General features: G+C 72.0%; 96 protein-coding genes, 1 tRNA gene and 1 pseudogene (1 of these 98 only partly in view). 46 read left to right on the top strand and 52 right to left on the bottom strand.

Annotated features, from left to right (window positions below):
• The first annotated feature begins 320 nt into the window (after positions 1–320).
• Both ACFWPQ_RS00280 and ACFWPQ_RS00285 read left to right on the top strand, forming a co-directional pair.
• On the top strand, positions 321–1,280 hold the full coding sequence (locus ACFWPQ_RS00280) for a fibronectin type III domain-containing protein (protein WP_384028320.1): 960 nt from the start codon (positions 321–323) through the stop codon (positions 1,278–1,280).
• A 175-nt stretch (positions 1,281–1,455) separates the two neighbouring features.
• On the top strand, positions 1,456–2,010 hold the full coding sequence (locus ACFWPQ_RS00285) for a hypothetical protein (protein WP_384028322.1): 555 nt from the start codon (positions 1,456–1,458) through the stop codon (positions 2,008–2,010).
• Positions 2,011–2,162: 152 nt separating this feature from the next.
• Here the strand turns inward: ACFWPQ_RS00285 and ACFWPQ_RS00290 are convergent, their stop codons facing one another.
• The 4 genes from ACFWPQ_RS00290 to ACFWPQ_RS00305 all read right to left on the bottom strand — a co-directional run bounded on the left by ACFWPQ_RS00290 (position 2,163) and on the right by ACFWPQ_RS00305 (position 6,205).
• The gene (locus ACFWPQ_RS00290) at positions 2,163–2,708 is read right to left on the bottom strand and encodes a PadR family transcriptional regulator (protein WP_384028324.1); all 546 of its coding nucleotides are present in this window, start codon (positions 2,706–2,708) and stop codon (positions 2,163–2,165) included.
• Between the two features lie 23 nt (positions 2,709–2,731).
• Complete coding sequence (locus tag ACFWPQ_RS00295) at positions 2,732–4,747, bottom strand: FAD-dependent oxidoreductase (RefSeq protein WP_384028325.1); 2,016 nt, start codon at positions 4,745–4,747, stop codon at positions 2,732–2,734.
• A gap of 105 nt (positions 4,748–4,852) precedes the next feature.
• On the bottom strand, positions 4,853–5,221 hold the full coding sequence (locus ACFWPQ_RS00300; protein ID WP_384028327.1) for a hypothetical protein: 369 nt from the start codon (positions 5,219–5,221) through the stop codon (positions 4,853–4,855).
• A 111-nt stretch (positions 5,222–5,332) separates the two neighbouring features.
• Positions 5,333–6,205 (bottom strand): hypothetical protein, encoded by an 873-nt coding sequence (locus tag ACFWPQ_RS00305; protein WP_384028329.1) that lies wholly within the window; start codon positions 6,203–6,205, stop codon positions 5,333–5,335.
• Positions 6,206–6,480: 275 nt separating this feature from the next.
• Here ACFWPQ_RS00305 and ACFWPQ_RS00310 point away from each other — a divergent pair, with 275 nt between their 5' ends.
• Positions 6,481–8,559 carry a SpoIIE family protein phosphatase gene (locus tag ACFWPQ_RS00310; RefSeq protein ID WP_384028331.1) on the top strand — a complete coding sequence of 693 codons (2,079 nt, stop codon included), beginning with the start codon at positions 6,481–6,483 and terminating at the stop codon, positions 8,557–8,559.
• A 151-nt stretch (positions 8,560–8,710) separates the two neighbouring features.
• Positions 8,711–9,481 carry a hypothetical protein gene (locus ACFWPQ_RS00315; RefSeq protein ID WP_384028333.1) on the top strand — a complete coding sequence of 257 codons (771 nt, stop codon included), beginning with the start codon at positions 8,711–8,713 and terminating at the stop codon, positions 9,479–9,481.
• Between the two features lie 87 nt (positions 9,482–9,568).
• On the opposite strand, the gene ACFWPQ_RS00320 is transcribed toward ACFWPQ_RS00315, so the two are convergent.
• Positions 9,569–10,060: a CGNR zinc finger domain-containing protein gene (locus tag ACFWPQ_RS00320; RefSeq protein ID WP_384028335.1), complete on the bottom strand. Its 492-nt coding sequence runs from the start codon at positions 10,058–10,060 to the stop codon at positions 9,569–9,571.
• Positions 10,061–10,124: 64 nt separating this feature from the next.
• Here ACFWPQ_RS00320 and ACFWPQ_RS00325 point away from each other — a divergent pair, with 64 nt between their 5' ends.
• On the top strand, positions 10,125–10,805 hold the full coding sequence (locus ACFWPQ_RS00325) for a hypothetical protein (RefSeq protein ID WP_384028337.1): 681 nt from the start codon (positions 10,125–10,127) through the stop codon (positions 10,803–10,805).
• A gap of 157 nt (positions 10,806–10,962) precedes the next feature.
• On the opposite strand, the gene ACFWPQ_RS00330 is transcribed toward ACFWPQ_RS00325, so the two are convergent.
• The gene (locus ACFWPQ_RS00330) at positions 10,963–11,757 is read right to left on the bottom strand and encodes a putative protein N(5)-glutamine methyltransferase (protein ID WP_384028339.1); all 795 of its coding nucleotides are present in this window, start codon (positions 11,755–11,757) and stop codon (positions 10,963–10,965) included.
• Positions 11,758–11,901: 144 nt separating this feature from the next.
• Positions 11,902–13,002, bottom strand: coding sequence for a hypothetical protein (locus ACFWPQ_RS00335; RefSeq protein ID WP_384028341.1), 1,101 nt, complete (start codon positions 13,000–13,002; stop codon positions 11,902–11,904).
• A gap of 140 nt (positions 13,003–13,142) precedes the next feature.
• Between ACFWPQ_RS00335 and ACFWPQ_RS00340 the strand changes: the two genes are divergently transcribed.
• Positions 13,143–13,544 carry a MarR family winged helix-turn-helix transcriptional regulator gene (locus ACFWPQ_RS00340; RefSeq protein WP_384029311.1) on the top strand — a complete coding sequence of 134 codons (402 nt, stop codon included), beginning with the start codon at positions 13,143–13,145 and terminating at the stop codon, positions 13,542–13,544.
• Here the strand turns inward: ACFWPQ_RS00340 and ACFWPQ_RS00345 are convergent.
• The 3 genes from ACFWPQ_RS00345 to ACFWPQ_RS00355 form a co-directional block, all read right to left on the bottom strand.
• Positions 13,505–14,254 (bottom strand): GNAT family N-acetyltransferase, encoded by a 750-nt coding sequence (locus tag ACFWPQ_RS00345; protein ID WP_384028343.1) that lies wholly within the window; start codon positions 14,252–14,254, stop codon positions 13,505–13,507. The genes ACFWPQ_RS00340 and ACFWPQ_RS00345 overlap by 40 nt on opposite strands.
• Entirely contained in the window at positions 14,251–15,174 is a 924-nt protein-coding gene (locus ACFWPQ_RS00350) for an NADP-dependent oxidoreductase (protein WP_384028345.1), read from the bottom strand. The genes ACFWPQ_RS00345 and ACFWPQ_RS00350 overlap by 4 nt, the downstream gene beginning before the upstream one ends.
• A gap of 212 nt (positions 15,175–15,386) precedes the next feature.
• Complete coding sequence (locus ACFWPQ_RS00355; RefSeq protein ID WP_384028347.1) at positions 15,387–15,830, bottom strand: nitroreductase family deazaflavin-dependent oxidoreductase; 444 nt, start codon at positions 15,828–15,830, stop codon at positions 15,387–15,389.
• 258 nt (positions 15,831–16,088) lie between these two features.
• On the opposite strand from ACFWPQ_RS00355, the gene ACFWPQ_RS00360 reads away from it, so the two are divergent.
• Positions 16,089–16,697, top strand: a complete 609-nt coding sequence (locus tag ACFWPQ_RS00360; RefSeq protein ID WP_384028349.1) for a TetR/AcrR family transcriptional regulator — start codon at positions 16,089–16,091, stop codon at positions 16,695–16,697.
• Between the two features lie 58 nt (positions 16,698–16,755).
• On the opposite strand, the gene ACFWPQ_RS00365 is transcribed toward ACFWPQ_RS00360, so the two are convergent.
• Entirely contained in the window at positions 16,756–17,649 is an 894-nt protein-coding gene (locus ACFWPQ_RS00365; RefSeq protein WP_384028351.1) for an SDR family NAD(P)-dependent oxidoreductase, read from the bottom strand.
• 369 nt (positions 17,650–18,018) lie between these two features.
• Here ACFWPQ_RS00365 and ACFWPQ_RS00370 point away from each other — a divergent pair, with 369 nt between their 5' ends.
• Positions 18,019–18,606 carry a hypothetical protein gene (locus tag ACFWPQ_RS00370; RefSeq protein ID WP_384028353.1) on the top strand — a complete coding sequence of 196 codons (588 nt, stop codon included), beginning with the start codon at positions 18,019–18,021 and terminating at the stop codon, positions 18,604–18,606.
• Positions 18,607–18,708: 102 nt separating this feature from the next.
• Here the strand turns inward: ACFWPQ_RS00370 and ACFWPQ_RS00375 are convergent, their stop codons facing one another.
• Positions 18,709–20,067 carry an 8-oxoguanine deaminase gene (locus ACFWPQ_RS00375; RefSeq protein WP_384028355.1) on the bottom strand — a complete coding sequence of 453 codons (1,359 nt, stop codon included), beginning with the start codon at positions 20,065–20,067 and terminating at the stop codon, positions 18,709–18,711.
• 103 nt (positions 20,068–20,170) lie between these two features.
• On the opposite strand from ACFWPQ_RS00375, the gene ACFWPQ_RS00380 reads away from it, so the two are divergent.
• The 4 genes from ACFWPQ_RS00380 (at position 20,171) to ACFWPQ_RS00395 (ending at position 23,761) form a co-directional block, all read left to right on the top strand.
• Positions 20,171–21,139: an acetylxylan esterase gene (locus tag ACFWPQ_RS00380; RefSeq protein ID WP_384028357.1), complete on the top strand. Its 969-nt coding sequence runs from the start codon at positions 20,171–20,173 to the stop codon at positions 21,137–21,139.
• 13 nt (positions 21,140–21,152) lie between these two features.
• Positions 21,153–21,557, top strand: coding sequence for a nuclear transport factor 2 family protein (locus tag ACFWPQ_RS00385; protein WP_384028359.1), 405 nt, complete (start codon positions 21,153–21,155; stop codon positions 21,555–21,557).
• A gap of 89 nt (positions 21,558–21,646) precedes the next feature.
• Positions 21,647–22,837: a serine hydrolase domain-containing protein gene (locus ACFWPQ_RS00390; protein WP_384028361.1), complete on the top strand. Its 1,191-nt coding sequence runs from the start codon at positions 21,647–21,649 to the stop codon at positions 22,835–22,837.
• A gap of 180 nt (positions 22,838–23,017) precedes the next feature.
• Positions 23,018–23,761 carry a GntR family transcriptional regulator gene (locus ACFWPQ_RS00395; protein ID WP_361282236.1) on the top strand — a complete coding sequence of 248 codons (744 nt, stop codon included), beginning with the start codon at positions 23,018–23,020 and terminating at the stop codon, positions 23,759–23,761.
• On the opposite strand, the gene ACFWPQ_RS00400 is transcribed toward ACFWPQ_RS00395, so the two are convergent.
• From ACFWPQ_RS00400 to ACFWPQ_RS00425, 6 genes are all read right to left on the bottom strand, one after another.
• Entirely contained in the window at positions 23,731–24,480 is a 750-nt protein-coding gene (locus tag ACFWPQ_RS00400; RefSeq protein WP_384028364.1) for a class I SAM-dependent methyltransferase, read from the bottom strand. The two genes, ACFWPQ_RS00395 and ACFWPQ_RS00400, sit on opposite strands and share 31 nt — an antisense overlap.
• A gap of 120 nt (positions 24,481–24,600) precedes the next feature.
• Positions 24,601–26,508, bottom strand: coding sequence for a hypothetical protein (locus ACFWPQ_RS00405; protein ID WP_384028366.1), 1,908 nt, complete (start codon positions 26,506–26,508; stop codon positions 24,601–24,603).
• Between the two features lie 291 nt (positions 26,509–26,799).
• Positions 26,800–27,561 (bottom strand): SDR family NAD(P)-dependent oxidoreductase, encoded by a 762-nt coding sequence (locus ACFWPQ_RS00410; protein WP_384028368.1) that lies wholly within the window; start codon positions 27,559–27,561, stop codon positions 26,800–26,802.
• The gene (gene hisD, locus ACFWPQ_RS00415) at positions 27,558–28,859 is read right to left on the bottom strand and encodes a histidinol dehydrogenase (protein WP_384028370.1); all 1,302 of its coding nucleotides are present in this window, start codon (positions 28,857–28,859) and stop codon (positions 27,558–27,560) included. Before hisD ends, ACFWPQ_RS00410 begins: the two co-directional genes overlap by 4 nt.
• A 37-nt stretch (positions 28,860–28,896) precedes the next feature.
• Positions 28,897–29,832 (bottom strand): VOC family protein, encoded by a 936-nt coding sequence (locus ACFWPQ_RS00420; RefSeq protein ID WP_384028372.1) that lies wholly within the window; start codon positions 29,830–29,832, stop codon positions 28,897–28,899.
• Positions 29,829–30,794 (bottom strand): fumarylacetoacetate hydrolase family protein, encoded by a 966-nt coding sequence (locus tag ACFWPQ_RS00425; protein ID WP_384028374.1) that lies wholly within the window; start codon positions 30,792–30,794, stop codon positions 29,829–29,831. Before ACFWPQ_RS00425 ends, ACFWPQ_RS00420 begins: the two co-directional genes overlap by 4 nt.
• Positions 30,795–31,023: 229 nt before the next feature.
• On the opposite strand from ACFWPQ_RS00425, the gene ACFWPQ_RS00430 reads away from it, so the two are divergent.
• From ACFWPQ_RS00430 to ACFWPQ_RS00465, 8 genes are all read left to right on the top strand, one after another.
• A complete protein-coding gene (locus ACFWPQ_RS00430; protein ID WP_361282222.1) occupies positions 31,024–31,329 on the top strand; it encodes an antibiotic biosynthesis monooxygenase in 306 nt (101 codons plus the stop codon).
• 49 nt (positions 31,330–31,378) lie between these two features.
• Positions 31,379–32,503 carry an FAD-dependent monooxygenase gene (locus ACFWPQ_RS00435; protein ID WP_384028377.1) on the top strand — a complete coding sequence of 375 codons (1,125 nt, stop codon included), beginning with the start codon at positions 31,379–31,381 and terminating at the stop codon, positions 32,501–32,503.
• Positions 32,500–33,504 (top strand): amidohydrolase family protein, encoded by a 1,005-nt coding sequence (locus ACFWPQ_RS00440; RefSeq protein ID WP_384028379.1) that lies wholly within the window; start codon positions 32,500–32,502, stop codon positions 33,502–33,504. Before ACFWPQ_RS00435 ends, ACFWPQ_RS00440 begins: the two co-directional genes overlap by 4 nt.
• A complete protein-coding gene (locus tag ACFWPQ_RS00445; RefSeq protein WP_384028380.1) occupies positions 33,501–34,337 on the top strand; it encodes a cyclase family protein in 837 nt (278 codons plus the stop codon). Before ACFWPQ_RS00440 ends, ACFWPQ_RS00445 begins: the two co-directional genes overlap by 4 nt.
• Before the next feature lie 7 nt (positions 34,338–34,344).
• The gene (locus ACFWPQ_RS00450; RefSeq protein ID WP_384028382.1) at positions 34,345–35,715 is read left to right on the top strand and encodes an FAD-binding oxidoreductase; all 1,371 of its coding nucleotides are present in this window, start codon (positions 34,345–34,347) and stop codon (positions 35,713–35,715) included.
• A gap of 6 nt (positions 35,716–35,721) precedes the next feature.
• The gene (locus tag ACFWPQ_RS00455; RefSeq protein WP_384028385.1) at positions 35,722–36,678 is read left to right on the top strand and encodes a fumarylacetoacetate hydrolase family protein; all 957 of its coding nucleotides are present in this window, start codon (positions 35,722–35,724) and stop codon (positions 36,676–36,678) included.
• A gap of 184 nt (positions 36,679–36,862) precedes the next feature.
• On the top strand, positions 36,863–37,891 hold the full coding sequence (locus ACFWPQ_RS00460) for a LysR family transcriptional regulator (protein WP_384028387.1): 1,029 nt from the start codon (positions 36,863–36,865) through the stop codon (positions 37,889–37,891).
• Positions 37,892–37,934: 43 nt separating this feature from the next.
• Entirely contained in the window at positions 37,935–38,705 is a 771-nt protein-coding gene (locus ACFWPQ_RS00465; RefSeq protein ID WP_384028390.1) for an SDR family oxidoreductase, read from the top strand.
• Between the two features lie 3 nt (positions 38,706–38,708).
• On the opposite strand, the gene ACFWPQ_RS00470 is transcribed toward ACFWPQ_RS00465, so the two are convergent.
• The 5 genes from ACFWPQ_RS00470 to ACFWPQ_RS00490 all read right to left on the bottom strand — a co-directional run bounded on the left by ACFWPQ_RS00470 (position 38,709) and on the right by ACFWPQ_RS00490 (position 43,972).
• Positions 38,709–39,665, bottom strand: coding sequence for a hypothetical protein (locus ACFWPQ_RS00470; protein ID WP_384028392.1), 957 nt, complete (start codon positions 39,663–39,665; stop codon positions 38,709–38,711).
• A gap of 163 nt (positions 39,666–39,828) precedes the next feature.
• Positions 39,829–41,346: an MFS transporter gene (locus ACFWPQ_RS00475; protein ID WP_384028394.1), complete on the bottom strand. Its 1,518-nt coding sequence runs from the start codon at positions 41,344–41,346 to the stop codon at positions 39,829–39,831.
• Between the two features lie 13 nt (positions 41,347–41,359).
• Complete coding sequence (locus tag ACFWPQ_RS00480) at positions 41,360–41,827, bottom strand: VOC family protein (RefSeq protein WP_384028396.1); 468 nt, start codon at positions 41,825–41,827, stop codon at positions 41,360–41,362.
• A 6-nt stretch (positions 41,828–41,833) separates the two neighbouring features.
• Entirely contained in the window at positions 41,834–42,604 is a 771-nt protein-coding gene (locus ACFWPQ_RS00485; RefSeq protein WP_384028398.1) for an SDR family NAD(P)-dependent oxidoreductase, read from the bottom strand.
• 123 nt (positions 42,605–42,727) lie between these two features.
• Positions 42,728–43,972: a cytochrome P450 gene (locus tag ACFWPQ_RS00490; protein ID WP_384028400.1), complete on the bottom strand. Its 1,245-nt coding sequence runs from the start codon at positions 43,970–43,972 to the stop codon at positions 42,728–42,730.
• Positions 43,973–44,176: 204 nt separating this feature from the next.
• On the opposite strand from ACFWPQ_RS00490, the gene ACFWPQ_RS00495 reads away from it, so the two are divergent.
• The 3 genes and pseudogenes from ACFWPQ_RS00495 to ACFWPQ_RS00505 form a co-directional block, all read left to right on the top strand.
• Positions 44,177–45,151: an alpha/beta hydrolase gene (locus ACFWPQ_RS00495; protein WP_384028402.1), complete on the top strand. Its 975-nt coding sequence runs from the start codon at positions 44,177–44,179 to the stop codon at positions 45,149–45,151.
• 269 nt (positions 45,152–45,420) lie between these two features.
• Positions 45,421–46,569 (top strand): transcription termination factor Rho, encoded by a 1,149-nt coding sequence (rho, locus tag ACFWPQ_RS00500; protein WP_384028404.1) that lies wholly within the window; start codon positions 45,421–45,423, stop codon positions 46,567–46,569.
• Positions 46,570–46,717: 148 nt separating this feature from the next.
• Positions 46,718–47,563 (top strand): annotated as a pseudogene (locus ACFWPQ_RS00505) (D-alanyl-D-alanine carboxypeptidase family protein); the annotation flags it as partial.
• Positions 47,564–47,652: 89 nt separating this feature from the next.
• Here the strand turns inward: ACFWPQ_RS00505 and ACFWPQ_RS00510 are convergent.
• The 5 genes from ACFWPQ_RS00510 to ACFWPQ_RS00530 all read right to left on the bottom strand — a co-directional run bounded on the left by ACFWPQ_RS00510 (position 47,653) and on the right by ACFWPQ_RS00530 (position 54,728).
• Positions 47,653–49,005, bottom strand: a complete 1,353-nt coding sequence (locus ACFWPQ_RS00510; protein ID WP_384028406.1) for a glycosyltransferase family 87 protein — start codon at positions 49,003–49,005, stop codon at positions 47,653–47,655.
• On the bottom strand, positions 49,002–50,396 hold the full coding sequence (mptB, locus tag ACFWPQ_RS00515; RefSeq protein WP_384028408.1) for a polyprenol phosphomannose-dependent alpha 1,6 mannosyltransferase MptB: 1,395 nt from the start codon (positions 50,394–50,396) through the stop codon (positions 49,002–49,004). The genes ACFWPQ_RS00510 and mptB overlap by 4 nt, the downstream gene beginning before the upstream one ends.
• Positions 50,397–50,558: 162 nt before the next feature.
• Positions 50,559–51,668, bottom strand: a complete 1,110-nt coding sequence (locus ACFWPQ_RS00520; protein ID WP_384028411.1) for a DUF475 domain-containing protein — start codon at positions 51,666–51,668, stop codon at positions 50,559–50,561.
• Between the two features lie 116 nt (positions 51,669–51,784).
• Entirely contained in the window at positions 51,785–53,755 is a 1,971-nt protein-coding gene (locus tag ACFWPQ_RS00525) for a potassium transporter Kup (RefSeq protein WP_384028413.1), read from the bottom strand.
• Positions 53,756–54,062: 307 nt separating this feature from the next.
• Positions 54,063–54,728, bottom strand: coding sequence for a DUF4097 family beta strand repeat-containing protein (locus ACFWPQ_RS00530; protein ID WP_384028415.1), 666 nt, complete (start codon positions 54,726–54,728; stop codon positions 54,063–54,065).
• Positions 54,729–54,960: 232 nt separating this feature from the next.
• Here ACFWPQ_RS00530 and ACFWPQ_RS00535 point away from each other — a divergent pair, with 232 nt between their 5' ends.
• Positions 54,961–55,716, top strand: coding sequence for a helix-turn-helix domain-containing protein (locus ACFWPQ_RS00535; RefSeq protein ID WP_384028417.1), 756 nt, complete (start codon positions 54,961–54,963; stop codon positions 55,714–55,716).
• Positions 55,717–55,865: 149 nt separating this feature from the next.
• Entirely contained in the window at positions 55,866–57,089 is a 1,224-nt protein-coding gene (locus tag ACFWPQ_RS00540) for a glycosyltransferase (protein WP_384028419.1), read from the top strand.
• 28 nt (positions 57,090–57,117) lie between these two features.
• On the opposite strand, the gene ACFWPQ_RS00545 is transcribed toward ACFWPQ_RS00540, so the two are convergent.
• The 13 genes from ACFWPQ_RS00545 to ACFWPQ_RS00605 form a co-directional block, all read right to left on the bottom strand.
• On the bottom strand, positions 57,118–58,047 hold the full coding sequence (locus ACFWPQ_RS00545) for a glutaminase (RefSeq protein ID WP_384028421.1): 930 nt from the start codon (positions 58,045–58,047) through the stop codon (positions 57,118–57,120).
• 45 nt (positions 58,048–58,092) lie between these two features.
• Positions 58,093–59,496: an aspartate ammonia-lyase gene (gene aspA, locus ACFWPQ_RS00550; RefSeq protein ID WP_384028423.1), complete on the bottom strand. Its 1,404-nt coding sequence runs from the start codon at positions 59,494–59,496 to the stop codon at positions 58,093–58,095.
• A 133-nt stretch (positions 59,497–59,629) separates the two neighbouring features.
• Positions 59,630–60,640, bottom strand: a complete 1,011-nt coding sequence (locus ACFWPQ_RS00555; protein ID WP_384028425.1) for an asparaginase — start codon at positions 60,638–60,640, stop codon at positions 59,630–59,632.
• A gap of 43 nt (positions 60,641–60,683) precedes the next feature.
• Complete coding sequence (locus tag ACFWPQ_RS00560; RefSeq protein ID WP_384028427.1) at positions 60,684–62,123, bottom strand: amino acid permease; 1,440 nt, start codon at positions 62,121–62,123, stop codon at positions 60,684–60,686.
• The gene (locus ACFWPQ_RS00565; protein WP_361282444.1) at positions 62,120–62,797 is read right to left on the bottom strand and encodes a FadR/GntR family transcriptional regulator; all 678 of its coding nucleotides are present in this window, start codon (positions 62,795–62,797) and stop codon (positions 62,120–62,122) included. The genes ACFWPQ_RS00560 and ACFWPQ_RS00565 overlap by 4 nt, the downstream gene beginning before the upstream one ends.
• A 182-nt stretch (positions 62,798–62,979) precedes the next feature.
• Positions 62,980–63,816: an undecaprenyl-diphosphate phosphatase gene (locus ACFWPQ_RS00570; protein ID WP_361282171.1), complete on the bottom strand. Its 837-nt coding sequence runs from the start codon at positions 63,814–63,816 to the stop codon at positions 62,980–62,982.
• A 72-nt stretch (positions 63,817–63,888) separates the two neighbouring features.
• Positions 63,889–64,263: a fluoride efflux transporter CrcB gene (gene crcB / locus ACFWPQ_RS00575; RefSeq protein ID WP_361282169.1), complete on the bottom strand. Its 375-nt coding sequence runs from the start codon at positions 64,261–64,263 to the stop codon at positions 63,889–63,891.
• A complete protein-coding gene (locus tag ACFWPQ_RS00580) occupies positions 64,260–64,640 on the bottom strand; it encodes a DUF190 domain-containing protein (RefSeq protein ID WP_361282167.1) in 381 nt (126 codons plus the stop codon). Before ACFWPQ_RS00580 ends, crcB (ACFWPQ_RS00575) begins: the two co-directional genes overlap by 4 nt.
• Positions 64,637–65,098: a fluoride efflux transporter CrcB gene (crcB, locus tag ACFWPQ_RS00585; RefSeq protein WP_384028430.1), complete on the bottom strand. Its 462-nt coding sequence runs from the start codon at positions 65,096–65,098 to the stop codon at positions 64,637–64,639. The genes ACFWPQ_RS00580 and crcB (ACFWPQ_RS00585) overlap by 4 nt, the downstream gene beginning before the upstream one ends.
• 70 nt (positions 65,099–65,168) lie before the next feature.
• Positions 65,169–66,122, bottom strand: a complete 954-nt coding sequence (locus ACFWPQ_RS00590) for an SMP-30/gluconolactonase/LRE family protein (protein WP_384028432.1) — start codon at positions 66,120–66,122, stop codon at positions 65,169–65,171.
• Between the two features lie 29 nt (positions 66,123–66,151).
• Positions 66,152–66,439, bottom strand: a complete 288-nt coding sequence (locus ACFWPQ_RS00595) for an ArsR family transcriptional regulator (RefSeq protein ID WP_384028434.1) — start codon at positions 66,437–66,439, stop codon at positions 66,152–66,154.
• 246 nt (positions 66,440–66,685) lie between these two features.
• Positions 66,686–68,245 carry a glycosyl hydrolase 53 family protein gene (locus ACFWPQ_RS00600; protein ID WP_384029313.1) on the bottom strand — a complete coding sequence of 520 codons (1,560 nt, stop codon included), beginning with the start codon at positions 68,243–68,245 and terminating at the stop codon, positions 66,686–66,688.
• A 187-nt stretch (positions 68,246–68,432) separates the two neighbouring features.
• Positions 68,433–70,454, bottom strand: coding sequence for a beta-galactosidase (locus ACFWPQ_RS00605; protein ID WP_384028436.1), 2,022 nt, complete (start codon positions 70,452–70,454; stop codon positions 68,433–68,435).
• A gap of 237 nt (positions 70,455–70,691) precedes the next feature.
• Between ACFWPQ_RS00605 and ACFWPQ_RS00610 the strand changes: the two genes are divergently transcribed.
• The 6 genes from ACFWPQ_RS00610 to ACFWPQ_RS00635 all read left to right on the top strand — a co-directional run bounded on the left by ACFWPQ_RS00610 (position 70,692) and on the right by ACFWPQ_RS00635 (position 75,921).
• Entirely contained in the window at positions 70,692–72,011 is a 1,320-nt protein-coding gene (locus tag ACFWPQ_RS00610) for an ABC transporter substrate-binding protein (RefSeq protein WP_384028438.1), read from the top strand.
• Positions 72,008–72,934, top strand: a complete 927-nt coding sequence (locus tag ACFWPQ_RS00615) for a carbohydrate ABC transporter permease (RefSeq protein ID WP_384028440.1) — start codon at positions 72,008–72,010, stop codon at positions 72,932–72,934. Before ACFWPQ_RS00610 ends, ACFWPQ_RS00615 begins: the two co-directional genes overlap by 4 nt.
• Positions 72,931–73,836: a carbohydrate ABC transporter permease gene (locus ACFWPQ_RS00620; protein WP_384028442.1), complete on the top strand. Its 906-nt coding sequence runs from the start codon at positions 72,931–72,933 to the stop codon at positions 73,834–73,836. Before ACFWPQ_RS00615 ends, ACFWPQ_RS00620 begins: the two co-directional genes overlap by 4 nt.
• Positions 73,833–74,867 carry a LacI family DNA-binding transcriptional regulator gene (locus ACFWPQ_RS00625; protein ID WP_384028444.1) on the top strand — a complete coding sequence of 345 codons (1,035 nt, stop codon included), beginning with the start codon at positions 73,833–73,835 and terminating at the stop codon, positions 74,865–74,867. Before ACFWPQ_RS00620 ends, ACFWPQ_RS00625 begins: the two co-directional genes overlap by 4 nt.
• A gap of 231 nt (positions 74,868–75,098) precedes the next feature.
• Complete coding sequence (locus ACFWPQ_RS00630) at positions 75,099–75,449, top strand: VOC family protein (protein ID WP_384028446.1); 351 nt, start codon at positions 75,099–75,101, stop codon at positions 75,447–75,449.
• A gap of 73 nt (positions 75,450–75,522) precedes the next feature.
• A complete protein-coding gene (locus ACFWPQ_RS00635) occupies positions 75,523–75,921 on the top strand; it encodes a MarR family transcriptional regulator (protein WP_361282148.1) in 399 nt (132 codons plus the stop codon).
• A 47-nt stretch (positions 75,922–75,968) separates the two neighbouring features.
• On the opposite strand, the gene ACFWPQ_RS00640 is transcribed toward ACFWPQ_RS00635, so the two are convergent.
• From ACFWPQ_RS00640 to ACFWPQ_RS00655, 4 genes are all read right to left on the bottom strand, one after another.
• A tRNA-Arg gene (locus ACFWPQ_RS00640) sits at positions 75,969–76,054 on the bottom strand.
• Positions 76,055–76,248: 194 nt separating this feature from the next.
• Positions 76,249–77,139, bottom strand: coding sequence for a pyrroloquinoline quinone biosynthesis protein PqqB (pqqB, locus tag ACFWPQ_RS00645; RefSeq protein ID WP_384028448.1), 891 nt, complete (start codon positions 77,137–77,139; stop codon positions 76,249–76,251).
• 62 nt (positions 77,140–77,201) lie between these two features.
• Positions 77,202–78,314 carry a hypothetical protein gene (locus ACFWPQ_RS00650; RefSeq protein ID WP_384028450.1) on the bottom strand — a complete coding sequence of 371 codons (1,113 nt, stop codon included), beginning with the start codon at positions 78,312–78,314 and terminating at the stop codon, positions 77,202–77,204.
• Between the two features lie 50 nt (positions 78,315–78,364).
• Complete coding sequence (locus ACFWPQ_RS00655; RefSeq protein ID WP_384028452.1) at positions 78,365–78,766, bottom strand: SseB family protein; 402 nt, start codon at positions 78,764–78,766, stop codon at positions 78,365–78,367.
• Between the two features lie 314 nt (positions 78,767–79,080).
• Between ACFWPQ_RS00655 and ACFWPQ_RS00660 the strand changes: the two genes are divergently transcribed.
• The gene (locus tag ACFWPQ_RS00660) at positions 79,081–80,496 is read left to right on the top strand and encodes a family 2B encapsulin nanocompartment shell protein (RefSeq protein ID WP_384028454.1); all 1,416 of its coding nucleotides are present in this window, start codon (positions 79,081–79,083) and stop codon (positions 80,494–80,496) included.
• 141 nt (positions 80,497–80,637) lie between these two features.
• Here ACFWPQ_RS00660 and ACFWPQ_RS00665 read toward each other — a convergent pair whose 3' ends face one another.
• A complete protein-coding gene (locus ACFWPQ_RS00665; RefSeq protein ID WP_384028456.1) occupies positions 80,638–81,183 on the bottom strand; it encodes a cysteine hydrolase family protein in 546 nt (181 codons plus the stop codon).
• Complete coding sequence (locus ACFWPQ_RS00670; protein WP_384028458.1) at positions 81,180–82,655, bottom strand: purine-cytosine permease family protein; 1,476 nt, start codon at positions 82,653–82,655, stop codon at positions 81,180–81,182. The genes ACFWPQ_RS00665 and ACFWPQ_RS00670 overlap by 4 nt, the downstream gene beginning before the upstream one ends.
• A 176-nt stretch (positions 82,656–82,831) precedes the next feature.
• Between ACFWPQ_RS00670 and ACFWPQ_RS00675 the strand changes: the two genes are divergently transcribed.
• Together ACFWPQ_RS00675 and ACFWPQ_RS00680 are read left to right on the top strand one after the other, a co-directional pair.
• Positions 82,832–83,791 carry an ATP-binding protein gene (locus ACFWPQ_RS00675; RefSeq protein ID WP_384028460.1) on the top strand — a complete coding sequence of 320 codons (960 nt, stop codon included), beginning with the start codon at positions 82,832–82,834 and terminating at the stop codon, positions 83,789–83,791.
• A 61-nt stretch (positions 83,792–83,852) separates the two neighbouring features.
• Positions 83,853–84,245, top strand: coding sequence for an SCO5389 family protein (locus ACFWPQ_RS00680; protein ID WP_384028462.1), 393 nt, complete (start codon positions 83,853–83,855; stop codon positions 84,243–84,245).
• A 51-nt stretch (positions 84,246–84,296) separates the two neighbouring features.
• Here ACFWPQ_RS00680 and ACFWPQ_RS00685 read toward each other — a convergent pair whose 3' ends face one another.
• A complete protein-coding gene (locus tag ACFWPQ_RS00685) occupies positions 84,297–85,088 on the bottom strand; it encodes an IclR family transcriptional regulator (RefSeq protein ID WP_384028464.1) in 792 nt (263 codons plus the stop codon).
• Between the two features lie 211 nt (positions 85,089–85,299).
• Between ACFWPQ_RS00685 and ACFWPQ_RS00690 the strand changes: the two genes are divergently transcribed.
• The 10 genes from ACFWPQ_RS00690 (at position 85,300) to ACFWPQ_RS00735 (ending at position 108,881) form a co-directional block, all read left to right on the top strand.
• A complete protein-coding gene (locus ACFWPQ_RS00690; protein ID WP_384028466.1) occupies positions 85,300–86,121 on the top strand; it encodes an AraC family transcriptional regulator in 822 nt (273 codons plus the stop codon).
• A 379-nt stretch (positions 86,122–86,500) separates the two neighbouring features.
• Positions 86,501–86,767, top strand: a complete 267-nt coding sequence (locus tag ACFWPQ_RS00695) for an acyl carrier protein (RefSeq protein ID WP_384028468.1) — start codon at positions 86,501–86,503, stop codon at positions 86,765–86,767.
• Complete coding sequence (locus tag ACFWPQ_RS00700) at positions 86,751–87,608, top strand: alpha/beta fold hydrolase (RefSeq protein ID WP_384028470.1); 858 nt, start codon at positions 86,751–86,753, stop codon at positions 87,606–87,608. Before ACFWPQ_RS00695 ends, ACFWPQ_RS00700 begins: the two co-directional genes overlap by 17 nt.
• A gap of 96 nt (positions 87,609–87,704) precedes the next feature.
• A complete protein-coding gene (locus ACFWPQ_RS00705) occupies positions 87,705–94,346 on the top strand; it encodes an SDR family NAD(P)-dependent oxidoreductase (RefSeq protein ID WP_384028472.1) in 6,642 nt (2,213 codons plus the stop codon).
• Positions 94,347–94,432: 86 nt separating this feature from the next.
• On the top strand, positions 94,433–101,659 hold the full coding sequence (locus ACFWPQ_RS00710) for a beta-ketoacyl synthase N-terminal-like domain-containing protein (protein ID WP_384028474.1): 7,227 nt from the start codon (positions 94,433–94,435) through the stop codon (positions 101,657–101,659).
• A 23-nt stretch (positions 101,660–101,682) separates the two neighbouring features.
• Positions 101,683–103,302, top strand: coding sequence for a PfaD family polyunsaturated fatty acid/polyketide biosynthesis protein (locus ACFWPQ_RS00715; RefSeq protein WP_384028476.1), 1,620 nt, complete (start codon positions 101,683–101,685; stop codon positions 103,300–103,302).
• Positions 103,299–104,999: an acyl-CoA dehydrogenase family protein gene (locus ACFWPQ_RS00720; protein WP_384028478.1), complete on the top strand. Its 1,701-nt coding sequence runs from the start codon at positions 103,299–103,301 to the stop codon at positions 104,997–104,999. Before ACFWPQ_RS00715 ends, ACFWPQ_RS00720 begins: the two co-directional genes overlap by 4 nt.
• 15 nt (positions 105,000–105,014) lie before the next feature.
• On the top strand, positions 105,015–106,781 hold the full coding sequence (locus ACFWPQ_RS00725; RefSeq protein ID WP_384028480.1) for an acyl-CoA dehydrogenase: 1,767 nt from the start codon (positions 105,015–105,017) through the stop codon (positions 106,779–106,781).
• A gap of 1 nt (position 106,782) precedes the next feature.
• Entirely contained in the window at positions 106,783–107,478 is a 696-nt protein-coding gene (locus ACFWPQ_RS00730; RefSeq protein ID WP_384028482.1) for a 4'-phosphopantetheinyl transferase family protein, read from the top strand.
• Between the two features lie 110 nt (positions 107,479–107,588).
• A complete protein-coding gene (locus ACFWPQ_RS00735; RefSeq protein WP_384028484.1) occupies positions 107,589–108,881 on the top strand; it encodes an NAD(P)/FAD-dependent oxidoreductase in 1,293 nt (430 codons plus the stop codon).
• Here the strand turns inward: ACFWPQ_RS00735 and ACFWPQ_RS00740 are convergent.
• Positions 108,878–109,495, bottom strand: a complete 618-nt coding sequence (locus tag ACFWPQ_RS00740; RefSeq protein ID WP_384028486.1) for a MerR family transcriptional regulator — start codon at positions 109,493–109,495, stop codon at positions 108,878–108,880. The genes ACFWPQ_RS00735 and ACFWPQ_RS00740 overlap by 4 nt on opposite strands.
• 137 nt (positions 109,496–109,632) lie before the next feature.
• Here ACFWPQ_RS00740 and ACFWPQ_RS00745 point away from each other — a divergent pair, with 137 nt between their 5' ends.
• Both ACFWPQ_RS00745 and ACFWPQ_RS00750 read left to right on the top strand, forming a co-directional pair.
• The gene (locus tag ACFWPQ_RS00745) at positions 109,633–110,034 is read left to right on the top strand and encodes a DUF3291 domain-containing protein (protein ID WP_217544727.1); all 402 of its coding nucleotides are present in this window, start codon (positions 109,633–109,635) and stop codon (positions 110,032–110,034) included.
• 67 nt (positions 110,035–110,101) lie between these two features.
• Positions 110,102–111,547, top strand: coding sequence for an MFS transporter (locus ACFWPQ_RS00750; protein WP_384028488.1), 1,446 nt, complete (start codon positions 110,102–110,104; stop codon positions 111,545–111,547).
• A 52-nt stretch (positions 111,548–111,599) separates the two neighbouring features.
• On the opposite strand, the gene ACFWPQ_RS00755 is transcribed toward ACFWPQ_RS00750, so the two are convergent.
• The 3 genes from ACFWPQ_RS00755 to ACFWPQ_RS00765 form a co-directional block, all read right to left on the bottom strand.
• Positions 111,600–112,568, bottom strand: coding sequence for a threo-3-hydroxy-L-aspartate ammonia-lyase (locus tag ACFWPQ_RS00755; protein WP_384028490.1), 969 nt, complete (start codon positions 112,566–112,568; stop codon positions 111,600–111,602).
• Positions 112,569–112,683: 115 nt separating this feature from the next.
• A complete protein-coding gene (locus tag ACFWPQ_RS00760; RefSeq protein WP_384028492.1) occupies positions 112,684–114,033 on the bottom strand; it encodes a VWA-like domain-containing protein in 1,350 nt (449 codons plus the stop codon).
• Positions 114,030–114,871 carry the 3' portion of a MoxR family ATPase gene (locus ACFWPQ_RS00765; protein ID WP_361282118.1) on the bottom strand. 376 nt of this gene lie beyond the right edge of the window, so 842 of the gene's 1,218 nt are visible here — the last part of the coding sequence; its start codon lies beyond the right edge, outside the window — the gene reads right to left on this strand; it ends in the stop codon at positions 114,030–114,032. The genes ACFWPQ_RS00760 and ACFWPQ_RS00765 overlap by 4 nt, the downstream gene beginning before the upstream one ends.

Raw genomic sequence — 114,871 nt, forward strand, 5'->3', positions numbered from 1 at the left:
GGGCCAGCAACCTAAGGCCGTACAGGGCCGTTCGGAGCAACGAAACTGACACTTCGTGAGAGGCGGCCGAGGACCGGGGCGCTGAACCGGTGTCGGCCCAGTCCGCCCCGGCCGCCCGTGCCGGCGCGGGATCAGCGACGACAGCGTTCCGCGCCACAGGCGCGAACTCCCCTGTTCTCCGGGGAAGTTCGACCGCAGGGCACTCAGCATACGTAACTCTCCCCCGCCGACCGCAATACGGCCCTCTTGATGTCCGCATGCCGGGCAGGCCATATTGGTCCGGACCATTGCCGTGCTGCCGTCCCCGGGGAGGCGGAACCGTGCGCCGAGTTGCCGTCGTGGTCTGCGTCCTGTTGTCGGTGTCGTCCTGCGGCTGGGGCGGGGCCGACGGTGACAGTGGCCGGCTGCCCGGCGCCCCGACGGGGGTCACCGCGGCGGCCGGGAGCGCCACCAGCGTGCACGTCATGTGGAACGCGCTGCCGGACGGTTCCGGGATCCGTGGCTATGAGGTGTATCGCGGCACCACGAAGGTCGAGGAAGTGCCGGGGTCCGAGCACATGGTGGACGTCACCAGGCTCCGGCCGTCCACGGTGTATGTGTTCACCGTGCGGGCTCGGGGCGGCGACGGCAGCCTCGGACCGCGCAGCCGTGCGGTGCGGGCGACCACACCGGCGATGGCCGCGGCGGACCGCTCGGCGCCGACCCGTCCCGTCCGGCCGGACGGCCGGGCCGTGGGCAGCCGTGCGGTGCAGCTGTCCTGGGGCGCCTCCACGGACGACCGGGCCGTGGTGTCGTACGACATCTGGCAGGGCGGCGCCAAGATCCACAGTGTGGGCGGCAACCAGACCGCGGCGGTGGTCACCGGGCTGCGGCCGGGCACCCGCTATGTCTTCACCGTCCGGGCCCGGGACGCGGCCGACAACCTCTCGCCCGCGAGCACGGCGGTACGGCTCACCACGCCGGGCACCGGCGACGGCCGGGACACCGCGCCGGCCGCGTTCACGGCGCGGACCCACGAGGAGAGCGGGGCCCACTACCTCGACCTGGCCTGGGACCCACCGCAGGTGGGCGGTGTGGTCACGGAGTACCAGATCCGCCTCGACAGCGGTACGACCACCTCCCTGGTGTGGGGAGGCACCCCGCCGAAGGGCCGTGCGACCTACAGCTTCTATGTGGGCCGGGACCATGGGGCCGTCCACCATGTGCGGCTGCGGGCGCGGCTGCCGGACGGCACCTGGGGCGGCTGGTCGGCGGAGCGGACCGTGACCACGGGCACCTGATCCGCATCACGCATCCGGGCCTGGGCCGGACGGAGGAAGAAGTCACCTGGTCGGTCGCCCTCCGGGTGCGGGACACGCCGGGGCCCCTTTCGCTGAACCTGAGGCAGCACGGGCGTTTCCCGACCCTCGGCGGCGCACAGGGAGTTCCGCCAACCGTGCCGCCGGAGGACAGCCCATGCGCACTACACGACTTCTCCTCCGCTCCGGCCCGACCCTGGCGGCCGCCGCCGCGATCCCGACCTGGCTCGCCGGGCCGTCCGCCGCACTCACGGGCATCTCGGTGAGCACCATCGGCACCACGGTCTCGGTGGTCACCAGCGCCTGCACCCAGAGCAACGGCAGCTGGGGCAACGCCTCGCTGCTCAACAGCGGCCAGACCGCCTTCGCCCAGGGGCGGCAGGTGGCCCTGGCGGGCACCACCGTGAGCCAGTCCGCGGCCTGGTCGGGGGTGTCGCCGGGCACCTACACGGTGGTCGTCGTCTGCTCCAACGGCGGCACGGCGGGCACCCAGTCGGTGATCGTGTCCGGAGCCAACGCGGCGCCCACGACCTCCTCCACCACCAGGTCGGCCGCGCCGGCCGCGCCCTCCCGGGGCGTGATGGGCGGCCTGGGCGGCGCCGCCCGGGACTACGGGCCGCTCACGCTGGGCATCGGCGCGGCGCTGGTCGGCTCGGGCGTCATCGCGACGGGCTGGTATCTGCGCAAGCGCTCGAAGCCGTACCGGCTCTGAGCGGACCTCGTGCCCCGTAGGGGGCGCTGGGGGTACCCCCGGCCGAAGGCTGGGGGAGGAACTGCGCGACCAGCCCCCACCGGCCCGCGGCTGACGAACCGCGCAACCAGCGGAGCGCTGAGCCGTCTGCGGCCCGGTCCGCCGGACAGCCCCTAGGACGGGTCGGGGAGTTCGCCGAACTCTTCGAGCGCGTGGCCGAGCCACTGCGTCCAGAAGGTCTCCAGGTCGATGCCGGCCCGCAGCACCAGGTGCCGCAGCCGGTCCTCGGGGGTGTCCTTGCCCGGTGGGAAGTCGCGGCGCTGGATCTCCTCGTACTCCGCCAACTGCCGCCGGTGCAGCTCCAGATGGCGCCGCAGGTCGGCTTCGAGTCCGTCCGTGCCGACCACGGCCGCCGCCCGCAGCCGCAGCAGGAGCACGTCCCGCTGCGGCTTGGGGTCCTGGGAGGCGGCGGTCCAGCGGGCCAGTTCGGCGCGGCCCGCGGGCAGGACCTCGTAGCTCTTCTTCTGCCCGCGGGCCGGCTGCTCGGCCGGCAGGGTCCGGATGTAGCCCTCGGCCTCCAGTTTTCCGAGCTCGCGATAGATCTGCTGGTGCGTGGCCGACCAGAAGTAGCCGATCGACCTGTCGAACCTGCGGGTCAGCTCAAGCCCCGACGACGGCCTTTCGAGCAGGGCGGTGAGGATCGCGTGCGGGAGTGACATGGGCTCATCCTAGGGACGGGCGCTCACAGGGCGGCCGCCAGCTCGGTGCCCTGCTTGATGGCCCGCTTGGCGTCCAGCTCGGCCGCGACGTCGGCGCCGCCGATGAGGTGCGCGCTGCAGCCGGCGGCGACCAGCTCCTCGTACAGGCCCCGGCGCGGTTCCTGCCCGGTGCACAGCACGACGGTGTCGACCTCCAGGACCGTGCGCTCCCCGTCGACGGTGACGTGCAGTCCGGCGTCGTCGATCAGGTCGTACTGGACGCCCGGGACCATGGTGACGCCGCGGTGCTTGAGTTCGGTGCGGTGGATCCAGCCGGTGGTCTTGCCGAGTCCGGCGCCGACCTTGCTGGTCTTGCGCTGGAGCAGGTGGACGGTGCGCGGGGGCGCGGGGCGCTCGGGGGCGGCCAGCCCGCCGGGGCCCTGGTAGTCCATGTCGACGCCCCAGTGCTTGAAGTACGTCGCCGGGTCGTCGCTCGCCTTGTCGCCGCCGTCGGTGAGGTACTCGGCGACGTCGAAGCCGATGCCGCCGGCGCCGAGGATCGCGACCCGGTCGCCGACGGGGGCGTTGTCGCGCAGCACGTCGAGGTAGCCGACGACGCGGGGGTGGTCGATGCCGGGGATGTCGGGGGTGCGGGGGCTGACGCCGGTGGCGACCACGACCTCGTCGTAGCCGGTGACGTCCTCGGGCTCGACGGTCGTGTTCAGCCGTACGTCCACGCCGTGGGCGTCGAGCTGGTGGCGGAAGTAGCGCAGGGTCTCGTCGAACTCCTGCTTGCCGGGGACCTTGCGGGCCACGTTCAGCTGGCCGCCGATCTCGGCCGCGGCGTCGAACAGGGTGACCTCGTGGCCGCGTTCGGCGGCGGACACCGCGCAGGCGAGGCCGGCCGGACCGGCGCCGACGACCGCGACGCGCTTCCTCAGCCGGGTCGGGGCGAGGACCAGTTCGGTCTCGTGGCAGGCGCGCGGGTTGACCAGGCAGGAGGTGATCTTCCCGCTGAAGGTGTGGTCGAGGCAGGCCTGGTTGCAGCCGATGCAGGTGTTGATGGCCTCGGGCGTGCCGGCCGCGGCCTTGTTGACGAAGTCGGGGTCGGCGAGCATCGGGCGGGCCATGGAGACCATGTCGGCGAAGCCCTCGGCGAGCAACTCCTCGGCGACTTCCGGGGTGTTGATGCGGTTGGTGGTGACCAGCGGCACGGACACCGCGCCCATCAGCTCCTTCGTGACCCAGGTGTACGCACCGCGCGGGACCGAGGTGGCGATGGTGGGGATGCGGGCCTCGTGCCAGCCGATGCCGGTGTTGATGATGGTCGCCCCGGCGGCCTCGACGGCCCTGGCGAGGGTGATCACCTCGTCGAGGGAGGAGCCGCCCGGGACCAGGTCCAGCATGGACAGCCGGTAGACGATGATGAAGTCGTCGCCGACGGCCTCGCGCACCCGGCGGACGATCTCGACGGGGAAGCGCATGCGGTTCTCGTACGAGCCGCCCCAGCGGTCGGTGCGGTGGTTGGTCTGCGCGGCGATGAACTCGTTGATCAGATAGCCCTCGGAGCCCATGATCTCGACTCCGTCGTAACCGGCCTGCCGGGCGAGCCGGGCGGCGCGGACGTAGTCGTCGACGGTGCGCTCGACGTCGGCGTCGGTCAGCTCACGGGGCGGGAAGGGGCTGATCGGGGCCTGCAGGGGGCTCGGGGCGACCAGGTCGCGGTGGTAGGCGTACCGGCCGAAGTGCAGGATCTGCATCGCGATCCGGCCGCCCTCGCGGTGCACCGCCTCGGTGACGGCCCGGTGCTTCCCGGCCTCCTCCTCGGTGGTGAGCTTGGCGCCGCCCTCGTACGGCCGGCCCTCGTCGTTGGGCGCGATGCCGCCGGTGACGATGAGGCCGACTCCCCCGCGGGCCCGGGCCGCGTAGAACTCCGCCATCCGCTCGAAGCCGCGCTCGGCCTCCTCCAGGCCCACGTGCATGGAGCCCATGAGCACGCGGTTGGGCAGGGTGGTGAAGCCCAGGTCGAGGGGTTGCAGCAGGTGCGGGTAACGGCTCATCGGGCCCTCCGTGCGCGGTGTCGTCACCGTAGTTGTAGAGGACCGCGCACGGATTATGCAACTAGTTGCACAAGGGCATGGGCACGACGTGTCTCAGATCACCGGTCACCGGCTTTCGAGCAGGACGTGCAGTTCCCTCTCCTGGTCGCCCGAGGCGGAGGACAGGTTGCGTACGGCGAACAGGGAGTCGAGGGTCGTATGGAGCCGGCTGATCGCCCAGTAGCCGCCCTGCGCGTCGGCCTCGACCGTGGCCGAGAGCCGGGGCGGCGGGGTGCACTCGTGGGCGTCGGTGACCTCGAACGTGCCGAGCCACACCATCGGGCGGGTCTCGTGGAGCTGTTGCGGCACGTCCTCGGCGGCCCGGTCGGACTCGAAGCACTGGCACAGCGCGTCGAACACGATCCGGGCGTCCTCCTTGTTGCATCCGCTGATCTCGAGGGAGACGGGTTCTTCGTGCAGTCGCTCACGGGCCATCGTGATCGCTCCTCTCATGGCGATGGCGCGGTAGCCCGGGTTCCCCCGCGAACCGCGCCATGCCAACAGAAAAGCACCATTTTCGGGGCAGGCACCACCCGCGAAGGGGGCTCAGCTCCGGGTGAACTTGTAGGTCTTGCTGTCCGTGAGGATGCAGATGCTCGGCGACATCACGATGACGCGCAGGGTGCCCGTGCGCCGGTCGTAGTCGATGCCCTCGGCCTCGAAGGTGCCCGAGCAGGAGCTGCGCAGCGGGAGCTGGCGCAGCGCCGTGACATGCCCGGTGACGTTGGCGGAGCCGGGCTGGGCGGACAGGTCGATCTGCAGGAGCGGCTTGGTGTAGCCGAAGAGGCTGCCGTCCGGGTCGTCCGAGGAGCACAGCAGCGTGGTGGCACTGGAGAAGTCGCAGCCCTGCACGTCACGCACGGCGTGGTCCAGGTTGACCACGGAGGCGAGCGGGAGGTTCGCGGACGGCGAGGTGCTCTTGTTGGCGCCCGGCGTCGGGAAGACCAGGAAACGGGTCATCGTGCCGTACTCGCCGGAGAGCATGTACTGGCTGTCGGGCGTGATGGCGTCCCACGAGTTGTTGAGGGCCTCGCCGGAGGCGAGCGTGTGGACGTACTCCGACCAGGTGCCGTCGGGGGCCTGCGCCCGGTACATCTTGGCGGTGCCGGAGTCGGCCTGGTAGGGCTCGACGTAGTAGCCGTCGTAGGACTCGTCGGGGTCGCCGACGTGGTTCCAGCCGCGGCTGGAGACGCCGATCGGGATGGTGCCGATGCCGGTGTACCGGTTCGCGCTGTTGGCGGGGACCTCGACCGAGGTCAGGCCCTGGCTCTCGGTGAGCGGGTCGGCGCGGTCGGAGCCGGTCTCGGTCCAGGTGTCGGCGGCGGAGGCCGGGGCGGCGGTCGCGAGGACCAGGGTGGTGGCGAGGGCGACCAGGGCGGTCAGGCCTGCGCGACAACGATGCCGGGTGGACGCGGGCATGGAAGCCTACTCCTCGGTAGCTGGGGGGTGGGACGCGCGTGCGCCGGTCAGTCTGGCGTGGGCCCGCTGGGCATGTACAGACCAATGACGGGACGGGAAGGTGAACTCACGCTCCTGCCGCCCCTCCGGTCGCCTCGACACACGGATGCCGCCTTGTTGAGAGATGGTGGAAAAGTCGGCGGCAGCGTCGGAGAGTCGGGGGTGAGCGCGATAGAACAAGGGGAGTCGGCACGGGGGACGGCGTGCCGTACGGAAGTTCGAAGGCGGTGCGTGCGATGAGTCCAGCCGAGGCTTCGGTGCCGGGGGGCCGGGAGCCCGTGCGCGGACCCGTGCGGCCGGGCGGGCTGCTCGACGTCCTGAGCGTGGCCTCGGTGGTGCTGGACGCCAAGGGGCGCATCGTGCTGTGGAGCCCGCAGGCGGAGGAGCTGTTCGGCTACACGGCGCGGGAGGCGCTGGGGCAGTACGCGGCCCGGCTGATGGTGGACGAGCGCCACATCGAGCTGGTCGGCAAGCTGTTCGCGGACGTGATGAGCACCGGGCGGAGCTGGGCCGGCGGTTTCCCGATCCGGCACAAGGACGGCACCACCCATGTGGTCGAGTTCCGCAACATGCGGCTCATGGACGACAGCGGCGACGTGTTCGCGCTGGGTCTGGCCGCCGACCAGTCGACGGTGCGCCGGCTGGAGCAGGACGTGGCGCTGTCCGAGCGGATCGTGAAGCAGTCGCCGATCGGGCTGGCCGTCCTCGACACGGACCTGCGGTTCGTGTCGGTCAACCCGGCCCTCGAACAGATGAACGGCGTCCCGGCGGCGGAGCACGTGGGGCGGACGATCCGCGAGGTACTGCCCTCCCTGGACGCCGACGCCCTGGAGTCGGCGTACCTGCGGGTGCTGCGGACCGGTGAGCCGGTCATCGACGAGTCCGCGGTGGGCCGGACGCCGGCCGACCCGGACGAGGAGCACATCTGGTCGGTGTCGGTCTACCGGCTGGAGGACGCGCTGGACAACGTGCTGGGCGTGGCCACGTCGGTGGTGGACATCACCGAGCCGTACCGGGCCGGGGTCGAGGCCGAGCACGCACGGCGCCGGCTGGCCGTGATCGCCGACGCCTCCGCCCGCATCGGCACCACCCTGGACCTGGAGCGCACCGCCCGGGAGCTGGCCGACGTCGCCGTCCCGGAGCTCGCCGACTTCGCGGCCGTGGACCTGCTGGACACGGTGGTCGAGGGCCGGCGCAGCACGCTCGGCCCGGGCGAGCCGGCCGTGCTGCGGGCCCTCGCCGTGCGCGCGGAGCAGGAGGCGGACGCGGTCCAGGCCGCCGCCGCGCCGGGCACGGTCGCCCGGTACGCGCCGGACCGGCTGATCACCGAGTGCGTGCGGACCGGGGAGGCCGTCGTCGTCCCACAGGTCAAGGACGGGGACCTGGCGCGGATCGCCCCCTCCCGGGAGGCCGCGATGCTGCTGGCCCGGGCCGGGGTGCACTCGTATCTGGCCGTGCCGCTGATCGCTCGCGGCGAGGTGCTGGGTGCCCTCGACCTCAGGCGCACCCGCAATCCGGCGTCCTTCGACGACGACGATCTGCTGCTGGCCCGGGAACTGGCGGCGCGGGCGGCGGTGCAGATCGACAACGCCCGCTGGTACCAGAACGCCCGCACCACCGCCCTGACCCTCCAGCGCAGCCTGCTGCCCACGCATCCCCGGGTCACCCCCGGCCTGGAGGTCGCCTCCCGCTACCAGCCGGCGGGCGCCACCGTCGAGGTGGGCGGCGACTGGTTCGACGTCATCCCGCTGGACGGCGGCAGAACGGCCCTCGTGGTGGGCGACGTGATGGGCAGCGGCATCAACGCGGCCGCGACGATGGGCCGGCTGCGCACCGCGACGAACACGCTCGCCTCGCTCGGCCTCGATCCGGCGGTGCTCCTCGAACACCTGGACAAGACCACGTCGGGCCTGGACCACTCCATCGCGACCTGCGTGTACGCCGTGTACGACCCGCATCTGCGCCGGTGCCGGATCGCCAACGCCGGCCATCTGCCGCCGGCCCGGGTCCGCCCCGGCCGGCCGCCGGAGCTCCTCGACCTGCCCACCGGGGTCCCGCTGGGCGTCGGCGGGGTCCCCTTCGCCACCACGACCGTGGACTTCGAACCCGGCGACGAGCTGGTGTTCTACACCGACGGCCTGGTCGAGACCCGGACCCACTCCCTGGACGAACGCCTGGACGAGCTGCTGGCCCTCCTCGCCGGTCCCGTCCGCCCGCTGGAGGATGCCTGCGACCTGCTGCTGCGGGAGCTGCACCACCCCGACAACCACGACGACGTGGCACTGCTGATCGCGAGGGCACGGGAACTGCCCTAGCCGCCGGGACGCGGGGGCGCCGGATGCCCCGTGCGCGGATTCATCTAATTCACAGGGACTGATTACCAGGTTCTTATCGGCGGGCTCCCACAATTCACAGAGAGGCATGCATCACGCGATGCCGTGTGCCGTTCGCCGATGGGAGCGAGCCGTGACGCACGAACCGGAGCAGGAAGACCGCCGTGACGTCGACGGAACCGAACCGTCGATCCCCCCGATGCCCGACCGTCCCCCGCGGGCCACCGCCCCGGAGTGGGAAGCCCCGACATGGGAAGCCCCGCCCGAGGTCCTCGCGGGGCCGGGACCGGACCGTGAGCCGGGCGCGCCGCTGCGCGACCTGTGGCGCCGCCAGTCGTTCCGCGTGCGCGCGGTGACCGTGGCCTTCGTCGCCGGGGCGCTCGCCCTGGGCGGCACGGTGGCGTTCGCCGCCGGCTCGGGCGACAGCGGCTCCGCCACGCCCCCGGCCGCCTCCGGTGCGCCGTCGGCCCGGCCCTCCGCGCCGGACGGACGCGGCCCCGGGCAGGGCTGGTTCGGCATGGGCGGCGGCATGGGCGTGCACGGCGAAGCGACCGTCAAGGATCCGGACTCCGGCAAGTACGTGGTGCGGGTCTGGCAGCGGGGCACCGTCCAGAAGGTGGACGGCGACCAGGTCACGGTGAAGAGCGACGACGGCACGTCGTGGACGTGGACCGTGGGCTCGGACGTCAAGGTGCGAGGCGACTCCGACACGCTGAAGAAGGACGCGACGGCCTTCCTGACCGGCACCCGCGCCGACGACGGCAAGCTCACCGCGTCCGCCGCCCTCTCGGGCGACTTCACGGGCATGGGCCGCGGCGGCATGCACGACCGCGGCGGCCCATGGCAGCGCCCCGGCGACCGTTCACCGTCCCCGAGCCCCTCGGGGAGCGGGGCGACCACCTAGGCCGACCGGCATGCGTCGCCGCCCTTACGCGCCGTCGTCCTTGGCCGCCCGACGGGTCCGCCGGCGACTGCTCCACGGCCGACGCCGCTAGGAGTTCTTCGCCGTCCGGGCCCGATGTGCCGCGACCGTCGTCCGGCTCGCGCACGCGTTGGAGCAGAACCGGCGGGTCCGGTTCCGTGACTGGTCCACGAAGTAGTTTCCGCACCCGGCCGCGGCGCACCGCCCCAGCGTCACCGCCGGGTCCCCGGCCACGACCAGGGCGAGCTTGGCGGCGATCAGCTGGCCGACCCACCGCTTGGCCGGGGTGCCGTTGCGGCTGAAGTGGATGTGCCAGCCGCCGAGGCCGTCATGGTCGGACAGGTGCATCTCCGGCGGATAGTCGCGCAGCAGGCGGTGCACGGCCTCGGGGGCGGCGCCGTCGACCGACTGCGCCAGAGCCGTGCGCACGAGGTCCGGCAGCTCTCCGTAGTCGCCGCCCGGCGGCGGAGCGATCTCGTGCTCCGCGAAGAACGCGGCGACCAGCTCGCCGTGCTGGTCGAGGGTCCCGGTGTTGGCCAGCTCGACGGCCAACCGCGTCACGTTCCCAATGTAGTCACCGTACTGCACTTGACCACCTACATCGCCGCTTCCTACTGTAGGCGCCATGGTATCCGATGACACCTACATAGCCCACCGTCTGCACCTGCTCGGGGAGTGGGACGCCGCGCTCGCCGCCCTGGGTCCGGACGCCGAGCCCGAGTTGCGCGCGGAGATCGCCGTCGACCGCTGGTTCTTCCGCGTCGAGGGTCATGAGGAGGCCGAGAAGGCGGTCGCGGCGCTCGATCCCGCGTCGCCGACCGCGCACCTGCTCACGGCACGACTGGCCTACAGCCGCCTGCTGTTCCGGCGCGAGCCCCGCGCCGACGACCGCGCCGTGGCCGAGGCCGGCTACCGCGCGGCGGTGGAGAGCGGGGACGAAATGCAGCGCGGTTGGGCCGAGTACCACTGGGCCGTCCTGCTGGACAACATCGACGAGGATCCGGCCGGCGCCCTCCCGCGCTACGAGACGGCTCTCGAGATCGCGACGAGGTCCGGCGACGGCTACTTCGAGTCGTACATCATCCGGCACCTCGCACCGCACAAGGAGCCCGCCGAGCGGATCGCCATGCTGCGCCGCTCACTTCACCTGCGCGCCGCGCTCGGCGCCCGGCCCCAGACCATCGCCGCACAGGCTCTCCTCGCCGACGCCCTCCCCGCGAGCGACCCCGAACGAGCCGAACTCATCCGGACCTTCCGCCCGGGTGCGGAAGAACTCCGCATCGGCTGGCTCCTGTCCGAGAACTGATCCACCGACCACCGCGGCCCGGAACCGAGCCCGGCCAGGACCGGCGACCCGGTACGACAGGACGCCGGACAACTCCATGGCGGGGCGTCGGCCACGCGGCGCGGCGATCGCATTGCTCGGCCCCGACCCGGCCATCACGACTCCGGAGGGAGCCTCCCTAGTCGCGTACGCCGATCACGACGTTCGCGTACAGCTCTTCCGAGACGGCGAGCCGGGTGATCAGGCCGGCGCCGCGGAAGGCTTCGACAGCGTCCTCGGCCTGGCGTTCGCTCGTCTCGACCAGGACGCAGCCGCCGGGCGCGAGCCAGTCGCGCGCCCCCGCGGCGACCCTGCGCAGCACGTCGAGACCGTCGCCGCCGCCGTCGAGGGCGACCAGCGGCTCGTGCTCGCGGGCCTCGGCGGGCAGCAGCCCGACCTCGTCGCTGGGGACGTAGGGCACGTTGGCCGCGAGGATGCCGGTCCGGCCGCGCAGGTCGGCCGGCAGGGCGGCGAACAGGTCGCCGACGTGGGCGTGGCCGCCGTAGGGGGCGATGTTGCAGCGGGCGCAGCCGACCGCGGTCGGGTCGATGTCGGCGGCGTGCAGTTCGGCGTCCCCGAGGGCGGCGGCGAGGGCGGCACCGACCGCGCCCGAGCCGCAGCACAGGTCCACGACGACGGACGCCCCGGGAGCCTGGGCCAGGGCCTGGTCGACCAGGAACTCGGTGCGGCGGCGGGGCACGAACACGCCGGGTTCCACGAGGATCCGCAGCCCGTGGAACCCTGCCCAGCCGAGGACGTGTTCGAGGGGCTGTCCGGCGGCTCGCCGGTCCACCATGGCGGCCAGTTCGTCCGGGGTGCGGGCGGTGCCGAGGATCAGGTCCGCCTCGTCCTCGGCGAAGACGCAGCCGGCGGCCCGCAGCGCGGAGACGACGGCGGTGGCGGTGTCGGAGTCGGAGTCGGAGAGCGAGGTCATCACCGGAAGCCTATCCGGACGCGGGGGGCCGGTCGGACGGTCTACCGGGCGGGCGATCGGACGCGCGGACCGCCCGACCTCCGGGCGGTCGAGCGGTCGAGCATTGGGGCGGTCGAGCGGACGAGCGTTGGGGCGTTGGGGCGGTCAGACGCCGACCGCTTCCGCGGTCTCCTCTTCGGCCTCCTGAGCCTTCTCGGCCTCCTCGGCCAGTTCGGCCAGTTCGGCCAGTTCCGCCGGGGAGTCCGGAACGGCCACGGACGCAGCCGGGGCCGGGGCCGCGGCCGGGGCCGCCTTGGTCCGCTCGTAGGCCGCGGCGATCGCGGTGACCGCGAGGCCGGCCAGCAGCCAGGCCGCGAGGGTCCACACGTTGCGGGTCAGGCCGTCGCTGCCGAAGTACAGCAGGCTGCGGACGCCCTCGACGAAGCCGGCGCCGTTCCAGAAGGCGTGCAGGGTGCCGAAGAAGCCGTTCTGCAGCTCGGGGCGGAACAACCCGCCGGAGCTGGTGAAGTTGAGCATCACGAACAGCACCATCATGGTCAGCGTGGTCCACCGCTTGAGGAAGGTGTGCAGGCCGACGCCGATGAGGAGGATGCCCGCGGAGTAGAGCCAGGCCATGCCCCAGACCCCGGCCAGGTCGTGGTGGGCGAGGTGGAACACCGGACCGGCGAGGAAGGCACCGATGCCGCTGACGACGGCGGAGACACCGAGCGCCAGCAGGGCGCGTATCCGCATGGGGAGCGCCGCACCGGCCGCGCCGAGCGCGGCGACCGAGGCGTAGGAGCCGATGCTCACGGCGATGAGCAGGAAGAAGAGGCCCTGTCCGGTGGGGTCGTCGGCGACCGGCTCGGCCACGTCGGTGACCTTGAGGGGGACGCCCTGCTCGGCGGCGACGGGGGTGAAGACCTTCTCGACGGCCGTGGCGTCCATGTCGGAGGCGGCGCTGGCGACGATCAGCTCCGGAGCCTTGGCGCTCGGCACATAGGCGCCGGTCACGGTTCGGGACTCGAGCAGGTCGACGGCCGCGGCGCGGGTGGGGACGGTACGGACGTCGAGCTTGTCGCCGGCGGTGTCCTTGATGGTCTGCGCCAACACCTTCGCTTCCGGTCCGGCCCCGACCACGGCCACCGGCATGTGGTTGGGCTCGGGGTGGACGAACGCGCCCATATATGCGAGCCCCATACCCAGGCACATCAGCAGCGGGGTGAGCAGGTGCGTGAGCACATGGTGCAGAGCCGGTGACCTCATCGCGTACGACCTCCAGATCCTTGCGGCCAAACTGGTTGGCTTATACAACTCACGGTCAAGTTGTACTATACAACTAGAACGTCGGAGGAGGTATTCCCGTGACAGCGGCGGAGACGGCAGTCGAGACCATCCAGCGCGAGATGACCATCTTCGCGCGCCGGGCCCGGGCGTCGGCCGGGCGCATGCACCCCGAGCTGTCGCTGGTGTCGTACACGCTGCTCGGGCATCTGGAGGAGAGCGGTGGCTGCCGGGCCACCGATCTGGCCGCGCACTACGCGCTGGACAAGTCGACGGTCAGCCGGCAGGTGGCGGCGCTGGAGCGGGCGGGTCTGATCGAGCGGCGCCTGGACCCGGAGGACCACCGGGTCCAGGTGCTGCATCTGACGGAGGCGGGAGAGGAGATCCTGGCCCAGGTCACGCGGAGCCGCCGGGCGGCCTTCCGGGAGCGGCTGGCGGACTGGCCGGAGGCGGACCTGGTCAGGTTCGCCGGATACCTGGAGCGCTACAACGCCGGGACCTCGGCGGGCTCCGCCGGCGACTGACCGAGCGACGCCGGCACCCGGGCCGCGATGAAGGCGGTCCGGCGGCGCAGCCGGAAGCCGAGCGACTCGTACAGCCGGATCGCGGTGGTGTTCTCGGCGCCGGTGTGCAGGAACGGGGTCTCGCCGCGCTCCCGGATGCCGTACGCGACCGCGCGGATCAGCCGGGTCGCGAGGCCCTCGCCGCGGTAGGCCGGGTCGGTGCAGACCGCGCTGATCTCGGTCCAGCCCGGCGGGTGCAGCCGCTCCCCCGCCATCGCGATCAGCCTGCCGTCGCGGCGGATGCCCAGGTAGGTGCCGAGTTCGATGGTGCGGGGCAGGAACGGGCCGGGGCGGGTGCGCTCGACCAGGTCGAGGATCTCCGGGACGTCGGCCGGGCCCAGCCGGACCGCGGCCGGCTCCGGGACCCCTTCCATGCCCTCGTCCACCAGCTGTACGCCCGCGATGTCCATGGTGCGCTCCCAGCCCTCCGGAAGCTCACCGCGGTAACCGGGCAGCGGGACCTCCGCGCCGGGGCCGGCCAGGGCGGCGAGGTCCGCCCAGTCGTCGGCGTCGGGGTCGTCGGGCAGCGCCAGCCACGGGGAGACGTCGACGGGGTAGCGCAGGATCCGGCCGCGCCGCTCGGCGAAGAGGGCGTGCGGGCCGGTGAGCGAGGCGCGGGCGGGGTTGTCCAGGATGTGCGGGGCGCCCTCGCGGGGGTTCGGGACGCTCATATGGCGACCTCGATCACGATCTTGCCGAGCGCGTGCCCGTCCTCGACGGCGCGCAGCGCCTCGTCGGCCCTGTCCAGCGGGAAGGTCTGCGAGACATGGGGGTCCAGTTCCCCGGCCACGACGAGCTCGGCCACCTCGTCCAGGACCGCGGCGGTACGGGCGCGTTCGACCCGGGCGCCGCCCAGCGCGGCGACGGTCTCCGGCGGGGCGCCCGCGGTGATCAGCTTGGTCCGGTCGGCGAGCAGCCCGGCCGCCTCGGCGAGCACCTCGCCGCCGACCAGGTCGTAGACGCCGTCCACACCCCGGGGCGCGGCCGCGCGCACCCGGTCGGCCAGCCCAGGGCCGGAGGCCACGTGGACGGCGCCCAGCGACTCCACGACACCCTTCTTGGCCGCACTGGCCACACCGACCACCCGCAGGCCCCAGGCGTGGGCGATCTGCAGGACCGCCGCGCCGACACCGCCGCCCGCACCGGTGACCAGCAGGGTCGCACCCTCGGGCAGGTCGAGCTGGCGTACGCCGTCGTAGGCGGTGGCCGCGGCGACCGGCAGGGTGGCGGCGTCGGCGAAGGACAGCGCGGCGGGCTTGTGCGCGGTCACGGACGCCTGCAGCAGGGCGTACTCGGCGAACGCGCCGCCGGCCGTGTTGCCGAAGACCTCGTCGCCGGTCGCGAACCCGGTCACGCCCTCGCCGATCTCCTCGACCACACCCGCGGCCTCGCTGCCGAGGACGACCGGGAAGCGCGCCTCCCCTTCGCCGGGGCGGCGGAACCCGCCCCGCAGCTTCCAGTCGACGGGGTTGACCCCCGCCGCGCGGACCGCGACGAGCAGTTCGCCGGGGCCGGGAACGGGCCGGTCCAGCTCGGCGAAGGCCTCGGTCTCGGGCCCGCCGTGCCTGGTGTAGACGTACGCCTTGGGCATCGTGTTTCCTCGCTCTCTGGTGCTGTCACCGGTGTCCCGGCAGCGGCACTCAGCGGCAAGGATGAGTACACGGCCGCTATTCCCGCACCCGCGGATCGTTCATACGGCCGCAATGATCGGGACCCTGACCTGGGCGGGAACCCACGCACCGACGACGCCGGACGTCCGGCCGCGGGGCGGTCAGGGTCCCGCCGCCCGGCCTCAGGAGCCGATCACTGCGCGTCGAAGGGCGTGAGAACGAAGATGGGCATCTTCCGGGTGGTCTTCTTCTGGTACTCGGCGTAGTCCGGCCAGGTCTCGACGGCCCGCTGGAACCACGCCTCGTAGTCCTCGCCGTCCACCTCCCTGGCCCGGTAGTCCTTCTTCACCGGACCGTCCTGGAGCTCCACATGCGGGTTCGCAGCCAGGTTGTAGTACCAGACAGGGTGCTTGGGCGCGCCGCCCAGTGAGGCGACGACGGCGTACTCCCCCGCGTGCTCGACACGCATCAGCGGTGTCTTGCGCAGCTTCCCGCTCTTGGCGCCCACCGACGTCAGCACGATCACCGGCCTGCCCTGGTTGTCCGTGCCCTCGGTGCCGCCGGAACGTTCGTACAGCTCAACCTGATTGCGGGCGAAGTCGAACGCACTCGGCTCGTATTCCCCGGTGAGCGGCATGTCTGCACCATCCAATACAAGGATCGGCCCGGCTGCGGCAGCCTGTTGCCACGCACCCACAGGACCATAAGCGGACTATACCCCGCTACTGCCGGGGCGGCGATGCGCATGCCGCAATCAGGGCGAGGCCCACTCGGGCCGCCCCGCCGCCCCGTCCACCACCCGGCCGCGCTCACAACACACCGGCCCGGCCGGGGCGTTGACCGAGCGCAGGCCGGTCGCCCCCTCCGCTTCTCGGCGTCGACGTAAGGTGACCGTGTGGAACGGACCGACTTGTCACAACCGGCTCCCGAGCGTGTCGATGCCGCACGCAACCGGCAGCGCCTTCTGGCCACCGCGCGGGAGATGCTCACGGAGCTCGGGCCGGACAGGATCACGATGGACGCGCTCGCCGAGCGCTCCGGGTTGGGCAAGGGCACCGTGTTCCGTCGCTTCAAGACCCGCGCCGGCATCTTCCAGGCCCTGCTGGACGACGGCGAGTACGCCTTCCAGGAACGCGTGCTGTCCGGACCACCGCCCCTGGGGCCGGGGGCACCGCCGCTGGAGCGCCTGATCGCCTACGGGAAAGCCCGTGTCCGGTTCCTCATCGACCACCACGACATCGCGCGCTCCGCGCTCGACGGACGACAGCCCGTCCCCGCCCGCAGTCAGACACCGCTGTCACGGATGCACATCCGCATGCTCCTGGGCCAGATAGACCTCGGGCCCGCCGACCGCGATCTTCTGGCCGTACAACTGACCGCCGCCCTTGACGGACCCCTCCTCCTGTACATCTCGTCGACCGAGCTCGGCCAGGGCGAACAGGACGCCGAGCGGAGGCTGGCAGACGGTTGGCAGGACATCGTCCGCCGCGTGTGCCGTTCCTGAACCGCCCGCAGACCCGGTGACCGTCGAACCGCCGTGTCGTGCCCGCCGGTTCGGCGCCTCAGGAGAGAGCGCGGCGCAGCAGTTCGTCCGAGGCCGACATGAATCGGCCTACGCGTTCCTCGTCCAGTTTCCGGGAGGGCAGGATGGGGCGAGCCTTGCTGTTGAACAGCGCGCCGCCGTGTCCGTCGAGGTCCGGGTCGAACAGGAGCGGCACGATGCGCCGGGCGTAGCGCTGGGGTGACTGGGCGACCAGCCCGATGACCGTCTCCAGGAGCCGGTGGGTGATGCCGCCCTCTCCCAGGTAGTTGGCGCGGATGTCGGTCTTGATGACGCCGGGGTTCAACCCGAAGTACGCGGGGCCGAAGGGCTTGTCCCGCCGCGCGAGGACCAGGGCTTCGTTCGCCACCACCGTGTTCAGGTGCGCCCGCATCCCGTTGTAGTGCCGGTCGGCGTTGAGGTCGTCGGGGTCACCGGCGGCTCCGGTGCCCGGTGCGCCCATGACGAACACGCGAGGCCGGGGCGCGGGGTCCGGGCGCGCCGTTCCCAGGCGGGAGGCGAGGCCTTGGAGCACCGCGAAGCGGCTCAGGTAGCTCACCGCCATGTCCCGCTCGACGCGCTCGTCGGTCTCCTCGCGCACCTTGGCCGCGAAGATGCCGAGGGTGAACAGGACGACGTCGGCCGACTCCACGGGAAGTTCCTGCCCCAGGCGGACGGCCTCGCGCATCGAGGAGAGGTCGGCCTCGACGAACGTCAGCCGGGCGGACGGGGCGTCCCGCGGCGTCCTGCCGACCACGGTGACCTCCGCCCCACGGGCCAGCGCCTGCCGAGCGACGGCCCGCCCCAGGCCGTTGGTGCCTCCGACGACGACCAGCCGCCTGCCCGACAGGTCGAGGCGCTCGAACGGGGTGGGATCCAGGACCGTACCGCGGTCCGGAACGCCGCTGACGGGCATCTGGGCCTCCCTGTCTCCGTAGTGACGCTGTCTCGGACTGTAACAGAAGTGGACTTTACCCCGCTTTCTCGAACGGGTTGAATCGACCGCTCCCGGCTCCTCGTCGAGCGGTCCGGACGAGCGCGGGCTCCCCGCGGTGACCTGCCAGGGCGTGCGGTCCGGGTATTCGCGGGGCGCCGGGGCCGGGCGTGCGGCGCGCGCCGGACCGCGCGCTTCCGCCCGCGCCGCGTCCGTGGTTCCGCAGAGTGAGCCAGGTACTCCGTTCGGGGTACCACTCCCGTGTGGACGCTCGTGTGCGAGCGGGGGCACGCTGGGAGCTGCGGACCGACTGTCCGGCCCTCCGGCTCTTGCGGCGGCGAGGAGGTCGACATGCGTACCCGGGTGCGTGGCTGGCGCTGGCGGCAGAACCCGCTGCGGCGCAAGTCCGACGTGGTTGAGGCGTGGATCGCGCTGGCTGTCGCGGTCCTGCTGGGTGTGGGCGCTCCCCTGGTCGGGGCGGTGGCCGGGCTGTGGGCCTACGGGCAGGCGCGGTCGGTGGCGGCGGTGGAGCGGGCCGAGCGGCACATGGTCCGGGCCGTGGTCGTCGGCGGTACCCCGGATCAGCTGCCCTCGGTGCAGGGCGGCGACCGTGCGCACGCCTACGAGACGAACGTCCGCTGGACGGTTCCGGGCCAGGGGACGAAGACCGCCCTGGCTCGGGTGCCGGCGGGAACCCGGACCGGTGACGTGGTGGACGTGTGGTTCGACCGGCAGGGGCACGGGGTCGCCCCGCCGCCCGACGACATCGCCGTCTGGCAGCACACGGTCACCGTGGGGCTGTGCGGGGCGGGCGGCGCGGCGGCCGTGGTGCTGCTCGGCCATGGCGTGGTGCGCCGGGTGGCGCTCTCCCACCGGCTCGCCGAGTGGGAGCAGGAGTGGGCGCGCACCGGGCCGGACTGGACCCGTGGGCGCGCCTGAAACCCGCTAGCCGCCCAGCCGACCGGCCGGTCAAACCGCTGGTCGCCCAACCGGCTGGCCCTTCAAACCGCTGGTCGGCCAACCCGCTGGCCGTTCATCCCGCTAGTCGGTCGCCTGCAGTCGGCGGGCCACGCGCGCGTGCGTGCGCAGCGCGTCCGGCAGCCCCGGCAGGACGGGCTCGCCCGCGTCGACCAGCACCCGCCCGCCGACCACCGTCGTCCACGCCCGCGCGGGCCCGCAGCGCAGCCAGGCCTCCACGGGGTCGGTGAGGGCACCGGCCAGGGCGACCTCGTGGAGGTCCCAGACGACCAGGTCGGCGCAGGCCCCGGGACGCAGATGGCCGAGTTCGTCGGCGCGGCCGAGGCACCGGGCCGAACCGCGGGTGGCGATGTCCAGGGCGTCCCGGGCGGTCATGGCGGCGGGGCCGCCCCGGTAGCGGCCGAGCAGCAGGGCGTTGCGCGTCTCCATCCAGAGGGACGCATGGTCGGTGGAGGCCGAGCCGTCACAGCCCATGCCCACGGGGAGTCCCAGCTCGCGCATCTCCCGCACCCGGGCGGTGCCGCCGCCGATGAGCATGTTGGAGCTGGGACAGTGCGCGACGCCGACACCCGCGGCGGCGAGCCGGCGCAGTTCGCCGTCGTTCGGGTAGATGCAGTGGGCGACCCAGGTGCGGTCGCTCAGCCAGCCGCAGTCCTCGAAGTACTCGACGGGACGGCAGCCGTAGGTCGCCAGGCAGTAGGTGTCCTCGTCGTGGTCCTCGGCGAGATGGGTGTGCAGGCGGACGTCGTACCGCTCGGCGAGTTCGGCGGTCGCCGTCATCACCTCCTTGGTCACCGAGAAGGGTGAGCAGGGGGCGAGCGCGACCCGGATCAGGGCGCCCGGCGCGGGGTCGTGGTGCGCCTTGATCAGCCGTTCGCTGTCGGCGAGGACCTCGTCGGTGGTCTGGGTGACGCTCCGCGGCGGCAGTCCGCCGTCCTCGACGGAGCGGGTCATCGAACCGCGGGTGGCGTGGAAGCGGAAGCCGATGTCGCGGGCCGCGCGGATCTCGGCGTCGACCAGGCCGGGGCGCGGATGCACATAGAGGTGGTCGGAGGATGTGGTGCAGCCGCCCATGAGGAGTTCCGCCATACCGACGTACGCGGAGACGTAGGCGGCCTCCTCGTCGAGGCCGGCCCACAGGGGGTAGAGGGTGGTCAGCCAGTCGAAGAGAGAGCCGTTGACAGCCGGGGCGTAGGAGCGGGTGAGGTTCTGGTACATGTGGTGGTGGGTGTTGACGAGGCCGGGGGTGACGAGCCGTCCGGACGCGGAGAGGACCGTACGGGCCTCGGGCTCGGTTCCGGCCGTTCCGACCGAGGTGACCCGACCACCGGCCAGGGCCACCCAACCGCCCGGGATCTCCCGCCCGCCGTCCACGACGAGCAGTCCGGCGTCTCTGACCAGCAGATCGACAGCTGATGGCATGGGTTCATCGTAGGGGTCGGTCGGCGCAGAGGCCTGGCGATTCGTCGGACCACCCACGTACGGTGTGATCATCCGCACCTTTCCTTCACCGAGGCGGTTGTTGATGGCCCTGTTCGACCTTCCCCTGGACGAGCTCCGCGAACACCGCAGCGAGTCGGTGGCACCGGACGACTTCGACGCCTTCTGGTCCAAGACCCTCCAGGAGGCCCGCGAGCACGATCTCGGCGCCCGCTTCGAACCCGTCGACACCGGGCTGTCCACGGTCGACGTCTTCGACGTGACGTTCGCCGGGTTCGGCGGCCACCCGGTCAAGGGCTGGCTGCGACTGCCGGCCGGAGCGACCGGGCCGCTGCCGCTGGTCGTGGAGTTCATCGGGTACGGCGGCGGGCGCGGGCTTCCGCACGAGAACCTGCTCTGGGCGTCGACGGGACGGGCGCACTTCACGATGGACACCCGGGGCCAGGGCAGCGCCTGGGGCGGCGGGGGCGCCACCGCCGACCCGGTGGGCGGCGCGCCGGCGTATCCCGGGTTCATGACGCGGGGCATCGATGCGCCGGAGAACTACTACTACCGGCGGGTGTTCACGGACGCGGTACGAGCCGTGGAGGCGGCCCGTTCGCACCCGCTGACCGACGCGTCGCGGACCGTGGTGCTCGGGGCCAGCCAGGGCGGCGGGATCACCGTCGCGGTCGGCGGCCTGGTCCCCGACCTGGTCGCGGTCGCCCCCGACGTGCCGTTCCTGTGCGACTTTCCGCGGGCCGTCGATCTGACGGACCGTCACCCGTACCGGGAGATCGCCCTGTTCCTCAGGACCCACCGCGGCCGCTCGGCGGACGTGCAGCGCACCCTCTCCTACTTCGACGGTGTGCACTTCGCGGCGCGCGGCCGGGCCCCGGCGCTGTTCTCGGCGGCCCTGGAGGACCAGACCTGCCCGCCCTCCACGGTCTACGCGGCCTTCAACTCCTGGGCGCACGAGGACAAGACGATCGAGGTGTACGACTACAACGACCACGAGGGCGGCGGCCCGTACCACGAGGCGGCGAAGGTGCGCTGGCTGCGCTCGCACGTCTGAGGAGGCGAGGGAGATGGACACGCGCGAGGCCGCCGAGCGGTTCGTCAAGGCCTGGGAGCGGGGCTGGGCCGCGCACGACGTGGACGCGCTGCTCGCCCTGTACGCCGAGGACTGCGTGCACCGCTCGATGCCGTTCCGCGATCCGCACCGGGGGCGGGACGAACTCGCCGCCTATCTGCGCTGGTCGTTCGAGGCGGAGCGGGTGACGGACGTCAGGTTCTCGGCCCCGCTGGTGGGCCCGGACGGGGTCGCGGCCGCGGAGTTCCGCGTCCGGTCCGAGGAGGGGGGTGCGGCGGCCACGCTGGCCGGGTGCGTGTTCGTACGCTTCGATACGCAGGGGCTCGCGGTGGAGAGCCGCGACTACTGGCACTCCGCCGACGGGCACCAGGAGCCGGCCGGGCGACTCTTCCTCCTCTGACCTTCCCTCCAGTCCGACCAGTCGGTACGTTCGGTGTGCCCGGGCCGCAGCGTCGCGGTCCGGGTTTTCCGGCGTACGACGGAGGACGCATGTCCGAGCACGAGCCACAGCCACAGCCACAGCCACAGGTCCAGGTCCACGGTCACTGCGAACCGCGTTTCGCGGCGGTGCGGGAGGCGTTCGAGGAGAACTTCCGGGACCGGGAGGAGCTGGGTGCCGCCGTCGCGGTGACGGTCGGCGGCGAGACCGTGGTGGACCTCTGGGGCGGCTGGACGGATCCGGCTCGCACCCGGCCGTGGGAACGCGACACCCTGGTCAACGTCTGGTCCACCACCAAGGGCCCGGTGGCCCTGTGTGCGCACATCCTGGCCGACCGGGGGCTGCTCGACCTCGACGCGCCGGTGGCCGGCTACTGGCCCGAGTTCGCGGCAGCCGGCAAGGAGGGGGTCCTGGTCCGCCATCTGCTCTCGCACCGGGCCGGGCTGTCCGGGCTGCGCGAGCCGCACTCGCTCCAGGACCTGTACGACTGGGAGCTGACGACCGCGCGGCTGGCGGCGACGGAACCCTGGTGGGAGCCGGGGACCAGGTCCGGGTACCACGCGCTGACGTACGGCTTCCTGGTCGGCGAGGTGGTACGGCGGGTGTCGGGGCTGCTGCCGGGGGCGTTCCTGGAGCGGGAGGTCACCGGGCCGCTGGGGATCGACTTCACCGTCGGGCTGCCGGAGAAGGAATCGGGCCGGGCGGCCGAGCTGGTCCATCCGCGGGTCGTGTCGGACAGCGAACAGGCCGCGATCTTCAGCCAGTTGGCACCGGCCGCCGTCGCGGCCCTGGCCAACCCGGGGGTGGGCGCGAGCGCGGCGAACACCCCCGAGTGGCGGGCGGCCGAGATCCCGGCGGCCAACGGGCACGGCACGGCACGCGCGGTCGCGGCCCTGTACGGGGTGTTCGCGGGCCGGGGCGAGTACGGCGGCCTGCGCGTGCTGTCGCCGGAGGCGGCCGAGCGGGTGCGGGAGGGCCAGGGCAGCTGCCGTGACCTGGTGCTGGGGGCGGGATTCGAGCACGACACCGAGATCGGCCTCGGGCTCTGGCTGAGCGGGCCGAACGGCTCGTACGGGCCGAACCCGCGCGCCTTCGGACATGACGGGTTCGGCGGCTCCTGCGGGTTGGCCGACCCGGAAGCGGGGGTCTCCCTCGGGTACGTCATGAACCGCATGGGGCCGCGGATCGCGGACGACCCCCGGAAGACGGCCCTGGTCAACGCCGTTTACGCGAGTCTGTGAGGCCCGCACGGTTTCGGCCGAACCCGTCGGCCGCTCTTCCCTGATGGTTTAGACCAATGCTAGATGTGGTCGCGGAACGAACCCGCACGGCTACGTCTTGTCATCGGGCCCGCCGGCAGGCGTCAGCACGCCTGTCCGTGTGCCCGGTGACCAGGCCCTGTCACCCACAGGAGGCGCGGCATGGCCCGCACCACCCCCCACGACCACTCCGAGAGCGAAGGGCAGCCCCTGTACTGGCGGATCGCTACACAACTCCTCGGCGAACTGCGCGACGGCACCCTGCCGCCGGGTGAACGGCTGCCCGCCGAGCGGCAGCTGGCGCAGCACTTCGGGGTCAGCCGGGAGACCGTCCGGCAGGCGCTGGAGGTCCTGCGGCACAGCGGACTGGTGGCCACCGACCGGCGGGGCAGCCACGCGACGCTGCCCGGTCGTCCGGTGGAGAGCCCGGTCTCGCTGGCCTTCCCGGTGGGCGCCGGGACCACGGATCACGGTGCGGTCGACCGGGCGACGGTCACCTGGGAGGAGCCGCCGCCCGAGCACGCGGCGGCGCTGGGGCTGGCCCCGCACCGGCCGACCCTGGTGCACCGCTACGAGTCCGCCTCCCCCGACGGACACGCCCTGCGGACCGCCGTGACCTCCTTCTCGACGGTGGCCCTGACCGAGGTCGAGGAGCTGGGCCGCTACCGGGACCGGGCCGACGGCTGTACCGCCGCGCAGCTGCGCCGGGCCTACGACTGGATGCGCAAGGCGGGCCTCACCCTGCACCACCGGGACTCCATCACCCAGGTCGCGGACGCGTCCTCGGTCCGGGTGACCCGCCGGGTGCACGACCAGTACGCCCGCCCGCTGGAGATCACCGACCTGGTGGTGGACGCCCAGCAGGACACGCTGGTCTACGAGTTCACGGTCCCCGCCGCGGGCTGACCGCGCCGGGCCACGACCAGCCGGGCGCGGGGGCTGCCGTCGTCGCGCTCGCCGAACTCGGGGAGCGGGTACAGGTCCGTGCCGAACCCCGCCCGCGCCAACTCGTCCAGTACATCGCCGAGTCGGAAGGCCCGGTAGTACATGACGAACGGCGGCCGCCACAGGGCGTTGCGGACCCGCATCACGGCGTCGAAGCCCAGCAGCATCCAGAAACCGGGGCTGGTGGGCCGCGGCGGCGCGAGCACCGGGAAGGCGAAGGTGCCGCCCGGCCGCAGCACCGCGCGCACCTGGCCGAAGAGGCCGGGCAGCTCCCGGGGCAGGAAGTGGCCGAACGCCCCGAAGCTGACGACCAGGTCGAAGTCGGGCCCGAACGGCAGGGCCCGGGCGTCGCCGCGCACATAGGTGACGTCCGGGCCCTCGGGCGGGGTCTGCCGGCGGGCGACCTCCAGCATGCCGGCGCTGAAGTCGACCCCGGTGACGCGGTGCCGGCACACCTGGGCCAGCACCTCGGTGCCGGCTCCGGTCCCGCAGCACAGGTCGAGGCCGTCCTCGAAGGGGCCGAGCGGGGCGAGCGCCTTCGCGACCGCCTCCAGGACCGAGTCGGGTGTCCGGAAGGGGGTGTGGTCGAACTTCGGGGCCAGCAGGTCGTAACCGCGCTCCACCGAGGACAGGGCCTGGACGGCGAGTTCACGGAGGCTCGGGCCTTCGGGGCTGAACATCCGGCCAGCTTACGGGAGCTCGCGCCGCCGGACACGGAGGAGGCGCGGACCGTGGAAGGGACCGCGCCTCCGGTCTGGTGTCACGCCGTGGCGCCGGACATCGCGCCACGACGCCACGCGTCACGCCACGGTGAGCGTGAGGGCGCCCGTGTAGGTGGAGCCCGCGGAGATCGCCGTCTCGGTGCCGTCGACCGTCAGCTTCACGGACCTGCCGCGCGGTGCCCGCACGGCCGCGTCGGCCGCGAGGGTGAGACTGGTCAGGTACGACGTCCCGGTGACCGTCCAGGTGGAGCCGCTGTTCAGCTTCACCACCACGCCGTTGTTGACGGCGGCCTGCACGGTGTTGGTGACGATGCCCAGCTCATAGAAGGTGGACGAGTCGATCGAGGACACCCGGTGCTGGGCCTTGGTCGCCGAGATGACGCCCGTGACAGCGGAGTCCTCGAAGGTGAGGACCATGTTCTTGCCGTTGCGCATGCCGTTGTAGAAGTCGCCCTTCAGCCGGATGGAGCTGAAGGTGGCGGCACCGTCGGTGGAGTGGACGGCGGTGACGTCGAAGGAGGAGTTCTTGGTCGGGTCGGTGGTGGGCTCGGTGTAGACGCCGACGTTCATCATCTTGCCGTTGACGCGGACCGGGCCCGGGTCGTCCAGCTCGATCATCTGGAGGATGATCCCGTCGCGCGGGTTGAGCCTGGCGCCCTGCGAGCCGTCCACCGAAATGGTCGTCTGCTGGCCCTTGTTGAGGAAGGTGGCCCGCTCAGAGTTGATGACGGTGCCGCCGTCCAGGGTGAGTTGACCTGCGCCGAAGAACATGTAGCCGAAGTGACCGGAGTTGACCACCGTGCTGCGCTCCGGAATGCTCCGCAACTCGGCGTTGGACAGGCCGAGATCCAGCTCGGTGTTGAGGGCGGCGACGGCGTCGCGGGTGCTGTCGCCGTAGTGCACGACAGCGGCCGGCCCGGCGATGATCGTCGCATAGGAGCCGACGTCGAAGCGGGAGCCGAGGACGCGGACGGTGGCGTCGCCGATGGCGTAGGTGCCGTAGCCGTAGTCGCCGGTGTTGCCGACGTGGCTGTTGATCGCGGTCAGCTTGAGGCCGCTGCCGCCCTCGACCGACAGCGCGCCCCAGGTCTCGGAGAACACGGTCGAGTTGAGGTAGGTGGCGATGCTGCCCTTGCCGATCAGGTTGGTGGCGCGGACGTTGCCGTCCAGGCCCAGCATCCAGGGCACCGACTCCATGTACGGGGTCTCGACGGTGGCCTCGTAGTCGGCGGGCAGGACGCCGTTGCGAGCGCGCAGGAAGGAGTCCTTGACGAGGACGTTGGCGCCGCCGTTGGCGATGACGGTGGTGCGGACCACGCCCTTGTTGCTGATCCGGGCGCCGTCCACGACCAGCTTGGTCGCTGAGCCGTCGCCGACCACGGCCGCGCCGTACCCGGCGAAGTCCGAACGGCCGTTGCCGTCCAGGGTGATGGTCGGGCTCTGCAGGGTGTAGTCGGCGCTCTCGACGTAGACGCCGTTGAAGCACTCGCCGGTGGACGCGATCGACACGTTGCGGGCGGCCGTGTCGGTGACCTTGCCGCCGCGTACGGCGGACAGCACGGACTTCGCGGAGTCGACCCCGTCCGAACCGACGTACAGGGCCTGCCGGAACGGGAAGGTCAGCGTCTGGTAGGTGACGTCGTTCGACTCGGCGACCGTGAGGACGACGTCGCCGCGGTAGGTGCCGGCCTGGATCAGGGTCGCGGTGCCGCCGGTCTCGGTGAGCAGCTGGCCGGTCTCCACGCCGTCGACGGTGAGGCTGATGTCGTAGCCGTCCGGGGCGACGATCTTGCCGCCGTCGCCGATGGTCAGCTGGCTGACCTTGGTGGTCGCGGCGAGTTCGTAGGTCTCCCCCGCGGCGACGGAGATCGTCCTGCCCGACGCCTTCGGCGCGGCGGTGGCGGTGCCGGAGGCGACCGGAACGAGCACGGCCGCTGTCGCGGCGGAACCGGCGATCAGGAACGAGCGTCGGGATGTCAGCGTCATTGCAGGCCTTTCCACGGGTGGAGTGCGCGAGTGCGCCGTCGCGCAGAGTTACGAGTCGCCGGTCGGAACCTGGGCGACGAAGGCACCAGAGGTGCGCAGGTTGGAGTGAATCAGCCTCGGTAAACCCGGGACAGGCCTTGCACACACGCATCCCGGAACCCGATGCCTTCGATCGTGCGGCCCACTTCATGGCGCTCACACAGAGTGGCCACAGCCCTCGGCCGTGAGCACGCACGACGGCGAGGCGGACGGCCCGCATGCCGTCCACCTCGCCGGGTTCCTGCAGCTGGTCTACGCCGGTGCGATCATCCCCGCCGACAGGTCGATGTCCGCCCCGCACAGTCCCGGCATCGCGAGCATGGCGACCAGTGCCTGCGCGACCTCGTCCTCCTCCACCAGCCGGCCGAGCGCGGCCCGGGAGGCGAAGTCGCGTTCCGCCTCCTCGACGGTGCAGCCGGTGAGTTCGGCGGTGAGCCGGAAGTTGCGGTCCATGCGGGGTCCCCGGACCGGGCCCGGGGAGAGGGAGTTGACCGCGACGCCCCGCGGGCCCACCTCGCCCGCCAGGGTCCTGGTGAGGCCGATCAGCGCCATCTTGGAGGCGGTGTACGGGGTGCGGTTGAGCAGCGGGCGCTTGCCGCTGACCGAGGCGACGTTGACGATGTCGCCCCGTCCGGCGGCGAGCATGGGCGGCAGGAACGCCCGGCACATGAGGTAGACGCCGCGTACGTTGGCGGCGAACACGTCGTCCCACTCGTCGGGTTCGATGTCGACGAGCGGCCGCACCGGTCCCGCGACACCGGCGTTGTTGACGAGCAACGACACGTCCTCGTCGGCGAGTCCGGCGGCCAGGGCGCGTACGGACGCAGGGTCCGAGACGTCGCACACCGCCGTGCGGGCCGCGTCGCCCACCTTGGCCGCCGCCTCCGCCAGGGCCTGCTCGTTCCGGCCGACCAGGACCACCCGGGCGCCGGCGCCGGCGAGCGCCAGCGCGAAGGCCCGGCCGAGCGGCCCTCCCCCGCCGGTGACCAGTGCCGTACGGCCGTCCAGGCTCACGCTTCGTTCCACGGCAGCGCGTCGCCCGCGGCCCTCGCGGCCCGTACGTCACCCGAGCGGGCGTGGCCCTCGAACAGCTCGACCCTGGACGCGCGCCCGCACAGCCGCCCGAGCAGGGCCTGCGAGGCGGTGTCGGTGACCTCCTGGTAGGTGACCGTCTTGAGGTACTTCCCCACCCACAGGCCGCCGGTGTAGCGGGCGGCACCACGTGTGGGCAGCACATGGTTCGTGCCGATCACCTTGTCCCCGAACGACACACAGGTGCCCTCGCCGAGGAACAGCGCGCCGTACTGGGTCATCTTCTCCAGCGCGAGGCGCGGCTCGGCGGTCAGCACCTCGACGTGCTCGAAGGCGAACGCGTCGGCGAGTTCGTACAGTTCGTCGACCGAGCCGACGACGTGCACCTGGCCGTGGTTGCGCCACGCGGGCTCCGCATAGTCGCGGGTGGGCATGCCGGGGAGGAGGCGCTCGACCTCGGCGATGGTCTTCTCGGCGACCTCGCGTGAGGTGGTGATGAGGACCGCCGGGGAGTCCGGGCCGTGCTCGGCCTGGGAGAGCAGGTCGACCGCACAGACGAATGGGTCCGCCTGGTCGTCGGCGAGGACCAGGATCTCGGTGGGTCCGGCGAACAGGTCGATGCCGATCTCGCCGAAGAGCTGGCGCTTGGCCTCGGCGACATAGGCGTTGCCGGGTCCTGCGATGAGGTTGACGGGCTCCATGGTGTCGGTGCCCACGGCCATCGCGGCCACCGCCTGGACGCCGCCGAGCAGCCAGATCTCGTCGGCGCCCGCGAGGTGCATGGCGGCGACGGTGGCGGCGGGGATCTCGCCGTGGATCGGCGGGGTGCAGGCGACGACCCGGGGCACCCCGGCCACCTTGGCGGTGACGATGGTCATGTGGGCGGAGGCGGTGAGCGGGTAGCGGCCGCCGGGGATGTAGGCGCCGGCCGCCTGCACCGGGATGTGCTTCTGGCCGAGCTTCACGCCCGGCAGCGTCTCCACCTCGAACTCGCCCATCGAGTGGAGCTGGTGGCGGGCGAAACTGCGGACCTGCTCCTGGACGAACCTGATGTCGTCGATGACCTGCTGCGGCACCGAGGCGACGATCTTCTCGACCTCCTCCGCGCTCAGCCGGAAGGAGTCGGGGCTCCACTTGTCGAACTTCTCGGAGTACTCGCGGACGGCCGCGTCACCGCGCTCGCGGATGTCCGCGATGACACCGGTCACCGTCTCGCGCACCTGGTCGAGGGAGGCGGCCACCTCGGCCTTGGGCACGGCGTGCTTCAGGATCTCTGCCACAACTGCGGCCTTTCTCATATGTGTTCGGATCGGCGGCTCAGACCGGGGGCGCTTCGAAGAGCACGTCGGGGTCGTTGAACTGCTCCTTGGCGACCGACTCGCTCATCGGGTCGGCGGTGCCCCACTGGTCCTGGGTGATCGGGTCGTCCACGTCGTGCCGGCCGGGGTGCCACAGGTCCTCTTCGAGGACGGCGAGCTCGGTGGTGTACTCGACGGTGTTGCCGTGCGGGTCGTGGAAGTAGGAGAAGGTGTTGTCGCCCGCCAGGTGCCGTCCCGGGCCCCAGGTGAGCCGGGTCCCGGCGCGCAGCGCACGCCCGGTGCCGCGCATGTACTCCTCCACCCCCCGCATCTCGAACGAGGCGTGGTGCAGCGACACATGGGGGCCGCGCGCGATGGCGAAGGAGTGGTGCAGCGGGCTGCACCGCAGGAAGTACATGAGGTCACCCATGTGCGTGGAGTACAGGGTGTCGGTGAGCCGGAAGCCGAGGTTGTGGATGTAGAAGTCCCGCAGCCCCTCCGGGTCCTGGGAGTTGACCACACAGTGCGAGAGCCGTACCGGGATGGCCTCGCGCTCCTCGATCTTCCGGTGGGCGCGGGTGGCCACGTCGGCCGAGACCTCGACGACCCGCCCGTCGGGGTCGAAGAACCGCAGCCCGTAGCCGCCGCCGGGGGTGTCGAGTGCGCGGGGCTCGTGGACGATCCGCACGCCGGCCCGGCCCAGCCGCCCCGCGAGCTCGTCGACGGCCGCCGGTGACACCGCGCCGAAGGCGACGAGGTCCATCCGCTTCCGCTCGTCCTCGCGGATGCGCACGATGTACTGCTCGGGGCTGCCCTCGGCGGCGAAGAACGCGATGCCGCTGTCGTTGGCGACCTCGGTCAGGCCCCAGGTGGTGCCGTAGAAGGCCCGCTGCGTGGCGAAGTCGGGTACGGCCAGGTCGACATGGCGCAGATGGGTGATGGGCTGGAAGCTCATGCGTGGCTCCTGACGGTGTTGCGCTGATGGCCGAGGCCGGTGATCTCCGCGTCGATCACGTCTCCGGGCTTGAGGAAGACCCCCCAGTGCGCGCCGTTGCCGGCCGGGGAGCCGGTGAGCAGCAGGTCGCCGGGGCGCAGGGTGGTGGTCGTGGAGGCGTAGGCGATCAGCCGGGGAATGTCGAAGATCATGTCCTTGGTGGACTCGTCCTGCCGGACCACCCCGTTGTGCCGGAGCGTGATCCGCAGGTCGCCCGGGTCGCCGACGAACTCCGCGGGGACCAGGAACGGCCCGGTCGGCAGGAAGGTGTCGGCGTTCTTCGCGGTGAACCAGTCGGTGCCGATGGCCTTCAGGTCGGGCCGGTACAGCCGGTCGCGGGTGGTGAGGTCGTTGCTGATCGTGTACCCGGCGACGTACGACATCGCCTCCGCGGCCGGGATGTTCCTCCCCGACCTCCCGATGACCAGGGCGAGTTCCAGCTCCCAGTCGTGCTGCTCGCCGAGCGCGGGCAGCACGACGTCGTCGTACGGCCCGCACAGCGCGCGCGGTGAGCCGAGGAAGATGTAGGGGACGCCGTCGCGGATCCGCTCGTCCATCATCTTCTCGGCGTCGGCGCGGGCCTCCTGGGGGCTGGCGCCGTGCACGCTCTCCTTCTCCGCGGCGACCAGGTCGACCACGTGCTTGCGGTAGTTGGCGCCGCTCTGCAGGATCTGGCCCGGCTCGATCGGCGTCAGGACCCGCAGGTCGGCCAGGTTGTGCCAGGGGCCGTCGGGGGCCGCGGCCAGCTCGTGCAGGCGGGGCAGCCAGGTGTCCCAGTCCTCGACCAGCGCGCGTACCGACGCGACCGCGCCGGAGAGGTCGCGGACCCGGGTGCCGGCGACCAGGCCGGGGAAGGGGGCCGCTCCGTCGCTGAAGGTGCCGAGCGCGAAGGGTCCGGCGTGGGAGGGGGAAGGTTCGGGCACGGGCGGCTCTCCTCGTACGGGTGCGGGCTCGCCTTCGACGCTAGGCATCGCGGGCGGTCGGCGGAAATGGCCGTTCGCGATGCCTGCCATCGCCTGCGGTTCCGCGCTCCCATCTGCGGCTCCATCGCCGTACGGGATGGATGACGTCCCCCTTGTCGATGCCTCGATCCGTTGACCCTGCACCTACCGCCGATCAGGCTCGATGCCACCCCGAACCGAGGAGCACACCGTGGTTGTCGAGCACGCCGAGCTGACCGTCGAGGAAGGCCGGGAAGCGGAATTCGAGGAGGTCTTCGGCAAGGCCCGCGAGGTACTCGCCGAGGCGGACGGGTTCCGCTGGGCCGAGCTGCTGCGCGGCGCGGAGCGGCCGCGGACCTTCCTGCTGCTCGTCGGCTGGGAGTCGGTCGAGGCGCACACGGTCGGCTTCCGGGAGTCGGAGCGGTTCGCGCGCTGGCGGGCCCTGGTCGGCCCGTTCTTCGCCGCGCCGCCGGCCGTCGAGCACTACCGCGAGCTGGGCCCCCGCTTCACCGGCTGAAAGCTGCTGACCCCCACCGTCTGTCTTTCTACTTTCGCAAGGAACGCCCATGCCCGTGAACAAGGTGCTCGTCGTCGGCGGCGGCATCACCGGAAGCGTGCTGTGTCTCGCCCTCGCCCAGCGCGGGGTCGGGGTGGAGCTCGTCGAGGTCTCGCCCCAGTGGTTCGGGGTGGGCCATGGCATCACCATCCAGGGCAACGCCCTCAAGGCGCTGCGCTCGGTGGGCGTGCTGGACCGGGTGCTGGCCCGGGCGGTGCCGTTCGACGTGATGCGGCTGCGCCGGGCGGACGGCGGTCTGATCACCGAGCTGGAGACCCCGCACACCGGCGGCGCGGACCTGCCGTCCACGGCGGGCGCGCTCCGCTCGGACCTGCAGGACGCGCTCTGCGACGCGGTGTACGCGCACGGCGTCACCGTCCGTCTGGGCCTGAGCGTGCGCGGCCTCGACCAGTCCGCCGACCATGTGGACGTGACCTTCACCGACGGCTCCACCGGCCGCTACGACCTGGTGGTCGGCGCGGACGGCATCAACTCGGCGATGCGCGCGCTCATCGGCATCACCACCAGGCCCCGCCCGGTCGGCATGTCGATCTTCCGGGTGGTGGCCCGGCGCCCGGCCGAGATGGACTGCGCGGAGGTGTACTACGGCGGTCCCCGCTACAAGGCCGGCTACAGCCCGATCTCCGACGACCAGTGCTACGCCTACCTCCTCGACGAGAACCTGGACGCGTCCCTGATCGGCCCGCGCGCCTCGCTGGACCTGCTGCGCGAGCGCGGCGCCGGGTACGGCGGCACCTGGGGGAAGATCCTCGCCTCGCTGCCGGACGACACGGCGGTGGACTACCGCTGGATCGAGGCGGTGCTGGTCGACGAGGACTGGCACCGGGGCCGGGTCATCGTGGTCGGGGACGCGGCGCACGCCTGCCCGCCGCTGATCGCGCAGGGTGCCGCGATGTGCATGGAGGATGCGGTGCTGCTGGCCGAGCTGGTCACCGCCGACGAGCCGGTGGACCGGGCCCTGGCCCGGTTCATGGCCCGGCGGCTGCCCCGCGTCCGCATGGTGCTGGACAACTCCCTCCAGCTCGCCGAGTGGGAGATCCACCCGGACACCCCGGGCGCCGACCCGGCCCGGATCATGTCGGAGACGCTCGCCTCCCTGACGGTGGCCGCATGAGCACGCCCGTCGTCGACTTCCACGGCCATCTCGCGGTCCCCGGGGCCGACGCCCTGGTGGCCGGCACCACGGGCTTCGCCGCCGAGCTGGCCGCCGAGCAGCGCGCCCACTCCCCCGAGTCACTGGCCGCCAACAAGGCGCAACTCCAGCGTCTGGAAGGCAGGTTGACGGACGTGGACACCCGGCTGGCCGACCTCGACGCGATGGGCGTCGACCTCCAGGTGGTCGGCCCGATGCCCATGCACCACTACTGGGCCGGCCCCGGCCTCGCGGTGCAACTGGCCCGTACCGTCAACGAGGCGGTGGCCGCGCACTGCGCCGCCGCGCCCGGCCGGCTGTACGGCCTCGGCACGGTACCGCTCCAGCACCCGGACCTCGCGGTCGCCCTGCTGGACAAGGCGGTCACCGAGCTGGGCCTGTACGGCATCAGCGTCTCCACCACCGTGGCGGGCCGCGAGCTGGCCGACCCGGCGCACGACGACGTCTGGCTGAAGGCCGAGGAGCTGGGCGCGGTCGTCTTCGTCCACCCGTGGGGCTGTTCGCTCGGCGAGCGGCTGGCCACGCACTATCTCGGCAACACGGTCGGCCAGCCCACCGAGACCACGGTCGCGCTCTCCCACCTGATCTTCACCGGGGTCCTGGACCGCTTCCCGCGCCTGAAGCTGGTCGCCGCGCACGGCGGCGGCTACCTGCCGACGTACATCGGCCGCTCCGACCACGCCTGGCGGGTCCGGCCGGACGCGCGCGGCTGCGCCGAACCGCCCAGCTCCTACCTGCGGCGGATGTGGTTCGACGCCCTCGTCTACACGCCTCGCGCGCTGCGCCATCTGGTCGAGGAGGTGGGCGCGGACCGGGTGGTGCTCGGCACCGACCACCCGTTCGACATGGGGGTGACCGACCCGGTGGCCCGGCTGGACGCGGCCGGCCTCGACCCGGCCGCACGGGACGCGATCGCCGGCGGCAACGCCCTCGACCTGCTGCTGAAAGGACACACCCGATGACCCTGGGTCCCCTCGATGAAGAGCTGGCCAAGGCCCGCGCCGCCTACCGCGACCGGGGCCGTTGGGGCGAGGACGACGTCCTGGGCACGCTCAACTTCGTCGACGACGCGATCCGCGCGCACGCCGCGGTTCTGGTCCGGCGCGGCCGCTCCTTCTCGCTGGCCCAGGAGATCCACGGGTCCGGGCCCCAAGCCACCACACGGTGGCATGGGCTGGGCCGCGGCCACGACACCGAGCGGGCATGGCACGACAGTTCGCGCACCGCCACCGACGACGGCGACGCCGTGACCGGCATCGAGCACCTGCGCGACGCCTTCACCGGCCGCGGAGTGCTGCTCGACGTCGGCCGGGCGATCGGCGACGCGCGGGGTGAACTCCCCGACGGCTTCCCGATCCTGGAGGAGCACCTGCGGGACACCGTCGAGGCGCAGGGTGCCACCTCCAGTGTGCGCCGGGGTGACATCGTTCTCGTCCGCACCGGACAGCTCGGCCGGGTACGGCGGCTCGGCGCGTGGGCCGGGTACGCGGCCGGGGACGCGCCCGGCCTGTCCTTCACCACCCTCGGCTGGCTGCACCGCACGGAGATCGCGGCCGTCGCCACCGACACGTGCGGCCTCGAAGTGCGCCCGCACGAGTTCGCCGAGCCGGTGTCGTCGCCGCTGCACCGGATCGCCGTCCCCCACATGGGCCTGCCGCTGGGCGAGATGTGGGACCTGGAGACCCTGGCGGAGGACTGCGCGGCGGACGGGGTCCACGAGTTCCTGCTGGTAGCGGCACCCTTGCCGGTGACCGGCGCAGTCGGTGCCCCCGTCAACCCCATCGCAGTCAAGTGAGCCGCCCGTGAACACGAACCGATTCTCCGGCACCCTCCACCTCCCCGCTGACGGGGACTTCGAGGAGGCCGTGTACGGCAGGGTCTTCAACGCCCGCCGCCCCACCGACCGCACCCCCGCCGCCGTACTGAGGGCCGTCACCGAACAGGACGTCGTCGAGGGCGTACGGCTCGCCCTGGAGCGCGGCTGGCAGGTCGCCGTCCGCTCCGGCGGGCACAGCTGGGCCGCCTGGTCGGTGCGCCGGGACGCGCTGCTGATCGACCTCGGCGGGTTCCGCGAGATGGCGTACGACGAGACGACCGGGATCGTGACGGCCACCCCCAGCGTCCAGGGCGGCGACGAACTCAACCCGTATCTGGGCGGGTTCGGGCGCTTCTTCAACGGCGGGCACTGTCCGTCCGTCGGCATCGGCGGGTTCCTGCTCCAGGGCGGGCAGGGCTGGAACGCGCGCGGGTGGGGCTGGGCGGCCGAGAACATCGTGGCGATCGACGTCGTCACGGCCGACGGCGAACTGGTCCGGGCGGACGAGAGCGAGAACAGCGACCTGTTCTGGGCGGCGCGCGGGGCGGGCCCCGGCTTCTTCGGCGTCGTCACCCGCTTCCACCTGCGCACCCGCCCGCTCCCCCGGCATCTCGCACACACCGTGCACGCCTACCCGCTGGACCTCTTCGACGAGGTCATGACCTGGCTGCACGGCATCCACCACACGGTCTCCGACCTGGTCGAGATCGTCGCCCTGACCCAGACCCCGCCTGACTCCGACGGACCGGTGCTGCTGGTCACCGGGGTCTCGATGACCGACACCCCCGAGGAGGCGGCCGAGGCGCTCGCGCCGCTGCACGCCAATCCGTACGCAGACCGGGCCCTGTTCCGTGTCGAGGCCCAACCCACCACCCTCGCCGAGCAGTTGACCGGGCAGCGCACCGCCAACCCGGAGGGCCACCGCTACTTCGTCGACAACGCCTGGCTGACCGGCAGCGCCGAGGAGGTCGTCCCGGCGATCCGCAAGGCGTTCACCGAGCACCCGACCCGGCAGACCTTCACCATCTGGTTCTCCATGGCGCCGCTGCGGCAACTCCCGGACATGGCTTTCTCGTTGCAGTCGGAGATCTACTGCGCGAGCTATGTCGTGCACGACGACCCCGGCCGGGACGCGGAGCTGCGCGGCTGGCTGGACGAGGCGATGGCGGCGATGCAGCCGGTGACCGCGGGCCAGTACCTCGGCGACTCCGACTTCACGGTACGGCAGCTGCGGTTCATGGGGGACGAGCAGTGGCGGCGGCTGAACGAGATCCGGGCCGCCCGTGACCCCAAGGGCGTGTTCGCCGGCCATCTGAGCGCCGGGACCGTCACCAACACCAACCACTGGGAGCAGTGAGCAGCCATGCGTTTCGCGACATACGAGCACGACGGCGAGGAGCGCGCCGGTGTGGTGCGGGACGGGGTGATCCACCCGCTGCCCGACGGGGTGAGCGTCCTCACGCTCGTCGAGGCGGGCGTGCTGCACGCGGCCGGGGCCGAGGCCCTCGGCACGCCGGGTGAGTTGACGGTGGATCAGGTCCGGCTGCTGCCGCCGCTGAAGCCGCCGTCCATCCGGGACTTCGTCGGTTTCGAGGCGCACATCGAGGGCGTGTCGAAGTCACTGGACGGTCTGGAGCACGTCCCGGAGGAGTGGTACCGGGCGCCCAACTTCTACTTCACCAACCCGCATGCCGCCTACGGCGCCCATGACGACGTGCCGGTCCCGGCGGGCTGCTCGGTGCTGGACTTCGAGCTGGAGGTCGGCGCGGTGATCGGCCGCAGCGGCCGCGACCTCACCCCCGAGCAGGCGAGGGACCACATCGTCGGGTACCTGGTCTTCAACGACTGGTCGGCCCGTGATCTGCAGAAGCCGGAGAAGAACCTGGGCCTGGGCTTCTCCAAGGGCAAGGACTTCGCCAACACCCTCGGCCCCTACCTGGTCACCGCCGACGAGGTCGAGGACCGGCGGGACGCGGACGGCTTCCTGGACCTGGAGATGACGGTCACCCTGAACGGCGAGCTGATCGGCCGGGACACCCTCGCCAACGTCTCCTGGACCTTCGAGGAGATGATCGCCTACGCCAGCCGGGACGCCTGGGTGCGCCCCGGTGACATCCTCGGCTCCGGCACCTGCGGCTGGGGAGCGCTGGCGGAGTTCTGGGGGCGGCTCGGGGAGCGCACCCCGCCCCCGCTGCAGCCCGGCGACGAGGTGACGCTGACCGTGGAGCGACTGGGCACGCTCGCCAACCGGATCGTGCCCGGGCGGGCGGACGCGTATCTTCCGCGGGCCCGCAAGAGGGGCCGCACGCCGCGCCCCTAGCACCCGAAGCTGTGGGGGGGCTGTGGTGCGCGCAGGCCCCCCACCTGCGGGTATCCGGCGACGGCATGCCTGGCATCGCATCTTCCTGAGAGTCGCCCCGACCCCCTTCCTCGATGGCCGTCCGCTGGTTAACCTCGCGTTTCACCGAAGCTTCAAGGACGTGGCCGGCCGGAAGGGGACACTCGTGGGTCTCGGAGCGATCGATCTCAATCTTCTGGTGGCACTGGAAGCGCTCCTGGAGGAGAAGAACGTCACCCACGCGGGTGTACGACTGTCCACCAGCCAGTCCGCGATGAGCGGCTCGCTGGCCCGGCTGCGCCGGCACTTCAACGACGAGCTGCTCATCAGAGTGGGCCGGGAGTACGAGCTGACGCCGCTCGCGGAGCGGCTGCTGCCGGTCGTCCAGGGCTCGCTGCAGAAGGCCGAGGAGGCGCTGTCGCTGACCCGGCACTTCGACCCGGCCCGCAGCCGCCAGCGGTTCTCCGTGGTCATGTCGGACTACGTGATGACGGTGTTCGTGGAGCCGCTGCTGCGGGTGATCGCGGCCGAGGCGCCGGGCGTGCGGATCGACTTCCATCCGATCGTGGACGGGCAACTGGAGACGGAGACGCACCTGCGCTGCCACGACCTGATGATCGTGCCGCTCGGCTACCAGCTGCCCGGGGTCAGCGAGGCCGTGATGCACGACCGGTTCGTGTGCATCGTCGACCCGGACAACCCGCGCCTGGTGGACGGCCGGCTCACCCTGCGCGACCTCGCGGAGATGCCGCACGCGGCCTGCGCCATCGGCAAGAGCCACACCCCCGCCGAGCGCCAGCTGGAGACCCTCGGGATCACCCCGAAGGTGCAGGTCAGCACGCCGGGCTTCAGTGTGCTGCCGTTCCTGGTGAGCGGTACGGACCTGGTGGCCATGGTCCCGGAGCGGCTGGCCCGCCGCTACGAGGGCTTCGCGCGCTGTGCGGTCGTACCGGCGCCGTTCCCGGACGTGCCGCTGGTGGAGGCCATGTACTGGCACCACAACCGGCACGCGGACCCGGCGCACCGGTGGCTGCGGGACACCGTCCGCAGGGTCGGGGCGGCGCTGGGCGAGGAGGCGCTGGGCGACGGGACACTGGGCGAGGGGGCACTGGGCGACGGGACGCCGCCGGAGATCGCCGAGACGGATGCCACCCATTCCGAGAGCGTGTTTCCGGAGCTGTCCGCGGCTTCCTAGCGTGGACGGGAGGACCACCCCCGTACCCCTCTTGGAGGAAGCCGTGAGCCGCACGCGCCTGGCGGGCCGTACCGTCGTCGTCACCGGAGCCGCACAGGGCCAGGGGGCCGCGGAGGCGGCCGCGGCCGCCCGGGAGGGCGCGACGGTGATCGTGACCGACGTGCTGGACGAGGCCGGCGAGAAGCTCGCCGCGTCGCTGCGCGCCGACGCACTGGACGTCCGCTACGTCCACCTGGACGTCACCTCGCCGGACGACTGGGCGGCCCTTGCCGCCTCCCTGGAGACCGTGCACGGCCTCGTGAACAACGCGGGCATCCCGATGCGGGCCCGGCTCGGCCACGTCGAACTCGCCGACTGGAACCGGGCCTTCGCCGTGAACACCACCGGCGCGCTGCTCGGCATCCAGGCCCTCGCCCCGCTGATGCCGGCCGGCTCCTCGATCGTGAACGTCGGTTCGGTGGCCGGGCTCACCGCGCATCACGCGGTGGCGTACACGACCAGCAAGTGGGCGCTGCGCGGCCTGTCCAAGGTGGCGGCGCTGGAGCTGGCGCCGCGCGGCATCCGGACGAACATCATCCACCCGGGGTACATCGAGACCCCGCTGATGGCGACCGCCAACCCGGTGTTCGTCGCCGCCCACCTCGCCATGACGCCCCAGGGCCGCCCGGGCACGGTCGACGAGGTGGCGCCGCTGGTGGTCTATCTCCTCTCCGACGAGGCCTCCTACGTCAACGGCGCGGAGATCACCGTCGACGGCGGCTACGCGGCGCACGGCCCGGTGAAGGCGATCACCAACGCCCTCGACCGGGACTGAGCGTCAGTCCTTGAGCTGCTCCAGCGTGGACCTGGTGTCGGTCTTCAGCCAGCCGGTGACGTCGCCGAGGGTCGGCGGGTCGGTGTCGCTGTCGTACGTGGACAAGTACGCGCTGTAGGACATGGAGTACGTCATCCAGCCGTCCCGTACCGCGAGCGTGGCGTACCGCGAGCCGCTGGTGGTGGAGCCGTTGCTGGTGTCCTGGGTGACCAGGTAGGCCTCGTCGCCGATGCCCTGCACGGGCGTCACGTCGTAGTCGGTGTGGCTGTCGCCGTAGTTCTTCCAGGTGGCCGTGAACTCCGGTCCCGGGTCGGTCTTCCTGTGCAGGTCGACCTGCATGGTCAGGTAGGCGTCGCCGTAGCTGGAGCTGGTCTTCTTGAGGCTGAGACTGCAGTCGCTCTCGTCCAGCGCCGGGTCCTTCATCGCGTTCTTCGTGGGGGACGAGTCGTCCACGGGGTACTCGTCCTTGAACGACGAGTAGTCCGCGCTGGAGCAGAGGTTCGCGGGCGCCCGGTAGCCGCGCAGGTCGGCGCTCGTGCCGAAGCCACCCGTCAGGAAGAGGCCGCCCGCCCAGGCGGCGGACGCGACCACCGCGCCCACGGCGGCCCACAGCACGGCTCTGCCGGCCGCGTTCGGGCCGCCTACCGGCGGTGCGGCCGGCGGCGGGTAGCCGTAACCGGGCTGCGCGGCATAGGGGTTGGCCTGCTGCGGCGCGGCGGGCTGGCCGGCGAGGGTGGGCTGGGCGTAGGGGTTCTGCGGGGGCGGCGACTGCGGGTTCGGATACGGGTACGCGGTCGGCTGCGGCTGCGGCTGCGGCTGCGGCTGCTGGAACTGCTGGGGCTGCGGCGGTATCACCGGGGGCTGGTCCGGCTGCTGTGGTGGCGGCGAGGACTGCTGCGGAGCCGACGACGACGGCGGCTGCTGCGGGGAGGACGGCGGCTGCTGCGGTGGCGTGGACATGTCGTGAAGATACGGCATAACCGGACGTCAAGTCCCTGTCAGGACCGGGATCGTTATGGTCCGGGGACATCCGTTACCGGCCAAGACCCTTTTGTTACAGGCCAGTTGGACTGAACGCCGGAAGGCCGGGGCGGGAGCCCCGGCCTTCTCGTCAGGTGCGCGGTCAGGCGGATGCCGGCTGCAGCGGCGCCTGGGCCGTCGCCCGTGCGGTGCTCTTGCGGACCAGCAGCAGGGTGACCAGCGCGCCGAGCAGCGACGCACAGCCGCAGATCACCACGCCCAGAGCCATGCCGTGCGCGAGGGCGTCCTGCGCCGCGGCCCGGGCGCTGTCGCTGCCCGCGTTGACCACGGCCAGGGGACCGGCCGCGGCCTCCATGCCCGCGTCGGCACCGGTCAGCTTGCCGACCAGCGCGGAGGAGGCCGCGCTCATCGCGATGGTGCTGATCACGGCCGGGCCGAGACCCTGGCCGAACTCGCGGACCAGGCTGGTCGCGCCGCTCGCCATGCCGGTCATCTCGATCGGCACGGCGTTCACGGCGGCCGACGTCAGCGAGGAGACCACGCAGATGAAGCCGATGCCGAGCAGCAGTACCGGGCCGATGAAGGCGGCCAGGGAGGTGGTGGTGATGGGCAGTGCGGCGATCCAGAACTGGCCGGCGGCCATCGGCAGCAGGCCGCCCATCAGCAGCCAGCGCGGCTCGACGCGGGTGAGCATCTTGCTGAGCACCGGCGCCAGGAGCAGCGGGATCAGCTGGAGGATCACGAACGGCATGCCGGCGCGCAGGGCGCTGAGGTGCATCACCGCGCCGAGCCGGATGGAGACGCAGTAGGCGGTGCCGATGAAGCCGAACATGCCGGTCAGCGCGACCACCGCGGCCGCCGCGAACGACGGGATCCTCAGCAGCTCCAGGTTGAACATCGGGGACGCGGCGCGCTGCTCCGCCATCACGAAGCCGACCAGGGCCACGGCGGCGAGGGCCAGCGCGAAGACGATCGAGGGGCTGCTCCAGCCGCGGTCGCCGCCCTCGATGATGCCCCACAGCAGGGCGGTGAGACCGACGGCGATGCTGATCTGGCCCGGCCAGTCGAGGGCACGGCCCTCGGGCGCCTTGGAGTCGGTGACCAGCGCCCAGCAGGCGATGCCGACCGCGATACCGAGGACGACCGGCGGCACGAACGCCCAGCGGAAGTCGGCGACCGTGGCCAGGATGCCGGAGGAGAGCGGGCCCACGGCGGAGGCGAGGGAGATGCTCAGCGCCCAGGTGGAGACCGCCTTGGCGCGGTCCTTCTCCTCGGGCGTCGCGGCCGCGATCACGGCGAGGGAGCTCGGGAAGAGGGCGGCCGCACCGATGCCGGCGAGGGCCTGGCCGATCCAGAGCATGGTGATGTTCTGGGAGGTGGCGTTGAGGAGTTCCCCGATCGCCAGCACGAATCCGCCGAGGACCAGCAGCCGCTTACGGCCGAACAGGTCGCCCACCACACCGAAATTCAGTTCCAGGATCGCGGTGGGCAGAATGAACGCGGAGGTGACCCAGGCGACCTGCGATCCCGAGGCGCCGAATGCGCTCTGGATTTCCCCGTTGATGGGCGAGGGGACCGTAATGCACAGCTGCGCGGCGGCAACTGCCAGACAACAGGCTATGAGCGTGCCCACGTCCAGTTTTTTCACAGCGTTGGTCATTCCGCACTCCATCTCACGGGTTATCGGTGGTGCCGCGCTCTTCGGCTTCGACGAGTTCGCCGTGCTCGCCGGGTCCGCCGCGTTCTATGAGTTCGATGAGATTTCCTTCGGGGTCCTTGACCCAGGCCATCCGCACCCCGGGTTCCGGGGACGGGCCGGGGGCGAGGACCTCGCTCGCTCCGTGTGCCACCAACGCGCCGTACACGGGGTCGAGTTCGGGGGTGGTGACCGCGAAGTGCCCGTACCCCTCGGTGAGGGCCGCGGTCATCGGGTCCGGTGCCCTGAGGCCGGGCACGGACCCGGGCCTGGCGAGCAGTTCGAGCCGCCAGCCGTGCGGGTGTTCCAGGACGACACCGGTGAGTCCGGGGCCGTCGAGTCGGAACTCGAAGACGGTCTTCAGTCCGAAGACCGTTTGGTACCAGGCGAGTTGGGCGGGCAGGTCGCGTACGTTGACGCCGACGTGGTCGAGGCGTGCGTGCATCCGCGCTCAGCCCGCCATCGCGCTGTCGCCGCCGTCGACCATGAGGTTGGCGCCGTTGACGAAGGCCGCCTCGTCGGAGCAGAGGAAGGCCGCCGCGCGGGCGATGTCCTCGGGCTGCCCGACCCGGCCGACCGGGATCCGCGCCTCCAGCTGGGCCTTCGGCCCGTCGGGGTCGTCGAGGAAGGGTGCGGTGGCCGAGGTGCGGGTCATGCCCGGGGCGATGGTGTTGACCCGGATGTGATGCGGGGCGCCGGCCGCGCACAGGTGCTTGCTCATGGCGAGGACCCCGCCCTTGGCGGCGCCGTGCGGGACCATCGGCATGAACGGCGCGCCGCGCACGGCGGCCACGGAGGCGACGTTCAGGACGGCTCCGCCGCCGCGTGCGACGAGGTGCGGCCAGGCGGCCTGCGTGCAGAAGTAGGGAATGTCCAGCTCGTTCCTGATGGTGAAGTACCAGTCTTCGGCAGGCATTGTCTCGAAGGGGCCGTTCCGCAGGGCGGAGGCGTTGTTGTAGAGGATGTCGATCCCGCCGAATTCCGCGATCCCGGCGTCGATCCACTCCCGCGCCCCGGCCTCGGTGGAAAGGTCGACCGGCGCCAGGGAACGCATGACACCGCCGGCCTTCTCGACGAGTTCCACGGTTTCCGCGGCACTCTTCTCGTCGATGTCGCAGCCGAACACGGTCGCGCCCTCAGCCGCGAACACCTGTGCCGCGGCCCGGCCGATTCCAGCCCCCGTTCCACTGATGAAAGCGATTTTTCCGGCCAGTCGACCCATGATTGCCAAGTCCCTTGTCCATGCCGCCGAAGTGCGGTGATGGCAGCGTAGGTAGGGCCTATGGCCAGAACAAGAAATGCGTCAGCGAAACGCCATCGGGGGTTCGTATGGCTGGTATGCGCGTCAGGCGCCGACGCGTATCGGGAGGGTGTTCACGGTGTTGGTCGTGAAGCCGCCGTACGGGGTGAGGCGGCTCTCGGGGACCGCGAGCTCCAGCGCGGGAAAACGATCGAACAGGGCTTCGAGGGCCACCGTGGCCTCCAGCCGCGCCAGCGGAGCGCCCAGGCAGAAGTGGACTCCGTGCCCCAGGGACAGGTGCCGTACGGCGTCCGCACGCGCCGGGCGCGTGACGTCGAACAGGTGGGCGTCCGGCCCGTGCGCGGCCGGATCACGCCCGGCGGCGGAGTACCCGGCCAGCACCGGGGTGCCCGCGGCGATCGGCGTACCGGCGACGGTCACGTCCCGCACCGGGTAACGGAACGGGAAGTAGCTGACCGGCGCGTCCCAGCGCAGTGTCTCCTCCACGACGTCCGCCCATCCCGCGCCCCCCGCCCGGACCAGGTCGAGCTGGTCGCGATGGGCGCACAGGGCGCGGACGGCGTTGGTGATCAGGTTGAGCGTCGTCTTGTGCCCGGCGACGATCATCAGGAGCATGGTGCCGATCAGCTCTTCGTGGCTGAGCCGGTCGCCGCCCTCGTCCCGGACGGCGATCAGGGCACTGGTGAGGTCGTCCCCGGGCTGCTCGGTCCTGGCGGCGGCGATCGCGGTGAGGACGGCGATCATCTCCCGGTTGGCGGCGACGGCTTCGGCCGGTTCGATCTCGTTCGCCGTGACGCGGTCGGACAGGTAGTGCAGCCGGTCCCTGAACTCCGTTTCCACGCCGAGGAGTTCGCTGATCACACCCATGGGCAACGGCAGTGCGAAGTGCTCCCGCAGATCTGCTACACCACCGCCGTCGGCCAATGCCCGTGCCAGGCAGTTGAGTTGGAAGTCCGTCAATTCCTGGATCCTCGGCCGGAGCGCTTCGACGCGGCGCGGCGTGAAGGCGCGGCTGACCAGTCCGCGAAGCCTGCGGTGGTCCTCCCCGTCGGCGGTGAGCATGCTCGGCACGGTGACGAAGGTGATGAGCGGCCACCCCGGAGGGATTCGCCCTTCGCGCAGCTCCGTGAAGTGCCGTGCGTCCTTGGCGACTTCGGGCCGCTGCAGGAAGTCCTTGAGCACCTCGTGCGCGAGGACCGCCGCGCCCTCGACCCCACCCGGCAGCACCACGGGCACCACGGCGCCGCGCGACAGGAGCACGGCGTTCTCGGCATGCGGGCAGCCACCGGGAGGAGCGGTGCGGGGTAACGGCGCGGGCGGCTGGTCCATCAGGACTCCTGACTGATCATGTTCAAGAACCCTTGCGACGCACCCACGATCCCACCGGCTTCCCGTCGGCGAGGCCTCGACGCAAACAGTTGTCCGAAAAACAAACTGTCGTTCCGTCACCGACCGACACCATGATCCGGAGGGAACCACAGCGCCGCGGCGCCACGCGCTGGAGCCGCCCACCGCCTCGGAGGGGAGACCGCAGTGACCGGCCGACAGGAACTGCGCATTCCCGTCCCGTCACCCCGAGGAGACCTCTGGCACACAGCCGCATGGCTGACCGTGCCCGACCCCGTCCGGCGGAGCGAACTGCAGATCCTGCTGCACGGCGCCACCTACGACCACCGCTACTGGGACTGGCCGCTGGAGCCGCAGACGTACTCCTACGTGCGCTTCGCGACCGAGTACGGCAGCGCCACGCTGGCGGTCGACCGCATAGGCTCCGGGTTCAGCACCCGCCCGCCGGGACGCGACAACACCGTCCGCGCCCAGGCACGCGCACTCAGCCACCTGGTCCGGGCCGCGAGAACCGGCGCCCTGGGCGGACAGGCGTTCAGCCGTGTCGTGCTCGTCGGACACTCCCTCGGCTCAGTCCTGGCGGCCGCGGAGGCGGCCTGGTACACGGACGTCGACGCGGTCGTGCTGACCGGACTCATGGGCATCGGCACCACGGCCGAGGACGACGATCCGCGGGCGGACCTCGGATTCACGCCGGCGGTCCACGACCCGGTCACCGGACACCTCACCGGGCTGGTCGACGACGCCTATCTGACCGTACGGACCGATCTGCGCGTTCCCATGTTCTACGTCCAGGACAACGTCCACCCCGACGTCCTCTCCCTGGACGAACGGATCAAGGGCGTCATCACCCGCGGAGAGGTCTCGGACATGGGAACCGCCGCGGCGGCGGCGCGAGAGGTCCGGGCCCCGGCTCTGGTACTGATCGGTGAGCACGACGCGATGGAGATTGACCCCGCCACCGACAGTTCGGGCTACGCCGCCGTCGAACGGCTGGCACCCCAGGCCCCGGGGAACTTCGAGTTCACCGTGCTGCCGGGTGTCGGCCACAACATCAACCTGCACCGGAGCGCGCCGGACGCCTACCGGTTGATCGCGGACTGGCTCGACGCCACGGCCGAACGCGCCGCCGGGAATACGGGTGACCGACGTCATGTTTGACGGAGTGGAACCGCTGGTATAGTCCGGACAGCACATGTCGCTGCCCTTTCTGGGGCGCCGGTGCCGGTTCCACTCTCAGCAGCCGCTTCACCCGTCGCCCTCCGCGACCGGCAGCACGGCTTCTCAGCGCCACCTCGTGACCCAGGGCCTTCGAGCCGTCTCCGAGGTGTCCTTCCCCGCCGCACGGAGGCCAGCGCACCCGCGCCCTCCCGTTCGCGGCCCACTCCCCCCTTCACTCATGTCTTCCGTCCGCGAAAGGACCCCCTCTCATGACCACCACACTCGAACCCCCCGTACAGCAGCAGGACCGGCCCGCGGGCCGGTCCGTCACCGGTGTCCTCGACACCGACCAGAGCGGGAAGGGCCGGCTGCGGGCCCCGGACTGCCTGTCCACCCCCGCCGACCTCCAGATCTCCCCGGCGCTGATCCGCCGTCACGGCCTGCGCAAGGGCGACCTCGTCGAGGGCGTCAGCACCGACCGGCGCACGCTGACCGAGATCACGCGCGTCAACGGCCGTACACCCGACGAGCTGCGCGGCCGCCGGAACTTCCGCGATCTGACGCCGCTGCACCCGCACGAGCGGATCCGCCTCGAACACCCCGCCGCCGGGCTCGCCGGACGGGTCGCCGACCTGTTCGCGCCGGTCGGCAAGGGACAGCGCGGACTGATCGTGGCCCCGCCGAAGACCGGCAAGACCGTGCTGCTCCAGCAGTTCGCGGCCGCCGTCGCCGGCAACCACCCGGAGTGCCACCTGATGGTGCTGCTGCTCGACGAGCGCCCCGAGGAGGTCACCGACATGCGGCGCTCGGTGCGCGGCGAGGTGTACGCCTCCACCTTCGACCGGCCCGCCAAGGAGCACATCGCCCTCGCCGAACTCGTCGTCGAGCGCGCCAAGCGGCTCGTCGAAGAGGGCAAGGACGTCGTCATCCTGCTCGACTCCCTGACCCGGCTGTGCCGGGCCCACAACAACGCGGCCGCCTCCAACGGCCGCACCCTCAGCGGCGGTGTCGACGCCGGCGCGCTGCTCGGCCCCAAGCGGTTCTTCGGCGCCGCCCGCAAGGCCGAGGAGGGCGGCTCGCTCACCATCCTGGCCACCGTCCTGGTGGACACCGGCTCCCGGGCCGACGGCTACTTCTTCGAGGAGCTGAAGAGCACCGGCAACATGGAGCTGCGCCTGGACCGCGAGCTGGCTTCCCGGCGGGTCTTCCCGGCCCTGGACATCGCCCCGTCCGGCACGCGCCGCGAGGAACTCCTGCTCACCCCGGCCGAGTTGACCGCCGTCCGTGGACTGCGCCGGGCTCTGCAGAGCCGCGAGGGCACCCCGAGCGGCCTGGAGACGCTCCTGGAGCGGCTGCGGGAGACCCCGGACAACGCGACCTTCCTGCGGCGTGTGCAGCCGACCCTGCCGGCGGGCTGACACCGGGCGCCGATGCCGGCGGGCTGACACCGGGCGCCCCTCCCGGCGGGCCGGGACCGGGGCCGGGCGTGCGGCATCCGGGTTGCGCACGTCGTCCGACCGGCCCGTGCAGCGCGCGGGGCATCGCCACCATTCCTACGTTGATCATATGACGATCGGATTCCCTGACCGACTCCCTCGGCGAGCCGCGGTGTCGGCCTGCGCCGTCTGCCTGGCGGGCCTGCTGGCGCTGACGCCCGGCACGGCCGCGGCCGGCACCCGGGCGCGGGACCCCGCCCCGCCCCCGAGGGCGGTGGTACCCGGGCCGTCGCTGCTCTACCGGTCCGGCACCCAGGTGCGGCCGCACGCCGGGACCCCGGAGCTCCCGGACGTCTCCGCGCTCTCCTGGCTGGTCGCCGACGCGGGCACCGGCCAGGTGCTGGCGGCGAGCCACGCCCACCGCAGACTGCCGCCGGCCAGCACCCTGAAGACCCTGTTCGCGCTCACCGTGCTGCCCGTCCTGCCCGCCGACCTCCCGCACCGGGTGACGTCCCGGGAACTGGCGGACGTCCCCGAGGACAGCAGCGTGGTCGGCGTCGAGGCGGGCCACACCTACCGGGTGTCCGACCTGTGGCGCGGGGTCTTCCTCAGCTCCGGCAACGACGCCGTGCACGTCCTGGCCGCACTCGACGGGGGCTGGGACCGCACCGCCACCCGGATGCAGGCCAACGCCCGGTCCCTGGGCGCCCTCGACACCCACGTCGAGTCCCCCGACGGCTACGACGCGCCGGGGCAGGTCTCCTCCGCCTTCGACCTCGCGGTGTTCGGCCGGGAAGGGCTGCGCAACCCCGACTTCGCGCGGTACTGCTCCACCGCCGAGGCCCGCTTCCCCGACGGCGCCGGCTGGTCCTTCGGCATCGAGAACACCAACCGCCTGCTGACCGGCGAGGACGGTGTGGGGCGGTACCCCGGCCTGATCGGGATCAAGAACGGCTACACCACCAACGCCGGCAACACCCTCGTCGCCGCCGCCCGGCGCGGCGGGCGCACCCTCCTCGTGACGGTGATGAACCCTCAGGACGGCGGCGTGTACGACGAGGCCCGTCAGCTGCTCGACTGGGGTTTCGAGGCGGCCGGACGGGTTGACCCGGTGGGCTCGCTGGACGCTCTGCGGGCCACGCCGCGGCCCCGGCCGGATCCGAGCACCGTGCCGATGGCGGCGGCCACCGCACCCGAGGACGACTCCGGCTGGTCGGACACCGCCATCGCCGCGGGCTTCGCGGTGCTCGGCGCGGGCGCCGTCACCCTGGCGATGCGGCTCAGGGGCGAGCGCTCCGGGCGGGACTGACCGACCGGCAGGCCCAGCAGCAGGCCCAGCGTGATCCAGGTGTAGATGTTGCTGCCGAGGAACCCGTCGATGCCGGACGCGTCGTCGAACCACAGCCACACCACGCTGGTGCACATCACCGCGTAGAGGGCGCCCGCGATCCGCGGGTGCCCGGCGCGGGCCAGCAGCGCGAACGACGGGAGCACCCACACCAGGTGGTGCACCCAGGTGATCGGGCTGACCAGGCAGGCCGCGAGCCCGGTGAGCGCGAAGGCGGCCGTCCAGTCGTCGGCCGCCACGGCCTTGCGGGTCCGCCACGCCCACACGGCGAGCGTGAGCAGCACCACGATCGCCCACAGCGGCTTGTCCGGATGGCCGAGCCGGGCCAGTACGCCCTGCAGCGACTGGTTCGAGACGTAGTCGAGGCGGCCGACCCTGTTGGTGTCCCAGAGCGCCTGCGTCCAGTAGAAGCGGGACGCCCTCGGGTCGGCCCAGGCCGCGAGCCCGGTCGCGGCGATCGCCACGGCCGTGGCGACAGCGGCCGCGCGCCACTTGCGGCCGATCAGCAGCATGCCGATGAACAGCGCGGGCGTGAGCTTGATCGCGGCGGCGAGCCCGATACCGACGCCGGCCCAGCGGCCCCGCCCGCTGCGCAGCAGACAGCAGTCGACCAGCACCAGGGCGAGCAGTATCAGGTTCACCTGTCCGAAGCTGAAGGTGTCCCGCAACGGCTCGAACAGGGCCAGCGCGCACAGCGCCAGCGCCCAGCGGTACCAGCCCCAGCGCCGCCAGCCCGGCCCGGCCAGGATCCGCAGCACGAACGCCAGTGCGGCCAGGTTCAGCAGCAGCGAGGCGGCGATGGCCAGGTGCAGCCCCACCAGCGCCATGGGCAGCATGCCGACGGCGGCGAACGGCGGATACGTGAACCCGTACGCCGTCCCGGGCACCCGGTAGTCGTAGATCCGGCCGCCGTGATGCACCCAGGTGTGCACGGTGCCGTAGTACACGCGCAGGTCGAACCAGTCGCGCAGCAGTGGCACGGTGGCCGTGAACGCGGTCACGGCGGCGACGAGGACCAGGACGAGCAGCAGTCTCCCCCGGTCGGACCGCGGTCCGCTCGGGCCTCTCATGCGGTACGTCCCACGGCCGGGGCCTGCGCGGCCTGGTGGGCCTGCCACAGCACGACCACGCCGAGCACCCCGCCGGAGACGGCCAGGACCAGCTGGCCGATGTCGGCGGGACCGCCGCTCGGCAGCACGGCGAGGGCGAGCACTCCGGTGACGGCCGCGACCCGGTGCCGTACCGAGGTGCTGGGCGCCGCCGCCGCTATCAGGAACAGGCCCCAGATGGCGTACCAGGGGCGGATCGCCGGCCCGAAGGCGGCGACCGCGGCCAGGCTCAGGCCGAGGGCGTAGACCGGGCGGGGCCGCAGCCGGACCCATATCAGCAGTACGGTCACCGCGGTGAGCGCCAGCCCGAGCAGATGCCAGGCCGGGACCGCGAGCGGCGCCAGGTCGCTGCCGAAGTGTTCGAGGATCCGGCCCGTGGCCCGGCCGAGCAGGCTGCTGAGCGCCCAGTTGTGCGGGGAGACGGGCGTGTCGAGCGCCCTTATCCACCCGTACCCCGTCCCGGCGACCGCGGTCGCCACCACCGTCGTCGCCCCGGAGGCGATCACCGTCGTCAGGGTGGCCCGCACGGGACTGCGGCCCTTGCGCGCCTGTACGACGATCACCGCGAGCAGACCGAGCGCCGCCGGCGCCTTCACCAGCGCCGCGAGCGTGACCAGTACGGCCCCGAGGACCGGCCAGCGGCCGAGCGCCGCGACCAGGCCGAGGCCCAGCAGACCGAGCATGATCGCGTCGTTGTGGGCGCCCGCGACCAGGTGCAGCAGCACCAGCGGGTTGAGGGCGCCGAGCCAGAGCGCGGCGGCCGGGTCGGCGCCGCTGTGCCGGGCGAGGCGGGGCAGCGCGGCCGCCATCAGGCCGACCCCGAACAGGGCGACCAGCCGCATCCCGAAGAGCCCGGCCGGGAGTTCGCCCCGGGTCAGTCCGGACAGCAGCGAGGCCACGCCCATGAACGCGGGGCCGTACGGGGCCGCGGTGTTCTGCCACACCGGCGCGACCTCGTCGGCCAGCGGGCCGCCGAGCTGGGCGGGTCCCGACGTGTAGACGTCCATGTGCGCGTCGACCATGGCGCCCTGCGCGAGGTAGCTGTACACGTCCCGGCTGAACAGCGGGGGCGCGAGCAGCAGCGGGGCCGCCCAGACGGCGAGGACCAGCAGCAGTTGCCGCGGGGTGGGCGGCTCGGCACCGCGCACGAGGCGGCCGAGCAGCAGCCACGCCGCGATCAGCAGGACGACGCCGAAGTAGACGCCGACCAGGCCGAACGCCGCCTGCACCGAGCTGGGTGCGAGCAGGTCCTCCACGGGGAGGGCGCCGGCTGTCTCACCTCCCAGGGCGAGGAACGCGGTGCCGGCCAGGCCGAGTACCTGGCAGCGGCGGAGATCGACGGGGAAAGCCATGGCCAACACTGGGTCAGCGTGTCAATTGCGGGTGGCCGGAAAGCGACGGGGTGTTTTCTTGGGAGGGGCCTGGTTGTTACCTGTGGGTGGTCGACCGTCGTCGTCGGAGGGGCCGCACCCTCCGTCTCCGGCGTTCTCCCGGCTGTCCGCGTGCCGGAAGTCCTAGGGGACACGCACCGCTTCGGCGGTCTCCGACCCTGTCTCGGCCGCCTCCAGCCGCTGGTTGCGGCGGACGGAGGACCAGAACGACCAGCCGATCAGGACGACGCCGACCAGGCCGGTGACGACCTCGTTGATCTGGTACTGGATGGTGACCATGAGGATCACGGCCAGCGCGCCGATCGCGTAGTGGGCGCCGTGCTCCAGGTAGACGTAGTCGTCCAGGGTGCCCTGCCGGACCAGGTACACGGTGAGCGAGCGGACGTACATCGCGCCGATGCCGAGGCCGAGGGCCATCAGCACGATGTCGTTGGTGATGGCGAAGGCGCCGATCACGCCGTCGAAGGAGAACGACGCGTCCAGGACCTCCAGGTAGAGGAACATGAAGAACGCGGCCCGGCCCGCCAGCAGCACCGCCGAGCCCCCACCCCGCCGTTGGCTCTCCTCGTCCTCCTCCAGCTGGTTCTCGAAGTAGCCCGACAGACCGCCCACGACCAGGTACGTGATCAGACCGGCGATACCGGAGACCAGCACCGTCTGTGCCTTGTCGGCGTGCGCGCCGCCGTGCTGGTGGGCGTGGGCGGCGAAGGTGAACGACGTGACGAGCAGGACGATCAGGGCGATGCAGACCGCCAGCATGTCGACCTTGCCGAGCCTGGCCAGCGGGCGCTCGATCCAGCCCAGCCACTGGACGTCCCGGTCCTCGAAGACGAAGTCGAGGAAGATCATCAGCAGGAACATGCCACCGAAGGCCGCGATCGCCGGGTGGGCGTCGGTGACCAGCTGCTCATAGCGGTCCTTGTCGGTCAGCGCCAGGTTCACCGCGTCGTACGGATTGAGCTTGGCGGTGATGGCGACGATGACGACCGGAAAGGCGAGCCGCATGCCGAACACGGCGATGAGCACGCCCACCGTGAGGAAGATGCTCTGCCAGAAGGCGTTCATCTTCTTCAGGATCCCGGCGTTGACGACAGCGTTGTCGAACGACAGGGACACCTCCAGGACGGCCAGGATCGCCACGATCCCGAGGGCGGCCCAGCCGTCGTACAGCACCCCGGCCGCCAGGCCGACCGCGGTGACCAGGAACGCCCAGCGAAAGGTCCTCAACAACACGGCTGTACTCTCCCGTCGTTCCGCGGCCGTCGGCGGCCGACCCTCACAACGGCGTTGTCTATCACGGCCGGTTGTCCGCGGGGTGGCCCGGTCCCGCTGTGGGGGTCGGCGGTCGCCTACACGTCGATGTGCGAGCCCATGATGACCGTCCGGTCGCGGGGCAGGCCGAAGTACTCGGCGGCATCGGCCGTGATGTAGGAGGTGGCGATGAACAGCCGCTTGCGCCAGGACGCCATCGTGGGCGCCGTCCCGCGCCGGAGCTCGATCTTCGACAGGAAGTAGGACGCCTCGTCGAGCTGCAACCGCCCCTCCGTCGTCGCCGGGTCGAGCGCCGCCAGCACGGCGGGCACGTCCGGTGTCTCCATGTAGCCGAACCGCGCGGTGACATGGATGATCCCGTCGTCGCCGTATCCGAGAGCGTCGACGGCACTGCGCCGGTCGTCCGGAACCCGGGGCACGGGCTCGGTTTCGAGGGACAGGATCACCACGTGGTCGTGGCGCACGTGGTTGTGCTCGACGTTGGCCCGCATCGCCAGCGGCGCGGTCTCCTTGCCCCGGTTGAGGAAGACCGCGGTACCCGGGATCCGGATCGTCGGGACCTCACCGCTGCGCAGGTGGTCGACGAACTCGGCCAACGAGCCTTCCTGACGGGCTCGTTCGGCGGTGACGAGCTCGCGGCCGCGCTGCCAGGTGGTCATGACGGTGAACACGGTGAGGCCGATCAGCAGCGGCAGCCACGCGCCGTGGACCAGCTTGGTCAGGTTGGCGGCGACGAACAGCAGGTCCACCGTCAGCAGCAGCGCGGCGCCGGTACCGATCAGCCAGCGCGGGGTGCCCCACTGGGCGCGGGCGACGTAGAAGAACAGCAGGGTGGTGATGGTGATGGTGCCGGTGACCGCCATGCCGAAGGCGAAGGCCAGCGCCGCGGAGCTGCGGAACGCGAAGACCAGGGTGAGGACCGAGACCATCAGCAGCCAGTTGATCCACGGGACGTAGATCTGGCCCGCGGCGGACTCGGAGGTGTGCGCGATCCGCAGCCTCGGCAGATAACCCAGCTGGGCCGCCTGGGAGGTGACCGAGTACGCGCCGGTGATCACCGCCTGGGAGGCGATCACCGTGGCGGCCGTGGCCAGCAGGATCATCGGCCAGCGTGCCCAGCCCGGTACGAGCAGGAAGAACGGGCTGCTGATGTTGCCCGGGTCGGCGAGGATCAGCGCGCCCTGGCCCAGGTAGCTGAGGACGCACGCCGGGAAGACGAGGAACATCCAGGCGCGCGTGATCGGGCTGCGCCCGAAGTGGCCCATGTCGGCGTAGAGCGCCTCGGCGCCGGTGACCGCGAGCACGACCGCGGCCAGGGCGAAGAAGGCGGTGCCGAAGTGGCCGTACAGGAAGCCCACGGCGTAGGTGGGCGACAGGGCCTTGAGGATCTCGGGGTGGTCGGTGATGCCGACGACGCCGCACGCGCCGATGGTCAGGAACCAGACGATCATGACCGGCCCGAACACCCGGCCCACCGCCGCGGTCCCCCTGCGCTGCACCAGGAACAGCACCACGATGATCACCGCGGTGATCGGCACGACCGCGTCACCGAACGACGGCTCGACGACCTTCAGGCCCTCGACCGCGGACAGCACCGAGATCGCCGGTGTGATCATGCTGTCGCCGAAGAACAGCGACGCCCCGAAGATGCCCAGCGCCGCCAGGACGACGGCGGCCCGCGCGCCCCGCGGGCCGCTCCAGCGGCGCAACAGGGTGATCAGCGCCATGATGCCGCCCTCACCGTCGTTGTCGGCGCGCATCGCGAGCAGCACGTAGGTGACCGTGACGATGATCATCACCGACCAGAACACCAGGGACACCACCCCGTACACGTTCTCCGTGGTCACCGGCACGGGGTGCGGGTCACCCGGGTTGAACACGGTCTGGAGGGTGTAGATCGGGCTGGTCCCGATGTCGCCGAACACCACACCGAGCGCCCCGACCACCAGCGAGAGGCGGAGCGTGCCCTGCGCGTCCGGGGCATGAGGTGCCGGCGGTCCCGCCGGCGGTCCCTCGTCCGAGCCGGCCAGGTGCCGACGACTGGTCATGACGCTCCTCCTCGGCGCAGGCCGGCTGCCTGGCATGTCGTGCGGGACGATACCGGTCCGCTGCACGGCCCTGGACGGCACACCCCGTACGCCGGTTCGGGATTCGGCAGGACGCCGGAGAGTTCCGGGGCTTCAGGCGTGAGCAGGCGCACCGGCCGGGCGGGCGCGGCTTCCGGCGGCGCTCGGAGCAATCAACTTCCAGGATGAGTACCGTGGTTCGCCCGGGGCCCGGGGGCGTCGACGCGGACGACCCCGGGCGGTGCGGCCCTCGGGTTCGGCTGTCGAGGGCCGCGCGGGTGCTGCGTGTTCAGAGGCTGCGGGCGGTGATGTCGCCCCGGGACGTGGTGGCGCGGATGTCGAGCTCGGTGGTGCCGTCGTTCTTGAGGGCGTTGCTGACACGGCCGTAGTCGGTGCCTGCGTCCAGGGCGGCCGAGACGCCGGCGGCGGCGGTGACGGAGATGTCGCCGTCCTGGGTGCGGAGCACGACCGTGCCGCGGCCGGCCTCGTCGATCCGGATGTCGCCCCGTGCGGTGCTGATCTCCGCGGGGCCGCCCAGCCGGCCGACCTCGACATCGCCGTCGATCGCGGTGAGGCGGAGGCTCGCGGCCTCGTCGATCTTGATCTGGCGGTACGCACCCTCGAAGGCGATGTCGCCGAGGCGTCCGACACCACGGAGTTCGGCGGCGGCCGTCCTCGCCTCGACGCCGGAGCCGGCGGGCAGCCGGACGGTGACCTCCAGGGATCCGGAGGGGCCGAGGAGCTGGTTGCCGGAAGCCGGGGCCGTGACCCGCAGGACTCCGTCGGCGTAGGTGACGGTGGTCTGCTCGGCGGTCTTGATGTCGCGGCTCTTGGAGGGGTCGGCGGGCAGGACCTCGACGGTGGTGTCGGCGCGGTCCGCGGCGATGAGCTGGACGCGCCCGGCGGGGATGTCCAGGACGGCGGAGATCGGGGCGGGGGTGTCGAACTTCTGCATCGTCTTCTCCCGTGACTCGGTGTTTCCGATGAACGAAAAGCTACGTTGCATTCATTATCCCGGCAACATGCATGTTGCAAAAAACCTAAGTCTTTGCAGCTCAAAGCCATCAAAGTGTTGCATTGAGCTTCGAGCTAAATGCAACGACGGCGACGCATTCGTTGCAATGAATTGGGGATGAACGCTACGCTGGGGGCAGCAGGGACCGCCATGGGGCACAAAGGAGATCGCGATGCCGGGAGGCAGACTCACCCAGCAGGAACGCCGGCAGATCGCGCTGGGGCTGGCCGACGGCCTCGCCTATGCCGAGATCGGCCGCCGCCTCGACCGTCCGACCTCCACGGTCACGCGTGAGGTGATGCGCAACGGCGGCCCCACCGCCTACCGCGCCGACCTCGCCCACCGCGCCACCGAACGCCGGGCCCACCGGCGCCGGCCGGCCGCACCCCGGGGGGCCGAGATGCCCTCGTCGGCCGACGGACGCGACCCGGAGGCCGTGCGGGAGTACGAGGAGACGCTGACCACCGTCATGATGGCTTCGGGCATGACCGCGATGCCGGCCAGGGTGATGGCCGCCATCACCCTCACCGACTCGGGGAGCCTCACCGCGTCCGAACTCGTCCAGCGGCTCCAGGTCAGCCCGGCGTCCGTCTCCAAGGCGATCGCGTTCCTCGAGAGCCAGAGCCTCGCCCGCCGGGAACAGGGCGAGGGCCGCCGCGAGCGCTACATCGTCGACGACGACATCTGGTACCAGTCGATGATCGCCAGCGCCCGCGGCACCGCCCAGGTCGCCGACACCGCACGCCAGGGCGTCGCCGTCCTCGGCCCCCGGACCCCTGCCGCCAACCGCCTGGAGAACGTCGCCCGCTTCCTCGACTTCGTCGGCGAAAGCATCACCCGCGCCGCGGAACAGGCCCGCGAGGTCCTCCACACCAGACCCGGGACCACCTCGAACGACGCCGCCGAGCCGAGTCGGGACCGCGCATAGACAGCCGTCCTGAAGACCGACAACGGCAAGGAGATTCCGCCTCCTTGCCGTGCTCAACGTATAGCGCACCGGGGGGCTTGCGGCAAGGCCCCGGCCAGGCCGCAGAATCGCCGACCGAGGCCAGTACCTGCGAAAACGGGAGTCGCGTAGTGCGTGTGTTGCTGTCGACGTATGGATCGCGCGGAGATGTCGAACCGCTGGTGGCGCTGGCGGTGCGCTTGCGGGAACTCGGCGCACGGGTACGGGTCTGCGCGCCGCCCGACGAGGTGTTCGCCCGGCTGCTGGCCAGGGCCGACGTGGAACTGGTGGCGGTCGGCAGGCCGATGGGCACCATGGCGGCACCGTCGACGGAATCGGCCGCCGCCCGGCGGGCGGCAGAGCTGGCCGCGCAGTTCGACACGGTCGTCACGGCCGCCGCGGGGTGCGACGCCCTCCTGGCGACCGGGCTCGCGCACTTCTCCTCACGGTCGGCGGCCGAGAAACTCGGCATCCCCTACGTGTACGCGACGTTCTGCCCGTTCCTGCTGCGGTCGCCGTACCAGGCGCCCCCCGCGCTGCTGCCGGGCCAGTCGTTCCCTCCGGAAGTGACCGACAACCGGGCGCTGTGGGACCTCAACGCCCGGACCTTCAACACGCTGCACGGCGAGGCCCTCAACGCCCACCGGAGCTCGGTCGGCCTGCCGCCGGTGGACGACGTCCACGGCTTCATCTTCACCGACCGGCCGTGGCTGGCCTCGGACCCGGTCCTGGGCCCGTGGCGGGAGACCCCCGAACTCGACGTCGTGCACACCGGGGCGTGGATCCTGCCGGACGAACGCCCGCTGCCGGACGACCTGCTGGCCTTCCTGGACGCGGGCGCTCCCCCGGTGTTCGTCGGGTACGGCAGCATGCGGGGCGTCTCGGCGGACATCGCCCGGGTGTCCATCGAGGCGGTCCGCGCGCACGGCCGCCGCGCACTCGTCGGCCGCGGCTGGGCCGAACTGGCCCTGATCGACGACCGGGACGACTGCTTCGTCGTCGGCGAGGTCAACCAGCAGGCGCTGTTCACCAGGGTGGCCGCCGTCGTGCACCACGGCGGCGCCGGCACCACGACGACGGCGGCCCGGGCCGGAGCCCCGCAGGTGGTGGTGGCCCAGGCGGCGGACCAGCCCTACTGGGCCGGCCGGGTCGCCGCCCTGGGCATCGGCGCGGCACACGACGGGCCGGCTCCGACCGCCGAGTCCCTGTCGGCCGCACTCGCCACGGCCCTCGCCCCCGAGACCGTCGCCCGCGCGCGGGCCTTGGCCGACGGCATCCGCACCGACGGAGCGGCGGTGGCCGCGGAACTGCTGCTCGACACCGTCGGCCGGGGAACACCGCCGATGCCCGCCTGAACCGGCGCCGGATCACCGGCCGAACGTCTCAGAACACCGACAGACCCGTGAGCGTCGTGAAGCGGTCGAGTGCCGCCACGCCCGCCACCGAGTTGCCGCGCTCGTCCAGGCCGGGACTCCACACGCACAGTGCGCACCGGCCCGGCACCACGGCGATGATGCCGCCCCCGACCCCGCTCTTCCCGGGCAGGCCGACGCGGTATGCGAAGTCGCCCGCCGCGTCGTACGTCCCGCAGGTCAGCATCACCGCGTTGACCTGCTTCGCCTGGCTGCGGGTGAGGAGGCGGGTACCGTCGGCGCGGATGCCGTGGCGGGCCAGGAAGGTGGTCGCCAGGGCCAGGTCGGCGCAGGAGGCGGCTACGGAGCACTGGCGGAAGTACTGGTCGAGGAGGACCGGCACCTCGTTGTCGATGTTGCCGTAGGAGGCCATGAAGTGCGCCAGCGCGGCATTGCGGTCGCCGTGCTGGGACTCGGAGGCGGCGACCCCCTTGTCGAAGTCCAGTGAGGTGTTGCCGCTCTCGGCGCGCAGGAAGGCCAGCAGCTCGCCGGCCGCGTCTCCGGTACGGGTCTGGAGGCGGTCGGTGACGACGAGGGCGCCCGCGTTGATGAACGGGTTGCGCGGGATGCCCTGCTCGTACTCCAGCTGGACCAGGGAGTTGAACGGGTTGCCCGAGGGCTCGCGGCCGACGTGTTCCCAGAGCTCGTCGCCCTCGCGGGCCAGGTCGAGGGCGAGGGTGAAGACCTTGGTGATGGACTGCGTGGAGAAGGGCTGCCGCCAGTCGCCGACGCCGTAGACCGTGCCGTCGAGCTCGGCGACGGCCATACCGAAGCTGCGGGGGTCGCAGGCGGCGAGCGCCGGGATGTAGTCGGCGGGGCGGCCGCGGCCCGGCGTGCGCTCTGTCTCCTCGGCGATGCGCTCCAGGACCGGCAGGAAGGCTTGGGACGACGTCATTGTCATGATCACTATTGTGCCTCCGGGCCGGTCCTGGTGCGTACTCGCAGGTCAGGCGAGGGGTGAGCCGCTGCCGGCGACGACCTCGGGACGCAGCAGGTCGGCGAGCCGCTCGGCGGGCAGCAGGCCCTTCTCCAGGACGAGTTCGGCGACCCCGCGGCCGGTGACGAGGGCCTCCTTGGCGATGTCGGTGGCCGCCGTGTACCCGATGTACGGGTTGAGGGCGGTGACCAGGCCGATGGAGTTCTCGACCGTCGCCCGCAGCACCTCGGTGTTGGCGGTGATGCCGTCCACGCAGCGCTCGGCGAGCGTCAGGCAGGCGTTCCGCAGGTGCGTGATGCTCTTCGACAGGGAGTGCAGGATGATCGGCTCGAAGGCGTTGAGCTGGAGCTGCCCGGCCTCGGCGGCCATGGTGATGGCGACGTCGTTGCCGATGACCTCGAAGGCGACCTGGTTGACGACCTCGGGGATCACCGGGTTGACCTTGCCCGGCATAATCGACGAGCCGGCCTGCACGGGCGGCAGGTTGATCTCGCCGAGCCCCGCACGCGGCCCGGACGACAGCAGCCGCAGGTCGTTGCAGCTCTTGGAGAGCTTGACCGCGACCCGCTTGAGCACGCCGGACATCTGGACGAACGCCCCGCAGTCCTGGGTCGCCTCCACCAGGTTGGCGGCGGTGACCAGGGGCAGCCCGGTGATCCCGGCGAGGTGCCGGCGGGCCGACTCGGCGTATCCGGCGGGCGCGTTGAGCCCGGTCCCGATCGCCGTGGCGCCGAGGTTGATCTCGTGGATCAGCTCGACGGCCTCGGCGAGCCGGCTGCGGTCCTCGTCCAGCATCACGGCGAACGTCGAGAACTCCTGCCCGAGCGTCATCGGCACCGCGTCCTGCAGCTGGGTACGGCCCATCTTCAGCACGTCACGGAACTCGACGGCCTTGCGCCCGAAGGAGTCCTGGAGCACGGCCATCGCCTTGAGCAGCCCGCGCACCGCGAAGACCGTGGCGATCTTGACGGCCGTCGGGTAGACGTCGTTGGTCGACTGACCGAGGTTGACGTCCTCGTTCGGGTGCAGGTACCGGTACTCGCCCTTCTGATGCCCCATCAACTCCAGGGCCCGGTTGGCGACGACCTCGTTGGCGTTCATGTTCGTGGATGTCCCGGCACCGCCCTGGACGACGTCGACCACGAACTGGTCGTGCAGCTTGCCGGCCCGGATCTCCCGGCAGGCGGCGACGATCGCCGCGGCCTTCTCCGGCGCCAGCAGCCCCAGTTCCTCGTTGGCGAGGGCGGCGGCCTCCTTGACGGCGGCGAGGGCGTCGATCAGGTGCGGGTAGGCGGAGATCGGCGTACCGGTGATCGGAAAGTTCTCGGTGGCCCGCAGGGTGTGCACACCCCAGTAGGCGTCGGCGGGGACATCACGGTCACCGAGCAGGTCATGCTCGCTACGGACGGTCATGAGGGTAGAGATCCTCTTTCGGAGGGGGTGAACTTTTCAAGGGCGGAACTGGAGCGCCCCGCAAGGGGCGCGGGGAACTGGGCGACCAGCCGGAAACGACTCGCAGCCGCCCACGACATGGCCGCCCAGCCCCTTAGGCGCATACCGAAACCGGCTCCAGGGAACGAACGGGCCGCACACGCCCGACCTCCCTGCCACCACCGAGCAACGCCTCCCCGGCGAACTCGGTCAGCAGCCCCGGGTCGACCCCGGCCCTGGCCAGCGCGGCCGCGGCGACCGGAACCCGCGCCCGGTTCGCCCCGTCGGCGATCTTCACGGCCACCGCCCGGCCATCAGCCAGCGCAGCGACCTGCACGCCCTCGAAACCGTCCTTGGCCAGCAGCCCCGGCACGGCCGCCATCAGCGCGGCCACGTCCCGTCCCGCGCCGGACGCCATCTCCGCGTGCTCCCGCATCGCGTCGGCGACCCGCGCCTCGGGCGTACCCGGCGCGGCGGACACGATCCGCGACACCGCACGCGCCAGCCCGTGCAGGGAGACGGAGAACAGCGGCGCCCCGCACCCGTCCACGGTCGTCGCCGCCACCCGCTGCCCGGTCAGGTCCTCGACGATCTCGGCGATCGCCTGCTGCAGCGGGTGCTCGGGCTCCAGGTAGTCCGCCAGGGACCACCCGTTGAGCTTCGCGGTCCACAGCATCGCCGCATGCTTGCCGGAGCAGTTCTGGGCGAGGCGGGACGGCTGCCGTCCCTCCCGGACCCAGGTGTCCCGCACGGCCGGGTCGTACGGCATGTCGGGGACGTTGCGCAGGTCGGCTTCGGTCAGTCCGGCGAGGTCGAGGATCCGCCGGGTCCCGGCGAGGTGCCGCTCCTCGCCGGAGTGGCTGGCGGCGGCCAGCGAGAGCAGGTCGCCGTCGAGGGGCAGCCCGGCCCGCAGCATGGCCACGGCCTGGACGGGCTTGAGGGCCGAGCGCGGGTAGAACGCGGCCTTGATGTCGCCGAGCTGGAACTGGACTTCCCCGTCGGCGCCGAGGACGACGACGGAGCCGTAGTGGATGCCCTCGACGACCCCGCCGCGGATGAGGTGGGCGACGGGGGCGTGGAGGGGTTCACGGACGATGGGTGCGTCCGCGGGGGAACTGCTCTGCATCACTGCCTGGTCTCGGGTGAGGTGGGACGGACCGGGGCGCGGTTCACGCGTCGGTTCCGGTGGACGTGCGCGGGATGCGGCGGCGGATGGCGTACCAGCCGGCGACCAGCGCGGCGACGATCAGCGGCAGGCACAGCACGGTGGTGCGTCCGGCGCCGCCGTCGGCGTACATGAGGACCAGGACGGAGGCGAGGAAGGCCAGCGTCACGATCTCGGTCCAGGGGGAGCCCGGCAGTCGGTAGCCGGGGCGGGTGAGCTCGCCGTTCTGGGTCTTCCGCCAGAAGAGCAGGTGGCAGAGCATGATCATGCCCCAGGTGGAGATGATGCCGATCGCGGCGAAGTTGAGGACGATCTCGAACGCGTCGGCGGGGACCACGAAGTTGAGGCCGACGCCGAGGACGCAGATGCCGCTGGTGAGCAGGATGCCGCCGTACGGGACCTGGGTGCGGCTCATCTTGGCGGTGAACTTGGGGGCGGAGCCGTTGACGGCCATGGAGCGCAGGATGCGGCCGGTGGAGTAGAGGCCGGAGTTGAGCGAGGACATGGCCGCGGTGAGGACGACGAGGTTCATCACGCCGCCGGCCGCCGGGACGCCGATGTGCGAGAGGACGGTGACGAAGGGGCTCTGTCCCGCCGTGTACTTGTTCCAGGGCAGCAGCATCGAGAGCAGGACGACCGAGCCGACGTAGAACAGGCCCACCCGCCACATGATCGAGTTGATCGCCTTCGGCATGATCTTCTCGGGGTTCTCGGTCTCACCGGCGGCGACGCCGACCAGCTCGACCGAGGCGTAGGCGAAGACGACGCCCTGGATGATCAGCAGCATGGGCAGCAGGCCGTTGGGGAAGATGCCGCCGTTGTCGGTGATCAGGGACGGGCCGGGGGTGGTGCCGTCCACCGGGTGCTGGGTGACCAGCAGGAAGATGCCGATGACCATGAAGACGACCAGGGCGCTGACCTTGACGATCGCGAACCAGAACTCCAGTTCGCCGAAGATCTTGACCGAGATCAGGTTCACGGTGAGGACCACGGCCAGGGCTATCAGGGCGATCACCCACTGGGGTATGTCGGAGAACATCCCCCAGTAGTGGGTGTAGGTGGCGACCGCGGTGATGTCGGCGATGCCGGTGGTCGCCCAGTTCAGGAAGTACATCCAGCCCGCGGTGTAGGCGCCCTTCTCGCCCAGGAACTCCCGGGCGTACGAGACGAAGGCGCCGGAGGACGGGCGGTACAGGACGAGTTCGCCGAGGGCGCGTACGACGAGGAAGGCGAAGACTCCGCAGATCGCGTACGCGACGAAGAGGGAGGGTCCTGCGTCGGCGAGGCGGCCGCCCGCGCCGAGGAAGAGGCCGGTGCCGATGGCGCCGCCGATGGCGATCATGTTGACGTGCCGGTGCTTCAGCGACTTGCTGTAGCCGTGGTCCCCGGCGTCGACGTGACGGGACGAGGGGCGCGTCTCGTCTTTGAGGTGCTGTTCGCTCACGCCTCGGTTCCGCCTTCCTTGTGCTGGTCCGTGCGCGTGGGGCGCACGATGTGGGTGAGGGTGGTCTCGACGCGGTCGAGGTGGTGGCTCATGGCGTCCACGGCGTCGATCTCGGAACCGTCGGTCAGCGCTTCGACGATGGCCCGGTGCTCCCGGTTGGACTGCTCGCGGCGGCCGCCCAGTTCGTTGAGGAAGGCCGACTGACGCGCCAGTGCGTCCCGGATCTCCTCGATGACCCGGCGGAAGACCGGGTTCTGGGCGGCCTCGGCGACGGCCAGGTGGAAGAGGGTGTCCATCGCGACCCACGCGGTGGTGTCCGTCTCCCGCTCCATGCGGTCGAGCAGATGGGCCAGGTGGTCAAGGTTCTCCGGGGTGCGGCGCAGCGCCGCGTACCCGGCGACCGGGATCTCGATGTGCCGGCGCACTTCGAGCAGGTCGCTGGCCGCGTAGTCGCCGAAGGTGGGGTCCTCGACGGCGTTGGCGACCACGAAGGTGCCCTTGCCGGTCTTGGAGACGGTCAGGCCCATCGTCTGCAGGGCCCGCAGGGCCTCGCGCAGGACGGGCCTGCTGATCTCCAGGGTGCGGCAGAGCTCCGCCTCGGAGGGGAGCTTGTCGCCCACGGCGTACTCGCCGCGCTCGATGGCGGCGCGCAGGTGCGCCAGTACCGCCTCCATGGCGCTCACGCGCCGCGGGGGCTGTCCGGCTGTCGGGCTGTCTGACAGGTTCACGGGTGAGATGTTCCGGGTTGCGTGAGGACGCTGTCAAGGTTTCCGGAAAGGAAACATTCACGGGGTGCGACGCCTGAATGCAGGCATCACACCCCGTGGCGGAGCTGTGACTCGTGGGACGGCGGCCGTCAGGCGTTGATGGTGCCCGCGGCGAGGAGGCCGAAGAGCGCCAGGCCGATCACGATCCGGTAGATCACGAACGCGTTGAAGGAGTGCTTGGCGACGAACTTCAGCAGCCAGGCGATGGAGGCGTAGGCGACCACGAAGGAGACGATCGTGCCGACGGCCAGCGGGGCGGCGCCCACGCCCGCGCCGAGCGCGTCCTTGAGCTCGTAGATGCCGGCGCCGGTCAGGGCCGGGATGCCGAGGAAGAAGGAGAGGCGGGTGGCGGCGACGCGGTCCAGGTCCAGGATGAGCGCGGTGGACATGGTGGCGCCGGAGCGGGAGAAGCCGGGGAAGAGCAGGGCGAGGATCTGCGAGCAGCCGACCAGCATCGCGTCCTTGAAGGAGGTGTCGTCCTCACCGCGCTTGTGGCGGCCCATCTGGTCCGCCGCCCACATCACACCGGAGCCGACGATCAGCGAGCCGGCCACCACCCACAACGAGCCCAGTGGCCCCTCGACGAGCTTCTTGGCGGCGAGGCCGACCACGACGATCGGGATGGTCGCGGCGATCACCCACCAGGCGAACTTGTAGTCGTGGTGGTAGCGCTCGTTCTTGTTGACCAGCCCCCGGCCCCAGGCGGAGACGATGCGCTTGATGTCCTTGAAGAAGTACACGAGCACGGCGGCGATGGCGCCGACCTGGATGACGGCCGAGAACCCGACGACGGACTGGTCGTCGACGGGGATGTTCATGAGCCCCTCGGTGATCTTGAGGTGGCCGGTGGAGGACACGGGAAGGAACTCGGTCACCCCCTCGACTACCCCGAGGACGGCGGCCTGACCGACGGAGATGGCGCTCATGGGATCCAGTTCTGCAGAGTTTGGTCGACAGTGCTGTAGACAGTCTTACAACGGAGGGGTGAGAGGCAAGTCCTAGGCCCAGACGGCCTGGGCGACCGCCACTCCGGCGAAGGCCGCCCCGAGCCCCGCCACGAGGCTCGCGACGACGTTGGCGGCAGCGTAGAGCCCGGCACCGGTCTCGGTCAGCCTCAGCGTCTCGTACGAGAACGTCGAGTACGTCGTCAGCGCCCCGCAGAGCCCGGTGCCGAGGAGCAGCTGGAGGTGCGGGCTCGCCGCTCCCGCCGAGGCGGCGCCGGTCAGCAGGCCCAGGATCAGGCAGCCCGTGACGTTCACCACGAAGGTGCCCCAGGGGAAGACGGAGTCGTGCCTGGCCTGGACGGCCCGGTCGGTGAGATAGCGCAGCGGAGCACCGACGACGGCGCCGAGGACCACCAACAGCCAGTTCACAACGACTTCTTACCCTTCACGTCCGTTTTGCCGGTGTCGTCGGCCCGGCCGACGTACCTGATGACCTCGACGTCGTCCAGGGTCACGAGTCCCTCGGTCACCAGTTCGTCCAGCTGTGGCAGGAACGCCCGGACCCGCTCCTCCGTGTCCACGACGACCACCGCCACCGGCAGGTCCTCGCTCAGGGAGAGCAGCCGGGAGGTGTGGATACGGGAGGAGGCGCCGAAGCCCTCGATGCCCCGGAAGACGCTGGCTCCGGCCAGTCCGGCCGTGTGCGCCCGGTGCACGATCTCCGTGTAGAGGGGCTTGTGGTGCCAGGTGTCGTCCTCGCCGATGTAGACGGTCAGGCGCAGGGCACGGCCGGTCAGTCTCGTCATCGCTGCCTCCGGGTGAGGACACGACGGGTCACGGTCGCGGCGCACCACACCGCCGCGAGGGCCGCGCACAGGGTCGCGGCGAGGTAGGCGAGGCCGGTGCCGGGCCGGCCGTGGTCGACCAGTTTCTGGATGTCGACGGAGTAGGTGGAGAAGGTGGTGAAGCCGCCGAGGACGCCGGTGCCGAAGAAGGGGCGGACCAGGCGGTGCGCCGGGAGTCCCTCGGTGATCAGGACCAGGAACGCGCCGATCACCGCGCAGCCGATGACGTTCGTCCAGAAGGTCGCCCAGGGGAATCCCCCGGCGGCCGTGGGCAGGGCCAGGGCGAGGGCGTAGCGGGCCACGGCCCCGATCGCGCCGCCGGCCGCGACCACCGCGACGACCGGTGCCTGGGCACGCCACTCGGGCCGCCGCTGGGGGCTCGGCTGGACGCGGAGGCTCTCGGCTTCCGGGGCTGTCATGGTCGTACGTCTCCTGTTCGGCACCGCCCCCTGACGGGTGCCTCAGGGTACCGCCGGGCGTACCCGGCGGTCACTTCGCGGTGGGGGCAGCGCAGACCGCGACGCCGGGCTCCCGGACGCTGCCGAGGACTAGGTGGCGGCCGGTCCGGCAGACGCTGGTGACCATGCGGAAGCCGGAGTTGCGGCGGGCCAGGTGGTGGACGACCCGGCCGTGGTCGTCGAGCGCCAGGACGGCGACGGTGCCGACGGGGCGGTAGGGGGCGTGCACGGCGGCCCGGGCGGCCGCCCGGCGGACGGCGAGCGGGGCGCGGTGGAGGAGGTCGAGCGGGGGGTTGCGCGGGCCCGCGAGGGCGACCCAGATGAGGTCGTCCTCGCGCCAGATGTTGTCGGGCATGCCCGGGAGCTCGGCGAAGAACTCCGCACTGCCGGTGCGCGGGCCGGTGAGCCAGTAGCGGGTGAGGCGGTACCCGCCGGTCTCGGCGACGACCAGGAAGGTGCCGTCGCCGCTCACGGTCAGCCCGTTGGCGAACTGGAAGCCCTCCCAGGCCACTTCGGCCGTGCCGGCGCCCGGCGCGAGGCGCAGCAGGCGGCCGGTGCCGCTGTGCTCGACGATGTCGCCGATCCACTGGCCGAGGGGGAAGCGGCGGCTGGCGGCGGTGAAGTACACGGTGCCGTCGGGCAGGGCGACCACGTTGCTCGCGAACCGCAGCGGCTCCCCCTCGACCGTGTCGGCGAGGACGTGGACGGCGCCGTCGGCGAGGCCGACGCGGAGCAGGCCGCGTTCCGCGTCGCAGACCAGCAGGTCGCCGTCGGGGAGGAGGTCGAGCCCGAGCGGGCGGCCGCCGGTGCGGGCGAGCGTGCGGACCCGGGCGGTGTCCGGGTCGCCGAGTCCGTCCAGGCGCAGGATGCGGCCGTCCTCCACGCCGGTCAGGACCCCGCCGTCCGGATCGGTCACCACGTCCTCCGGGCCCCGGCCGCCGATGGCGACGTAGTGGAGGGGGACGAGGCGCGTGGGTCGGTCCATGAGTCCCATGGTGGCAGGCGGAACCGGTCTCACCAGCCCTTCTCGAACATCCGGGCCACTTCGGCGATCCGGATCTCGTCGCGCCGGTAGTAGACGCGGTACCGGATGCGCTTGGTGCGCAGCAGGCCGAGACGGGCGAGCAGGCCCAGATGGGTGCCGGCGACCCTGCGGGAGACCCCGAGCTTGGCGGCGACGGCCCGGACGGTGACGCCGTCCTCGGTGAGGTCGGCGTGGCGCTGGGGCGGGAAGTGGGCCGCCGGATCCTTGAGCCAGTCCAGAATCTCCAGGCGGCTTGCGCTCGTGGGCTTCCTCAGCATCCGACCGGCCTCCGTTCCTGCCTCCTCGCAGTGTGTGTTCCCACTGTCCCGCAGCCGAAGCCCCCACGTCAGGGAGTCGGACGCGTTGTCCGAGATCGAACGGCCGTACGAGATCGGCCGGTCGGGGGCTTGCCCGCGGAGCGGGTTCCGGGCAGCCGAACCGGGACCTGGACCGGCGGCCCCCGCCCCGGACAGGACGGAGGGGCCCGACCGTCCCCTTACGGCCGGGCCCCCGTCAGTGGTGGCTCAGCGGTGGCTGAACCACGCCATGGAGGAGAGCGCCTTGTCGTCGTAGCCGAACAGGGCCTGGTTCTCCCAGCCGTTGCCGGAGGTGGCGTCGGTCGGGTCCCAGCCGTTGCCGGTGACGGCGGTCCAGGTCGCCTCCCAGTAGAAGACGCCGAGGCCACGGCCGTTCGGGACGGCCTCGACGATGTTCGCGACGGAGTTCATCCAGGCCAGCTGGCCGGTGGCGGTGGCCGGGTAGCCGGTGACCAGTTCGCCGCTGGTGTCGATCTGGTTCTCCAGCGAGTCGTCCTGGGCGAGGGTGAACGGGTAGGCGGTCTCGGCGACGAAGACCGGCTTGGAGTAGCGGGAGGCGACGTCGTCCAGGGTGGTCTGGGCGGCGGCCAGCGAGCCGTGCCAGTAGCCGTAGTACGACAGCCCGATCACGTCGTAGTTGATGCCGTAGGTCTTGGCGTTGTCGAACCACCAGCGGACCGTGGCGTCGTCGCCCGCGTTGGCCAGGTGCAGGGCGACCTGGGTGGACGAGGAGACCGCCTTCGCCGCGCTGTAGCCGGAGTTGATGAGGCCGGCGAGCTGGGACCAGTTGTCGGTGGAGCCCTCGGACCAGAGCATGCCGCCGTTGATCTCGTTGCCGATCTGGACCATGTCGGCGGTGGTGCCCTGGGCCTTCAGCGCGTTCAGGACGTCGTACGTGTGGTTGTACACGTCGGTCTTCAGCTGACTGTAGGAGTGGCCGGACCAGGCGGCGGGCTTGGTCTGCTTGCCCGGGTCGGCCCAGGTGTCCGAGTAGTGGAAGTCGACCAGCAGCTTCATGCCGGCCGCCTTGATCCGCTTGGCCATGGCGAGGACATGGGCCTTGTCGTTGTAGCCGTCGGCCGGGTTGACCCAGACCTTCAGGCGCGCGTAGTTCATCCCGGCGTTCTTGAGGATGGTGACCGCGTCCCCGGTGGTGCCGGAACTGGTCTTGTAGACCCCGCCCTTGGCCTCGCTCTTGGCCAGTGACGAGATGTCGGCACCCTTGATCGAAAGGCCTGTCGACCCGGAGGCGAAGGTCAGGTCGTCGACGTTGATCCAGTTGCCCGCGTTGGCGTCCGAGTAGACGCTGATCGTGCACTGGTTGTTGGTGACGGCGATCGAGGTGACGATCCGCACCCAGCTGCTGGTGGAGACCGGCAGGTCGGTCCTCTGGTCCGAACTTCCGCAGTTCTTCAGGGATATGTAGGCGGAGTTCTGCCCGCCGCTGGATCGGGTCCAGGCGGTGAGGGTGTAGGTGCCGTTGGTCAGCCCCGACAGGTACTGGTAGGTCTCCACCTTGTAGGCGGAGGCCGAGTAGTGGCTCAGCCGGTAACTGCCGCTGTGGCCGCCGGACTCGGTGTACGAGGCGCCCGTGTCGCCGTACTCCGACCAGCCGGTGGGCGTGGCCACGCCCGCACCGTCCGACTCGAAGCCGCCGTTGGTGAGGGTGCTCGCCGCCTGGGCGGTCTGCGCGGGGAGGGCGGTGAGGGCGAGCCCGGCCAGGAGCGGCAGCAGCAGGGCTCTGATGGTGCGTCTGGGATGGAACATCATCGTCCGTCGTCCCTTCGACGTGACTGGGGTTGGGGGTGTCCTCCGGTGCGAGCGGAATCCGGTGCGGCCGGAATCCGGGTACGGCCGGAGGAGCGCCCCTCCGCCCGCGGCTCTCGTGGCGCTCACGGACGGAGGGGAGTCTGGGCGGGCGCGGGCACGGCGGCCCCGGGGCCCGCGCCGCGGTTCAGCCGTCGAGTCGTACGACCCGCACGGCGCCCGCCGGGACCGCGAGCCGGCCCGCGGCGCGCTCGCCGGTGAGCAGTTCGGTGCCGTGCGCCTCCAGGGGCACCTTGGCGTCGGTGGCGGTGTGGTTGATCGCGAAGAGGAAGGTGCCGGACCCGCCGGTGCGGCGGACCACCTCGACGTCGCGGGGCAGTTCGGCGCGGGGCGCGATCCGGGCGTCCTCGGCGGCCCAGCCGAGCAGGGCGTCCAGGCCGTGGGCGTCCAGGCGCGTGGACACGTACCAGGCGGTGCCCTCCCCCAGCTGGTGGCGGGTGACGGCCGGGCGGCCGGCGGTGAGGCCGTCGGCATAGGTCCAGACGGTCTCGGCGGCGCCCGGGACGACGAACTCGGTCCACACGTCGCCGGTCAGTTCGGAGCCGTCGGGGCCGGTCAGCCGTACCCGCTGGTCCTTCAGCAGGGGCGAGAACTCCTCGACCGTGAGGCCGAGGGTCTCGCGCAGGGTGCCCGGGTAGGCGCCCTCGTGCACCGCGTCGTGCTCGTCGACGATCCCGGAGAAGTACGAGACGACGAGGGTGCCCCCGTTCGCGACGTACTCGCGGAGGTTGTTCCCGGCCGCCTCCGTCATCAGGTACAGAGCCGGTACGACGACAAGGGGATAGGCCGACAAGTCGCTTTCCGGGTGGGCGAAGTCGACCGTGAGGTGGCGGTCGTAGAGGGCCTCGTAGAAGGCGTCGGCGCGTTCGCGCGGGTCGTGGTCCTCACTGGGGCGCCACTGGAGGTTCTGCGCCCACCAGGACTGCCAGTCCCACAGGACGGCGACGTCGGCCTGGGTGCGGGTGCCCCGGATCTGGCTCAACGAGTCGAGGGAGGCGCCGAGTTCGACGACCTCGCGCCAGACCCGGGTCTCGGTGCCGCCGTGCGGGAGCATCGCGGAGTGGAACTTCTCGGCGCCGCGCCGGGACTGCCGCCACTGGAAGAACAGCGCGCCGTCGGAGCCGCGGGCCACGTGGGCGAGGGAGTTGCGGGCCATCTGGCCGGGGGCCTTGGCGGGGTTGCGGGGCTGCCAGTTGACACCCGACGTGGAGTGTTCGAGCAGCAGCCAGGGGGCGCCGCCGGCGACGGAGCGGGTGAGGTCGGCGGCCATCGCGAGGTTCACGTGGGTGCGGCGGCCGTCGGTGATCAGGTAGTGGTCGTTGGTGACCAGGTCGACCTCGCGGCCCCAGGCCCAGTAGTCCATGGAGTCGCACTGGCTGAGGGCGGTCATGAAGTTGGTGGTCACCGGGACGCCGGGCGAGAGTCGGTGCAGGATGTCCCGCTCGGCGCGGAAGTTCTCGCGGATGGTGGCGTCGACGAACCGCTTGTAGTCGAGGCTCTGCCCCGGGTTCCCCACCGTGGGGGTGACGCGCGGCGGGTTGATCTGCGCCAGGTCGGTGTAGTGCTGGCCCCAGAAGGCGGTGCCCCAGGCCTCGTTGACCGCGTCGACGGTGCCGTAGGCGTCGGCGAGCCAGCGGCGGAAGTGCGCGGCGCAGGAGTCGCAGTAGCAGGCCGAGACGGGGACGCCGTACTCGTTGTGGACGTGCCACAGGGCGAGGGCCGGGTGGTCGCCGTAGCGCTCGGCGAGGCGGGTGGTGATGTTCGCGGCGGCGGCGCGGTAGTCGGCGTTGGAGTGGCAGATGGCGCCGCGGGAGCCGAACTCGTAGCGCACGCCCTCCGCGGTGACCGGCAGGGCCTCGGGGTGGGCGCGGTAGAACCAGGCGGGCGGTGCCACGGTGGGGCTGCCGAGGTCGACGCGGATGCCGTTCTCGTGCAGGAGGTCCAGGACCCGGTCGAGCCAGCCGAAGTCGTACTCCCCCGGGGCCGACTCCAGCAGGGCCCAGGAGAAGATCCCGACGCTCACCATCGTGACCCCGGCCTCGCGCATCAGCCGGACGTCCTCCTGCCAGACGCTTTCCGGCCACTGCTCGGGGTTGTAGTCACCGCCGAAGGCGAGCCTGGTCAGGCCCCTGGGGGTGGTGTCCGGCATGGATCTCTCCCGTTTAATCGATCATTTGGGAACGTTCACACACAACGATCGTGGCGTGAGCCCAACATAACCGCACAGCAACAACCATTGACAAGTGTCCGGGATGTTTCTCTACTGTGAACGCTCACAGAGCATGACACGGACTCGCGACGGGCGATGATCCGGGTCTGAGAACGCTCACACATCTGCATGGCAGGTCCCCGCGACGGGCGGGGGCCCAGGTCAGGGGAGAGATCCATGCCGCACACGAAGCGCCGTCGCCTCGTGACAACCGCCGTCGCCATCTCGCTCGGCGCCACCGCCCTCGCCGCCTGCGGCTCGTCCGACGACGACAGCAAGGCCGACTCCGGTCCGGTCTCACTGACGTACTGGGCCTGGGCGCCCGGTATGGACAAGGTCGTGGACCTGTGGAACAAGGGCGAGGGCAAGAAGGAGCAGATCACCGTCACGGTGAAGAAGCAGGCGTCCGGCGACACGCTGGTCACCAAGATCCTCACCGCGCACAAGGCGAAGAACGGCCCCGACCTGGTGCAGGCCGAGTACCAGGCGCTGCCCACGCTGGTCAGCAACGACGCGGTCGCCGACATATCGAAGAGCGTCGGCGACGCCAGGTCCAAGTTCGCCGACGGGGTCTGGCAGCAGGTCACGCTGGGCACGGACGCGGTGTACGCGGTGCCGCAGGACATCGGCCCGATGATGTTCTACTACCGCGCGGACCTCTTCAAGAAGTACGGCCTCAAGGTACCCACCACCTGGGACGAGTTCGCCCAGGACGCCCGTCAGCTGAAGAAGAAGGCACCCGACCTCGACCTGACCACCTTCTCCGCCAACGACTCCGGCCTCTTCGCGGGCCTCGCCCAGCAGGCCGGCGCCAAGTGGTGGACCACCTCCGGTGACAAGTGGAAGGTCGCCATCGACGACGCGGCCACCCAGAAGGTCGCCTCGTTCTGGGGCGGCCTGGTCAAGGAGGGCGTCATCGACAACCAGCCGATGTACACCCCGGCCTGGAACAAGGCGCTGAACACCGGCAAGCAGATCGCCTGGGTCTCCGCCGTGTGGGCGCCGGGCACGCTGACCACCGCCGCGCCCGACACCAAGGGCAAGTGGGCGATGGCCGCACTCCCCCAGTGGTCCGCGTCCGAGAACGTCACCGGCAGCTGGGGCGGCTCCTCCACCGCTGTCACCACCGACTCCAAGCACCAGGCGGCCGCCGCCAAGTTCGCGGCCTGGCTGAACACCGACGGCGAGGCGCTCAACGCGCTGGCCAAGGAGAGCGGCATCTACCCGGCCGCCACGAACGCCCAGACCAGCGGCGCCTTCGCCAGCTCGCCCGACTACTTCTCGAACCAGTCGGACTTCTACACCAAGGCCGCCGAGATCGCGAAGACCACGGCGCCCTCCGCCTGGGGCCCGAACGTGAACGTCGCCTACTCGTCCTTCAACGACGCGTTCGGCGCCGCCGCGAAGAACAAGTCGGACTTCACCGCCGCCCTGAAGAAGATGCAGGACGACACGGTGGCCGACATGAAGAAGCAGGGCTTCGAGGTCTCTCAGTGACCAGCCCCGCAAGCCGGAGGTCGTACGGGGTCAAGGGGGCCCCGTACGCCTTCCTTCTCCCCGCCACGATCCTCTTCGCCCTGTTCTTCGCGCTGCCCATCGGGTACGCGGTCTGGCTCAGCTTCCGCAAGGTGCACGTCTCCGGTCTCGGCCTGGGCGCCGGCGCCCGCAGCGAGGTCTGGGCCGGCCTGGAGAACTACAAGGACGCCCTCACCGACAACGAGTTCTACGACGGTGCGCTGCGCGTCCTCGGCTACGGCTGCATCGTCGTCCCGGTGATGCTGGGCCTCGCCCTCCTGTTCGCCCTGATGCTCGACTCCGAGCGGGTCCGCCTCGCCCCGTTCACCCGGCTCGCGATCTTCCTGCCGTACGCCATCCCCGGCGTGGTGGCCGCGCTGCTGTGGGGCTTCCTGTACCTGCCGGACGTCAGCCCCTTCTACTACGTGCTCGCGAAGCTGCATCTGCCGCAGCCCGACCTGCTGGACGGCGGCCCGCTGTACCTGGCCCTGTCCAACATCGCGGTCTGGGGCGGCACCGGCTTCAACATGATCGTCATCTACACCTCGCTCCGGGCCATCCCCGCCGAGGTCCACGAGGCGGCGAAGCTGGACGGCGCCACCCCGCTGCAGACCGCGCTCAGGATCAAGATCCCGATGGTCGCGCCCTCGCTGGTGCTGACCTTCTTCTTCTCGATCATCGCGACGCTCCAGGTCTTCAACGAGCCGATGACCATCAAGCCGTTCACCAACTCCGTCAACCTGAGCTGGAGCCCCCTGATGAAGGTGTACCAGGACGCCTTCCGCCGGGGTGACATCTACTCGGCAGCCGCCGAGGCGACCCTGATCGCCATCGCCACGCTGGTGCTGTCCTTCGGGTTCCTGCGGGCCGCGAACCGCCGCAACAAGCAGGAGGCAGCACAGTGAGTTCCCTCGCCGTCCGCAAGGCCGCCCCGGCGGCCGGTACGACGCCCGGCACCGCCCAGGGACCGCCACTGCGCCGCCGTATCGCCCTGATCCCGACGCTCACCCTCCTCCTCGGCGCGGCCTACACACTCCTCCCGGTGGCCTGGGTGGTGATCGCGTCCACCAAGTCCGGCAGCGAACTGTTCTCCACGTTCACCTTCCTGCCCGGCTCCGGCTTCGCCGACAACCTGAAGGACCTCAACGCCTACCGCGACGGCATCTACTGGAAGTGGATGGGCAACTCCGCCCTGTACGCCGGTCTCGGTGCCGTGGTCTCGACGGGCGTGTCGGCGTTCAGCGGCTACGCCCTGGCGACCTACCGCTTCAAAGCCCGCGAGACGATCTTCAACGTGCTGCTCGCCGGCGTGCTGATGCCCCCGGTCATCCTCGCCATCCCGCAGTACCTGCTGCTCGCCAAGGCGAACCTCACGGACTCCTACCTGTCCGTGCTGCTGCCGCAGATCCTCTCCCCGTACGGCGTCTACCTCTCGCGGATCTACGCGGCCGCGGCCGTCCCCTCCGACGTGGTGGAGGCCGGGCGGATGGACGGGGCGAGCGAGTGGCGGATCTTCACGCGCATCGCACTGCCGATGATGATCCCCGGCATGGTGACGGTGTTCCTGTTCCAGTTCGTGGCCGTCTGGAACAACTTCCTGCTGCCGTACATCATGCTCAGCGACGACGAGAAGTTCCCGCTCACGGTCGGTCTGTACACGCTCCTGGAACAGGGCGCCAGCACCCCGGCCCTGTACACCCTGGTGATCACCGGCGCGTTCCTGGCCGTGCTGCCGCTGATCGCGCTCTTCCTGGTCATTCAGCGCTTCTGGAGCCTTGACCTGCTGTCCGGGGCCGTAAAGTCATGACCATGAGCAGCAGTGCGGGGGGCAGGCGCAAACCGCCGACGATCCATGACGTGGCGCGCGAGGCCGGTGTCTCACGGGGCACCGTCTCGCGGGTGCTCAACGGCGGGCACTACGTCAGCCCCGCCGCCGCGGAAGCGGTCAACGACGCCATCCGCAGGACGGGTTACGTCGTGAACCGGCACGCCCGCTCACTGATCACCGGGCGTTCGGACTCGGTCGGCTTCCTGCTGACCGAACCCCAGGAGAGGTTCTTCGAGGACCCCAACTTCAATGTCCTGCTGAGCGGTTGCACGCAGGCGCTGGCGAGCCACGACATCCCGGTGCTGCTGATGCTGGCGGGCACGAAGGACGAGCGGCGGCGGATCACGCGGTACATCACCGCCGGGCACGTCGACGGGGTGCTGCTGGTGTCGAGTCACTCCGGTGACCCGGTCGCGCAGGAACTGCGCGAGGCGGGCGTGCCGCTGGTGGCCTGCGGCAAGCCGATCGGGCTCGGCTCGAAGGTGAGTTACGTGGCCGCCGACGACCGGGACGGCGCCCGTGACATGGTCCATCACCTGCTGTCGCTGGGGCGCCGCCGGATCGGCATGATCACCGGCCCGCTCGACACCCCGGGCGGTGTCGAGCGGCTCGCCGGGTACAAGGAGGTCCTCACCGAGGCGGGCATCGAGATCGACGAGGCGCTCGTGGTGTCCGGGGACTACAGCAAGGCGAGCGGTGAGGCGGGGGCGGAGCGGCTGCTCGCGCAGGCCCCGGACATGGACGCCGTCTTCGTGGCCTCCGACCTGATGGCGCAGGGCGTGCTGGCGGTGCTGCAGCGGGCCGGCAAGCGGGTGCCGGATGACATCGCTGTCGGCGGTTTCGACGACTCCCCGGCGGCCACGGCGGTGACCCCGGCGCTCACCACCATCCGCCAGCCCTGGGACCGGATCAGCACCGAGATGGTCCGCGTGCTGCTCGCCCAGATAGGGGGCGAGGACCCGGCGGCGGTGATCCTGCCGACGGAGCTGGTGCGGCGCGACTCGACGTGAGCGGCGGGCGCGATCCGGGGCGGCGGGGCGCGTTGTCGGGCGGCTGCGGCCGTGTGGGGGCTGGTCGCGCAGTTCCTCCCCCCGCCTTCGGCTGGGGGTACCCCCAGCGCCCCTTCGGGGGCGCTTCAGCAAGCGGTCAGGATTGGAGAAGCCGCGGTGGGCTGCCGCGTCCTAGCGTGGGATCACCGGCCGGAAAGCGCCGGATCCCTTATCGCGAGGAGTGAGATCGCCATGAGCGAAGGCGTGCAGACGATCATCTACCCCGTCAAGGACGCGGCGCGGGCCAAGGCGCTGTTCAGCGCGTTGCTGGGCGTCGAGCCGTATGCCGACGAGCCGTACTACGTCGGGTTCAAGGCGGCGGGGCAGGACGTCGGTCTCGACCCGAACGGGCATGCGCAGGGGCTGACCGGGCCGACGCCGTTCTGGCACGTCACCGATCTGCGGGAGCGGCTGGCGGCCCTGCTGGCGGCGGGAGCGGAGCTCGTCCAGGACGCGCGGGACGTCGGCAACGGCCGGCTGGTGGCCTCGGTGAAGGACGCCGACGGCAACATGGTGGGCCTGCTCCAGGACCCGGTGGCCTGAGGACCGGCCGACTGCTTGCACCCGCACTAGTTGCGCACTCAACAATTGGCCTGATCGGTGTTACGGTGCGGGTATGGCAGTGAAGACGGCCGAGGCCCGGCTCGAGGAACAGTGGCGGGACATCCTGTCGGTGCACGCGCGCACGATGTGCGAGATCGACCGGGCGCTGCATCCGCACGGGCTGGGCGCGAGCGACTTCGAGGTGCTCGACCTGCTCGCCACCGAGACCCCGGCCGAGGGTGACCACTGCCGGGTGCAGAACCTGGTGGGCCGGGTCCACCTGAGCCAGAGCGCGCTCTCCCGGCTGATCGGACGGCTGGAGAAGGACGGCCTGGTGGAGCGGTCGGTCTGCGTCGAGGACCGCCGGGGCGTGTGGGTCGCGCTCACCGCGAAGGGCCGCGCACTGCACGCCGAGGTACGGCCGCTGCAGCGGGCGGTGCTGGGGCGGATGCTCGACGGGACGGACGCCTGAGCCGACTCGGTGAAGCCGGTTGCGGGACCGCGCCCCGCAAGGGGCGCCGCGGGCTACCGGACTCGAACCGGCTCAGACCTTGCGGTCACAATCTCGGAGATTGAAGCGGCTTTCCCAGCTCGCCTTTGCCCGCGGCGGCCGAAAACAGCCTACCGGCGACCTGCAAGTGCCACTGGGCGAATTACGTTGCCCGATGCAGCACTGAGCTCCGCTGGAATTGCCGCGATGCGCCGTCGTTTGTCCGCGGCATCGTCGTGGCCGGTCGCGCAGTTCCTCCCCCAGCCTCCGGCCGGGGGTACCCCCAGCGCCCCTTCGGGGCGCTGCCGCTCAGAGCGCGAACTCGATCCCGTCGGGGAGGACCTCCACCCCCTCCGCGGCCACCTGGGCGCGGGCCCGGGACGTCGGGTCGACCAGGGGGTTGGTGTTGTTGAGGTGGGTGTAGATCCGGCGGGTGCGGGGATGGCGGGCCAGGGCCGCGAGGCTGCCGTGCGCGCCGGAGACCGGGAGGTGGCCCATCGCCGCCTGCCGGGGCCCTGAGCGGACCGTGGTGCCCATCTCGCGGGCGGTGAAGAAGGTGCCGTCCAGCAGCACGCAGTCGGCCTCCGCGCAGAGGTCGTCGAGGACGTCGCTCCACGCGCCGACGCAGGGCGCGTAGAGCAGCACTCCCCCGGTGGCCAGGTCCTCGACGCGGTACGCCGTGACCCAGCGGCCGTCGGCCTCGGCGAGCGCGGCCGGGACGTAGGCCGGGACCTTGGCGCCGACCGGGTGGGCGGTGACCACCAGGCCGCCGGCCAGCACGAAGCCGCCGTCGGCCAGGCTGTCGGCCCACTCCCAGGGGGCGTAGCGGTCGAGGGCGCCCTGGGCGGGGGCCAGCACCGTCCGCACCGGCGGGGCCGCGTACACCTTGAGGTCCGGCGCCCCGCGCAGCACGGTCAGGCCGGTGACGTGGTCGGCCTCGGCGTCGGTGAGCAGCACGCCGCGCACCGGGGTGTCCCGGGGGCCCGGTCCCGGCCACAGCGCGGCCGTGGCCGTGAGCTGGGCGCGGATGTCCGGGGAGGCGTTGAGCAGCCACCAGTCCCGGCCGTTGCCGGTCAGCGCGACGCACTCCTGGGTCCGGGACGGCAGCTTGCCGTCCCGGGCGGCGGCGCACAGCGCGCAGGCGCAGTTCCATTGCGGGAATCCGCCGCCGGCGGCAGTGCCCAGCAGGACGACCCTCACGACGATCCGCCCCTCTCGGTCTCCCCGGCCCCTGCTGGGATCTTCCCTCAGGACGGGCCGCGCTACCCGCGGGAGGGGGGAACTTCCGGCCGTCCTTCGGAAGGCCGCCGGTCCACCGGGCGAAGCGGCGGGATCGGCTCCGACGCGAAGTCACGGCCACCGGTCCACAGCGCGGGTACGGCGTCGCAGCGGCGGCACAGCTCGTAGGCGACCGCTTCGTAGTTGACCCGCCAGCCGTGGAAGTGCGGCCAGGCCTCCGCGGTGCCGCGTTCGGCGTGGAAGCCGGTCTTCTCCAGCATGGTCACGGCCTCCTCAAACTCGCCGTACGTCAGCTCGATGGGGGCGTCCGGGGCCGGGTCGGTGTCGAAGGTCGCCCGTACGGAAGCGGCGATGTCACGGAGCGCGGTGAACCCGGCGCGCAGCACCAGCCGGGCCTCCGGCGGGGCGGTGCGCGGGGCGAGCGCCAGCTGCATGGCGGCCGCGTCCATGACGGCGATCAGACCGACCAGCCAGCTGCGGTAGGGGCGGGGCGAGCGGAACGCCAGCAGCACCGGGTAGGTGGCGTGGCTCTCCCCCATGTCGGCGGCCAGCCGCTCCCAGGACCGGTACAGCTCGGGCAGCGCGGTCTCGGTGTCGACCAGCCACTGCCGGGCGAGGATCTCCGGGCCCCAGGCGGGTTCGCCGGCCCGGGACTGGAGGAGGGTGACCTCCAGTTCGCGGCGGTTGTAGGCGGCGTACAGCGTGGGCAGGTAGGCGATCTGGAGCGCGATGACGACGGGACCGGTGGCGGCGGCCACGAAGTCGAGCGCGGACAGCCGCAGCCGGGCGCCGCTGGCGAACCCGAGGGTGAACAGGCTGGAGCCGGCCTCCCGGAACGCGATGCTCCAGGACAGCGGGGAGAACGCGTACAGCAGCAGGCCGAAGCCGAGGAACGCCCCGCCGAGCCAGGCGGCCAGCATGCCGACCAGCATGAGCGGGGCGAGCCAGGTCTGTGCGCGGTCGATCGCCCGGTAGCCGCCGCGGTGCGCGGTGAAGCAGAGCACGCGGCGCAGGCCCCACCAGAGCCGGTACACCAGCACGGAGTACAGGCCCCGGGGGACCACCAGCGTGCGCAGGATGCTGCGCAGGACCAGGATCAGTACCAGTGCCCCGGCCACCCCGGAGATCCATTCCATGGCGCCATTCTGGCCCGGACGGCGGCCTCCCGGTGACCGGAGCCCTTCGTTCAGCCCGCCGGCCGGGCCAGCAGGGTGCGCACTCCCTCCGAGGTGAGCGTCAGCGCGTGCGCCGAGCTGCCGTCTATGGCGAGCGAGAGGTTGTCCTCGGGCCACTGCGAGGCGAGCGCGCCGAGCGGCACCACGCGGTAGCGGGAGACCGTCGGCAGCAGCCCGGTCAGCTCCCCCTCCGAGGTGAACACGGGGACGACGGGGTCGCCGTCGGGGCGTTCCAGGACGGGCAGGGCGATCATCGCGGGGTCGGCTGTCTCCGCGGCGTCGTCCGGCACCGGGACCAGCACGTCGCTGTGGGCCAGGGTGTCCAGCGCGGCGGGGTCCTCGGCGTTCATGGCCAGCGTGTCGAGCGCCTGCTGGGCCGGCGTCGGGAAGTCGTCGTGTGCGGGTGTCTCCATGGCAGATCCCCAGGTAGCGGTGGTGGTACGGGCCGCGGGTCCGGCAGGGTGCCGGGCGGCCACGGCACGCGTACCCGGTCGGGGCCGGGGCATGCGCCGGTACCGGCAGGACCTTCGCCAGGACCGACAGGGCCTTCGGCGAGGGGTGGTGCGGGGCGGAGTGAGGGGTGGTGCGGAGGCAGTTCCCGGCGGCACGTGCCTCGCGCTCCGTCCCCCGGCATCACTCGTGGCGCGGGCACCGGGGTAGGGGTAGCCGCGGAAGGTGACGGTGTGTGTCCGAACCGTCACCCCTGCGACACGAGAGAAGGAATGCGATGTCGGTCGATACCGGTACGACGCCCGGGGCGGGCGCCGAGGAGCGGGAGCAGCAGAGCCTCGGTACCGCCGCGGCGCGGAATCTCACCACGACGACCAAGTCCGCACCCCAGATGCAGGAGATCAGCTCCCGGTGGCTGACGCGAACGCTGCCGTGGGTGGACGTGCCCGGCGGCACCTACCGCGTCAACCGCAGACTCTCCTACCGGGTCGGCGACGGCCGGGTGACCTTCGTGCAGACCGGCGCGCAGGTCGCGGTGATCCCCGCCGAGCTGGGCGAACTGCCGTTGCTGCGCGGGTTCGAGGACGGCATCGCGCTGCAGGCGCTGGCGGCCCGGTTCGAGCAGCGGGAGTACGAGCCGGGGCAGGTGATCGCGGCGGCCGGCCGCCCGGCCGACCATGTGTATCTGATCGCGCACGGCAAGGTGGAGCAGGTCGGGTCGGGTCCCTACGGCGACGAGGCGGTCGTCGGGCTCCTCGCGGACGGCGACACCTTCGGCGGCCATGTGCTCGCCGGACTCGACGGCGGCTGGGAGTTCACGGCCCGCGCGGCGACGGCCACCACCGTGCTGGCGTTGCCGCACACGGCGTACCTGGAGGTGGCGGACCGGCACGCCGATCTGCGGGCGCACGTCGAGCTGGCGGGGCTGGACGGGCACCGGGAGACGAACGTCTTCGGGGAGGCCGGGATCGCGCTCAGTGCGGGCCACGCCGGCGAGCCGGACATCCCGCACACCTTCGTGGACTACGAGCCGGCGCCGCGCGAGTACGAACTGAGCGTCGCCCAGACCGTGTTGCGCGTCCACACCCGGGTGGCCGACCTCTACAGCCGGCCGATGGACCAGACCGAGCACCAGCTGAAGCTCACCGTGCAGGTGTTGCGGGAGCGCCAGGAGCACGAGCTGGTCAACAACCGGGACTTCGGCCTGCTGCACAACGCCGACCACGGCCAGCGGATCTCCACCCACGCGGGCCCGCCCACCCCCGACGACCTCGACGAACTCCTCGCCATGCGGCGCGACACCACGCACCTGTTCGCCCACCCCCGGGCGATCGCCGCGTTCGGCCGGGAGTGCAACAGTCGCGGCCTGTACTTCGGGAGCGTCGAGCTCGGCGGCCACCATCTCCCGGCCTGGCGGGGCGTCCCGCTGCTGCCCTGCGGGAAGATCCCGGTCACCGCGGCCCGCACCTCGTCCATCATCGCGCTGCGGGCCGGTGAGCAGAACCAGGGCGTGATCGGCCTCCTCCAGACGGGCCTGCCGGACGAGAAGGAGCCGGGCCTGAACGTCCGTTTCATGGGGATCAACGAACAGGCCGTCGCCTCCTACCTGGTCACCGCCTACTACTCGGCCGCCGTCCTGGTCCCGGACGCCCTCGGCATCCTGGAGAACGTGGAGGTGTCCCGCTGGGGCTAGGCGCTCCGCCAGGCGCTCCGCCAGGCGCTCCGCTGGGGGGCCGCGTCGTCGGTCGTCCGGGGCGCCGTCGTGGCTGGTCGCGCAGTTCGCCGCGCCCCTTACGGGGCGCTGCAGCAGCGCGGTTGACTTCATTCGGCGCGCTCAGCCCAGCAGTTCGGCGGTCGTCGTCACCCGGATCAGCGGGCGGTACAGGTCCAGGATGTGCAGCGCCTTCGCGTGGGAGTCGTCGTCCGCGCCAGCGCACGCGTCCGCGGCGACCAGTACCTCGATGCCGGCGTCGGCGGCCGGGAGGGCGGTGGACAGGACGCAGCAGTCGGTGCTGACGCCGGCCAGGGCCAGGCGACCGTGCGGGGCGGCCAGGGCGGCGAGTTCGGGGGTCCACTTGCCGAACGTCGGGGCGTCGAGGACGACTTCGCCCTGCCGTGCGAAGTCGTCCGTCAGGCGCCAGAGTTCGGCGTCCGGGGGCTGGAGCGCGAAGGGCCACTGCTCGTAGTAGGCCTGCCAGGCTCCGGTGGGGTGTGCGGGGGCGACGAAGCGGGTGAAGACCGTGCGGTTCACGAACGCCGGGAGCAGGCGTCGTACGCCCGCCGCCGCCTCGGCGTAGCGCGGGGCGGCCCAGGGGCTCGCGGGGTCGGCGAAGACGTGCTGCATGTCGATGACGGCCAAGAGACCGGGCGAGGTGGTCATACGGTCGTCGCCGGGGCGGTGGCCGGCAGGTTCTCCTGGGTCCGGACCCGGGCGCGGCCCAGGGCCAGGGTGCCGAGGAAGCCGAGTGCCAGGGCGGCCAGGACGCCGAGGTTGGCGTACGCCCAGGCGCCGGACTTGCCGCCGAGGCCGAACGGGTCCAGCAGATAGCCCTGCCAGGTCAGCCAGCTCGCGGCGGTGTTGGTGACCAGGCCCCAGCCGAGGGCGGTGGCGGCCACGGTGAGGAGCAGGGGCAGGAGGGGGACGTCGCCGTAGCGGCCGGCGGGGCGGTAGAGGTCGGTCTCGTCGTAGTCGCGGCGGCGCAGCCCCAGGTCGGCGAGCATGATCCCGCACCAGGCGGAGATCGGCACGCCGAGGGTGGTGAGGAAGCCCATGAACTGGCCGAGGAAGTCGTCGGCGAAGAAGACGATGTAGACCGCGCCGGCGATCATCAGGACGCCGTCGACCAGGGCGGCGAGATAGCGGGGCACGGGCAGACCGGCGGAGAGGAGGGCCAGCCCCGAGGAGTAGATGTCCAGGACCGCGCCGCCGACCAGGCCGAGGACGGCGACGACGGCGAAGGGGACCAGGAACCAGGTGGGGAGGATGGTGGTCAGCGCGCCGATGGGATCGGCCGCGATCGCCTTGTTCAGGGTCTCGGAGGAGCCCGCCAGCAGCAGGCCGAAGACCAGCAGGAGGAGCGGGGCGACGGAGCCGCCGAAGGTGGTCCAGCCGATCACGCCCCGGCCGGAGGAGCCGCGCGGCAGGTAACGCGAGTAGTCGGCGGCCGCGTTGACCCAGCCGAGCCCGAAGCCGGTCATCATGAACACCAGCGCGCCGATGAACTCCTGGGCGGAGCCGGACGGGATCGCGCTCACCGCCGCCCAGTGGATGTGGTCGGCGACGAGGACGACGTAGACGACGGTGAGGACGCCGGTCACCACCGTGATCACGGTCTGCAGCCGCATGATCAGGTCGAAGCCCATCACCCCGCCGACCACGGTCAGCGCGCAGACCACGATCAGCGCGACCACCTCGGTCTCGGTGCCGCCGCCCCAGCCGAGCCGGGTGAAGACGGTCGCGGTGGCCATGGTGGCGAGGGCGATCAGGACGGTCTCCCAGCCGACGGTGAGCACCCAGGAGACGACCGACGGCAGCCGGTTGCCCCGGACTCCGTACGCGGCCCGGCTGAGCACCATGGTCGGCGCCGAGCCCCGCTTCCCGGCGACCGCGATGAAGCCGCAGAGCAGGAAGGAGACGAGGATGCCGAGGACGCCGGCGGCGAGCGCCTGCCAGAAGGAGATGCCGAAGCCGAGCGCGAAGGCGCCGTAACTCATCCCGAGGACGGAGACGTTCGCGCCGAACCAGGGCCAGAAGAGGGTGCGCGGGGTGCCCTTGCGGTCGGCGTCGCCGATCACGTCGAGCCCGTGGGTCTCGACCTGGAGCTGCCTGCCTGGTTCCCGTGTGTCCGCCATCGTCGGCCCATCTGTCCAGGTGTGTTGGCTGGAGGCTAGGTCGGCCGCAGGCAGGGGGTCAAGGACAAACGATCAGCCGGGACCGGCGCAGCCGGCCCACTCCGATTTGACACCTCCCATGATCCACTCCAATCTGTGCTCATGAAATCCATTTTCAACAAGTGGGGCGGCTAGCCATGCGAGTCGCCTTCGTCGGCAAGGGCGGCAGCGGCAAGACGACGCTGTCGGCCCTCTTCACCCGTCACCTGGCACGGTCCGGCGCACCCGTCGTCGCGATCGACGGTGACATCAACCAGCACCTGGCCCATGCCCTCGGCCTGGCCGAGGACGAACTGTTCGCGGCGCCGCCGCTGAGCGCACGGGCCGGTGAGATCAAGGACTACCTGCGCGGCACCAACCCCCGGATCGCGTCCCGGGAGGCCATGGTCAAGACGACACCGCCGGGGCACGGCTCGCGGCTGCTGAGGCTGCTGGGCGACGACGAGGTGCACTCCCGTCACGTCCAGGAGGTCGGCGGGGTGCCGCTGATGGTCACCGGGGCGTTCGCCGGGAGCGACCTCGGGGTGTCCTGCTACCACTCCAAACTCGGCGCGGTGGAGCTCTACCTCAACCACCTGGTGGACGGCCCCGGCGAGTACGTGGTCGTCGACATGACCGCGGGCGCCGACGCCTTCGCCTCCGGTCTCTTCACCCGCTTCGACATGACCTTCCTGGTGGTCGAACCGACCCGAAAGAGCCTGTCCGTGTACCACCAGTACCGGGACCACGCGGCAGAGTTCGGGATTCCGGTCGCCGTGGTCGGCAACAAGGTGACCGGCGCCGACGACCTCGCCTTCCTGCGCGAGCGGGTGGGCGCGGACCTGCTGGCCCACTGCGAGCTGTCGCCGCACGTCCGCGCCCAGGAACAGGGGCGTGGCAGCGGTGCGCTGGAGCCGCACAACTCCCGGGCCCTGGACCGGCTGCGGGCCGCGGTGGACGCGCGCCACAAGGACTGGGACGCCTTCCAGCGGCACGCCGTGGAGTTCCATCTGCGCAACGCCGCCGCCTGGGCCGACGCGGCGACGGGCCAGGACCTGGCCGCCCAGGTCGATCCGGACTTCCGGCACGGCCCGGCGGCACTGCCCGCCTTCGCCTGAGACACCGATCCGCTCTCTCCCTCTTTCAGCAACTCATCCTCAGAGAACAGGACACCGTCACATGTCGCTCGACGTCTCCCCACAGCTCCTCGCCGAAGCCGAGAACGGCGCGGTGCGGGAGGAGGACTTCATCGCAACCGTCCGTACCTCACTGCCGTACGCGTACGAACTCGTCGCCCGGCTGGCCGCCGAACTCCGCGGTGGCACCGCCGAGTTCGCCGACAACCGGACCCCGCCGCCCTCGGAGCGGGAGCGCGGACAGCTGCTGCGGGCGCTGTCCTCCGACGCGATCCGGGGCAGCCTGGAACGGCACTTCGGGGTGGCCCTCGCCTTCCAGAACTGCCACCGGGTCGCGGTGTTCCCGCCCGGCGCGCGGGGCGGCGAGACGCACACCCGCTTCACCTCGACGCGCGCGCAGATCCTCAACCAGTCGCCGGAGTTCCGCGACTGCTGAGGTCCCGCCGGGCGGCCCCACGAAGGCCGCCCGGCAGCGCGGTGCACCGCTTCACGCACCGACCTCGGCGGCGCGGAATCCGTCGGCCCGCAGGCTCCGGGAGACCGCGTCGGCCGCCGCCCGGACCTGCGGGGCGAGTCTGAGCGGCTGGACGGCCTCGACTCGACCGAACACGCCCACGGCGGCTATCACGGCCCCGCGGGAGTCGCGCACCGCCATCCCGAAGCCGTCGCGCTCCTCGGTGAGCGTGCCGCGCATGACGGCGTGCCCCTCACGGCGCACCTTCGTCAGGGAGCGCTCCAGCAGGGCGCCGTCGGTGACGGTGTTCGGCGTGTAGGCCTTCAGCGGACCGGCGCACACCTCCTTCCGTACGGATTCGCTCGCGTGGGCGAGCAGGACCAGGCCGACCGCGGTGGCGTGCAGTGGCAGGCGCCGGCCGGTGTCGCCCCAGCGGCCGGAGAACTCCGCGTCGCAGGAGACGAAGCCGAGGCAGACGCCCTCGGCTCCGTCCCGGATCGCGAGGATGGCGGCGGCCGAGGACTGCGACTGCAGGGTGACCAGGTGCGGCAGTGCACGCTCGGCCAGGGTCGCGGCGCGCGGCGCCAGGGAGCCCGTCTCCCACAGGCGCAGTCCGATGCTGTACGCGCCGTCGGCGGACCGTTCGAGAGCGCCCCAGAGCTGGAGCTTGTTGACGATGCGGTGAACGGTGGCGACGGGCAGCCCGGCCCTGCGGCTGATGTCGCTCAGCGACAGGGTCCGGTTGTCCTTGTCGAAGGCGCCGAGGATGCTGAGCGTCCGGTCGACGACCGAGCGCTCCGGTACGGCGGAGTGGGGAGTGGTCATCCCGATCAGTTCCCTTCACCTTCACGTCGTGGGTGCTCGCTGACTCCTGCGTGCACCAAGGGTGATCTGACATCGGGCGGCCGCCTCTATCATTGAAGCGTCAAGTGGCCAGCGAAAGGTCGATTCCGGAACGTTCATGGTTGATTTCGCATCGTTACCGATCCCCGTCATCCGGTACACCCCTGTCGGCCGCCCGGGCCTCGGTATCGCGATGACGACCGTGCGCGCACTGCACGCCGAGGTTCCCCCGGACCTGCTCGCCGGCCCGCACCGGCTGGCCTTCCACCAGATCGTGCTGATCACACAGGGATCGGGGGCGTACAGCGTGGACTCCACCCGCTTCCGCTCCAGCCCGGGCACGCTGCTGTGGACCCGGCCCAATCAGGTGGTGCAGGCCTTCTGCGACCCCGGGCTGGACGGCGACATCATCATGTTCACCGAGTCGTTCCCGCTCCAGATGAGCCCCCGGATGGGGATGCTCGACGATGTGCTGCGTCCCTCGCACTGGGTGCTCACCGATCACGAACTCCCGCCTTTACGACGTGTTCTGAGTCTCCTTCAGGAAGAGTTCGAGCGGCCCGACCGGGGCCTCGGCGAGGAATTGCTGAAGCATCTGCTGGCCGTCGTCCTGCTCCATGTCGACCAGGTCTGCCGCCACCGTCACGCGGACGGCGAGGACGGCGCCCCGAGCGGGGAGGCCGGCGAGCTGTTCACGCGATTCCGCCGCGAACTGGACCGTTCCTACAGCTCCACCCGGCTGGTCGAGGACTACGCGGACGCCCTGAACTGCAGTCCCCGCGCCCTGGCCCGGGCCTGCCGCGCCTTCGCCGGCACCTCCACGAAGGACCTGATCGACGCCCGGGTCGCGCTGGAGGCCCGCCGGCTCCTGGTCCACACGGACCTGCCGATCAGCGCCATCGCCCGGCAGCTCGGCTTCTCCGAGGTGACCAATTTCGGGAAGTTCTTCACCCGGCGGGTGGATATGACACCGGGTGCGTTCCGTCGTGAGGCAAAGGCCCGCAGTCAACCGTAAGGTGCCGTCACGAAGCGGCATTTCACCTTCCAGTCACTTAATCCGCCACCAGGTAGACGCCTGTCAACCCGGATTTCTTTCCACTCTCTGGAAGAGCTGTTGTTCAGGATTCCGATAGCTGGCAAGACTGTGGCCTGCGTGCTTCGGGCGGCCACTCCGAAGTCTTCGCCGGGCTCGCGGGACCGCACCCCCGCCCACGCGACGCAGCACCCCACCGAACCGGAGCTCGCCGAAGGCTTACTGACAAGTAATTCGCAGTGCCCGAAGGCGTTCCGGGAAATGTTACGCGCCCGACGATTCCGCGGGCTTTACGGCCGTCTATGGCAGACGTGTGCCCATTGCCCCCGCGCCCCACCACCCTCAGGGAAGGACGACCATCATGGCCGCAGTGACCGCTCGTGAGGCCGAGGACTGGCTCATCGGGAAGATCGCACACCGCCTGGGCGTGGCAGACGACGAGGTCTCCCGCGAGGTGTACTTCGACGAACTGGACCTCGACTCCACCGAGGCGCTCATCCTCGCCGGTGAGATGGAGAACTGGCTCGGTTTCGAGCTGAGCACCACGACGCTGTGGTACCACCCGACCGTCAAGGACCTGGCCGCCTACATCGCGGAGGAGAGTACCCAGCGTGCGGCCGCCGCGTGAGCTGACACCGCCGGTCGTCCGCCCGTTCCGGCAGGCCGCGCCCGGCGGCCGGACGGTGTACGTGGTGCACCCCGGCGCGCTCGCGGCCCAGGTCTACCGGGGGCTGGCGGACGCCCTGCCGGAGGGCGACGGCCTGACCGTGCTCGACCTGTCGGGCGTCGCCGAGTACGCGCAGGCCGCGCTGAACGGCGGCCGGGCAGCTACCACCGTGCAGGACCTGACCGACGGCCTGGCCGCGCACCTGGAGCCGGAGCAGGGCCCGTACACCCTGGCGGGCTGGTCCTTCGGCGGGGTCCTCGCCCACGCCATGACCCGCACGCTGCCCGCCGGCCGGCTCCCCCGGTCCCTGGTCCTGCTCGACAGCATCGCGCCCGTCGACGCGTACAAGCAGCCCGACAACGCGCTCGAACCCGCCCTGCTCCTCGGCTGGTTCGCCATGTACCTGGGCGCGAAGCGCGACCGTGCCGTCATCGTCGACCCGGCGGCGCTCGCCGGGCGCGGCACCGACGAGGGGCTCCCCCTGGTGCTCGACGCGGCCGTCGCGGCCGGGGCACTGGCCGCGGACACCCCGCTGCCCGGACTGCGCAAGCTCTACGACACGTACGTCGACGGTCTGCTGCGCAACAACCGGCTCACCGCGCCGTACCGGCCCGGACCCGCACCGCTCCCGCTGGTGCTGGTCAAGGCCGAGCGCGGGCTGCTCCCCGAGGACGCGTCCCTCGGCTGGGAGTCCCTCGCCGCGCACGGGCTGACCGTGCGCCCCTGCCCGGGCGACCACTACACGATGCTCGCCCGCCCCGACGCGCTCGCCGTGCTCGCACCGCTGCTGCACGCCGCGTAACTCCCTTTTCTTCTTCCCCCATTTGCGCGTGTCACCTTCAGGGCCCCCGTACCGACCCGGGCTGTCCAGGCCCCGTCCGACCAAGAGAGCCTCGCCGTGAACGCTTCGCACCGCTCGTCCGACCTCGATCGCCGGCTGGCCCGCGATCCCATCGCCGTCGTCGGCCTGTCCGCCCTGTACCCCAAGTCGCGTGACCTGCGCGAGTTCTGGGCGAACGTGGTCTCCGCCGCCGACTGCATCGAGGACGTCCCCGCGACCCACTGGGACGTGTCGGAGCACTACGACTCCGACCCCGCCGCCCCCGACAAGACGTACTCCCGGCGCGGCGGCTTCATCCCCGACGTCCCGTTCAACCCGCTGGAGTTCGGGCTGCCGCCCAACACCCTCGAAGTCACCGACGTGCTCCAGCTGTTGAGCCTCGTCGTGGCGCGTGACCTGCTCAAGGACGCGGGCGCCGACCAGGACTGGTACGACGCCTCGCGCACCGGGGTGGTCCTCGGGGTGACCGGCGCCAACCAGCTCACCCAGCCGCTGTCCGCCCGGCTGCAGACGCCGGTGCTCAAGGAGGTGGTTCGCTCCTGCGGGCTCTCCGACCGGGACGCGGAGGAGATCGCGGAGAAGTTCAAGCTGGCTTTCGCGCCCTGGGAGGAGAACTCCTTCCCCGGCATGCTGGGCAACGTGGTCGCGGGCCGGATCGCCAACCGGCTCGACCTCGGCGGCACCAACATGACGATCGACGCGGCCTGCGCCAGCTCGCTCGGCGCGGTCAAGTCGGCGGTCAGCGACCTGCTGGAGCGCCGCTCGGACATGATGCTGGTGGGCGGCTGCGACGCCGAGAACACCATCTTCATGTACCTGTGCTTCTCCAAGACGCCCGCGTTCTCCAAGGCCGGGCGGATCCGCCCGTTCGACGCGGACGCCGACGGCACCCTGATCGGCGAGGGCATCGGCATGCTGGCGCTGCGCCGCCTCGCCGACGCCGAGCGCGACGGCAACCGGATCTACGCGGTCCTGCGCGGCATCGGCTCCTCCAGCGACGGCCGTTTCAAGTCCATCTACGCCCCGCGCAAGGAGGGGCAGATGGCGGCGCTGCGCCGGGCGTACGAGGACGCGGACGTCACCCCGGACTCGATCGAGCTGTTCGAGGCGCACGGCACGGGCACGGCGGTCGGCGAGGCGACCGAGCTGTCCGCGCTGTCGGCGGTGGTCTCGGAGTACACCGGGGAGCGGCAGTTCGCGGCCGTCGGCAGTGTGAAGTCGCAGATCGGGCACACCAAGGCGGCGGCCGGCGCGGCCGGCATGATCAAGCTGTCGCTGGCCCTGCACCACAGGCTGCTGCCGCCGACCATCAACGTGGACCGGCCCAACCCGGCCATCGACTGGTCCGAGAGCCCGTTCTACGTCGGCACCCGCACCCGCCCGTGGATCCGGGACCCGCGCCGGCCGCGGCGCCGGGCGGCCATGTCCTCGTTCGGCTTCGGCGGCACCAACTTCCACCTGGTCCTGGAGGAGCACGGCGACGGGGACGACCTGCGGGTGATGTTCCCTGTGAGCCGGATCTCTGTCTGGCATGAACCTGACATGAACAGTCTGGTGAGGGCGGTGGGCGGCTCGGCCGAGCCCCGCACCGACCGGGCTCCGCACGGCCACCCCCGGCTCGCCCTGGTCGCCCGCTCGGCTGCCGAACTCGCCGAGCTGCGCGCTCTGGCCGCCGAGCGGCTGCGGGCCGAGCCGGACGCCGAGGCCTGGTCGCACCCCAAGGGCATCTACTTCCGCCGCTCCGGGGCCGACCTCGGCAGGGTCGGCGCGCTCTTCGCGGGTCAGGGCAGCCAGTACGTCGAACCCGGGCGGACCGCGGTGCTCGCGCTGCCGCCGCTGCGGGCGGCCTTCGACCGGGCCAACGCGGCCTTCGGCGACCAGGAACTCCCGCTGTCCCGGGTGGCGTTCCCGCCGCCCGCCTTCGACGAGGTGACCCGCGCGGCCCAGGAGACCGAGCTGCGCCGCACCGAGTACGCGCAGCCCGCGATCGGCGCCCTGGCTGCCGGGCAGTACCGGTACCTCACCGGACTCGGCTTCGCGGCAGACGGGTTCCTCGGGCACAGTTTCGGCGAACTGGCCGCGCTGTGGGCGGCCGGCGCGATCGACGACGACACCTACTTCACGCTGGCCCGGGCCCGCGGTGCGGCGATGGCCCCGCAGGGCGACGCGGACGCCGGGGCGATGGCGGCCGTCACCGCCACCGAGGAGCGGGTGGCCGAACTGCTCGCGCAGTTCGGCGACCTGATGATCTGCAACCGCAACGCGGCCGACCAGATCGTGGTCGGCGGTGCCACCGAGGCGGTGGAGCGGTTCGTGACGGAGGCGGAGGCGGCCGGGGTACGGGCGGTTCGGCTGCCGGTGTCGGCGGCCTTCCACACGCCGTTCGTGGCGCACGCGGTGACGGAGTTCGGGCGCGCGGTCGCGGACGCGGCCGTCGGCGAGCCGGACCGTCCGGTGTTCGCCAACTCGCCGGGCGCGGCCTACGGTTCGGACGCCGACGCCAACCGGCGGACCCTGGTGGACCAGCTGGTCAAGCCGGTCGAGTTCGCCGACCGGGTCGAGGAGATGTACGCGGCGGGCTTCCGCACGTTCGTGGAGTTCGGGCCGAAGGGCGTGCTGACCCGGCTGGTGGACCGGATCCTCGGGGAGCGCGAGCACGTCGCGGTGCAGCTGGACCCGGGCAGCGGCGGCGACGCCGACCTCACCCTGAAGCGGGCCGTGGCCCAACTGGCCGTACTGGGACTCCCGTTGGCGACCGCCGACGCCTATGTCGCGGAGGTGCCGGACGTCGAGCCGGTCAAGGGGATGACGGTGCCCCTGAACGGCATCAACCATGTACCCGAGGCACGCCGGACCGCGTACCGCGAGGCACTGGAGAACGGGTACCGGGTGGCGCTGCCGACGGCCGCCGCACCCGTGGCAGCGCACACGCCGGCGGTTGCCGCCGCGGCCGGCCCCATCACGGCCACCCTGGCCACCGCCACCCCGGCCACCGCTGCTGCGCCGGTGCCGGTCGCCGGGTCCGCCGCGGAAGCCCCCCTGCCGGTCGTCGAGGCGACCATGCAGCACCCGGTGCCGGTGGCCGAGGCGGCCGTGGCACGGCGGCCCGCCCCCGCCCTGCCCCTGTCCCGCCCCGCAGACCTCCTGGAGAGCGAGCTCGTGGAAGAAGCGCACCCCGCCCCGGTACCCGACCCCGCCGACGACCGGCTCTCCGAGCTGATCGCCGACCACCTGGCGCTGCACGACGACTACCTCAACGGGCAGCTCAGCAGCGCCCAGCGCATGATGGGCCTGCTGGAGCGGGCCGACGAACAGGGCCGCGTGGACGACGTGATCCCGGGTGTGGCCTCCGTGAAGGAGCACGGGCTGGCCATCGGGCGTACGCATCTGCGGGCCAACGAGATCCTGCGGGACCTGGCGTCGATGGAGTTCGGCCGGACCGGCACGCCCACCGCACCGCAGGCCCCCGCCCCGGTCGCCGTACCCTCCCTGCCCGCCGCGCCCGCCGTGCCCGTGCAGGCGCCCCCCGCCCCGGTGGCGCTCCCCCAGGCTCCGGCCGCGTCCGCCGCGCCGCTCCCGCCCGCGCCGCCGGCCCCGACGCCTGCCCCTGTCGCGCCCGACCCCGCCCCCGCTGCCCCCGTGCCCACGGCCGGGGCCTCCGCCGACGATGTGGCTGCGGCCCTGCTCGACGTCGTGTCGCAGAAGACCGGTTACCCGGCGGAGATGCTCGAACTCGACATGGACGTGGAGGCGGACTTGGGCATCGACTCCATCAAGCGCGTCGAGATCATGGGCGTCCTCCAGGAACAGTTCCCCAGCCCCACCCCCGTCGGCCCCGAACAACTCGCCGAACTGCGCACGTTGAGCGAGATCGTCGGCTTCGTGCTCAGCCTCGGCGGTGCGAGCGCCGCGGCGCCGGCCGAGACGTCCGTCCCCGGCATCGCCTTCAGCACCGAGGCCGTGACGGCGGCGCTGCTCGGTGTCGTGGCGCAGAAGACCGGCTACCCCGCCGACATGCTCGACCTCACCATGGACGTCGAAGCCGACCTCGGCATCGACTCCATCAAACGCGTCGAAATCATGGGCGTCCTCCAGGAACAATTCCCCAGCCCCACCCCCGTCGGACCCGAACAACTCGCCGAACTGCGCACGCTGGGCGACATCGTGGGCTTCGTGACCGGGCTCTCCGGCAGCGCGGATGCGGGGCCCGCCCCCGCGGCGGCCACCCGGCCGCCCACCACGGCCACCACCGCCGCCACAGCCGCTGCCACCGCCCCGGCCCCCTCCCCGATCGGCCGCGGCCACGCCGCCCTGCTGGACCTGCCGGTCCCGGACCGGCTGGTCGGCGCCTACCCGCAGGGGGCGACGGCGCTGGTCGTGGACGACGGCAGTGAGGTCGCGCAGGCCGTCGCCGCGCGGCTCGCGGGGAACGGCTGGCTGGTGCGCCTGCTGCGGCTGCCCGGTGTCCCGCAGCGCGTCGCCGGGGTCGCCGACCTGCCGCTGACCGGCTGGGGCGCGACCGAACTCGCGGCCAGGGTCGATGAGTTGGGTGCCGATCCGCTCCATCTGGCCGTCACGTTCGCGGCCGCCGACGGGCTCCCGTGGGCCGAGGGCGTCCGCCGCCTCGCGCACACCCTGCTCACCGCCCGGCACCTGGTCGCCCCGCTCACCGCGGCCGCCGCGACCGGCCACCGTGCCGCCTTCGTGACCGTCACCCGGCTCGACGGCGCCTTCGGGCTCACCGGTGTCGCCGAGGACGCGGCCCCCGCCGGCGGAGTGGGCGGTCTGGTGAAGACCCTCGCCGTGGAGGCGCCGGAGCTGTTCTGCCGCGCTGTGGACCTGGCTCCGGGGCTGGACGCAGACGGCGCGGCCGGCCTGGTTCTGGAGGAGCTGTACGACGCCGGGAGGGGCCCGGTGCAGGTGGGCCGTGACGGGGCCAGGCGGGTCGCGCTGACGCTCGCCGAGGCGGCCACGGACCCGGCCACCACCCCGGCCACCACCCCGACCGGCGTCCCGCTCTCCGCCGACGACCTCCTGGTGGTCACCGGCGGCGGCCGCGGCATCACCGCCCGCTGTGCCGTGGCCCTGGCGGCCGCGCACCGGCCGGGCCTGCTGCTCCTCGGCCGTACCGCGCTCGGTGCCGAGCCGGCGTGGGCGAACGGGCTGACCGATGCGGGCGCCCTGAAGGCGGCGGCCGTCGAGCAGCTCAAGGCGGCCGGTGAGAAGCCCACCCCGAAGCGGGTCGAGCAGCTCTACCGGTCGGTCGTCGGCGAGCGGGAGGTCCGGCAGACCCTGGCCGAGATCCGCGCGGCCGGCGCCGAGGCCGAGTACCTGGCCGTGGACATCACCGACGCGGCCGCGACCGCCGCCGTCCTCGCGCCGTACCGGGAGCGGATCACGGGTCTGGTGCACGGCGCGGGTGTGCTCGCGGACCAGTTGATCGCCGCGAAGAAGGCCGCCGAGATCGAGCGGGTCTTCGCCGTCAAACTGGGCGGCCTGCGCTCGGTGGTGGCCGCACTGCCCGCCGAACGGCTGCGCCACGTCCTACTGTTCTCGTCGGTGGCCGGCTTCTTCGGCAACCGGGGCCAGTCGGACTACGCGATGGCCAACGAGGTGCTCAACGCCTGGGCAGGTGCCTTCCGCGTCAACCACCCGCAGGCGCATGTCACTTCGCTCAACTGGGGTGCCTGGGACAGCGGGATGGTCTCGCCGCAGATCAAGGCGGTCTTCGAGGAGCGCGGCATCGCGCTGATCCCGGAGGAGACCGGAACGCGGCTGTTCGCCGGGCAGTTCGCGCCCGAGCGGGCCGGTGACACGGTCGTCGTGCTCGGTCCGACCACGCCCCTGTCGGCGCCCGAGCGCACCGCGCCGACGGCGCCCGTCGTCCTGGAGCGGGACCTGTCCGCGCTGGCCGGTGAACCGCTGGTCGCCGACCACGTGATCGGGGACGCGCCGGTGCTGCCGGCCACGGCTGCGCTGGGCTGGGCGGTCGGCTCGGTCGAGCGGCTGACCGGCGCCGAGGTCGCCGAGGTCCGGGACTTCGCGGTGCACAAGGGCGTCGTCTTCGACGGCGAGGCCGACGCCGGGCGTTTCCAGCTGACGGCCGACCCGGTGCCGGACGGCACCGAGGCCGACGTGGCGATCCGCTCGGTCGGCGCGGACGGGACCGTACGGCCGCGGTACGCGGCACGGCTGCTGTTCGGCGCCCATGCAACGCCGGCCCCCCGGGTCGCCGGGCTGCCCGCGCCGGGCGGCGGCAGCGACGCGCAGGTCTTCTACGCCGACGGCACGCTGTTCCACGGTCCGTCGTTGCGCGGGCTGCGCCGGGTGCTGGAGTCGGCCGAGGCGCGGCTGGTCCTGGAGTGCTCGCTGGCCGAACACCGGCCCGCGGGCGGGGCGTTCGGGTCCGCGCGGTACGCGCCCGGCACCGCCGACCTGCTGCTCCAGGCCGCGCTGGTGTGGATGCGGGCCAACCGTGACACGGCGACGCTGCCGGTCGGGGTGGCCCGGGCCGAGCTGTTCGAGGCGCTGCCCGACGGCGAACCGTTCCTGGTCGTGGTCGAGCCGGACCGGGCCAACGGCACCGGCACGACGCTCACCGTGACGGCCTGCGCTCCCGACGGGCGGGTGCTGATCCGGCTCACGGGTGTGTCGCTGGTGTCCACCCCGCAGCTGGCCGCCTCGTTCGCCCGCCGCTGAGCCGACGCCGACCTGTGGACCGCCGGTCCCGGCGGGCGGACCTGTGTCACCGCCCGCCGGGCCGGCCTCCTGGAGGAAACAGCGCTATGAGCAAGTACGCGATCGTCGGCATCTCCTGCCTGTTCCCCGGGGCGGAGACTCCCGACGCGTTCTGGAGGAACCTGCGCGACGGCGTCGACAGCCGCACCGAGGGCGGCCCGGACGTCTTCGGCCCGGCCCCCGACCCCCGTGTCGCGGACCCGGAGCACGCCATCACCTGTGTGCGCGGCGGCTTCGTCACGGATTTCTCCTTCGACCCGACCGGCTACCGGCTCCGCCCGGAGGACCTGACCCGCCTGGACCGCGTCTTCCACTGGTCCCTGCACACCGCCCGCGAGGCCCTGCGCGACAGCGGGCACGCGGACCGCCCAGAACTCCTCGCCCGCACCGGCCTGGTGGTCGGCGACTACTCCTTCCCCACCCCTGCCTCGGCCCGCATCAGCCTGCCCCTGGTCCACGAAGCGGTCCTGGACGGGGTACGACGCGGCGGGCACCCGGCGCCGGCATCGGCCGCGCTCCTCGACCCGGCCGCCGTCCACCCGGCGGACGCCCGGGTGAGCGGCGCGCCCGCCCGGCTCGCGGCCGCCGCCCTCGGCCTCGGCGGCCCCCGCTACGCCCTGGATGCCGCCTGCTCCTCGGCCCTGTACGCGTTGCAGCTGGCCTGCGACCACCTGGCGGCGGGCCAGGCCGATCTGGTGCTGGCGGGCGGGGTCTGCGCCCCCGACCCGACCCTCATCCACCTCTCCTTCTCCGACCTGCACGCCTATCCGGAGAACGGGATCAGCCAGCCCTTCGACGCCCGCTCCACCGGCATCCTCACCGGCCAGGGCGCGGGCATGGTCGCGGTCCGGCGGCTCGCGGACGCGCTGGCGGACGGCGACCGGATCCACGCGGTCGTCGACGGCATCGGCCTGTCCAACGACGGCGCCGGCCGCCATCTGCTGGTCCCCAACCCGTCCGGTCAGCGCTCCTCGTACGAACTCGCCTACGCCCGGGCCGGGTTCGGTCCCGAAGAGGTCGACTACCTGGAGTGCCACGCCACCGGCACGCCGGTCGGCGACGGCACGGAGGCCGAGTCGGTGGCCGCCTGGTTCGGCGCGCGCGGCGGCACGGTGCCACCGCTGGGCTCGGTGAAGGGCAACCTCGGTCATCTGCTCACCGTGGCGGGCCTGAGCAGTCTGCTGAAGGTGATCCTGGCGATGGGCCACGGCGAACTGCCGCCGACCATCGGGATCGGCCAACCCCTCACGGAGGCCCTGCCGTTGGTCCGCGAGGCCCGCTCCTGGCCGGACGGGCGGCCGGGACCGCGCCGGGCCGCCGTCTCCGCGTTCGGCTTCGGCGGTACGAACGCCCATGTCGTCCTCTCCCAACAGGCCACGGACGAAGGGGAGTCGGAGCCCGCCGTCCCGCCCGCCCTCGACATCGTGGGCCTCGGCGCCCACTTCGGCACCCTCGACTCGGCCGCCGCCTTCGAACGCGCCCTGCACGACGGCACCGACGCCTTCCGGCCGCTGCCCGAGCACCGCTGGCGCGGCCTGGAGGAGACCGCGGGCGGCACCCTGGAGCGGGCCGGACTGGAGCGGGCGCGGCTGCCCGAGGGCGGTTTCGTCGACCGGATCGAGATGGACCCGGCCGACCACCGCATCCCCCCGGCCGACCTGCGCAACTACAACCTCCAGCACGCCCTGATGTCCAAGGTCGCCGACGAGGCGCTGCGCGACGCCGGGTACGACCGGACCGTGCCGCCGGGCGCGAAGGGGCCCGAGGCGCGCCGGATCGCGGTCGTGGTGGCGATGGAGATCGAGCCCAGCGCCCATCTGCACCTGGCCCGGCACGGCATCGGCGACTTCCTGCAACGGGCCTACGCCGAGGCCGGGTTGGAGCTGCCCGGCGGCCTCGCGCAGGCAGCCCGGGAGGCGATCCACCGGCCGATCGTCGCCAACGAGGTGCTCAGCTACATCGGCAACATCATGGCCAGCCGCATCTCGTCCCTGTGGAACCTGACCGGCCCGTCGTTCACCGTCTCCTCCGACGCGGCCGGCACCGCCGAGGCCCTCCAGATCGCCCGGCTCCTGCTCCTCGACGAGACCGTGGAGGCCGTCCTGGTCGGCGCGGTCGACCTGGCCGGCTCGCCGGAGAGCCTGCTGCTGCGCGGCACGGCACCGGTCGCGGGCGCGGGCCTGACCTTCGGTGACGGACAGCGCGGCGTCCGGATCGGCGAGGGCGCGGGCGCCGTCGTGGTGACCCGCCCGGAGGCCGGGCGAGCCCGGCGGACCTATGCGCGGGTCGACTCGATCGCCGTACGGCACTCGGCTCCGGTCGACGGCCTGCTTCCGGAGGCAGACGCGGACGCCCTGGCCCAGGCCGCGGAGCAGGCGCTGGCCGCCGCCGGGATCGCCCCCGGCGAGGTCGGCTACGTGGAGGCGCACGCGGGCGGTACGGCGGTGCGGGACGCGGCCGAGGTGGACGCCCTGGCGCGGGTCTACCCTGCCGGTTCGGGCGCCGTGGCCCTCGGCAGCGCCAAGGCGCAGGTCGGCGACACGGTGGGCGCGTCCGCGCTGGCCGGCCTGTTGCGGGCGGTGCTCTGCCTGCACCACGGCTACCTTCCCGGCGTGCCGGGCTGGCGCAGGCCCGCGCCGGAGCTGGCGGAGCGGTTCGCGGCGTCGGCGCTGCACGTGCCGGACGCGTCCCGGCCCTGGCTGCGCACCGACAACGCGCGGCGCAGGTACGCCGCCGTGAACGTCATCGGGTCCGACGGCGCCCACGGCCACCTGGTGCTGTCCGCCGAGGCCACCCGCGGCGACGTCGTCCCCGCCGACTGGCGGCGGGCCGGCGCTCCGCCGCTGCTGCCGCTGGGCGCGGCGGACATCGACGGACTGCTGGCCGAGGTCGCGCGCCACACGGAGCTGCTGGGCGCGGGCGCCGACCCCTACCGCCTGGGCCGGGCCGCCGCCGAGCGGCTGCCGGGCAGTGCCCTGCGGGTGGTGCTGGTCGGCCGGGACCGCGAACAGCTGCTCCAGCAGCTGGAGTCGGCCGCCCGCAGCCTGCGTGACGCCAACGCCGCGGGCGAGGAGTGGACCACTCCGGCGGGCAGTTGCTTCGCACCGCGGCCGATCGGGCCGGACGGCAAGGTCGCCCTGGTGTACCCGGGCGCCTTCAACTCCTATCCGGGGCTCGGCCGCGACCTGTTCCGGGTCTTCCCGTCCCTCCTCGGCGGCTTCGAGTCGGAGGCGGGCGACCCGGACCGGATGTTCCGTGCCGCCCAGCTCTACCCGCGGACCCAGACCGCCCCGGAACGCCGTGACCTGATGCGTCTCGAGGGCGAACTAGGCGAGGACATCCCGTTCATGCTCGCCACCGGCACCACCTTCGCGATCCTCTACACGGACCTGGTCCGCCGGCTGCTGGGCGTCACGGCGCACGGCGCGTTCGGCTACAGCCTCGGCGAGTCCAGCATGCTGTTCGCCACCGGCGGCTGGCGGCGCTCGGCCCGCCGCGACGACCGGATCAGCGCCACCCCGCTGTTCCGGGACCGGCTGACCGGCCCCCGGCGCACGGTCCGCGAGCTGTGGAACCTGCCCGAGGACACCCCGGACGAGGCCGTGTGGGGCAGCTTCGTCCTCCTGGAGTCGGCGGACCGCGTCACCGAGGCCCTCACCCGCCACGACCGGGTCTTCCTCACCCACGTCAACACCCCCACCGAGGCGGTCGTCGCGGGCGACCCGGCCCAGTGCCGGGCGCTCATCGAGGAGTTGGGCTGCCCCTCGGCCCGCTCCCCCGTCGGGTCGGTGATGCACTGCCCGGTCGTGGACGGCGAACTGGCCGGCCTGGCCGAGCTCAACGACCATCCGACGGGCTCCGTGGGCGGCCTCGAACTGTTCAGCGCCTACGACTACGAGCCCGTCGGCGACCTCGACTCCACGGAGGTGGCCCGGCGCATCGCCCGGACCCTGCGCTCCACCATCGACTTCCCGAGGCTCGTGCGGACCGCCTACGACCGGGGGTTCCGCTACTTCGTCGAGACCGGCCCCGGGGCCACCTGCACGCGCTGGGTGCACGACACCCTCGGCGACGCCGCGCACGTGGCGATGCCGGTGGACCGCCGGGGCGTGCCGGCCGCCCGCTCGGTGGCCCAGCTCGCCGCCCGGCTGGTCGCCCACGGCCTGCCGCTCGACCTGGCGGGTCTGCTCGGCCCGGACCCGGTGGCCGCCGGGCGCGCCCCGCTGCTGCGGGTGCCGGTCGGCGGCGGCCCGTCCATCCCGGCCGGGATCGCGGGGCATACGCCGCCCGCCCTGCCCGTCCCGGCCCCCGCCCCTGCCCACGGCGCCCGTGCGGAAGAACGCGCGCCGTCCGTCCGTACGGCCGTACCGGCACCGGTGGCCGCCCCCGTCGACGCCGAGGACGCGCGGCCGGCCCCCGTGGCCGCCGTCTCGCTGGAGGTAACCGACCTGATGCCCGCCGACCCGACACTCGAAGACACCGAGGTCATCACCTTCGACGGCGAACCCCTCGCGTCCATGCCGTGGACGGAACAGCCGGAACAGCCCGAGGAGGCCGTACGGCCCGGGACACCCCGGCCGCGCCCGGCCACGGCCGAGCAGCCGACTGCCGCGCCCGGCGGGTCCGCCGCCGACCTGCTCCGTGACCTACGGCAGCAGATGGTGGCCACGCACTCGGTGGTCATGGAGACCCAGCGGGTCCTCCAGGAGCACACCCTCAACCGGATGGAGGCCCTGCTGGACACCGGTGCGCCGGTCCCGGCATCGCCCTTGCCCGCCGGGCCCGTGGTCGACGGACCGGTGACCGTCGAGCCCGTGGTCGTCGAACCCACGGCCGTACTGCCCCCCGCCGAGCCCCCTGCCCTTCCGCCCGCCACCATCCACTCCCCGCGCACCCCGGGCGTCATCTGGGACGAGCAGCAACTCCTCGCCTTCGCCACCGGCCGCCTCACCGACGTCTTCGGCCCCGAGTTCGCCGAGATCGACGGCTATGCCAAGCGCGTCCGGCTGCCCGCACCGCCGTACCACTTCGTCACCCGTGTCACCGCCCTCCAGGCCGAGACCGGGGTGTACGAGCCGTCCTTCATCCGCACCGAGTACGACGTGCCCGAGGACGCCTGGTACGCGGTGGACGGCGGAGTGCCGCCGGCCGTCGCCATCGAGGCCGGCCAGTGCGACCTCCTCCTGATCAGCTACCTGGGCATCGACTTCCGCAACAAGGGCGAACGCGTCTACCGGCTGCTCGACAGCAAGCTGGTCTTCCACGGCGACCTGCCGCGCACCGGGCAGACCCTGCGCTACGACATCTCCATCAACCGGTTCGTCCGCCAGGGCGACACGACCCTCTTCTTCTTCAGCTACCTCTGCTACGCCGACGGCGAGCTGATCCTCGAACTCAAGGACGCCTGCGCCGGGTTCTTCTCCGCGGCGGAACTGGCCACCCCGCTCGGTGTGGTCGTCACGGAGAAAGAGAGGCAGCGGCGGGCGGCGCTGACGAGGACCTGGTTCAAGCCGCTGGCGGACACCGACCGGAACCATCTCACCGCCGCCGAACTGGAGTTGCTCGCCGAGGGGAAGCCCGGCGAGGTCTTCGGACCGCACCACGCCCAGGACCCCGGCCTCAACCCGGCGCTGCGGCTGCCCGACGCCCGGCTCCGCATGGTCGACGAGATCCGCATCGACCGTACCGGCGGGCCGCGCGGGCTCGGGGCGATCACCGCGTACAAGCGCCTGGAGCCGGACGCCTGGTACTTCGAGTGCCACTTCCCGGACGACCCGGTGCTGGCCGGCTCGATGGTCGCGGAGGGCGCGGTGCAGACCCTCCAGGCCTACCTCCTCCACCAGGGCATGCACCTGGTCCTGCCGGACGCCCGCTTCCAGACCATCATCGGCCTGGAGACCGAGGTGCAGGTACGCGGCCAGATCACCCCGGAGCACCGGGAGATCCGGTACGAGATCGAGGTCATGGAGCTGACGCTGCTGCCGCGGCCGTCCGTGGTCGCGGACGTCCTGGTGTACCTCGGCGACAAGCCGGTGATCCGGATGCGGAACTTCGGCATCCAGGTCCGGGAGAAGGACGGCACCGCGTACCGTCCGCCGCTCGGCGGTGTCCCGGAGTTCCTGGGCCGCCGCAACCGCTCCGGCGAGCCCGCGATGATCAACGAACTGCACCTGGCACACGCCGCGAAGGGCGACCTGGGTACGGCGATGGGCCCGGAGTTCGACGTCTACCGCGACAGCCGGGCGCCGTACATCCCCAACGGGGACTTCCAGTTCGTCGACCGCATCATGCGACTCAAGGGCGTCCGCGGTGAGTTGAGGCCGGGCGCCGAGATGGTCACGGAGTACGACTCCCCCGCCGACTCCTGGTACTACGGCGAGAACTCCCACCCGCACATGCCCAACTGCGTCTACATGGAGACGTCGTTGCAGGCGGCGATCCTGCTCGGCTACTACCTGGGCGCCACCCTCAAGCAGCCGGAGACCGAATACTCCATCCGCAACCTGGACGGCACGGCCACCCTCGTCAAGGACGTGGACCTGCGCGGCAGGACGATCCGGCACCACTCCACGCTCCTGATGACCAGCGCGGTCTCTGGCGCGGTACTGCAGAACTTCCGCTACGAACTCTCCGCCGACGGCGAGGTGTTCTACACCGGCGAGTCGCTCTTCGGCTACTTCAGCGAGGCCGCGCTCGCCAACCAGGCGGGCCTGGACAGCGGGACGTACGTCGCGCCCTGGATCGAGCAGGCGAAGCCGGAGAACGTCCGCCGCATCGAACTGTCCGACGACGCACCGCAGTTCAGCGGCGACCTCCGCCTTCCCGCCGGTCACTTCCACCTCGTCGACCACGTCGACCTGGTCGAGGACGGCGGCCGGCACGGCAAGGGGTACCTCCACGGGCACCGCGCGATCCGGCCCGACGAGTGGTACTTCGACTGCCACTTCCACCGCGACCCGGTGATGCCCGGCTCGCTCGGTGTGGAGGCGATCCTGCAGGCGCTGCGCCTGTACGTGCTGGAGCGGGGCCTGGCGGAGGGCATCGAGCGCCCCCGGTTCGCGCTCGGCACCGGCGTCGCCATGAGCTGGAAGTACCGGGGCCAGATCCTGCGCCACGACGGCGAGCTCAGCTTCGACGTGCACGTCAAGGAGGTCCGCCGGGACGGCGACCGGCTGGTCGTGGTCGCCGACGCCGACCTGTGGAAGCCGGGCCTGCGCATCTACGAACTCACCGACGTGGCCATCGAGGTCCGTCCCGACGACACCCACGCCTGATGCTTCGAGGAGACGTCCGAGTCATGCACGCCCAGCCCACTCCGCTGCGCTGGCAGGGAGCGAGCGCCCCGCACACCGACCCGGCGGGCATCTACGAGGCCCTGGCCGACCTCGACCGCCCCTGCTTCGTGGTCCGCACCCCGCACGGCATCGGGGCGGCGGCCGGCGGAACCGCCTCGGCGGGCCCGCAGGGCCTCCCGCTCCTGGCCGCCGCCGCTCCCGTCCCGCCCCACGTCCTCGGCTCGCCGGCCTTCCTGGCCGCGCACGGCGTCCGGCACGCCTACATGGCCGGCGCGATGGCCGGCGGCATCGCCTCCGCCGACATGGTGATCGCGCTGGCCCGCGAGGGCTTCCTCGCCTCCTACGGCGCGGCCGGGCTGCTCCCGGAGACCATCGAGAAGGCACTCACCCGCTTCGCGCGGGAGATCCCCGGCCTTCCCTACGCCGTCAACCTGATCCACAGCCCGAGCGAGGAGCGCCTGGAGCGCGAGGCCGTGGAGCTGTTCCTGCGGCACGGGGTGCGGTGCGTGGAGGCGTCGGCCTTCATGAGCCTCAGCCCGCACGTGGTGCGCTACCGCCTGACCGGCCTGCGCCGCGAGCCGCAGTCCGGCGCCGTGGTGTCGGACCACCGGCTCATCGCGAAGATCTCCCGCCCGGAGACCGCCGAGCGCTTCATGCGCCCCGCGCCCGCCGCGCTGATCACCACCCTGCTCCAGCAGGGCCTGATCACCGCCGAACAGGCCGACCTGGCCAAGTACGTGCCGATGGCCGACGACATCACGGTCGAGGGCGACTCCGGCGGCCACACCGACCGCCGCCCGCTCCCCGCGCTCCTCCCGACGATCCTGCGGCTGCGCGACACGGTCCAGCACGAGCACCGCTACCCGGTCCCCATCCGGGTGGGCGCGGCCGGCGGCCTGGGCTGCCCGGCCTCGGTCGCGGGTGCCTTCACGATGGGCGCCGCGTACGTCGTGACCGGTTCGGTCAACCAGTCCTGCGTGGAGTCCGGCTCGTCGAAGGCCACCAAGGCGCTGCTCGCCGACGCCGGTATCGCGGACTGCGAGATGGCACCGGCTGCCGACATGTTCGAGATGGGCGTGGAACTGCAGGTGCTGAAGAAGGGCACCCTGTTCCCGATGCGCGCCAAGCGCCTGTACGAGCTGTACCAGTCGTACGACGGCCTGGAGACCCTCCCGGCGGCCGAGCGCACCAAGTTGGAGACGCAGGTCTTCCGCCGTCCGCTGGAGGACGTCTGGCAGGAGTGCGTCGGCTACTTCACCCGCCGCGACCCCGAGCAGCTGGCCCGCGCCGTCGGCAGTCCCAAGCGGCGGATGGCGCTGGTCTTCCGCTGGTACCTGGGCATGGCCTCGCGCTGGTCCACTACCGGCGACCCGGACCGCGTCCTGGACTACCAGGTGTGGTGCGGCCCGGCGATGGGCGCCTTCAACGACTGGGTGACCGCCAGCTACCTCAAGGCCCCCGGCAACCGCCGTGTGGCCGACGTCGCCCACCACCTGATGCGCGGCGCGGCCTTCCACACCCGTCTGGCCCAGCTGCGCGTCGCGGGCGTCCGCATCCCGCCGTCGGCGGCGGACTACCGCCCCGTCCCGCTGGAGTCCCCCGCGCTGGAGGGCGCCCGATGACCCCCGACGAACTGGAACGCCTGCTCGGCGACCCGTACGACCCGCTCAATCCGTACGGCTTCGCGGCTGCGGTCGCCAGGGACGAACAGGACGCCTTTCCCGAGGAGTTGTGCACGAAGCTCCGCCAGGGCGGCTTCCACCTCAACTACCTGCCGCGCGAGTGGGGCGGCCGCTTCGAGTCCTTCGACCGCAGCATGCTGCTGGTGCGCACGGCCGCCCGCCGGGACCTCAACGTGATGCCGGGCACGATGTTCGGCATCACCGCGGCCACCTGCCTCGCCCTGCACGGCTCGCCCGAGCAGCGGAAGCGGGCGGCGGAGATCCTCACCGAGGGCGGCGCGATCGGCTTCGCCCTCTCCGAGGCGCGGCACGGCAGCGACCTGCTGGCGAACACGGCCCGTCTCGAACCGACCGCCGAGGGCTGGGAATTGACGGGCGAGAAGTGGCTGGTCGGCCTCGGCCACCGCTGCGAGGCGGCCTACGTGGTCGCCAAGACCGGCGAGCGCGGCCCCGCCGCCTACTCCGCGGTCTTCGTCGACCTCACCACCGGCACCGGCCTGGACCGCGGCCCGCTGGTCCCGGCCGCCGGCATGCGCGGCATCGACTTCGCCGATCTCGCCTTCGACCGCTTCCCGGTCCCGCGCGAGGCTCTGGTGGGCCGGGAGGGCGAGGCGCTGGAGTCGGTGATGAAGGCTCAGCAGGTGGTTCGCGTGATGAGCATGGCGGGCAGCCTGGGCATCGCCGACACGGCACTCCGCCAGACCCTGGACTTCGCGGCGGACCGCAGGGTGGGCCGGACGACGGTTCTGCGATCCCCTTATCCCAGGCGGGAGTTGGCGATCGCATCGGCGGCTCTACTGGCGGCGGACGCCACGGCGCTGGCGGCGTCGAGGGGCATCCACGTGGTCCCCGAGGCCATCAGCGTCTGGGGCTGCGCGGCGAAGCACGCCGTGGCGGAGAGCACGGACGAACTGCTACGCCGCTGTGGTGGGGTGCTGGCATCGAGAGCGGTGCTCCGAGACGGCTTGTTCCAGAAGCTCCAACGGGACGCCGCAGTCGTACGAGTGGTGGACACCAGTCCCCTGGCAAACCTCCGCTCGTTCGCAAGCCAGCTGCAACAGACCCTTTCTTTTAGGGGCGCGGGGCTGAATCAATCAGCGGCTCCGCCGCGGGGCGCGACCAGCCCCCACGCACCCGCAGCCGAACAACACATCCGCGCCATCTTCGACCTCAGTCAGCCGCTCCCCCCATACGCCCCCGACCGTCTCGACCTCAACGCCCGCGGCTACGACCCGGTGACCACCGCACTCCCCCTCACCGCCCCCGAAGCCCTCACCAGACTCACAGCCGCAGCGGACCACCCCACCGCCGAACTCGTCACACAACTCGTCACAGCCGTCGGCAGCCTCCCGGCGGACCTGGCGAACGCCGACCGGGACACCGGCCTCATAGACATTGCCGAACGCTTCACCTGGCTCCATGCGGCCGCCTGCTGCCTACACCTCTGGTGGGCCAACGAGCACAACCCCTTCTTCACCAAAGGCTGGCTGCGAGCCACCCTCGCCCACCTCCTCGCGAGAGCGACCGGCACCGACCTCCGCCGAGCGGGTGACGCCCAGCTACCCGCGCTGGACATCACCACCGACCTCCACGACCACGACCAGCTCTTCAGCGCCCTCCCTGTCCACTTGGCCTGACCGTCGGAGACCCCCGTGCCGAAGAAGGACCTCACAGAACTCGCGGTCCGGCTGGAGAACCATCTCGGCGATCCACACGACCCCGCGAGCCGGATGCCGTACGCCAAAGTCCTGGAGTACGACGAACGGGAGGACTACCCCTACGAGTTCGTCAACCTGCTCCAGCGCTGGGGCGCCCTCGACCACTCCCTGCCGCTGGCCCAGGGCGGCAAGGCCGGCGACGTGGAGGTCGGTTTCAATCTGATGCGGCTGATCGCCCGCCGCGACCCGACCACCGCCACCGCGTTCATCATCACCAGCCTCAGCTTCATGCCGGCCTGGGTGGCCGGCACCGACGCGCAGAAGCGGGCCCTCGTCCGGGCGATCCAGCAGGGCACCCGCTACGCCTGGGGCCTGTCGGAACGCAACCACGGCAGCGATCTCACCGCCAACGAGATGACCGCCGAGAAGACCGAGGGCGGATACCTGCTCACCGGCGAGAAGTGGCTGATCGGCAACGGCCGGGTCGCCGACGGCCTGAGCATCCACGCCCGCACCGATCCGCGCGGCGGCCCGGCCGGCTACTCCGTGTTCGTGCTGGACAAGCGGCGTACGCCCGCCGGTGCGGTGGACGAGCTGCCGCGGGAACGGATGCACGGGCTGCGCGGTCTGGACATGAGCGGCTTCCGGCTGGACCGCGTCTTCGTGCCCGACTCGGCGCTGCTCGGCCGGGAGGGGCAGGGGCTGGAGATCGCGCTCAAGACGTCGCAGACGGCGCGGGCGCTGATCAGCGGGATCGCGCTGTCGGCGGTCGACACGGGCCTCAGGGTGACGCTCGACTTCACCGAGGGACGGCAGGTGTTCGGCCGTACCGTCAGCGACATCCCGTACTCGCGGCGGCAGTTGACGGAGTGCTTCGCGGACCTGATGGTGGCGGACGCGGTCAGTCTGGGCGCGGTCCGGGCGCTCCAGGTGGTACCGGAGCAGACCAGTGTGTGGTCGTCGGTGGTGAAGTACTTCGTGCCGACGCTGCTGGAGCGGACGTTCGCCCGGCTCAACGTCGTCCTCGGGGCCCGCTTCTACCTCCGGGACCACCCGCACTACGCCATTCACCAGAAGATGATGCGCGACCTGCCGGTGGCGAACTTCGCCGACGGCAACACGGTGGTGAACCTGAAGAACATCGCCCTTCAGCTGGAGGGGCTGCTCGCCGCCGGGCCGAGCGCGGCGGCCGAGGAGCGCGCGGCCGTGCTCTTCGGCGTCGACCAGGAACTGCCGCTGTACCGGCCCTGGGACCAGGAGCTGTTCAGCCGGGGCCAGGACGACGCGCTGCGGGCCGCACCCGCCGCGCTCGCCCGGCTCCGCGCCCTGGCCCGGGAGGGCGACGAGAACGGCCGGCTGGAGCGGTCGGCCGCCGTCGCCGCCGAACTCCTCGCGCACGCGGACTCGTTGCGGGAGCGCACCGCGCGGCTCCGGGCCGAGCTCGGCCGTGCGTACGGCCAGTCGGCCGAACTCTTCGACCTGGCCAAGGAATACTGCCTGCTGCACGCCACCGCCGCCTGCCTGCACACGTACGTCCACTCGGCCGCCGCCCTCGACGAGCCGCTGCCCAGCGGTGCCCTGCTGCTGCTCCAGCTGGAGCGGATCCGGCGGCACCTGCGCCCGCACGAGACCGTCACCGACGCGGCCGTGGTCGACGAGGTGATGCGGGTGCTGCGCCGGCTGCACCGGGAGAACCGGCTGTTCTCGTACTGGCAGTTCCCGCTCGCCGAGCGCGGCGACCTGGCCGCGGCCCGCCGCTGACATGTCCGACCGTCATCTGTGGCTGCTGCCGGAGGCCGCCGCCGACGCGTTCGTCGCGCGGCTCGGCGGCACTGCGCTGCTCTCCGGGGAGGAACGGGCGCGCTGCGAGCGCGCGCTCTCCCCGGAGCTGCGGCGGCGCCGGCTGGCCGCACGGCTGCTGGCCCGGCACGCGCTCGCCGAGCGGTCCGGACGGCCGCCGGGCGCGTGGCGGTTCCGCACCACCGGGGACGGCCGTCCGGAGCCCGAGCCGGCGTACGACGGGCTGCGGTTCAACGTCACCCACACCGACGGCCTGATCGCATGTGTGGTGACCGACGCCGGCCGTGCCTGCGGGGTCGACGCCGAGCCGTCACCGGCGGGTGCGGACGCGCTCGCGCACCTGCCGCGGTTCTTCGCCCCGGCCGAGCGGGCCGAGCTGGCGCGGGCGCCGCGGGCGGAGCGGGCGGCGCTGGTCGCCGCGTACTGGGTGCTCAAGGAGGCGTACCTGAAGGCGCTCGGTACCGGGCTGCGCCGCGAGCTGTCCACCGTCGTCTTCACGCACCCGGCCGCCGCACCCCGTATCGCCGTGCACGACTCCCGGTCGTCGGCCGCCCGTCACTGGCACTTCGACCTGGTCCACCCGACCCCGGGGCACGTGCTGGCCGTCGCCAGCGAGCGGTCCCGTACCGACGGCCTGACCACCACCGTCCTGTCCTGATGAAGCCCGTCCCGATGAAGCCCGTCCCGATGAAGCCCGTCCCGATGAAGCCCGCCGTGCCTGAAGCCCGTCCTGCTGAAGCCTGTCCTGTTGCAGACCGAGGAGCACCGATGTCCGTCAAGCCCAGCATCGCCGTCGTCGGCGGTGGAGTGGCCGGCCTCTCCGCCGCCTACGCGCTGCGCGAGCACGCCCAGATCACCCTGTTCGAACGCGAGGACCGGTTCGGCGGCCACGCCAACTCCGTGGAGGTCGAGGACGCCGGCCGCGTCCTGGGCATCGACACCGCGTTCGTCGTCTTCAACCGTCCCGCCTACCCCAACCTCTCCGCGTTCTTCGAGGAGTTGGGGGTGGCCGACAAGCAACTCCTCAGCGGGTTCAACTTCTTCGACCTGAGCAACGGTCTGCAGTACGGCAGCGAGGAGATGGACCTGCCGGAGGAGGAGGTCCGGGCCCGCTATCCGGAGTACTTCCAGACCATCTGGCGGGAGGCACGGCGGTTCCACCAGGAGGGCCGGCACGACTTCTTCCGCAAGCGCACCGACCTGCCGATGGGCGAGTACCTGGACCGTAACGGGTACAGCGAGGAGTTCCGGTACGGCTACTTCATCCTGCTGTGCAGCGCGGTGTGGTCGGTACCGGCCGAGCTGATCTGGGAGATGCCGGCCACCACGGTCATCGCGTTCTTCATGGCGCACGACGAGAGCGGCCTCGGCGGCCGCCGGGTCGACTGGCGGACTGTGGAAGGGGGGTCGATCTCGTACGTGCGCAAGGTGCTCGCCGCGATCGACCCGAAGACGCGGCTCTCGGAGCCGGTCACCGGCGTCCGCCAGGAGGCCGGCGGGGTCGTGATCCGCACCGCGAACGGCGAGGAGCGCTTCGACCACGCCGTGCTCGCCACCCACGCCGACGTGACCCGCGCGCTGCTCGCCAACCCGACCCCGGCCCAGCGCGACCTGCTGGCACCGCTGCGCTACAACGGCTCCACGGTGATCCTGCACACCGACCCGTCCGTGATGCCGGCCGGCCGGGACCGCTGGGAGGCCTGGAACTACGGCAAGGTCACCGTCGACGGGCAGCCGCGCACCTATGTGGCGTACTACATGAACAAGCTGCACGGCTTCGAGTCGGAGACGGACTACTTCGTCACCCTGGACTACCCGCTGGAGGTCGACGAGGCGGCCGTCATCCGGCGGTTCCACTACGAGCACCCGATGATCGACATGGCGATGCGCAGCGCGCAGCAGACCATCTACGCGGTCAACGAGGGCCCGCGGGTGAAGCTCTGCGGCTCCTGGTTCCACTCCAAGCAGCAGTACTGGGACCAGATCGGCTCCCACGAGGCCGCGTTCTCCTCCGGGAAGGAGGCGGCGGCCCAGTTGCTGCGCGAACTCGGTATCGCCTAGGGCGTGTGCCGGTGTGCGGACTCGTTCTCCTGGGCCATGCGGCGCAGCGCCATCAGTGCCGGTTCCAGGAGGACGGTCAGCAGCAGGGCGCGCTCGGCGGCCTCCAACGGGTCGTCGATGCCGTCGAGTTGGTCGAGGTCGAGGGTGGCGGTGCGTTCGGCGAGGCGGGCGTAGGGCAGGAGGGTGTGCCAGTCCAGCGGGACGCCGAGCGAGCGCAGCGAGGTGATCGTCTCCGCGAGCGTGGTGCGGGCCGGTGCGTTCTGGTGCACCTTCCAGCCGAGCTCCTTGAGCAGCGCGTCGACCTCGGCGGTCTCGGGGGCGTCCTCGGCGGTGTCTGCGGGCAGCCGGATGGTGCCCAGGGCGAGGCCGAGGAGCCGGTGGGTGTCGCCGTCGTGCTCGCCGAGCGCGTCCAGGACCTCGCGGGTCGCGCTCACCGAGAGGCCGCGCACCCCGGTCAGGGCGCGGATCAGCCGGAGCCGCCGCAGGTGCTGTTCGTCGTACTCGGCCTGGGTCGCGGCGGTCTGACGGCCCGTCGGGAGCAGGCCCTCCCGGAGGTAGTACTTGATCGTCGTGACGGAGACGCCGCTGCGGCGGCTCAGCTCGGACATGCGCATCGGGTTCGGCTCCGCTCTCGCGTCGGTATCGGCTCCGTTCCACCGGACGACACCTCGGCACTGGAAATTGGATACCCCTACTGTCTAACATGGATAGTAGAGGTATCCAATTTCTTCCCACGGGAGAAGGCCGCGCCATGCCCACCCTGCGCTGGACCACCGTCAACACCCCCGCACCCGACGCCGAGGCGTTCGTCATGGCGTCCCGTCTGGAGGTCCGCTCCCTCAAGGATGTGCCGCGTTTCTTCGCCAAGTCGCTGGTGGCGTGGAAGCAGGTGACCGGGGCGCCCGGCGCGTACGGCGCCTCGCTGATCGCCGAGCCCCTGAAGCGCACCTTCTGGACGCTGTCCGCCTGGGAGGACAAGGACGCCCTCTACCGGTACGCGCGGACCGAACCGCACAAGTCGGTGATGACCGGGCTGCGCCCCACCATGAAGGGCTCGGTCTTCACGTTCTGGCAGGTCCCGGCGGCCGAGCTGCCCATCGACTGGACGGACGCCCGGCGCCGGCTCGCCGAGCAGGAACGCGCCGACTCCTGACACCCGCCCGCCCTGCCCGCCCCGCACTCCCCACGAGCCCCGTCGCTTTCGCTAGGAGCCCCCTGCCATGACCCTGTCCGAAGAGAGCCCGGTCCTCGACGCGGAGCCGGCCGCCGCGGTCGCCGCCGCGGGGCGCCGGGTGCCGCTGTGGCTCGCGATCGTCGCGTGCAGCGTGCCGATGTTCATGGTCGCGCTCGACAACCTCGTCGTGTCGACCGCCCTGCGCACCCTCGCCGTCGACCTGGAGGCGAACACCCAGGAACTCCAGTGGTTCGTCAACGCGTACGTGCTGAGCTTCGCCTGCCTGCTGATGACGGGTGCCGCGCTCGGTGACCGGTTCGGCCGCCGGACGGTGTTCGTCGTCGGCATCGCCGTGTTCACGCTGGCCTCCATCGGCTGCGGACTCTCCGACACCAGCGCCCAGTTGATCACTTTCCGGGCGGTCCAGGGCTTCGGGGCGGCGGCCGTGATGCCGCTGTCGCTGACCCTGCTCTCGCAGGCGGTGCCGGAGAAGCTGCGCGGGCTGGCGCTGGGCGTCTGGTCCGGGGTGAGCGGGCTCGCCGTGGCCATGGGCCCGGTGGTCGGCGGCGCGGTGGTCGACGGCCTGGACTGGCGCTGGATCTTCTGGATCAACGTGCCGGTGTGCGTGATCGCGATACCGCTGGTGCTGTTCGCCCTCAAGGAGAGCTCGCTGCCGGGTGTCCGCCTCGACCTGGTCGGCATGGTGCTGGCGGCGGCCGGGCTGTGCGCCGTGGTGTGGGCGATCGTGCACGGCGAGCCGGACGGCTGGGCCTCCGCCAAGGTGCTCGGCGCGTTCGCGGGCGGCGCGGTGCTGCTCGCCGCGTTCGTGGTCTGGGAGTCCCGGACCGACGAGCCGATGCTGCCGCTGTCCTTCTACCGGGTGCGGGCCTTCACCCTCACCAACATCGTCTCGGCGACGATGTACTTCGGTGTCTTCGGCTCGCTGTTCCTGCTCGCCCAGTACCTCCAGATCGTGCCGCCGCGCTCTCCGCTGGAGGCCGGTGTCCGCACCCTCGCCTGGACGCTGATGCCGATGTTCGTGGCCCCGGTGGCCGGTCTGATCACGGACAAGGTCGGCGGCGGCCGGCTGATGGCCCTCGGTCTCTTCCTGCAGGGCGTCGGCCTCGGCTGGATCAACCTGGTCGCCGGCACCGACACCGCGTACCCCTCGCTGGTCGGCCCGATGATCGTGGCCGGTATCGGCATGGGCTTCGTGTTCGCGCCGACGGCGGCGGTGGTCCTCGGCTCGGTGGCCAAGGAGCACGCGGGCAAGGCGTCCGGCGCCAACACCACGGTCCGCGAGATCGGCGGCGCGCTCGGGATCGCCGTCCTGAGCACGGTGTTCGTGACGTACGGCAGCACCGAGGGCCCGCAGCAGTTCGTCGACGGACTGCACCCGGCCGTGTGGGTCGGTGTCGCGGTCGTCTTCTTCGGCGCCCTGTGCGCGCTGGGCATCCCGCGCCGGCCGCGGCCGGCGGACGAGCAGGCCTGAGCCCCGCTCCGGGCGGAGGCACCCCTGATGTGGTGCCTCCGCCCGTTCGCGCTCAGCCGGCGACGATCTCCGCGAACCGCTCCGCCCCCACGTTGCCGCCGGACAGCACGACCCCGATCCGGCGCGGCAGCGGCGTCACCCGGTGGGCGAGCAGTGCGGCCAGGCCGCTGGCACCGCTCGGCTCCAGAACGGTCTTCAGCCGCTCGAAGGCGAACCGCATCGCATCCCCGATCTGGTCGTCGGAGACCAGCGAGATGTCGTCCACCAGGCGCTGGTTGAGGGAGAAGGTCAGCTCACCGGGGATGTCCGCGGCCTGGCCGTCGGCGATGGTGCGGGGCACCGGGATCGACACCCGGTGCCCGGCCGCCAGGGACCGCCGGGTGTCGTCGCCGGCCTCCGGCTCGACCCCGACGACCCGGATCCCGGGCAGCAGTCCCTTGGCCGCGGTGGCGCTGCCCGCGATCAGCCCGCCGCCCCCGACGGGCACCACCAGGACGTCCAACTCACCGACCTCCTCGATGAGTTCGAGCGCGGCCGTGCCCTGCCCTGCGATGACGTGCGGGTGCTCGTAGGGCGGGATGAGCGCGAGCCCGCGTTCGGCGGCCAGGGCCTCGCCGATGGCGACCCGGTCGCCGGTGTAGCGGTCGTACGTCACGATCTCCGCGCCGTATCCGGCCGTCGCCTCCAGCTTGGCGCGCGGGGTGTCCTCGGGCATCACGATGACGGCGGTGGTGCCGAGTTCACGGGCGGCGAGGGCGACGGCCTGGGCGTGGTTGCCGGAGGAGTAGGCGGCGATGCCCTTGGCGAGCTGCTCGGCGGACAGCCGGGACGCGGCGTTGTAGGCGCCCCGGAACTTGAACGCGCCGATGCGCTGGAGGTTCTCGCACTTCAGGAAGACCTCGGCACCGACCAGCTCGTCCAGGGTGCGCGAGCGCAGCACGGGGGTGCGGTGGGCCACGCCCTTGATCCGCGCCGCCGCGTCGTGCACGTCCTGGAGGGTCACGGGCGGGGTGTCGGGCATGTTCGTCCTCCGTTCTGGGCGCCGCGGGGCGCCGGATGGGTGTCGACCACATCAAATTATCGTCCGGTCCGCGCCCCGCACCGGCCGACCATCTGCCCGGAGCGGCCCGGCCGCGCTAGCCGATCTCCACGACCCGTGCCCAGGCGGGCGGTGCGTCCGGTACGTAGTCGGGGTCGTCCTCCTGCCAGGACGTGTCGCTGTACTGCCTGGGGAAGAGGCCCACCACCGTACGGCAGGCCGGCTGCGCCTCCGGCCAGGGCGTCTGCCCGTCGGTGAGGGCCACCACCACGTCCGGGGCCGGCCGCGCCCGCAGGGCCCTGGCGAAGCCCGCGCGCAGGTCCGTACCGCCGCCCCCGACGAGTGCGATGCCCTCCGCACGGCACAGCGGCTGCACGGTCCGGGCGGCCGCGTCGCAGGACAGCACGGAGACCAGGTCCCGGCGGCCGCCGACGGCGCGCGCGATGGCGGCCACCTCCAGGAGGGCACTGCCCAGTTCGGCGTCGCTGACCGAGCCGGAGGTGTCGATGACGACCGAGACCCGGGGCGGGCGACGGCGCAGCCTCGGGAGGATCACGCCGGGCAGGCCGGCCGACCGGCGCGAGGGGCGGCCGTAGCTGTAGTCGTCGCCGGCGCCCGCGGCCGAGGCGGCCGAGCGGACCGCGGCGCCCAGCAACTCCCGCCAGGGCTGCGGCCGCTGGAAGGCCTCCTCCGCCCAGCGCCGCCAGCCCTGCGGGGCGTTGCCCGGCCGGCCGGTGATGGCCTGCGCCACCCGGAACCGGACCCCGTCCCGCTCCTGCTCGCTGAGGCCGTGCGCGCCGTCCGCCCCCAGGTCCCACTCCCGGTCCCGGCCGTCGGCGCCGCTGCCGCAGTCCAGCCAGGCGACGTCCCGGGTCAGCGGCCCGAGCCGGAACTGGCGCAGGTAGTCCTCCATCAACTGGCCTTCGTCCAGCCGCAGCATGTACGGCCGGACGGCGCCCCTGGGCTGCGCCAGCCCGTCGCCGTACGCGTCGTCGTTGATCTCCAGGTCCGCCGCGATGTTCATGCGCAGCCGCTCGCCGGCCCCGGTCAGGCCGCGTTCCCGGGCGACCCGGTCGCTGCGCGCGTGGTGCTCGCGCAGCAGGTGGGAGACCTCGTGCACCCACACCCCGGCGAGCTCCTCCTCCGGCATCCGGTCCACGAACGCGGGCGAGACATAGCACCGCCAGTGCTTGTCGACGCCCATCGTCGGCACCTGCCGGGACTCCACGACGTGCAGCGCGAACAGGGCCGTCGCGAGGTAGGGCCGGGCCCGGGCGGCCTGCAGCCGGGCGGCGTAGAGCTTGTCCAGGTCCAGCGCCCCGGCCGGTTCGGCGGTCACCGGCGCGCCCGTCGATTCCGCGGTCACCGGCGCACCCGCCGGTTCCGCGGTCACGGGCGCGCCCGCCGGTTCCGCGGTCACGGGCGTGCCCGCCGGTTCCGCCGTCATCGGCCCACCTTCGCGGCGACGCGTTCGGCCGCCCGGTCGGCGCGCCGGGACACGGACACCGCTCCGGCGAGGCGTTCGATCGCCGCCGGGACGTCCCAGTCGTCCCGGCGCAGTGCGGCCAGGGTGGTGGCGGGGACCACCACAAGGTCGGGCGCCCCGGTGTCCAGCGCGCGCACCAGCAGGGCCCAGGCCGCGTCCCAGCGGGCCCGGTCCGGCCGTTCGCGGACCGCCGCGACCACGCCGTCCAGCACGGCCTGGCGCAGGTCGCCGCGCTCGGGCAGGTCGGCCGCGTCCGGGTCGGCGAGCAGCGTCTCGGGGTCGGGGAGCTCCATGAGGTCGACGCTCGCCAGCAGTTCGAGCCCCGGCCCGTCCCCGACCGTGCCCCTCACCAGCAGGGAGAGCACGTCCCGGGAGGAGCCGGCGGCGTGCGCGAAGGCGACCAGGCGCAGCGTCATGTCCCAGCTGCGGGGCGACGGCCAGGCGCCGCCCCGCCGCATCTCGCCGCTCGGCAGCCGGTGGACGAGGGTGGGACGGGTGGCGAGCAGGCCGCACACCGCGCGGCGCGCGAAGTCCACGGCGGCGGGCAGCCGGTCGGGGTCGAGCCGGGGCAGGGTCGCCCGGGGCCAGGTGCCGCCGAGGCCGCGGACGACGACCTCGTGGTCGTGGGCCCACTGCAGATGCACGAACCGGTTGGCCAGCGGCGGGCTCAGCTCCCAGCCGTCGGCCGCCGAGGAACGCGGGTTGGCCGCGGCCACGATCCGTACGCCGGGCGGGAGTCGGAGGGCGCCCACGCGGCGTTCCAGGACCAGCCGGAGCAGGGCGGCCTGGACGGCCGGGG

The organism is Streptomyces sp. NPDC058464, from assembly GCF_042721035.1.
Classification (GTDB): domain Bacteria; phylum Actinomycetota; class Actinomycetes; order Streptomycetales; family Streptomycetaceae; genus Streptomyces.

Coding starts and splice junctions, on each gene's coding strand:
- ACFWPQ_RS00285 (WP_384028322.1), top strand. CDS start 1,456: ATGCGCACTACACGACTTCTCCTCCGCTCCGGCCCGACCCTGGCGGCC.
- ACFWPQ_RS00290 (WP_384028324.1), bottom strand. CDS start 2,708: ATGTCACTCCCGCACGCGATCCTCACCGCCCTGCTCGAAAGGCCGTCG.
- ACFWPQ_RS00295 (WP_384028325.1), bottom strand. CDS start 4,747: ATGAGCCGTTACCCGCACCTGCTGCAACCCCTCGACCTGGGCTTCACC.
- ACFWPQ_RS00300 (WP_384028327.1), bottom strand. CDS start 5,221: ATGGCCCGTGAGCGACTGCACGAAGAACCCGTCTCCCTCGAGATCAGC.
- ACFWPQ_RS00305 (WP_384028329.1), bottom strand. CDS start 6,205: ATGCCCGCGTCCACCCGGCATCGTTGTCGCGCAGGCCTGACCGCCCTG.
- ACFWPQ_RS00310 (WP_384028331.1), top strand. CDS start 6,481: ATGAGTCCAGCCGAGGCTTCGGTGCCGGGGGGCCGGGAGCCCGTGCGC.
- ACFWPQ_RS00325 (WP_384028337.1), top strand. CDS start 10,125: ATGGTATCCGATGACACCTACATAGCCCACCGTCTGCACCTGCTCGGG.
- ACFWPQ_RS00330 (WP_384028339.1), bottom strand. CDS start 11,757: ATGACCTCGCTCTCCGACTCCGACTCCGACACCGCCACCGCCGTCGTC.
- ACFWPQ_RS00335 (WP_384028341.1), bottom strand. CDS start 13,002: ATGAGGTCACCGGCTCTGCACCATGTGCTCACGCACCTGCTCACCCCG.
- ACFWPQ_RS00340 (WP_384029311.1), top strand. CDS start 13,143: ATGACCATCTTCGCGCGCCGGGCCCGGGCGTCGGCCGGGCGCATGCAC.
- ACFWPQ_RS00345 (WP_384028343.1), bottom strand. CDS start 14,254: ATGAGCGTCCCGAACCCCCGCGAGGGCGCCCCGCACATCCTGGACAAC.
- ACFWPQ_RS00350 (WP_384028345.1), bottom strand. CDS start 15,174: ATGCCCAAGGCGTACGTCTACACCAGGCACGGCGGGCCCGAGACCGAG.
- ACFWPQ_RS00355 (WP_384028347.1), bottom strand. CDS start 15,830: ATGCCGCTCACCGGGGAATACGAGCCGAGTGCGTTCGACTTCGCCCGC.
- ACFWPQ_RS00365 (WP_384028351.1), bottom strand. CDS start 17,649: ATGCCCGTCAGCGGCGTTCCGGACCGCGGTACGGTCCTGGATCCCACC.
- ACFWPQ_RS00370 (WP_384028353.1), top strand. CDS start 18,019: ATGCGTACCCGGGTGCGTGGCTGGCGCTGGCGGCAGAACCCGCTGCGG.
- ACFWPQ_RS00375 (WP_384028355.1), bottom strand. CDS start 20,067: ATGCCATCAGCTGTCGATCTGCTGGTCAGAGACGCCGGACTGCTCGTC.
- ACFWPQ_RS00380 (WP_384028357.1), top strand. CDS start 20,171: ATGGCCCTGTTCGACCTTCCCCTGGACGAGCTCCGCGAACACCGCAGC.
- ACFWPQ_RS00385 (WP_384028359.1), top strand. CDS start 21,153: ATGGACACGCGCGAGGCCGCCGAGCGGTTCGTCAAGGCCTGGGAGCGG.
- ACFWPQ_RS00390 (WP_384028361.1), top strand. CDS start 21,647: ATGTCCGAGCACGAGCCACAGCCACAGCCACAGCCACAGGTCCAGGTC.
- ACFWPQ_RS00395 (WP_361282236.1), top strand. CDS start 23,018: ATGGCCCGCACCACCCCCCACGACCACTCCGAGAGCGAAGGGCAGCCC.
- ACFWPQ_RS00400 (WP_384028364.1), bottom strand. CDS start 24,480: ATGTTCAGCCCCGAAGGCCCGAGCCTCCGTGAACTCGCCGTCCAGGCC.
- ACFWPQ_RS00405 (WP_384028366.1), bottom strand. CDS start 26,508: ATGACGCTGACATCCCGACGCTCGTTCCTGATCGCCGGTTCCGCCGCG.
- ACFWPQ_RS00420 (WP_384028372.1), bottom strand. CDS start 29,832: ATGAGCTTCCAGCCCATCACCCATCTGCGCCATGTCGACCTGGCCGTA.
- ACFWPQ_RS00435 (WP_384028377.1), top strand. CDS start 31,379: ATGCCCGTGAACAAGGTGCTCGTCGTCGGCGGCGGCATCACCGGAAGC.
- ACFWPQ_RS00440 (WP_384028379.1), top strand. CDS start 32,500: ATGAGCACGCCCGTCGTCGACTTCCACGGCCATCTCGCGGTCCCCGGG.
- ACFWPQ_RS00445 (WP_384028380.1), top strand. CDS start 33,501: ATGACCCTGGGTCCCCTCGATGAAGAGCTGGCCAAGGCCCGCGCCGCC.
- ACFWPQ_RS00455 (WP_384028385.1), top strand. CDS start 35,722: ATGCGTTTCGCGACATACGAGCACGACGGCGAGGAGCGCGCCGGTGTG.
- ACFWPQ_RS00470 (WP_384028392.1), bottom strand. CDS start 39,665: ATGTCCACGCCACCGCAGCAGCCGCCGTCCTCCCCGCAGCAGCCGCCG.
- ACFWPQ_RS00475 (WP_384028394.1), bottom strand. CDS start 41,346: ATGACCAACGCTGTGAAAAAACTGGACGTGGGCACGCTCATAGCCTGT.
- ACFWPQ_RS00480 (WP_384028396.1), bottom strand. CDS start 41,827: ATGCACGCACGCCTCGACCACGTCGGCGTCAACGTACGCGACCTGCCC.
- ACFWPQ_RS00485 (WP_384028398.1), bottom strand. CDS start 42,604: ATGGGTCGACTGGCCGGAAAAATCGCTTTCATCAGTGGAACGGGGGCT.
- ACFWPQ_RS00490 (WP_384028400.1), bottom strand. CDS start 43,972: ATGGACCAGCCGCCCGCGCCGTTACCCCGCACCGCTCCTCCCGGTGGC.
- rho (WP_384028404.1), top strand. CDS start 45,421: ATGACCACCACACTCGAACCCCCCGTACAGCAGCAGGACCGGCCCGCG.
- ACFWPQ_RS00510 (WP_384028406.1), bottom strand. CDS start 49,005: ATGAGAGGCCCGAGCGGACCGCGGTCCGACCGGGGGAGACTGCTGCTC.
- mptB (WP_384028408.1), bottom strand. CDS start 50,396: ATGGCTTTCCCCGTCGATCTCCGCCGCTGCCAGGTACTCGGCCTGGCC.
- ACFWPQ_RS00525 (WP_384028413.1), bottom strand. CDS start 53,755: ATGACCAGTCGTCGGCACCTGGCCGGCTCGGACGAGGGACCGCCGGCG.
- ACFWPQ_RS00530 (WP_384028415.1), bottom strand. CDS start 54,728: ATGCAGAAGTTCGACACCCCCGCCCCGATCTCCGCCGTCCTGGACATC.
- ACFWPQ_RS00535 (WP_384028417.1), top strand. CDS start 54,961: ATGCCGGGAGGCAGACTCACCCAGCAGGAACGCCGGCAGATCGCGCTG.
- ACFWPQ_RS00545 (WP_384028421.1), bottom strand. CDS start 58,047: ATGACAATGACGTCGTCCCAAGCCTTCCTGCCGGTCCTGGAGCGCATC.
- aspA (WP_384028423.1), bottom strand. CDS start 59,496: ATGACCGTCCGTAGCGAGCATGACCTGCTCGGTGACCGTGATGTCCCC.
- ACFWPQ_RS00555 (WP_384028425.1), bottom strand. CDS start 60,640: ATGCAGAGCAGTTCCCCCGCGGACGCACCCATCGTCCGTGAACCCCTC.
- ACFWPQ_RS00565 (WP_361282444.1), bottom strand. CDS start 62,797: ATGGAGGCGGTACTGGCGCACCTGCGCGCCGCCATCGAGCGCGGCGAG.
- ACFWPQ_RS00570 (WP_361282171.1), bottom strand. CDS start 63,816: ATGAGCGCCATCTCCGTCGGTCAGGCCGCCGTCCTCGGGGTAGTCGAG.
- ACFWPQ_RS00580 (WP_361282167.1), bottom strand. CDS start 64,640: ATGACGAGACTGACCGGCCGTGCCCTGCGCCTGACCGTCTACATCGGC.
- crcB (WP_384028430.1), bottom strand. CDS start 65,098: ATGACAGCCCCGGAAGCCGAGAGCCTCCGCGTCCAGCCGAGCCCCCAG.
- ACFWPQ_RS00590 (WP_384028432.1), bottom strand. CDS start 66,122: ATGGACCGACCCACGCGCCTCGTCCCCCTCCACTACGTCGCCATCGGC.
- ACFWPQ_RS00595 (WP_384028434.1), bottom strand. CDS start 66,439: ATGCTGAGGAAGCCCACGAGCGCAAGCCGCCTGGAGATTCTGGACTGG.
- ACFWPQ_RS00600 (WP_384029313.1), bottom strand. CDS start 68,245: ATGTTCCATCCCAGACGCACCATCAGAGCCCTGCTGCTGCCGCTCCTG.
- ACFWPQ_RS00605 (WP_384028436.1), bottom strand. CDS start 70,454: ATGCCGGACACCACCCCCAGGGGCCTGACCAGGCTCGCCTTCGGCGGT.
- ACFWPQ_RS00610 (WP_384028438.1), top strand. CDS start 70,692: ATGCCGCACACGAAGCGCCGTCGCCTCGTGACAACCGCCGTCGCCATC.
- ACFWPQ_RS00625 (WP_384028444.1), top strand. CDS start 73,833: ATGACCATGAGCAGCAGTGCGGGGGGCAGGCGCAAACCGCCGACGATC.
- ACFWPQ_RS00630 (WP_384028446.1), top strand. CDS start 75,099: ATGAGCGAAGGCGTGCAGACGATCATCTACCCCGTCAAGGACGCGGCG.
- ACFWPQ_RS00635 (WP_361282148.1), top strand. CDS start 75,523: ATGGCAGTGAAGACGGCCGAGGCCCGGCTCGAGGAACAGTGGCGGGAC.
- ACFWPQ_RS00650 (WP_384028450.1), bottom strand. CDS start 78,314: ATGGAATGGATCTCCGGGGTGGCCGGGGCACTGGTACTGATCCTGGTC.
- ACFWPQ_RS00655 (WP_384028452.1), bottom strand. CDS start 78,766: ATGGAGACACCCGCACACGACGACTTCCCGACGCCGGCCCAGCAGGCG.
- ACFWPQ_RS00660 (WP_384028454.1), top strand. CDS start 79,081: ATGTCGGTCGATACCGGTACGACGCCCGGGGCGGGCGCCGAGGAGCGG.
- ACFWPQ_RS00665 (WP_384028456.1), bottom strand. CDS start 81,183: ATGACCACCTCGCCCGGTCTCTTGGCCGTCATCGACATGCAGCACGTC.
- ACFWPQ_RS00670 (WP_384028458.1), bottom strand. CDS start 82,655: ATGGCGGACACACGGGAACCAGGCAGGCAGCTCCAGGTCGAGACCCAC.
- ACFWPQ_RS00675 (WP_384028460.1), top strand. CDS start 82,832: ATGCGAGTCGCCTTCGTCGGCAAGGGCGGCAGCGGCAAGACGACGCTG.
- ACFWPQ_RS00680 (WP_384028462.1), top strand. CDS start 83,853: ATGTCGCTCGACGTCTCCCCACAGCTCCTCGCCGAAGCCGAGAACGGC.
- ACFWPQ_RS00685 (WP_384028464.1), bottom strand. CDS start 85,088: ATGACCACTCCCCACTCCGCCGTACCGGAGCGCTCGGTCGTCGACCGG.
- ACFWPQ_RS00690 (WP_384028466.1), top strand. CDS start 85,300: ATGACGACCGTGCGCGCACTGCACGCCGAGGTTCCCCCGGACCTGCTC.
- ACFWPQ_RS00695 (WP_384028468.1), top strand. CDS start 86,501: ATGGCCGCAGTGACCGCTCGTGAGGCCGAGGACTGGCTCATCGGGAAG.
- ACFWPQ_RS00710 (WP_384028474.1), top strand. CDS start 94,433: ATGAGCAAGTACGCGATCGTCGGCATCTCCTGCCTGTTCCCCGGGGCG.
- ACFWPQ_RS00715 (WP_384028476.1), top strand. CDS start 101,683: ATGCACGCCCAGCCCACTCCGCTGCGCTGGCAGGGAGCGAGCGCCCCG.
- ACFWPQ_RS00720 (WP_384028478.1), top strand. CDS start 103,299: ATGACCCCCGACGAACTGGAACGCCTGCTCGGCGACCCGTACGACCCG.
- ACFWPQ_RS00730 (WP_384028482.1), top strand. CDS start 106,783: ATGTCCGACCGTCATCTGTGGCTGCTGCCGGAGGCCGCCGCCGACGCG.
- ACFWPQ_RS00735 (WP_384028484.1), top strand. CDS start 107,589: ATGTCCGTCAAGCCCAGCATCGCCGTCGTCGGCGGTGGAGTGGCCGGC.
- ACFWPQ_RS00740 (WP_384028486.1), bottom strand. CDS start 109,495: ATGCGCATGTCCGAGCTGAGCCGCCGCAGCGGCGTCTCCGTCACGACG.
- ACFWPQ_RS00745 (WP_217544727.1), top strand. CDS start 109,633: ATGCCCACCCTGCGCTGGACCACCGTCAACACCCCCGCACCCGACGCC.
- ACFWPQ_RS00750 (WP_384028488.1), top strand. CDS start 110,102: ATGACCCTGTCCGAAGAGAGCCCGGTCCTCGACGCGGAGCCGGCCGCC.
- ACFWPQ_RS00755 (WP_384028490.1), bottom strand. CDS start 112,568: ATGCCCGACACCCCGCCCGTGACCCTCCAGGACGTGCACGACGCGGCG.
- ACFWPQ_RS00760 (WP_384028492.1), bottom strand. CDS start 114,033: ATGACGGCGGAACCGGCGGGCACGCCCGTGACCGCGGAACCGGCGGGC.